Origin of the sequence: Achromobacter veterisilvae (genome assembly GCF_037619525.1) — a bacterium.
Classification (GTDB): Bacteria; Pseudomonadota; Gammaproteobacteria; order Burkholderiales; family Burkholderiaceae_B; genus Achromobacter; species Achromobacter veterisilvae.
Genome location: NZ_CP148753.1, coordinates 5,871,925 through 5,987,267 on the forward strand (window position 1 = coordinate 5,871,925; position 115,343 = coordinate 5,987,267).

A 115,343-nucleotide genomic window follows, 5' to 3' on the forward strand; every position below is an offset into this window, starting at 1 on the left:
TACATCCACCATGTCGCCGAGGCTTTGAAGTTGGCGTTCGCCGACCGCGAACGGTATTACTCGGATCCCGATTTCATCGACGTTCCCGCCAAAGCCCTGCTCTCCCGCGCCTATGCCGAAGAGCGGAAAAAAATGATTCGACCGGATCGGGCCTGGCCGGAGATGCCGCCGCACGGCGTCATCCCGGGCTACGAAGGGGAACCCGTCAAGGCGGCGAAGCTTGCGCCTGAAATCGATGCTCCTCTGGATACGTCGTATGTGGCGGTAGTCGACTCCTTCGGCAATGCGTTCTCCGCAACGCCGAGCGACGTCTCGACAGACACGATCGTGATACCGGGCACGGGGCTTTGCCCGTCGTCGCGCGGTTCGCAATCGAGAGGCATTATTGGCCACGCGGCGAGCGTCGAGCCGGGCAAACGTCCCCGGTTGACGCCGAATCCGGCTTTGGCGATCAAGGACGGCGAATTTGTCCTGCCATTCGGCAGCCCGGGCGGCGACAGCCAGGTGCAGGCGATGTTGCAGGTGCTTCTCAACATCGCCGTCTTCGGCATGGACCCGCAGACGGCCATCGAACAGCCGCGATTCATTTCCTATAGCCATCCGGATTCCTTTGCGCCCCATGCGTACTACCCGGGCCGCCTGAGCCTGGAGGGCCGCATCGCCGAGAACACCGAGGCCGCCCTTCGGGATTTGGGACACGACATCCAACGCTGGCCGGATTGGATCTGGCGCGCCGGCGGCGTGTGCACAGTCTTCGCGAACCTCCAGGATGGAAACCTGCATGCCGGCGCGGACCCGCGTCGGGCAGCCGCGTATGCGATCGGCTGGTGAACGATCAAATCAATTTGAACTAATAGAGAGAAGACAATGGGTATCCCCAAATCCGGCAAACCTCACAATTCCGCACGCCGTGCCATGCTGCTCGGCGCGACGGCAATCGCGCTCGCCTTTACGACGAGCGCATATAGCAAGCAGGACTATCCGACGAGGCCGATAAGGCTGGTCGTCCCTTACACGGCCGGCGGCGCGACCGACGCCGTCGCCCGCATCGTGGCATCGCAACTTGCGAAGAAGATCGGCCAGCCGGTCATTGTCGAAAACAAGCCCGGCGCAGGCGGCAACATCGGCACGCAATTCGTCGCGGATGCCCCCGCGGACGGCTATACGCTGCTATTCGCCACCACCGCGAATGCGATAAACGAGTCGCTGTATCGCAACCTGCAGTTCAAATTCGCGACGGACTTCCAGCCCGTCTCTCAACTTGCCGAGCTGCCCAACGTCCTGATCGTCAGCAACAAATTGAATGTCAACAATGTGCAGGAACTGATCGACCTTGCTCGATCGCAACCGGGAGCCTTGGCCTATGGTTCGGCCGGCGTCGGGACATCGACGCACCTGGCGGCGGAACTGTTCAAGTCGATGGCTAAAGTCGATCTTATCCATGTGCCGTACAAGGGCAGCTCGCCGGCGATGACCGATCTGAGAGGCGGACAAATCCAGGTCATGTTCGACAATAGCTCGTCCGCCCTGCCTCAAATTCGCGCCAATGCCGTCAAGGCGCTCGCGGTTACGTCCGCGCAGCCATCCTCTCAGTTGGAAGGCGTGCCCACGGTATCGCAGACCCTTCCCGGGTATGAGGCTGTCGCATGGCACGGAATCGTAGTTCCCGCCAAGACTCCGGACGACATCGTCGCCAAGCTGTACGACAACATCGAATCGACACTGAAAATGCCGGAAGTCGCGCACCAGTTCGAAACGATTGGCGTGCGGCCGGTAGCCAGCGCGTCGCCGTCCGACTTCGGAAACCATGTCTCCAAGGAAATTTCGAAGTGGACGAAAGTCGTCAAGGATTCCGGCGCGACGCTTGATTGAGCGTTGAGCCGGGCTGGAACCGATAACACCCGGATGACGCAATGATCGCCCGCGACTTGCAAGACGACAGCTTGGCTGTCGTCATTCGACCAGCCCCGTCCGCCCCGGCGACGGGGCGGGCCGCTATACGACGTAGCGTTCGTACTTTTTGATGGCTTCGCGATTGTTGCGATTCAATATGCCCATGAGCCGTTCGGCGTCGACGGCATCCGAACGCTCCAGCGCCGCCAGGACGGCGCGATAGTCGGCCACCACGGTTTCAGCGCGGCCGGGCAGCAGGGCGACGCGCCGCCTGACGATGCGGATGCGCTCGTGAACGCGTTCCGCATGATCGGCCAAGATGGGGTTGTTGGCCGCCTTTTGCAGCCGCTCGCGGAAGGTTTCGATCAGCGCGATCAACTGATCGACATCCCCCGTCTCCAGGGCTGTCTGGAAAGGTTCGCCGAATTGCTCGACCAGGTCGGCCCAATCTTCGGGGCGGGTATTGCTTGCGGCAAGCCGCACCATCATGCCGTCGAGCGCTTCGCGGACATCGTAATAGTGATAGATGGACTGCATGTCGACATGGGCGACGACAGCCCCTTTGTTTGGAATCCGGACCACCAGGCCGCGCTCTTCGAGAACCGCCAGCACTTCACGCGCCGTGGCGCGGGGGATGTCGTAGTTGTCGACGAGCTCGTCTTCCGTCAGACGGGCGCCAGGCAGAATGGATTGCAGGGAAATCTTCTCTCGCAAGTTGAGGATTACGGCCTGGAATGTACTGGCTGGGCGTCTGGCTCGAGTCATAAATGTCGGTAAGGAAAAATGCGATGGCGCTTTTGGCGCACGGCGTAGAAGCGGCGCATCATTATAGCCAATGACTTATACGATCAAGTACACGATAAAAAATACAATTTTATTAGGCTAAGGCTCCTTCTTCGTGCCTACGGGCACCAGTCCGCCCGGGGCCAGGCCGGCCAGCATCGTATCCAGCCGCGCGGGCGCGCGTCCCCGATCTTCGGCAGCTTCCTTGCGTACCAGCGCCGCCTTGACCATGCGCGAGCCGATATAGCGGAACGGCTCGGGCGGAAACCGTCCGCGCACGCCGCGCGCCAGCGGCGAATGGCGCCATGCGTCGTCGCTTTCCAGCACCATCGAAGCCAGGAATTTTCCGCCCAAATAAGTCGGGCCGACGCCGTTGCCCGAATAACCGTATCCGTACACGATATCCGGATGCCCGCCCAGGTGACCGAAACACGGCAGCCCGTCGAGGCTGCGGTCGATCGGCCCCGACCAGCTACGCACAGTGCCGACGCGGGCCAGTTCCGGATAAAACCGGTAGAGAATGTCCGACACTTCACGGGCAAAGCGCGAAGCGCCTTCGTACAGATCGCCGATCCTGCCATTGAAAGCGAAGTCTCCGCCTCCCCTGCCGAAAACCATCGCCCCGTCCACGGTGTTCCGATAATAATTGGTGAACAGTCTGGAATCGGATATGGCCGCGCCGCTGGTCAAACCGATCTTCTCCAGCATCTCGGGGCAAGACGGCGTCGCGACCAGATCGCTGCCCACCACGACGACCCCGTTATTCAGTTCGCGAAAGTGGGTGCTCCAGGCATTCATTGCCAGCACGACCTTGGCAGCCCGCAACTCGCCGTGCTCTGTCAACACCGTCGGCCCTGCGCGCGCGCGCAGGGCCCGCATGGGCGAATGCTCGAAGATGTGCACTCCTTTAGCCAGGGCGATGCGACGCAGTCCCCGCACGTACCTGCCTGGGTGCACGGTCGCCGACGTGCGCGCGTATACCCCGGCCAGATGCCGCGCGGAGCCGGACATGCGTTGAACGTCCTCGACAGGCAACTCGACGAACGGCTCCTGGCCGTGGCGCGCCAGCAGCTCGACGCAGGGCGCCCAGGAACCGATCTGCGCCGTATTGCTCGCCGTCCAGAGCCATCCGTCCTGGCGCAAATGCGCGTCGACTTCGTGGCGCTGCAGGTAATCGGCCACATCGGCCGCGATGCGCTCGGACTCGGCCAGCAGACGCAGGGCCTCGTCCTTGCCGCAGACCTTGAGCAAGGTTTCGAACTTCGCCGCCCAACTGAGCATGAAACCGCCGTTGCGGCCGCTGGCGCCCGAGCCGCACTCGCGCGCCTCGAGTAGGACGATATCCAGATCCGGCGCCCGTTCGCGTAATTGCAGCGCGGTCCACAAGCCGGTGTAACCCCCGCCGACAATGCAGACATCGGCGCGCACCGCCCCCCGAAGAGGGGGTGACGCGGGCTCCTTGCCTCTTGCCTGATCCCACCACAGACTACTCATAGCGACTTCTCATGGAAAGAACGAACTCCAATCCGCCCGCCGGGCGGATTGGCTGGCTCAATGCCCGGCACATGCCTTAGACATCATGAACCCGGGTACCCAGGATGCTTTCGACGCAACGCGCCCAGTACAGGAATCGCGCGTCTTCCTTCTGGAAGCCCACCAGTTGCAAGCCGACCGGCAGGCCGCGCGGGCCCCGAGAAATCGGCAAGGTCAGCGAGGGGTTGTGCAGCAGCGTCCAGATCCGGATGAAGATGTTGCTGCCGGTATCGGTGACGTCCGGCGCTTCTCCCAGCGTGGCGGGCGTGGCCAGCACATCGACATCGCGGGCCACGTCCATGAAGGCGCGCCGGCAGGCATCGGCCAGGTCGAGCGTGCGCGCATAATCCTCGGCGGTATCGCGCTCGCCCTTGTCCAGGTATTCGAGCAGCGCCGGGTCGCACTTATCGTGGTGATCGCGCCGGATTTCCTTGAACGAGCGCGCCAGGTCGTACGCCATGATGATGTCGTGGTCGTCGGCGATCTGCGTAAAGATCTTCGGCATATCCAGGACCTTGACCCGGACACCGGCTTGCTGCAGGCGCGCGATGGCATCGTCGAAGGCCTCGCGGACGCAGGGCTCGGCGTCGTCCCACCCCAGCGGCCGCCACACCCCCACGGTGAAATCCCGGCGCACGGGCAAGGCGCTGTCGAACCGCGGATCGCCCAGCGCTTCGCCGAACAGGATCGACAAGTCGCCGACCGAACGGGCGATTGCCCCCAGCGTATCCAGCGGGCGCGAATAGCGCCGCAGCCCGGCATACGGCAAGGTATCGATGGTCGGCTTGAAGCCGACGGCGCCGCAGAACGTCGACGGCCGGACGATCGAGCCCCCGGTCTGGGTGCCCAGCGAGATCGGCGTCTGGAAATCGGCAACCGCCGCGGCCGAACCTGCCGACGAGGCGCCCGGCGTGCGCGACGGGTCATGCGGGTTGCGCGCGGGGCCGGGCAGCATGATCGAATGCCGCGAGACCGTGTTCTTGCCGAGCAGCACGAACCCCAGGTCGTGCATCAGCCGGGTCACCGCCGCGTCAGAGGCGGGCTGGCGGCCCGGATAAATTTCCGGGTCGCCCAGTTCTGTGGGCATGTCGGCCGTGTCGATGATGTCCTTCAAGCCCAACGGCACGCCGTCCAGGCGCTGGCGGCGCCCTTCCCGGTCGACCTGGCGAGCGCGTTCCAGCGCCTTTTCGCCGTTGACATACACCCACGCCTTGACCACGGGGTTGCGCAGCGCGATGCGCTCCAGGCAGGCCTGGGTCCATTGTTCACTGCTGAGCTTGCCCGCGTCGAGCTCGCGCAAGCCTTGTTCGACCGTCAACGCGGCAATGCGAGACGGCGCGGGCCGACGGCCCGCTGCCTGAACATCATTACGATCCGCTACCATCGAAACTACTCCTTAGGAAAAAAAACAATCAAGAACGGCCCGACCTGGCGCCGGACCGACCGATGTAGAGGTCGGCCATTTCCTGATTCTGCAAAAGAGATTGCGCGGCATCCGCCAACACGATGCGGCCGGAATCGAGGATGTAGCCCCGGTCGCTGAACTCGAGCGCCTGGCGGGCCCGCTGCTCTACCATCAATACCGCCACGCCGAGCCGCGGCAGCTTTTTCACTTCGTCGAAAACCTGTTCCGTCAGCGCCGGCGACAAGGCAGCCGAAGGCTCGTCGAGCAGCATGAGGCTGGGCTTGGACATCAGGGCCCGGGCGAAAGCGAGCTGCTGGCGCTCGCCTCCCGACAGGTTTTCAGCCTGGGTTCTGCGTCGCTCGGCCAGTACCGGAAACAGGCTGAGCATCCGGTCGATCATGGCCTTTCGATCGTCGACCGCTTCGACGACTTGCAGGTTTTCCATGACGGTCAGCGTGCCGAACACGTTATTGACCTGCGGCACATAGCCGATGCCCTGGAACACCCTGCGCCGCACCGGCTGATCCTGCAAACTCGCGCCGTTGAGCTCGATGCGGCCCGTCAGTTTGGGAAGCAGGCCCATGACCGCCTTGATCAAGGTCGACTTGCCCGCCCCGTTCGTGCCGGCGATGGTGACGATCTCTTTTTCCGCCACGAACATGTCGATGCCGTTGACGATCGGCACATCGCCATAGCCCGCGCAGACGTTTTCCAACGTCAGTATTTTCTTCATACGGCACCGCCCATGTAGGCTTCGCGGACCCGTTCGTCCGACAAGACGCGATCCGGCGTGCCTTCGTTCAGCACTTTGCCCCGGTCCATGATGTACATGCGAGGCACCAGATCGGACAGGGCCTGCAGGTTGTGCTCGATGATCAATACCGTGATGCCTTGATCGTTCAAGTCGACGATGCGACGAGACAATTCGTCCACCAGCACCGGATTGACGCCGGCGAACGGCTCGTCGAGCATGATGAAGCCGGGCTTGATCATCAGCAGCCGGCCAAGCTCCAGCAGTTTCTTCTGCCCGCCCGATAACGCGCCTGCCGGCACCTCGGCCACTTTGGCCAGGTTGAGAAAACCCAGCAGGTCCCGGGCCCGAGCTTCGATCTCTGCCTCCTGGCGCCGAACGCTGCCCGGCGAAAAAAACAGCGATCCCAGGCGTTCGCCCCGCTGGCCCGGCGCCGCGGCCATCATGTTGTCGAGCACGCTGAGCTGATCGAACTCGCGCGGCACCTGGAAGGTGCGCGCAAGTCCCAGGTTGACCCGGCGCTGCACTCCCATCCCGGTGATATTCACGTCTTCGAAACACACCTGGCCGCTTTGCGCCGGCACATAGCCGCTGATCACCGAGAACAGCGTGCTCTTGCCCGCGCCGTTGGTGCCGATCAGGCCTACGCGCTCGCCTTTGCGCACCGTGATCGAGACGTCGTCGAGGGCCAGCAGCCCGCCGAAACCGGCGCGGATATTCTGGACAGAAAGCTGGGGCGTCATTGGCGCCCTCCCGCCGGCGCTCCGCCGAACAAGCCGTTGGGACGGTACAGCACGCAGCAGACCAGGCCCAGGCCGATGATAAGGAAACGCAGGCTCGCCATTTGGACCTCGGATATGTCAAGGAACAGGAATTCCCGGGCGAAGCGCGATCCTTCCAGAAAGACCATCAGGATGACCGTGCCCGCCACCACGCCCTTCAAGCTGCCGACGCCACCGACGATGATCGCGATCCACACATAGAACGTGATCAGCGGCACGAATTGCTCGGGTGAAATAAAGGTCAGGTAGTGCGCCGTGAACGCGCCCGCCAGGCCTGCCAGCGCCGCGCCTATCATGAGCGAGCGCGTCTTGAACCAGGCAGGGTTTTTGCCCAGGGCCATGACGGCGACTTCGTTGTCGCGTATGGCCTTGATCGTGCGGCCGAACGGGCTGCGGATGATCTTTCGGATACCGAGGAACACCAGGATATTCGTGGCCAGCAGAGCGGCCAGGATCAGAACGTCCACCGTCAGACCGGAGCCATACCCGCCGAACAACCTGGGAATGCCCGGTATGCCATGCACGCCGCGCGTCAGCCACTCTTCCTTCTGGATGACCATGCGAACGGCTTCGGAGAACCCCAGGGTGACGATGGCCAGGTAATCCCCGCGCAGCCGCAGCGCGATGACGCCCAGCGGATAGGCGCTCAAGCAACTGACCAGGGCGGCCGCGAGAAAACACACCGCGAGCGGCACTCCCTGCAACGCCAGCAGGGCGGACGTATAGGCGCCGATGGCGTAAAAGCCGACATGGCCGAAGTTGATCAGGCCCGTGAAGCCGTACTGGAGGGCCAGGCCGCCCGCCAGCAGCATATAGATCAACACCGTGATGAATATCGCGATCAGATAGGCTTCCATCGTTTCACCTCACCGCCTGGATGCGGCCCATAATCCCTTGGGGCCTGAACAGCAGAACGACCAGCAGCACGGCGAACGCGATCACGATCTTGTAGGCCGAACCGACATAAAGCGTCGCGACTTCCTGGGCAATGCCGAAAATGACCATTCCGAGCAGCGCCCCGACCGGGCTCCCCACGCCCCCGAGAATGACCGCCGCGAACATGGGCAGCAGCAGCTCCCACCCGAGTTCCGGCAATACCGTGGCCTTGATTCCCAGCAGCACCCCTCCCAGCCCTGAAAACACGCCGACGATGCCCCAGAGGATCGCCATGACCCGGCGCACATCGATGCCGCCGGCGGCCGCGAGTTGGGGGTTATCCGATACCGCCCTCATGCGCCGGCCTACCGGCGACAGATAAAGCAGCGCGAACATGAAGGCCAGGGCGCCCAACGCGGCCAGGACGATGTAGGCATCCAGGGGCAAGATGCGGATTCCGTCGAAATTCCAGGCCCGCTGCAGTGGAGCCTGGATGGTGTATTGCCCATGCCCGGCAAACAGCGTGATACTCGCCCGCACGGCAAAGGCAATGCCGATGGAAGCGATCAGGCGCGATACCAGCGAGCGCTCTTCCAGCTTCCTGAAGACCCAGAAGTAGAAAAACAAGGAGAGCAGCCCCGTGGCCAGGGTGGCGAAAATCGCGCTGGCCGCGAGGGAGCCGCCCGACAACGCCTGGGCGGCCACCATCGCGTACGCGCCGAAAGTCATGTAGTCGCCCGCGGCGGCGTTGGGGAATCGGGCAATGCCGAACACCAGCGTGATGGCCAGGGCCGGCAACGCCAGCAATAGCCCGACAACCATGCCGCTGATGAGTGCATTGATCAAGAGCACCGAACTCATACGGTATTCATCCTAGAAATGCACCGGCCCGCGATCACAACAGCGATGCGCCGGAGATGACGTTCGTCAAGGCGAATTCCTTGCCGTCGAACTCGTAAATGCCGAAATCCGGCACGGTGTCGCCGTGCGCGTCGAAATCCAGCGAGGAGGAGGCGCCGTCGAAATCGATCTTGACCTTCTGGCGGAGCAGATCGCGGCCCTGGACGAACGAACTGACCTTCTGTCCAGGCGGGTTGGTGACGGCGCGTACCATTCGCGAAAGATCCTGAGGCTTGGCGTCGGCCCCCGCGGCCTCGATCGCGAGCGCCAGGGCGATGACCATGTCGTAGGCGGCGGCAGCGAACATTTCCGGCGGATTCTTGGTGGCCACCTTGAATTTCTCGACGAACGACTTGTAGGCGGCGTTGTCGCCGGCCGGCACGTTCGCAGTGGAAATGATGTTGCGCATCACGTCCGGCCCCAGGGCCTTGACCAGCGTGGGGGTCGCCGAATAGCCGGGCATGATGAACTTGCAGTCGTAGCCGGTCTGGTACCACTCCTTGAGCAGGATGGTCGCATCGGGCGTGTACGAACTGAGGATGATGACGTCGGGCTTGGCCGCCAAGGCCTTTTCCACCTCGGTGCGATAGCTGGCCTGATTGGGCTCGTAGATCGCCGAGCTGACGACCTGGTTGCCCATTTTTTCCCAGGCGGTCATGAAATGCTTGGCCTGGGCCGACATGGTCGCGTTGTTGTAGCCGAGTACGGCGGCGCGCTTGAAACCCTTGCTCTGGCCGATGGCCGCGAACGCCGCGCCGATGATGGCGTTCGACGCATAGAACTGGAACACCAGGTCGAGCTTGTCTTCCGTGCGGATTTCCGGCGCTCCGCAGGTATTGAAAGAAAGAATGCCCGCGGCGTTGGTAATGGGCAGCGTGGCCAGTTGCACGGCCGACGACCAGATCCCGATCATGGCATCGACTTTCACGATGTCGACCAGCTTGCGCGCGGCCAACACCGCGGCGTCCGGCCGCGTCTGATCATCTTCGGCATAGAGCTTGAGTTCACGACCGGCGGCTCCGCCCGCCGCGTTCACCTCGGCGATGCCGATCTTGATGGCCTCGAGCATACCGGGCCCGTAGGTGCCGCCCGCGCCGGTAATGGAATTCAGCGAGCCCACCTTGAACGGCGCGGGACGGGATTGCGCAAAAGCCGGGCCGCTCAGGCCCAGCGCCGCCAACGCCGCCATGGATTGGGCAAACTGCCGGCGCGAAGCATTGATTACGTTTTTCATGTCTCCTCCGATGAGGTTTATCGTTAACTGTCTTCACAGACTTCACAGTCTTGGCCAGCAGCGTGCGCGATCGGCCGGGTCATGCGGAAATGCTTGTCAGAAAGCCGCTCCTCGAGCTTTGAGCGCCTCGATCCTTGCGTCGGAAAGCCCCACGTCGCGCAGTACGGCATCGGTGTCTTGCCCGAACAGCGGCGCGGCTTTGCGTAGCGCGCCCGGCGTTCGGGAGAACTTTGTTGGAATTCCGATGACGTCCATCCTGCCGATGACGGGGTGGTCGACGCTGGCGACCATGCCGCGCTCCCGGTAGTGCGGGTCTTCCATGGCCTGCTTGAAATTGTTGATCGGGCCGCACGGCACGCCCGCCGCATTGCAGCGCCGGATCCATTCCTGCGTTCCCGCCGTCGAGAACGACTCTTCCAACATCGGTTCGAGCAATTCGACGTTCCGCAGTCTGTCGGAATTGGTCAGAAAACGCGGGTCTTCCGCCAATTCAGGGCGGCCCAGCACGTCTTTGCAGAGCGTTTCCCAGGTGCGCTGGTTGGCGCAGCCCAGCACCATGTAGCCGTCGCCCGTCTTGATCGCCTGGTATGGCGCGTCGACGCGATGCCGGCTGCCGGTCGCCTGGGGCACCGTTCCATTGGCAAAGTAGGCGGCCGCCTCCCAGACGAACCAAGGCAGGCCGCATTCGGCGAGACCGATATCGATGTGTTGGCCGTGGCCGGTCTTCAACTGGTGCACATAGGCGGCCAGAATGGCGTAGGCCGCCGTGATTCCGGCGCCGACGTCGTACACCGCGATACCGGATTTCAACGGCCGCCCGTCGGGTTCGCCGGTCATGCTCATGATGCCGCTCAGACCCTGGGCCACCAGGTCGAACCCGCCATTGCGGGCATAGGGGCCGGTCTGGCCGAAGCCCGATATCGAGCAGTAGATCAGCTTGGGGTTGAGCGCGCTTAGCGTGGCATAGTCGACGCCGAGCCGGGCGGTTACACCCACCCGATAGTTCTCGACCACCACGTCCGCCCACTTCGCCAGCTCATGAACGACGTCGCGCGCCTCGGAGTCTTTCAGGTCGAGCGCGATACCGCGCTTGTTGCGGTTGATCTGCGCGAAGCAGGTCGATTCGCCATGCACGTACGGTCCCATCTGGCGCGAATCGTCGCCGCCCGCCGGCTTCTCTACCTTGATCACTTCCGCGCCCAGGTCCGCGAGCACCATGGTGCAGTACGGGCCGGCCATGATCTGGGACAGATCGAGTATCTTCAGGCCCGCCAGGGGCGCTACGGCTTCACTAGTCATTGTTGTATCCAGATAAGCGGATGGAAAATCGGAGCCTCAGCGGCCCACGAACCGAGGACGCTGTTTGTCGAGAAACGCCTGCGAGCCCACGCGGTAGTCTTCGGTGTCGAAGCACGCATAGGCCTCGTCGCGCTCGGCCTGCGTCAGTTCCCGCCCTGACTGCAATTGACGGATGAATTTCTTGTGCCAGCGGTTCGACAGCGGCGCCAGCCGCGCGATGCGGCGCGCAGTGTCGCAGGCATCGGACCAGGCATCGTCGACGACTCGGGACAGCAGACCTTTCGCCAGCGCTTCCTGCGCGCCGAACACACGTCCTTCAAGGAGGATTTCAAGCGCCCCGCCATGCCCCACGACCGCAGCCAGGTCAGCCAGTTCGCAATGGTCCAGGGTCAGCCCGATCCGGTTGACCGGGATGCCGAAGCGCGCATCTTGCTGGGCGATCCGCAAGTCGCATAGCGCGGCGATCTCGAGTCCGCCGCCCACGCATACGCCTTCAATGCAGGCCACAGTCGGGTGGCGCAGATTCTTGAGCCTGTCGAACATGGCCACGGTGAAATCCGCATAGACCTTGGCCTGCTCTGCCCCGGCCCGGCTCTCGTCGAATCCGCCGATATCGCTGCCGGAGCAAAAATCGCCGCCCGCCCCCCGCAGGACGACGCAACGCACCGCGTCATTGCCCTGCAACCCGTCGCAGGCGGCGCCGAAGGCTTCATACATGTCCCAGGTGAACGCATTGCGCTTTTCCGGGCGATCCATCAGCAGCGTCACGACGCCGTCTTCGTCTGGCTGGCTGACCTTGATGGCCATGACCGATCTCCTTCCACATATGGCCCGGACGGCGGCTGCCGACCCTCTGGCCTCGTTCTGGTCAAAATTGTTGTATTGATTGTCTTCAATTTTATATTCAATCTTATCGTAAATTCAATATACATCATTTCATGCAATTCAAGGGAGGCCGGGGGTAATTGAATTGATGTCGTGTGTTTGGCCACCGCGCGGCCTGAACGTGACCGGCCTTCATCCGGCCGGTCGGTTCGGCGCCGAAGGCTTGCGGGAATGACGCTGGATGCAAGGTTTGCCATCTCCACGGCTTGCCCCTGTGCGTATCTGACCGCGGGGCGAAGCAACGTTTCGGCTGACGAAAAGCTTCGGCGTCGAGCTTGCCCGCCACTTCCACCCGGCTCATCATCCAGCGATCAACAGCGGCAACAGGGACTACCCATGACAACTTCACGCGGGGGCGACGGCCAGTCAAGTGTCGAAGTCGGCACATTCATCAAGACGCCAAGCGCGCATATCGTTGAGATCCTCGCCGTGGCGGGGCTGGATTTCGCCGTGCTGGACGCGGAACATGCGCCGTTCGATTTCGGGACGCTGGACGCGATGCTGATCGCCGGCAAGGCGGCCGGCCTGCCTCTTTTTGTCCGAGTTCCCGACTTCCAGCCCTCGACGCTTCTGCGCTCGCTGGATCTCGGGGCGGCGGGCGTTCTCGTGCCCCATGTCGATACGCCGGAAGATGCGAGAAATGTGGTGGCCCGCTGCCGCTACAAAGCCGGAGTACGCGGCTACAGCGGGGGATCGCGGTCATCCGGTTATGGGGAAAAGGGCATGCTGGCAGCCGTCGCAGACGCCGAGAGCGTGCAGATCATGTGCCAGATCGAGAGCATAGAGGCGGTCGACAACACCCGGGCGATTGCCGCCACGCAAGGGGTCGACGGCATCTTCGTGGGCCGGGCAGACCTGGCGTTATCCATGGGGCTTGCGGACAGTCAACATCCTGATGTCTTGAAAGCCACGGAGCGTGCTATCGCGGCAGGCGTGTCACAGGGAAAACGCATTGGCGTGGTCGCCAGCAGCCTGGAGGAAAGAAAGCGCTACAGCGATCTCGGGGCAACCTGGTTTCTGCATGGATCAGATCAGTCCCTCCTCAAACAGGCTGCCCGCGCTCTCGTGCGCGCGTGAAACCGAAGCCCTTCACCACGGAGACTGCAATGACTTTTGGAACCCCCTCGTTGGAAGACTTTGCCGCTATCGCGCCGCAAGCCGACGAGCCCTTGCTCAAGGAATGGATCGCCCGCGGCGCCAACTTCGTCGCCTGTTACGTGCAAGCCCTGCCGGGCGCGCGCCTGGCCCGGGACGCGAGGCAAACCGACGAATACATGGTGTTCGTGGTCAGTGGCGCGGGGTCGATCGAGGCCGCGGATTCGTCGGCGACGCTGGCGACGGGACGATTGGCGATTGTGCCGCCGGGACCCAGCGAACTGATCCTGACGGAGCCGAGCACCCTTTTCCTGCTGTTCTCGTCGCGCGCGGCCGATCTGGCGGCCCGGGCGGCCAACGCGGACGTCTACTCAACGAGCGCGCCCAACGTCGCGCCGCTGACGGCCTGGCCAGAACCGGCCGACGGCTATCGGCTGCGAACCTATGACGTCGCCGCACATGTCCGCCCCGACAGCAATATGCGCATCTTCCGCAGTTGCAACCTGATGCTCAATATCATGTTGCCGCGGTCGGCGCCGCGCGACACGACCAAGCTCAGCCCCCATTCGCATACGGATTTCGAACAAGGGTCCTTCGCGCTGCTGGGCACCTGGAAACATCATCTGCGCTATCCGTGGGGCAAGGATCTGGGCGAGTGGCGCGAGGATGAACACCGCGAAGTCGGCAGTCCTTCGATGCTGGTCATTCCGCCGCAGGTCATCCATACAAGCAGGAACATCAACGAGGGGGAAGCCTGGCTGTTGGATATTTTCGCTCCCCCGCGGCTGGACTTCTCGAACCGGCCGGGGATGGTGTGCAACGCGGAAGACTACCCCTTGCCTGCCGGCGTTGCCATGCCTTGAACGGAATCAGCCAAAGGACAAGGCGTGATTCGCCTTGTTGGCCGCTTCCCGAAGCACCGGCAGGAATTTCGAGATCATTTGGTCCGCGGATGCGCGGGCGGAGACGGCGCCGACATTCATTGCCGCGATGACCTTCCCCGACCGATCCCGCAAGGGGACGGCCAATGAACGCAAGCCGATCTCCAGCTCTTCGTCCACCAATATCCAGCCCTGCTCGCGCCCTTTGTCCAGGGCGGCGTAGAAGGCATCGCGGTCGACGATGGTCTTTTCCGTAAACGCCTGAAGCGGCCGCTCCCGCAGATACGCTTCCACCACGTGGCGAGGCTCGTAGGCGAGCAGCAGGCGCCCCATCGCCGAGACCGCGGCCGGCACCCGGCTTCCGACGCCAATGGCCATGTTCTGCACGATCCGCCGCGCTTGTGCGCGAGCCACGTACACGACGTCGGGCAGGTCCAGTACGCCGACGGATGAACTTTCGTTCAACTCCGACATGACTTCCTGCATGTACGGCTGCACGCGGTCCCAGAATTGACTGGACGACAGGTAGGCGTACCCGAGCTCCATGACTGGCGGCATCAACCGGAATGTCTGGCCGTCCGTCGCGGCATATTTGAGCCGCAACAGGGACCCCAGCAGACGGCGGGTGGAGGCTCGCGGTTGCTTCGTGATCTCGGCGATCTCGGACAGGGTGAGAGGCCGCTGTTCAGAGGCGAATGCGCGGATCACGTCCAGTCCGCGCTCAAAAGCCTGGACTCCGACCTGGTCGTCTTCCGTGCGCGCCAGAATCTCGTCGCGCTTTTTCTTTGAGCGAGGCCGCCGGGCGGCCGCTATCGTTTTATTCTGCTCTTGAGTCATGTATTGAGTGCGCAATGAGGAAAACAGCGTCGGCGCGGGCCGACGCGGTTCCAGGCGGCCTGATCAGGCCAGATATCCTATCACTTCATCCTTGCGCCGGTGTTCCGGATCCCGTTTTTCGGGGTCTCCAAATCCCCCTCCGCCCGGCGTCGCGAGATAGACCACGTCGCCCGGCGCAACGCGGTGTTGCCGTTTCTGCTCCGCGGGGGTGAGCGCGCGTCCGTTGATATGCAGCACGCCGGTACTGCCGTGCTGGCCGCCGCAGACGCCGGGCGCCGGCGTTTGGGTGCGTTCGGCATGGAAGCCGATGACGACGGGACGCTCGCCGGCGTGCCGCAGTTGGACCTCCTGGCCCAAGCCGCCCCGGTATTCGCCGTCGCCGCCGGATCCGCCGCGCAGGCGTTTGAATTCGTAGCGCAGCGGCGACTGCTGCTCGGTCATCTCGATGGGCACGTTCGACACGTTGCTCGGCCAGCTCAGGCATGCATAGCCGTCCCGATTGTGCAGAGCGCCGACGCCGCCGTTGAAGAAAATCTTGTTCACGAAGGTGCGTCCGCCGTCGTCCTGGCCGGTGACCTGCATGCTCCACAGCGGAGAGCCGGCCCCCGACATGATGAGGTGCGGCGCCGCGGTCTCGAATGCGCCGAAAATCAGGAACGGCAGGAAGTGGCCCACCAGCGTGCGGCTCTGTCCCGATTGCGGATAGGTATGGTTGAGGATCGAGCCTTCAGGCGCCGTGACTTCGATGGGCAGCAGCGCCCCTTCGTTGTTGGGCAGGTCCGGCGACAACAGGCATTTCAGCGCGTACGCCGTTTGCGAGGCGGTGTAGCAGAGGGCGACGTTGATGCCGCGGTCGACCTGATTGGAAGAGCCCGCATAGTCGACCTTGATGCGCTCGCCGTCGACGTCGATCGCGACCTTCAGCGTCAGCGGTTCGTTCAGGCCATCGGCCTGGAGCGAATACTCGTACTGCCCGTCAGGGAACTTCGCGATCGCATCGCGCATCGCCCGTTCCGTGCGGCCGATGATCTCGTCGGCCAGTTCGTCGAGCGTCTCGAACCGGTTCTCTCGCGCCAACTCGACCGAGCGCTGTTCGAGCAGTTGCAGGGCGGCGATCTGGGCCCAGAGGTCTCCGATTACCTGGTCCGGGACCCGCGTGTTCTTGCGGATCATGGCGATGAGGGTTTCGTTGGCGACGCCCGCATCCATCAGTTTCATCATCGGGACTTGCAGGCCTTCCTCGAAGATGTCGCGGACGTCGGCGGAGCCGGTCTTGCCGCCCATGTCGGGGGCGTGCGCAGTGGTGGCCACCATGCCGATGAAGCGCCCCTCGGCGAACATGGGTTTTGCCAGGGAGAGGTCGGGCAGGTGGCCGGTTCCCATCCAGGGGTCGTTGGTGATGAGGATGTCGCCAGCCTTCAGGGTCTCGACCGGGAAGTGCGCCAGGAAATGCTTGACGGTCCTGGGAAGCGTGCCGATGAAGGAGGGGATGCTCTCCGAGGCCTGGGCAATCGACCTGCCTTTCGTGTCGGTGACGATGCACGCGAAGTCATAGGATTCGCGGACGATGGTTGAAAAAGAAGAGCGCAACAGGGCCGCGCCGGCTTCGTCCGCGGCGGATACCAAGCGCTGCCACAGAATCTCGAGGGTGATGGGATCGAATTTCATGCACGGTCTCCGGTATTCAGTTCCACGGCGATGATGCCGTTCTCAAGTAGTTCAAAGCTGCCATGGCTGCCGACGATCAGGGTGGACACGGACTCTTCCACGATGGCGGGGCCCGCAACCGTCGCGCCGGCAACCAGATTGGCGCGCTGATGCACGGGCATGTCGACCGTTTTGGCCAGGTCGGGGCAATACGCCTTCCGGCGTACCGGCACCCTGGATTCGGTCGCGGCCTCGTCCCGCTGTTTTCCGAGTTTGGCGTCGGCCGCGCCCGATACGTCGATTCTCACGTTCACGATCTCGACATCATTGACGGGGGGAGTGATCGCGAAAACGCGCTTGTACTCGTCCGCGAACAGTTCCCGGATCCGGTCGGGAGTCGAGTCGCCGTAGGGGCCCGCGGGCAGCTCGGTAACCAATTCGAAGCCTTGGCCGACGAATCGCAGATCCGCGTACCGACGGGTGACGAGCGCCGTGCTCGATGCGCCGCTTTCCTTGAGGGTCTGCACGGCCGATGCTTCCAGCTCCTGGTAGGCGTGCTCGAGCGCGTCGATCTTGATCTGGCTGAGACGGTTCGAGAATGTCGTCACGCGGGTGACCTTGGGCGGCGCGATCAGCAGGCCCAAGGCGGAAGCCACGCCCGCCGACGGCGGGCACAGCATGCGGCGAAGGCGCAACTTCTTGGCGACGCTGTAGCCGTGCAGCGGGCCTCCGCCCCCCGTGACGAGCAACGAATACTCGCGGGCATCCCCCCCGCGCTCGGCGATATGGACGCGGGCGGCGGCGGCCATGTTCTCGTTCACGACGTCGGTGACGCCGGGGACGCACGACGCCGTATCCATGTCGAGTGTCTTGGCAACGGTGTCGAGGGCCTGTTTGGCGGCGGCTTCGCTGATCTTCATCGTGCCGCCGGCAAACGTGTCCGGATTCAGGTAGCCCAGGCACAAGTTCGCATCGGTCACCGTCGGATGCTCGCCGCCTTTCTGATAGCACGCCGGGCCAGGCTGCGAACCGGCACTGCGCGGGCCGACTTTGAGCAGACCCAGATGATCCACGTGGGCAATGCTGCCGCCGCCCGCGCCGATTTCGATCAGTTCGATCGTGGAAATCTTGATGGGCAGACCGCTGCCCGTGCGGAATCTCTTCTGGCGGGCGGCTTCGAATGTGTAGGCCACCAGCGGCTCGCCGTCCTCGATCACGCTGAGCTTCGCGGTGGTGCCGCCCATGTCGAACGCCAGGATTTTCGTTTCGGAGACATCCCGGCCGAATTGCGCGGCAACCAAGGCGCCGGCGGCGGGCCCGGATTCGAGCAACTGGACCGGCAGGCGCTTCGCTTCTTTGGTATGCACAAGTCCGCCATTCGACTGCATGAGGAAAAGCGGGGCCGTGATGCCCTCTTGGCGAAGACTGTCCTCCAGGGACGAGATGTAGCGATCGGCCAGCGGTTTGACGTAGGCGTTGGCGACCGTGGTGGAGAACCGCTCGTATTCCCGGATTTCGGCGACGACGGCGGCGGAACTCGAGATGGCGATGCCGGGCAGTTGCGCTTGGAGCATCTGGACCGCGGCGGTTTCATGCTCCGGGTTGCGATAGGAGTGCAGGAACGCGACAGCGATGGATTCCACGCCGAGCGTCTTCAGCTTTTGCCCGGCCGCCAGGAGTTGGTCGCGGTCCAGGGGACGGGATATGGATCCGTCGGGCTCCGTGCGCTCGGCGACTTCCAGCCGGAGTTCCCGCGGCACGAGGGGTTCTATGAGCTCGAGGAAATTGTCGTACAGGTCATAGCGGCGCTCGCGGCCGATTTCCAGCACGTCGCGAAAACCTTCGGTCGTGATCATGCCCGTGACGGCGCCGCGCCGCTCGATGAGGGCATTCGTGAACAACGTGGTGGCGTGGACGACTCGCACGACTTGCTGCGGCTGCACGGCGCACCGCTTGAGCAGAATCCGGACGCCTCGCAGGACGCCCAGTTCCGGCTGGTCTGGCGTCGTCAGCTCTTTATGGCTGAAGTGGTCGCCGGACTGCACGTCCAACAAGACGATATCGGTGAAGGTGCCGCCGATGTCGACCCCTAGCGAATAGTGACCCATGGTCTTCTCCCAAAAAACGAACAAATGTTCAATTCAATATTTCTCTTGGCGATTCTAGGCGAAGAATATCGGTTTTTTCCAGCTATAAAGAGTGATTATCCAACCCGGATTCGGTCCAAGTTTTGACTATTTTTTTATATTTATCAATAACTTGAATCAGTAACTTGAAATCGGAAAGTACAAAAATCGCCCATTTGTTCGTTTTTATGATAATTTTGCGTAAACCAACTCTAGGAACGATGAAAGACCATGGTTCACACCATTCAATCCCATCTGCTTGCGGGGGTGCCCGCGTCGCAAAGCATTGCTGCCGCACAACGGGCCCGCGATTTGAAGGCCGCCGGTCGCGACATCGTTGCCGTGACGGTAGGCGAGCCCGATTTCGCCACGCCGCCGGAAGTGATCGAAGCGGCGTTTTCCGCGGCGCGCGAGGGGCAGACAAAGTACACGCCCGTGTCTGGAACGACAGGGCTACGCCAGGCGATCGCGCGGAAGTTCCAGCAGGAAAACGCCCTCGCCTATGATCCGAGCACGGAGATCCTGGTAGGAACCGGCGCCAAGCAGGTGATTTACGACGCGCTGATCGCGACGCTGAATCCAGGCGACGAAGTCATCATCGTCGCCCCGTATTGGGTGTCTTACCCGAGCATCGCCCGGATGGCCGGCGCCACCCCGGTTTTCATCGAAGCCAGCCCGGAGCATGGTCTCGTGCCCACGGCGGCGCAGCTTGAAGCGGCGATCACGCCTCGGACGCGATGGCTCATGTTGAACTACCCCAACAACCCCAGCGGAGCGATCGCGAGCCGGGAGCAATACGCCGCGCTTGCAAAAGTGCTGGAGCGTTACCCGGACATTCTGGTGATGTCCGACGAAATTTATGAGCACATCCGGTTCGATGGCTCGGCGTTCATTTCCTTCGGAGCGATCACGCCCGAGATGCGCGAGCGCACGCTCGTGGTGAACGGTGTATCCAAGGCATTCGGCATGACCGGCTGGAGAATCGGGTATGCGGGAGGGCCGCGCGCGCTCATCGCGGCCATGACCAAGTTGCAGTCCCATGTGACCGGAGGGGCCAGCGCGGTCAGTCAGGCCGCGGCGCAGGCTGCCTTGCAGATGGATCCGGCGCTCCTGGCGCAGCGGGCCGCCACCTATGAGCAGCGCCGCGACCTGGTCTGCGGCCTGCTGGCGGCGTCGCCGGCGCTCGATGTGGTCCGGCCCAGCGGTGCATTCTATGTATTTGTCCGGGTCCGCGACACCGAAGTGCTGGGCGGGCGGCCTGTGGATGACTTCCTGCTGGATCATGGGGTCGCGGTGATTGCTGGCGAAGCATTCGGGTCGCCGGGCTGGTTCCGCATTTCTATCGCGACGCACGACGCCGACCTGCAGGCGGCGTGCACGCGTATTTTGTCCGCGTTCTCACGTTGAGCCGGGGGAGGGACCAGCCATGGCATCCGTTCAGCCTGTCAATGCCGCCATTCGGGTCATCGAGCTGCTACAGGCGATGAACCGCCAGCCGGTCTGCTCCATCCATTGGCTCTACCAGGCAACCGGAATGCCAAAACCGACCATCGTGCGCCTGATGCAGACGCTGGCATCGCGCAACATCGTCCGCCACGCTCCGCAATATGGCGCGTACATGCTGGCTTCGGAGGTCGCTTCGCTTTGCTCGGGCTATCACGGAACGCCCCGCCTGGTCGACGCCGGGGCGGCCCCCCTGGATGCGTTCACCGAGGAACATCGATGGCCAGCCGCTCTGGCGGTATTCGATCATGACGCAATGGTGGTGCGTTACAGCACCATCCCCCACTCCCCTTTGTCGCTGCATCAGTCCACGATAAACATGCGCTTGAGCCTGGCGAGCCGCGCGCTCGGCCGCGTCTATCTTGCGGCCTGCAGTCCGCAAGATCGCGCGACGATCCTGAAAATCCTGGAGGGGTCCACCGACCCGGAGGATGCGCCCGCCAAAGACGGGGCGACATTCACCACGGAGCTCGATCAGATCGCCGCCCTGGGTTATTCCCTCAGGGCGCCAGGCATTCGCCCGGTCTCCTCGACGCTCGCGGTGCCGGTCTATGACGGCGGCAGGGTTGCCGCCGCAATCGGCATGACATGGATCTCGTCGGCCTTGCAGGCGCAAGACGCCGTTCGGCGATACCTCGAACCCCTGCGGGACGTTTCGCGCGAGATCTCGGACAATCTCGGCAAGCGCGGCTCGGCGGCCATCGAAATTTCGGACAGCGGAAAGTCGTGACGGCGATGTAGGCGCGGCTCACCCTATCAGCTAGATTCTGAGCCACGCCATGCGATGTGCAGGCATAAACGTATATCAAGGGGAAAACATGTTCCGGAAAGTATTCGCGGCCCTGGCATTGGGGCTGTCCTGTTCTTCGATGACCATGGCCACTGCCGCGGCTGGCACCTGGCCAGAACGCCCCGTCACATTGATCGTGCCTTGGGCTGCTGGCGGCAGCACGGACACCTTAGCGCGGATTCTGAGTCAGGATCTCGGCAGGCGGCTGCACACCACGGTCGTCGTCGAAAATCGGCCGGGAGCCGGCGGGACGATCGGATCCTCTTACGTCGCGCGGTCTGCGGGGGATGGGTACACCTTCCTTCTGGGCGTATCCGGCGATCAGGTCAATGCCGAGTTTTTATACCCCAAGCTTCAGTACAGCCCGGAAAAGGATCTGGCTCCGGTGGGCCTGATCGCCGGCGAGGCGCTCGTCTTTGCCGCGCGCAAGGACTTCCCCGCGGACGATGTGCAGCAATTCATCGATTCCGCGAAGAAGGGCACGGTCTCTTTTGGCACTTCCGGTGTGGGGTCGACGGGCCACCTCGCCGGAGAACTTCTGAATCGAAAGATAAGTGGAAGCCTGCAGGCCGTTCCCTATAAAGGAGGGGCTCCCGCCGTGACCGACACGATGGCAGGCCACCTGGACGTCGTCATCGTCAGTCCGATTGCCGTGGTGCAGCAGATCAAAACGGGTCAACTAAAAGGCATTGCAACGACGTCTTCAGCGCGGCTTCCCGTGCTCTCTTCGGTGCCGACTTTCAAGGAATCGGGGATCGACCTTGAGGTGCACACCTGGTACATGCTGATGGCGCCCGCCAAGACGCCTGCCGACGTGATCGCGCAGATGAACGCAGCGCTGAACGAGGCCTTGGCCGACAAGGAAGTCGAATCGAAGATTGCCGAACTGGGTGCCGCGGCCAAGGGTTCCAGCCCTGTGGAATTGGCCGAATTGCTTGCTCAGGAACGCAAGCGGTGGGGCGGCCTGATCAACGAAGCAGGCTTGAAAGGCCAGAATTGACACCACAAGTCTGGCGGAGTTGCGAAGGGAGAGCGGCGAAATTTTCGCCCAGGCCCGGCACCCACAAGGCTCCGACGACCGTAATCGCGCCAATGGCATCACGATTCCCGTCTGCGGAAAGTGCTTACGCCTACAGTGCCCGCCCCCCTCTCGCGCCCCTGTCTCCTGCAATACGCTCGAACGGGTTTGTATTCGTGTCAGGCACACCCCCGCGCAGGCCAAGGCCATGAGCCGCAGCCCGCGCGCCATCGCGGACTACGACGCCAGCTTCAATCCCATCCGGCAGGCCCGATGATTGATGCCGCCGCTTACCAGCGATAGGAGACCGAGCCGATGATGCGACGCGGTTCGCCATAGAAGCAGGCAGACTGGCACACCGCGACATAACGCTTGTCCGTCAGATTGCTGGCATTGAGCGCGAAGCGCCAGGGGCCGGTGCTATAGCTCACCATCGCGTCATACAGGGTGTAGGCCGGCACCTTGCCTGTGCCATAAAGGAAGTGCGTAGTGTCGACGAAGCGCAGTCCCGCACCCACCTTCAGCCCTGCCAGGCCGAAGTCGCCAAAGCTGTAATCCGTCCACAGCGAAAACTGGTGATAAGGCACCTGCCCGACGCGCTTGCCTTCTTCTTCAGGGGCCAGCGGGCTGGCCTTGGTCGTTCTGGCATCGGTATAGGCGTAGGCGGCAATCACATTGGTATTGCGCCCGATCCTGCCGCGCGCTTCCAGCTCGACGCCGCGCGAACGCACTTCGCCGACCTGGATGTTGTAGCTGGGGTCCACCGGGTCACTGACGGAGACATTCTTGCGTTTGAGCTGGTAGACCGCGGCCGACAACATGAAGTCCGATCCCGGCGGCTGGTAGCGCAGGCCGGCCTCATATTGTTCGCCAGTCACCGGCTTGTAGCGGCCGCCCGTGCGGTCAGTTCCGCTCTCCGGCTCAAACGATTCGCTATAGCTCAGGAACGGCGCCAGGCCGTTGTCAAACAGATAGACCAGACCACCTCGCCCGGTAAACGCTCGACTTTTCTCGTCGTCGACCGGCTGGCTGACGCCGACGTTGTCGTGGCTGTTGTAGACCACCTCATCGTAGCGACCGCCCAACAACACCACGAGTCTGTCGGCGATTTTCAGTTGGTCCTGGGCATAGAAACCCAGCCGGCGATTACGGTCCGTGCTCTTGCCCTGAGTGCGATACACGTCGCCAACCGGGAAGGAATAGTCGGGATCGAAATAATCGAGAGGCTGGGCGCGCCGCTGGTCACGCGCCGTCTGATGCTTCATGCGTGTGTAGTCCACACCAACGATGGCAGTGTGTTTGAACATGCCCTCACCCAGCTTGAACTGCAAAGAAGTGTCCGCCACCACGGCTTGCGAATCATCGCTGCGGTCCAAGGCGTAGCGCGTCGTGGAGGTCCGCTCGTCGCTCCCCAGGTTATAGGTCAGCGTCTCCGGGAAGGTGCTGCGAAAATCGTAGTAGCGCACGTTATTGCGCAGGGTCACCGTATCGTTGAAAGCATGCTCGAATAGCCAGCCTGCGGTGTAGCGTTCGGCCTCATAGCTGTCATAACCCGGGGTGCCGGTGTAGCGGCTGAGCGGAATCCGGCCGTACCGCGTGCTATAGACCGTGCCTTTGGCGGGCAGGCCCAGGTTTTCGGCGGTCTCGTCTTTTTGATAATCAGCCAGCAGCGTCAAAGACGTCCGTGCGCTGGGCCGCCAGCTCAGTCCACCGGCCAGAAAGCGGCGATCGTCATCGATATAGTCCGTCGCCGTCTTGCTGTCGCGGGCGAGAAAAGTGGCGCGATACGACCAGACACCATCGTCGGTCAGGGCACCGCCAAAGTCGCCGGACATCTGCTTGCGATCAAACGACCCGTATTCCAGGTTCAATTCACGCAGTGTTTCGGTGGTGGGGCGTTTGGTCACCGTGTTGACGATGCCACCGGGTCCGCTGGCGCCATAGAGCACCGAGGACGCGCCTTTGAGCAATTCCACACGCTCCAGGCCATAGGGTTCTTGCTGGCCGTTGTAGACGTTGACCGAGTATTTGCTGCCATCGCGATACATGCTGCCGGTATAGGCGCTGACCTCAAAGCCGCGTACCAGCAACTCATCGCTCAAGCGAGTCTGTCCGGACTTGCGCCCCACCCCTGCCACATAGCCCAGCGCTTCGTTCAGATCCTGCGCTTTGATGACTTCGATTTCCTGCGCGCCGACAATGGAAATGGACTGCGGCGTTTCGATCAGCGGCGTGTCGGTTTTGGTGGCCGTGGCGCTGACGGTGGCGACATAGCCGTCCAGCGGCCCGGTGGCCGTCTGCAAAACGCCCGACACCGTGACCGGCGCCAGCGTTTGCGCATCGGTGGAGGAAGGTTTGACCACGATGGCGCCCCCTTCCGGAACCGCCTGCAGCCCGCTGCCGCTGAGCAAGCGCTGGGCGGCGTCGCGCGGCGTCAGATTGCCAGAAACAGCCGGCGCGTTTTTGCCGGCGACCAAGGCCGGCGCAAACAGCAGTTGCAGACCCGCCTGGCGCGCCAGCTCATTCAGGGCCTGGCCCAGTGGCTGCGCGGCAATCGAGAAGCTGACGCTGCGATTCGCATAGGCATCACCAGCCTGGGCCGCAGTCAGCGCCGGTGTGCCAAGGGCAAGCGCGAAGGCCAGCGTCAAGGGCGCCAGCTTGGGGTAGGAATGCCGCATGAAATGCAATCTCCGAACAGTAGCAACAAGAATCATTACTAGTGGAGTCGCATCAGCAGTCCAAACCCACACCCTGTTTCTGAAAAAAATTCGTGGCGCCGCGGATCAGCGATTGCCGACGATTTCGATGCCGTCCGGACTTCTCTGCAAGCGCACCGGCAACAGATGGGGCAAAGCCTGTGCAAAGGTCTGCGCCGCGTGCAGATCGAAGGTGCCGCCCATGCGCAAGGCGCCCACGGCGGGATCGCGCAGCGTCAGGCCGGTCGGTCCGTAGCGCTCGAATTCTGCCAATGCCTGCGACAGCGGGGTGTCGTTGAAACTGACCCTCCCCTGGCGCCAGACGGCTACGCTTTGGGCTCCCACCTGGACCACAGCATCGAGCCGGCCCTGTGCATCGGCGCTGACGCTGTCGCCAGCTCCCAGGAAGACCGACGCATCCGCAAGGCCCTGCCGCTTCGGCCCGACCCGTACCCGCCCCGACTCGACCGCGACCACGGTGCGGCCGGCATCCAGCCCGGTTTCGGTATGACGAACGGAGAAACGTGTGCCGACCACCGTTACCCGCAGCGCGCCCGCCATCACATGAAAAGGCCGGGCCGCATCCGGCTCGACCGTGAGCATGACCTGTCCCTGCCGCACGCTGACTTCGCGCCGCCCTTGATACAGCGCCACCCGGATCGAGGTGTCTGCATCCAAAGCCAAGGTACTGCCATCATCAAGCCGCACCTCGCGCAGCTCGCCGCGCGCCGTGGAGTAGCGCCGCGTATGGATCAGCCGCCCTGCCTGCGCATCCCACGCCAGCCAATGACCACCGACGACCGCAGCGGCCACGCCAGCCGCCGCCGCTGCCGGCACAAAGCGCGCTACATTCAACATCCAGGCTCGCCGCCCCGGCATGGAAGGCGGCACACCTGCGATTGCTGCCAGAGGTTGATCTGGCAAAACGGGCTCAGTGCGAGAGGTTCTGGACGGCAAACCGTCCCGCAAGCGCGCTTGGGCCGTGTCAGGCAGCGCGCGCACGGCGTCCAGGCCCGGCGCCAGATCGGCGTAGGCCTGTACGTGAGCGCTATCGGCCGCCAACCACTGTTCAAAACGATGTTGATCGTCGGCGCTCAGACCGGCTTCCTGGCGCGTGAGCCACAGGGCCGCTTCGAACGCGGCCGGATCCTCGTTGCGCAAAAACTCCTCGAGTTCGCGTTCGTCAGCATCTTGTTGTGATGGCTGATCAGCGTTCATGTCGGCCGGCTTGTGCAGCGTCATGACTGTCCTCCGACCAGAGCCTGCCCCTGCAACTGACGTTCGCAGGCGCGACAGGCCAGCCTGCCGCGGGCAATGTGCTTTTCTATCATGCTTACCGAGGTGCCCATGCGCGCTGCAATCTGCGCATAGGGCAGATCGTCGAAAACATGAAGGATAAACGCTTCGCGGCAACGCGGCGGCAAGGCTTCTATGGTGGCCAGATAGGCCGCTACGGCCTGGGCCGACGCCGCGGCGGACTCCGGCGCGTCGGCGGCCGGGGCCGTGGGCAGATCCGCCTCGTCGAGCAAGTCCAGGCTTTCATTGCCGCGCACCTGCGCACGGCGATACTGATCCACCATCACATTGCGCGCGGTTTGGAACAGCAGTGCGCGGGGTTCGGCCACGGCCTGGCTTTGCTCGACTGCCAGAAAACGTGCATAGCTTTCCTGCACGACATCGGCGGCCGCATCGCGGTCTCGCAGGGCGCGCAGGCAGAAGTTCAGCAGTTCTCGGTAATAGCGGGCGACCAAGGCAGTCCGGACATGGAAAGCCCGGCAATGAAATGCAAATAAGAATTATTACTTAAACAGAAGGGCAATGCAAAATGCGGTGGTTCGACGCCCTCCTCTCTCCACCGATTCAGACACCAGGATGAAGCGACCGGGCCTGGCGCGCCGTGAGGCGCAGGTCGTTACGGCCGCAACCCTCGCGGCGAGGCCACTCGTGGGACGACCGCGCAGGTTTGCGCGAGCAGCCCTCTTAAGTAATAATAAGATCCATTATCACTTAGACCTGTATGCGTCCTGTCGCGGACGCCGCAATCCGTCCGCCGTGCCGCAAGATCACGCCATCGCCACGCTCTATCGCGAGCATCATTCCTGGCTCCAGACCTTTCTGCGCCGCCGGCTCGGCAATGGCGCGGATGCCGCCGACCTGGCGCAGGACACCTTCGAGCGCATCCTTGCCGCGCCCGACCATATCGCACAGAAGCAGGCGGCCTGGCAGCTCGACGATCCGCGCGCCTACCTGACGGTGATCGCCAGGCGCCTGGTGAGCAACCTGTTCCGGCGCCGCTCGCTCGAGCAGGCCTACCTCGATGCGCTCGCGCTCATGCCGCAGCCGCAGGCGCCATCGGAAGAACAACGCTACATCATTCTCGAATCCCTGCAGCAGATCGACGCGATGCTGGCCGGACTGCCGGCGCGCACCCGCGCCGCCTTCCTGATGGCGCAGCTCGAGGGGCTGGCCTACGCCGAGATCGCGACAAGGCTCGCCGTGAGCGAGCGCACCATCAAACGTTATGTGGCCGAAGGGCTGGCGCGATGCATCTATCTGATGGCGTGAGCGGCGCCGCCGTGAGCGAGGCCGTGGCCCTGCAGGCCGCGCGCTGGTTCCTGTTGATGCGCTCGGGCGAGGCGTCGGCGGCGGACCAGGCACGTCTGCAGCGCTGGCGCGGCGCCGACGCCGCGCACGAGATCGCCTGGCAGCGCGCGCAGCGCCTGCAGGAACAGTTTGGTGACCTGCCGCCGGCCCTGGCGGTGCCGGTGCTCGGGCGCGGCAACTCGGTCGACCGGCGCGCGGTGCTCAAGGCCGTGGCGGCCTTGCTCATCGCGCCCTCGGCGGGCTGGCTGGCCTGGCGCACGGCGCCAGTGGGCGAGTGGCTGGCGGAGCATCGCAGCGGCACGGGCGAAACGCGCCTGGTGCGGCTGGACGACGGTACGCGGGTCTGGCTCGATACGGCCAGCGCGTTCGACGTGGCCTATGGTCCGGCCGAGCGGCTGCTGTACCTGCGTGCCGGGCGCATCCTGATCGAAACCGCGCCCGACGCGGTGCCGGAGGGCATGCCCGGTCACCGGCCCTTCGTGGTGGCCTGTGCGCACGGCCGGCTGCGTGCGCTGGGCACGCGCTTCGACGTGCGCGACACCGACACGGATCGCAGCCGGCTGGGCGTGATCCAGGGCGCCGTGGAGGTCCGGCCCGCGCAGGCGCCCGAGCTGTCCATGGTGGTGCTGGCCGGGCAGCAGGCGGCGTTCTCGTCGCGGCGCATCGATGGCCCCCGCCCGCTCGAGGGTCAGGCGGACGCCTGGGCGCAGGGCGTGCTGCGTGCGCGCGACATGCGCCTGGACGCTTTTCTCGCCGAGCTCGGGCGTTACCGGCCCGGCGTGATCCGCTGCGGCGCCGAAGTGGCGTCGCTGCGCATTTCGGGCGCGTTCCAACTGAGCGACACCGGCACGGTGCTGGACAGCCTGCCGCGCGCCTTGCCCGTGACGGTGCGCTACCGCACCCGCTATTGGGTGAGCGTGGCGGGGCGGGACGCCTGAGCGCCGCGGCCGGCGGCCGCTGTTACAACTTTGTTTGCCGAAACGTGTCCCTTTCCGGGATCTGGCGTGTGAAGGCTAGCAGGAACCCTCACAACACGACACCGGAAAGAGATCACGCATCATGGCTCATCGTCGACTCCCGCGCCGCACCGCCGGCCTTCATCCCCGCGGCCGCCTGGCCCATGCCGTTCAAGGCGCGCTGATCGCGCTTGCATGCTCGAGCGGCGCGTTGCACGCCACGGCCAGCGCGCAGACGCCTGCGACGCAGGCCGATGGCCGCCAGGCCTACCGCATCGTCGCCGGTCCGCTGGACGATGCGCTGGCCAACTTCGCGTCGGCCGCCGGCGTCAGCGTGACGGTACCGCCGCATCTCGTGCGGGGCAGGTCGTCGGCCGACGTCGACGGCCGCTACACGGTGGAAGAAGGGTTCGCCCGGGTGCTCGCGGGCTCGGGCCTGTATGTGGAGGCGGTGCCGGGCGGCGCCTACGTGGTGCATCGCCTGCCCGACGCGCAGGGCGGCGGCGTGTCGACCCTGCCCGCGGTGACCGTGACCGCGCGCGGGCTCAGCACAGAGGGCTCGCATTCGTATGCGGCGCCGGGCGCCAGCATCATGAAGTCGGCCGAATCGTTGCGCGACATTCCGCAATCGGTGACCGTGGTCACGCGCCAGCGCATGGACGACTTCAACCTGAATTCGCTCGAAGACGTGCTGTCGCAGACCACCGGTCTGAGCCTGGAGACGCTGGGCGCGGGCAACAAGTTGTTCGTGGCGCGCGGTTTCGAGATCCGCAACATGCAGGTCGATGGCGTGTCCAAGGGTTTCTGGGGCGGCACCTCGGCGATGGGCATCCAGCCCGACATGGCCATGTACGATCGCGTAGAGGTGCTGCGCGGCGCGGCCGGCCTGCTGCTCGGCAACGGCACGCCGGGCGGCACCGTGAACTTCGTGCGCAAGCGCCCGCTGGCCGAAACCTATGTGGGCGTGGAAGCCCAGGCCGGCTCCTGGGACTACTACCGCACCATGCTCGATGCCACCGGCCCGCTCAATGCCGACGGCAGCCTGCGCGCCCGCGCGGTGGCGAGCTACGAAGACCGGGGCTACTACACCAGCAAGACCGAGACGCGGCAGCCGTTTTTCTATGGCGTGCTCGAATACGACATCACGCCGCAGACGCAACTGACCCTGGGGGGACGCTATCAGCACTTCCGCAAGGACGGCGCCTACTGGTATGGCGGCCTGCCGAGTTCTACCGATGGCTCCGATCTGAAGCTCAAGCGCAGTACCTCGTTCGGCCCTTCGTGGGCCTACTACAAGGCCGAGACCCAGGAGTATTTTGCCGAGGCGCGCCACGACTTCAACGATCGCTGGACGTTCAAGGTGGCGGGCACCTACCAGAAGACGCAGCGCTCCGACAGCACGCTCTGGGTACGCGGCAACGCCGATCCGCAGACGCTGACCGGCGCCTATCTGATTGCGAGCGCAACGCCCCGTGAACAGTTGGAGACCAAGGCCATCGATGCCAACGTCACCGGCAAGTTCGATATGTTCGGCCGCAAGCACACCGTGGTGCTGGGCGCGAATCGCCTGGAAGAACTGGGCAAGAGCGCGAACGTCTATGATTTCGCCAACCGGATTCCGCTCGATTTGAGCAATCCGCACCAGGTCGGCGTGGCCGAGAAAGACCTGGAGCCCAACCTCTCCGACGAACGCACCGTGAGCCAGGGCGTGTACGGCACGTTGCGGCTGCAAGTGGCAGACCCGGTGAAGCTGGTGCTGGGCGGGCGCCTGAGCTGGTACGACTACAAAGACAGGCTCGCGCCGGGCTCGGCCTTCAAGCAGACCCGTGAATTCACACCCTATGCCGGCGTGCTGGTGGACGTGACGCGGGAGTGGACGGCCTATGCCAGCTATGCCGACATCTTCGAGCCGCAGAGCAACAACAAGACCGTTTCGGGTTCGCCGCTGCAACCGGCCATCGGTTCGAACTACGAGCTCGGCATCAAGGGCGAGCTGCTCGATGGCCGCCTGAACACCTCGCTGGCGGTGTTCTATATCCGCCAGAACGATCGCGCCATGGTCGATCCCGACAACGCCACCGGCTGCCCGGGTTCGGCGTCGGGCGGCCCGTGCTACGTCAACGGCGGCAAGGTCGAGAGCAAGGGGATCGAGACCGAGGTCAATGGCGAGATCGTGCCGGGCCTGCAAGCGTGGCTGGGCTACACCTACAACAACCAGGTGTATCTGAAAGACCGCGACAGTACCGGGCAGGCGACCAGCAACGAAGGCCAGGCATTCAGCTCGATCACGCCGCGCCATATCTTCCGCGCGGGCGCGAGCTACCGCCTGCCGGGCGACTTCAACAAGTTCACCGTCGGCGCCGGCGTCACCGCGCAGAGCAAGACCGGCTACTACAGCGGCGACATCTGGCGCCAGCAGACCGGCTACGCCATCTGGAACGCCTTCGCGCGCTACCAGATTGACCCGCGCTGGTCGTTCAGCCTGAACGTCGACAACCTGTTCGACCGCGTCTACTACACCTCGCCCGGACAGAACGTCTACGGCGAGCCCCGCAGCGCCATGCTGACCTTGCGCGGCCAGTTCTGATGCGGGCCGCGGCGCGCCTGGAGCGCCGCCGCGGCGCCCCGGAGGCACGTTCATGAAAAATGGATTCCGCCAGGTGGCGGCGTGGCTGCACACCTGGAGCGGGCTGACGGTGGGCTGGGTGCTGTTCTTCGTGTTCGTCACGGGCACGGCCGGTTATTTCCAGCACGAGATCACGCGCTGGATGCAGCCGGAGCTGCCTTATGCCGCGCCGCTGCCCACGGGCGAGGCCGCCGCCGTGGCCGACCGCGCGGCCGCGCATCTGCTCGCGCATGCGCCGCAGGCCACGCGCTGGACCATCTCGATGCCGCAATACTCGCCGGTGTCGCGCGCCTGGGAAGGCTTGTCGGTGCGCTGGGACGACATGCACGGGCCGGGCATGCGGCGCGCGCCCGCCGGCCGGGCCCGGCTCGACGCCGCCACGGGCGCCGAGCTGCCGCCGGCCGCGGCGCCGCGCGCCACCGGCGGCGGGGCGGCGCTCTACCGGTTGCATTACGAGCTGTACTACCTGCCCAAGATCTGGGGCATCCGGCTGGTGGGCGCCTGTTCGATGCTGATGCTGCTGGCCATCGTGACCGGCATCATCACGCACAAGAAGATCTTTCGCGATTTCTTCACGTTCCGCCCGGGCAAGGGGCAACGCTCGTGGCTCGACGCGCACAATGCCGTGAGCGTCATGGCGCTGCCTTTCTTCCTGATGATCACCTACAGCGGGCTGGTGTTCTTCATGTATGAGTACATGCCGTTGGGCGCCAAGGCGGTCTTTGGCGGCGACGCGGGCGAGGACGCCTACTACGCCGAGCTGTGGGGGCCGCCCGGGCCGCCTCGCGAGGCGCTCGCGCTATCGGCCTTGCCGCTGGGTCCGATGGTGCAACGCGCGGAGGCAGCCTGGGGCGCCGGGCAAGTCGGCGCGATCACCGTGGAGCGGCCGGCGGGCGGCGGCGCCGAGGTCACGCTGGCGCGCGTGCAGGGCGGCGGCATTTTGTTCTGGGGCGTGGACAAGTTGCGCTTCGATGCGCACGGCGGGGCGCCGCTGGCGCCCGAGCCCGTCTATGGCGGCGCGCCGGGTCAGACCCAGAAGGCGCTGATCAATCTGCACGAGGGGCTGTTCGCGGGGCCGGTCGGGCGCTGGCTCTATTTCGCGTCCGGCCTGCTGGGCTGCGCCATGATCGGCACGGGCTTGGTGATGTGGACCGTCAAACGGCGCCGCCACCACCTCGGCAGCGGTCGCGAATCCGCCGAACGGTTCGGGCTGAGGCTCGTGGAAGGTTTGAACGTGGCGACACTGGCCGGGCTGCCGCTGGCGCTCGCCGCCTACTTCTGGGCCAACCGGCTGCTGCCGCTGGACCTGGCTGCGCGCGCCGGCTGGGAAATGCACACCCTGTTCGCGGTCTGGCTGAGCAGCGCGTTCTATGGGCTGGCCCGTCCGACTGGCCGCGCCTGGGTCGAGCTGCTGTGGGCGTGCGCAGCCGCCTACGCGCTGGTGCCCGTCCTGAACGCGCTGACCACCGAACAGCATCTCTGGAACACGCTGGCGCGCGGCGACTGGGCCCGCGCCGGATTCGACCTGACCATGGCGAGTCTGGCCGCCGTGTTCGCCATGCTTGCACACCGGGTGGGTCACAAATTGCGCGCAAAACCGGCCGCGCCATCTCGAAGACAAAGGAACGCGCCTTGAGCGACAAAGACATTTCCCCGGCCGCGCTGCGCTGGGCCGTGGCCTCGCGCCTGCTGGCTGCCGTGCTCGGCGGCTATGCCTTCACCAGTCTCCTGACGGTGCTGCTGGCACTGATCCTGCCGATGCCGCGCGCACAGGCGGTGCTGACCGCCACCATGCTGAGCTTCGCCGTGTATGTGGGCGTGGCGCTGTGGGTGTTCAACATCCGCGGCAATGCGCGGGTCTGGATCCGCCTGGCCCAGGCGGTGACGGGTGCATCGTTGCTATGCCTGGCCCTGCTGGCGCTGGCCCCATATCGGATCCGGTAACGCGTGCATTGCGGCGTGTTGGCTGACCCATGCCTTGGACTTGCCCAGGACACGGGCCAAGTCCGCCTGGCTCATCCCTTGAGCGACCTTATGAGCGACTGAGGCCGCCCTTAGGGCGGCCTTTTCTTGGCGGGTGTTTGAAATCAGTGAACGCCAGCCGGTGAAGCCAGCGGCCTGACCGGAGGCTGTTCATGTTGAAGTGCTTGCCAGAGATCATAGTTGGCCTGCATCGCCATCCACGCCTGAGCAGTGCTTGCCCCGGCATGTTCCAGCCGGACAGCGAGGTCCGGGCTGATACCAGCTTTGCAATTGAGAACCCGGGAAAGGGCCACCCTAGACATTGCCAGCCGATCAGCAGCTTCGGTCACAGATAGCCCCAAGGGGACAATAACGTCCTCTCGGAGAATTTCGCCGGGATGCGGAGGGTTGTGCATCATGATTGGCTCCTAGTGGTAATCCTGATAATCGACCAGTTCAGCACCGGCGTCGGTAAACCGAAAGGTAACGCGCCAATTGCCGTTTACCCAGACTGACCAATGCTCCGCAAGATCGCCTTTCAACGGGTGGAGTTTGTAGCCCGGCACGTTCATATCCTGCGGTCCCTTGGCCACATCCAGCAACGCCAGAATGCGCTTGAGCTTGCTGGCATGTGCCGCCTGGATGCCTCGGGTCGAGCCGGTACGGTAGAAGGTCTCAAGACCCTTGTGGCGGAATCCGATAATCATGTTTGATTGTATCCCGTAACGATACACGACGCAATAGACGCGGGGCAACGTCGCGGCGAAAGGGACGCGCCCCGGCTGCATCCCGCCCATTCGTCCGTCGACTCGTCCGCTGCTTCTTCATGGCAAGCAACGACTGCGCCTGCTCGGCATCGACCGCGTCGGTGACGACAGCCGCGATTCGGTCCTTAGACACGTGGACGAGGTAGGACGCCATCGCGCCCGCCGCTTCCACCCTTCCACATCGAAAAGCGACCCGCCCTCCCCGACAAGCCTGCGAAGTGTCCTGCCCGCTCTGCACCCTCAGCCTTAATTCACACGCGGACAGCTTCGGGTTTGTTGTCCCATAAGCCGAGCAAAGAAAAAGGGTTAGCTCACGGTATTGAGCTAACCCTTTGATTTTCTTGGTCGGGGCGGCGGGATTCGAACTCGCGACCCTCTGCTCCCAAAGCAGATGCGCTACCAGGCTGCGCTACGCCCCGAAGGGTGGCAACTATACCAGATACTGGCCGGCCAGACCTGCGCGCCGCGGCCGCCCTTGTCGCCGCCGTCCGGCCGTCCGGCCATCCCCTGATTGACACCTATATATTTCAAGCCTAAATTAAATGCGGATTCCGACGCTTTGGGGATAGCCGCCAGGGGCTTGCCGCGATGCCTGCCGTCCTGTGTTTTCGCGCCGGAGTGCCTGCATAAGCCAGCGGGCGCCGTTGGCGCGACCTAATAGACACTCATCGGGAAACACATGGCAAACGCCTCCGCTCCATCCGCCTGGGCCACGCCCGCGCGGACTACCCATACCGTGCTCTTTGTCTGCTGGCTGGCCATCCTGTTCGAAGGCTACGACGTGGGCGTGATGGGCGCCGTGCTGCCGGCGCTGGCCGAAGACAAGAACTGGGCCCTCAGCCCGATGCAACTGGGCCTGCTGGGCAGCTACGCGCTGGCGGGGATGTTCGTGGGGTCGTTCGCCGTGGGCACCTTGAGCGACCTGCTGGGGCGCCGGCGCATGCTGCTGGCCTGCGTGACCCTGTTTTCGCTGACAATGATCGGCGCGGCCTGGGCGCCCACGCCGGCCTGGTTCGGCCTGTTCCGCTTCATCGGCGGGCTGGGGCTGGGCGGCGTGATTCCGGCGGCGGCGGCGCTGACCATCGAATATTCGCCGCCGGCCAGGCGCGGCTTCAATTACGGGGTGATGTATTCGGGCTATTCGCTGGGCATCCTGTGTTCCGCGGCCGTGGCCATGGCCCTGCTGAGCCACTGGGGGTGGCGGTCGGTCATCGCGGTAGGCGCCCTGCCCCTGCTGCTGGTGCCGCTGTTAGCGCGCCTGTTGCCGGAATCGCTGGAATACCTGCTCGCCAAGGGCGACGAGGCCGGCGCGCGGTCGCAGGCGCAGCGCCTGGGCATCGCGTCGCTGGACGCCTTCCGGCCGCGCGAGGTCGCGGGCGCCAAGTCCACCTGGCGCGACGTCATGGCGGCGGTGTTCGCCCCCCGCCACCTGCGCGCCACCCTGTGTTTCTGGGGCGCGCTGTTCCTCGGCATGATGCTGGTGTATGGCCTGAACACCTGGCTGCCGCAGATCATGCGCAAGAACGGCTACGACCTGGGGTCCAGCATTTCCTTCCTGCTCGTGTTCAGCCTGGCCTCGGCCATCGGCGGCCTGGTGCTGGGGCGGTTCGCCGACAGGACGGAGCCGCGCAGGATCGTGGCGCTGTTCTACCTGGCGGGCGCCGTCGGCATCTACTGCCTGACCTACAACAACCCGCTGGCGGTGAACTACCTGTGGGTGGCGCTGGCCGGCGTCGGCAGCATTTCCTCGTCGCTGATCCTGACCGGCTACCTGGCGGGCTACTACCCCGCCCACGCGCGCGGCGCGGCCACCGGCTGGGCGCTTTCCTTCGCGCGCATCGGCGCCATGAGCGGCCCCATCGTCGGCGGCTACCTGGCCGGGCTGCAATTGCCGCTGGCCTGGAACTTCATCGTCTTCTCGTGCGCGGCCGTGCTGGCGGCGGTCTTCGTCATCCTGATTCCCCGCCGCTACGCGGGCGATCCGCGGGAACGGGCCGCGCCCGCCGGCGCGCAGGCCCTGCAGCGGCCTTGAATGGAAAACGGCGCGCCCTTTCGGGGCACGCCGTCCTGGGGCCGCGGCGAACCCGCCGCGCCGCTCAGCCGAAACGGCCAGTGATGTAGTCTTCCGTTTCCTTACGCGACGGCTTCACGAAGATCTGGTCGGTCTGGCCGAATTCCATCAGTTCGCCCAGGTACATGTAGGCGGTGTAGTCCGAGCAGCGGGCCGCCTGCTGCATGTTGTGCGTCACGATGACGACGGTGTAGTCGTTCTTCAGTTCGGCGATCAACTCTTCGATCTTGGCGGTGGAAATCGGGTCCAGCGCCGAGCACGGCTCGTCCAGCAACAGCACCTCGGGCTTGATGGCCACGCCGCGCGCGATGCACAGGCGCTGCTGCTGGCCGCCCGACAGGCTGTTGCCGCTCTGGTGCAGCTTGTCCTTCACTTCGTTCCACAGCGCGGCCTTGCTCAGCGCCCATTCCACGCGCTCGTCCATCTCGCCCTTGGACAGGCGCTCGAACAGTCGCACGCCGAAGGCGATGTTGTCGTAGATGCTCATGGGGAACGGCGTGGGCTTCTGGAACACCATGCCAACCTTGGCGCGGATCAGCGAAATATCGGTCTTGGCCGTCAGCAGGTTTTCGCCGTCCAGGATGATCTCGCCCTCGGCGCGCTGGCCGGGATACAGCTCGAACATGCGGTTGAACGTGCGCAGCAGCGTGGACTTGCCGCAGCCCGACGGGCCGATGAAGGCGGTGACCTTCTTCTCCTGGATCGACATGTTCACATTGCGGATCGCATGGAACTTGCCGTAGTAGAAGTTCAGGTCCTTGACCTCGATCTTGTTCTTGACGGCGGTGGCGGTGTTTTCCATTGGGTTTCCCTTGGCGCCGGCGCGCCCCGCGCGCCGGCATAGCGATCTTTATTTGCGGAACATGTTGCGGGCGATGATGTTGATGCCCAGCACCAGCAGCGTAATCAGCGTGGCCCCGGCCCAGGCCAGGTTGTTCCAGTCCTTGAAGGGGCTGGCGGCGTATTGGTAAATCACGACCGGCAGGTTGGCCATCGGCGCGTTCATGTTGAAGGACATGAACTGGTTGGACAGCGCCGTGAACAGCAGCGGCGCGGTCTCGCCCGAGATGCGGGCGATGGCCAGCAGCACGCCGGTGATGATGCCGGTCTTGGCGGCGCGATAGCACACCAGGGTGATCATGCGCCACTTGGGGCAGCCCAGCGCCGCCGCGGCTTCGCGCAGGCTGTTGGGCACCAGCAGCAGCATGTTGTCGGTGGTGCGGACCACCACCGGGATCACCAGGATGGACAGAGCCAGGGCGCCGGCCCAGCCGGAGTAATGGCCCACCTGCGCCACGTACACGGCGTAGATGAAGAGGCCGATGATGATCGACGGGGCCGACAGCAGCACGTCGTTCAGGAAGCGCGTGGCGGGCGCCAGCCAGCCGCGCTGGCCGTACTCGGCCAGGTAGGTGCCGGCCAGGATGCCCACGGGCGTGCCGATCAGCGTGCCCACGCCGGCCATCACCACGCTGCCGAAGATGGCGTTGATCAGGCCGCCGGCCTGCCCGGGCGGCGGCGTGATCTCGGTGAACAGCGCGAGGGACAGCGCCGGAGCGCCCTTGGTCAACAACGTCAGAATGATCCAGAACAGCCAGAACAGCCCGAACGTCAGCGTCCCCAGCGACACGGTCAGCATGATGCGGTTGACCACGCGGCGCCGGCGGTAGATGCCGTTCTGCATGTTGAGTACGGATACAGCCATGATCTTTTCCTTGTGCTCGCGGCGCGTCAGGTTTTCTTGCCTTCACCGGCCGAAAGGCGGACCAGCAGCATCTTGGCCAGGGCCAGCACGATCGTCGTGATCAGGAACAGGATCAGGCCCAGTTCCAGCAGCGCCGATTTCTGGATGCCGCCCGCCTCGTTGAATTCGTTGGCCAGCGCCGAGGCGATCGAGTTGCCCGGCGAGAACAGCGAGCCCGACCACTTGAAGGCGTTGCCGATGACGAAGGTGACGGCCATGGTCTCGCCCAGGGCGCGCCCCAGGCCGAGCATGATGCCGCCGATGACGCCGGACTTCGTGAACGGCAGGACCACGCGCCACATCACTTCCCAGGTCGTGCTGCCCAGTCCGTAGGCCGATTCCTTCAGCATCGTGGGCACCAGTTCGAACACGTCGCGCATGACCGCGGCGATGAACGGGATGATCATGATCGAGAGGATCAGGCCGGCCGTGAAGATGCCGATGCCGAAGGGCGGCCCCGCGAAGATGCCGCCGATCACGGGCAGGCTGCCCAGCGTGGCGATCAGGAAGGGCTGCACGTATTGCTGGAACACGGGGACGAAGACGAACAGGCCCCACATGCCGTAGATGATGGACGGGATGGCCGCCAGCATTTCGATCGCGGTGCCCAGCGGGCGGCGCAGCCAGGCCGGCGACAGTTCGGTCAGGAAGATGGCGATGCCGAACGACACCGGCACGGCGATGATCAACGCGATGGCCGAGGTCAGGAGCGTGCCGATGATAGGCACGACGGCGCCGTAGTTCTGGTTGACAGGGTCCCAGTCGTTGAGCCACAGGAACGACAGGCCGTACTTGGCCAGCGATTCGCGGCTGCCGTAGATCAGGGACACCAGGATCGCCGCCAGCAGGATGAACACCAGGAAGGCGAACAGGCGCGTCAGATTCTTGAATAGCGCATCCATCAGCGCGTTGTTGTTTTGCTTCATAGGCGAAGGCGTGCCGGTAGTCACGGAATCCGCCACGCTGGGCGGAAGCGGCACACTATTATCCATTACCGCGCTCATGGATGGACTTTCCTTGGGAAACCTGAGGGAGAAACATCGGGGATTTGGGGCGGGCCGGCCCTGGCTTCCTTGAGGGGAAGGCCAGGGCGGTCGTGATGGGTTGCGCGCGCTCCGAGCCGGCATTCTTGCCGAGTCTTTGCCGCGCTACACCCATCCTACCAGACGGCCTTGCCGTCGGCGGCCTTGACCTCGCCCCAGGCGGCGCGGATTTCCTTGGTCACGGCTTCAGGCAGCGGCACGTAGTCCATCGTCTCGGCGGACTTGGCGCCGTTCTTGAACGCCCAGTCGAAGAACTCCAGCACGGCCTTGCCCTGGGCCGGCTTGTCCTGCGACTTGTGGATCAGGATGAAGGTGGCGGCGGTAACGGGCCACGAATCGGCGCCCGGCTCGTCGGTCAGGACCACGCCCATGCCCGGCGCGCTCTTCCAGTCGGCGTTGGCGGCCGCGGCGGCGAATGCCTTCTGCTCGGGCTGGACGAACTTGCCTTCCTTGTTCTGCAGTTGCGTCCAGGCCAGCTTGTTCTGCTTGGCGTAGGCGTATTCGACGTAGCCGATCGAGTTCTTCAACTGGCCGACGTAGGCGGCGACGCCTTCGTTGCCCTTGCCACCCTGGCCGGTGGGCCACTTGACGGCCTTGCCTTCGCCGACTTGCGCCTTCCAGTCAGGCGACACCTTGGACAGGTAGTTCGTCCAGCCGAAGGTGGTGCCCGAGCCGTCCGAACGGTGCACGACGATGATGTCGGCCGACGGCAGCTTGAGGTCGGGGTTCAGCGCCTTGATGGCGGCGTCGTCCCACTTCTTGACCTTGCCCAGGAAGATGTCGGCCAGGACCGCGCCCGACAGCTTCAGCTTGCCCGGCTCCACGCCGTCGATGTTGACCACGGCAACGGTGCCGCCGATCACGGCGGGGAACTGCAGCAGGCCGTTCTTTTCGAGGTCGGCCGCCTTCATGGGATCGTCCGAGGCGCCGAAGTCGACGGTCTTGGCGATGATCTGCTGCTGGCCGCCGCCCGAACCGATGGATTGGTAGTTCACGGCGTTGTTGGTGGCCGCCTTGTAGTCCGATGCCCACTTGGCGTAGATCGGGTACGGGAACGATGCGCCGGCGCCGGTCACGTCGGCGGCCTGGACGGCGAAGACGGCGGCGCTCAGCGCGACGCCCACGGAAACTTGTTTGAAGACACGTTTGAACATCTGGGTTCCTTCTGTGCTCGTTGGAGGAGGCTTGGCAGGCTTTGGTACTGCCTGTCTTTCAGCGACCCTCGCATCTTAGAAGCCCAAAATGACAGGATAGTGACAGTCATGTACCCCCCCGCAGGCGCTGCGCGCCTTCCCCCCCAGGGGGGCGCCGGTGGCGGACCGGCGGAGCCGGATCCGCGCGGCCTGGATTGGGGGCACTTTGCCTCGAATGGCAGTTGCGAGAAGGTCGGGGCGTCGGTGGCGGACCGCAGAGCGGATCCGCGTGGCCTGGATTGAGGGCGCTTTGCCTCGAATGCCGGTTGCGACTAGGCCGGGGCGCCGGAAATGAGGAGCCGGGGACGGATCCCCGGGGCGTTGCGCGGAAACGCCGCCCCTGCGGGCGGCGGGTGTTACACGCCCAGCTTCTGCATCAGGTACTGATGCACGTTGAAGGGTTCGCGGCGGCTCTTGACGCGGGCGTAGTCGCCGTCGGGCTGCTGCTGCCAGGCCAGTTGGTTGTCGCGCAGGGCGTAGGTGAAGGCCTCGTCGATCACCCGTTTTTTCAGGGTCTTGTCGTAGATCGGGAAGGCGATTTCCACGCGGCGGAAGAAATTGCGGTCCATCCAGTCGGCCGACGAAAGGTAGACGGTTTCCTCGCCGTCGGCATAGAAGTAGAAGACCCGGGAATGTTCCAGGAAGCGGCCCACGATGGAGCGCACCCGGATATTCTCGGACAGGCCCGGCACGCCGGCGCGCAAGGCGCACACGCCGCGCACGATCAGGTCGATCTTCACACCGGCCTGCCCCGCCTTGTAGAGTTCTTCGATGATCTGCTCTTCCAGCAGGGAGTTCATCTTGGCCATGATCCGGGAACGCTTGCCCGCCTTGGCCGCCCGGGCCTCGGCGCGGATCAGCGCCACCATGCCGTCGTGCATGGTGAAGGGCGACTGCATCAGCGCCTTGAGCGAACGGCGAGCGCCCAGCCCGGTCAATTGCGCGAAGACCTTGTCCATGTCCTCGCACAGCCTGGGGTCCGCGGTCAGCAGCCCGAAGTCGGTGTACAGGCGCGCCGTGCGAGGGTGGTAGTTGCCGGTGCCCAGGTGGGCGTAGCGGCGCAGGCGGCCTTTCTCGCGGCGCAGCACCACGGCCATCTTGGCATGCGTCTTGTGCGCCACCACGCCGTACACCACGTGGGCGCCCACTTCTTCCAGCTTGGAGGCCCAATTGATGTTGGTCTGTTCGTCGAAGCGGGCCATCAGTTCCACCACCACCGTGACTTCCTTGCCGGCGCGCGCCGCGGCCAGCAGGATCTTCATCAGCTCGGAATCCTCGCCGGTGCGGTAGATGGTCTGCTTGATGGCCATCACGTCCGGATCCAGCGCGGCGGCGGTCAGGAAATCGATGACGGGCTGGAACGACTGGTAGGGATGGTGCAGCAGCCGGTCCTGCTGGGCCACGGCCTCGAACAGTTCGGCCGGCTTGTCGCCCACCTTGTCGAACGGCGCCGGCACGGGCGCCCGGTAGTCGGGAAACAGCAGGTCCGGCCGCGAAGCCGAATTGCACAGTTGCATCAGGCGCGACAGGTTCACCGGGCCGGGCACCCGGTAGGTGTCCTCGGGCTTCAGCGAGAACTCGCGCTGCAGGAAGGTTTCCAGTTCGACCGGCGTCAGCTTGTCGATCTCCAGGCGGACGGCGGCGCCGAAGTTGCGCTGCGACAGTTCGCCCTGCAGCGCGTGGCGCAGGTTGGTGACTTCTTCCTCGTCCACGAACAGGTCGCTGTTGCGCGTCACCCGCCATTGGTAGCAGCCCAGCATCTCCAGCCCGGGGAACAGCTCGCCGACGAAGGCGCGCAGCAGCGAGGTCAGCAGGATGTAGCCTTCGGGGTGGCCGGACAGCTCTTGCGGCATCTTGATCAGGCGCGGCAGGGCCCGCGGCGCCTGCACCACGGCGATGGAGGCCTGGCGGCCGAAGGCATCGGCCCCCGACAGCGACACGATGAAGTTCAGGCTTTTGTTGTAGACGCGCGGAAACGGATGCGCCGGGTCCAGCCCGATGGGGGTCAGCAGCGGCATCACGTCGCGGTTGAACACGTCGCGCGCCCATTCCTGCTGCTGCGGATTCCATTCGGACGCGTGGTGCAGGGTGATGCCCTCGGCGTGCATCGCGGGCAGGATCTCGTCGTTGAGCAAGTTGTACTGCCGGCCGACCAGTTCATGGACGGCCTGCTGTACGTTCTCGAATGCCTGGTCCGGCGTCATGCCATCCGGCCCCACCAGGTTCGGCGACTGGCGCTGCTGCTCTTTCAGGCTGGAAATCCGGATCTCGAAGAACTCGTCCAGATTGGAACTGACGATGCACACGTAGCGCAATCGTTCGAGCAGGGGCGTCTTCGGATCCTCCGCCATCGCCAGCACGCGTTCGTTGAATTTCAGCAGCGACAACTCGCGGTTCATGAGCAAGGGCTCGGCGGGAGGGCGTGAGGGCATACCGGGTTCCATACGTAGGGAGAGCGGGGAGTTTTACTGCAAAAAAGTGACGGTTCCATGACACGACAGCAAAATCGTAGCGTACGCCAAAACCGGGACGCATGGCGGGCGGATATATCCTCCCAAGCCCCTGTTCCATAAGAAAAAACCCGCGATTCGGGGCGCTGTCACATGGGGTCTCTATAATCAGGCCACCTCACAGCCACTATTCACGAGCCGCATGGATCAACTTCTGGCCGCGGTGGACCTCGGGTCCAACAGCTTCCGCCTCTCCATCGGACGCATCGTTCAGCAGGACGGTACGCCGCAGATCTACCAGATCGACCGCCTCAAGGAAACCGTCCGGCTCGCGGCCGGCCTGGATACCGAAAAGCGGCTTGGCGACGACGCCATCGACCGCGCCATCGCCGTGCTGGAACGTTTCGGCGACCGCCTGCGCAGCTTCCACCCCAACCGCGTGCGCGCCGTCGCCACCAACACCTTCCGCGTGGCGCGCAACACCCGGGATTTCCTCCCCCGCGCCGAAGCCGCCCTGGGCTTTCCCATCGAAGTCATCGCCGGCCGCGAAGAGGCCCGCCTGATATTCTCGGGGGTCGTCCACACCCTGCCCCCCTCGCCCAACAAGCGGCTGGTCATCGACATCGGCGGCGGTTCCACCGAGGTCATCATCGGCAAGGGGCACGAACCCTCGCTGATGTCCTCGCTCTACATGGGCTGCGTCAGCTACAGCCGCCAGTTTTTCTCGGACGGCATCGTGGACGCGCACCAGATGAAGCAGGCCGAACTGGCCGCCCGCCGCGAGATCGAAGTCATCGCCAAGCAGTACCGGAAGATGGGCTGGAAAGAGGCCTACGGGTCCTCGGGCACCGCCAAGGCGCTGTTCGCCATCCTGACCGAAAGCCGCTTCTCGGACCGCGGCATCACGCGCGCCGGGCTGAGCAAGCTGAAAGACCGCATCGTGCGCTCGGGCCGCGTCATTCCCTCCGAACTGCCGGGCATCAAGATCGAACGCGCGGACGTGCTGCCGGGCGGGCTGGCCATCATGAGCGCCCTCTTCGACGAACTGGGCATCGAGGTCATGCACACCGGCGACGGCGCCCTGCGCCTGGGGGTGCTGTACGACCTCCTGGGCCGCGACGACGAACACGATAAGCGGGACGAATCGGTGCGCCAGTTCATGAAGCGCTACCACGTCGACCCCAACCAGGCTCGCCGCGTGCGCCACGCCGCGCTGACCCTGTTCGACGCGATGTTCCCCGACGGCCCGGAACGCGCCGAGCTGCGCCCCGCCCTGGGCTGGGCGGCGGACCTGCACGAAGTGGGCCTGTCCATCGCCCACAACGCGTATCACAAGCACACGGCCTACGTGCTGGAAAACGCCGACATGCCGGGTTTCTCGCGCGCCGACCAGCAACTGCTGGCGCTGCTGGCGCTCGGCCACCAGGGCAAGCTGACCAAACTGGAGCCGCTGGTGCGCTCGCGTCCCCAATGGAAGGCCATCCTCAGCCTGCGCCTGGCGGTGCTGCTGTTCCGCCGCCGCAACGAGATCGAACCGCTGCCGCTGACGGCATCGGTGCGCGACAACTCCATCGTCGTGCGCGTCAACCGCGACTGGCTGGCCCAGCACCCCCTGAGCGACTTCACGCTGCGCGCCGAAGAAGCCGAATGGAACAAGGTGGGGTTTTCGTTCGAACTGCTGGAATTCTGAGGGGCGCTAGAACGGCGACAGGTCCGTCCCGCGGTCCAGCCGCTTGAGTTCCATGCGCAGCGGCCGCGTCGCCCGCCGTATCAGCCTGATCTTCATGCGGCGGAGCAGGCGGCGCATGGCGGTCAGCGCTGGGGGGTGGAGACGGCCGGCTGGTCCAGGCCGAAATGGCGGCGGTAGCGTTCGTCCATGCGCTCCATCTTCAGCAGCACCGGGAAGTCCGCCGCATTGAAGTCCGGATCCCAGGCGGGCTCGCCACAGACCTTGGCACCCAGTTTCAGGTAGCCCTTGATCAGCGGCGGCACGCGAGCCGGCAAGGTACTGTTGAGTTTTTCGACGGGATAGCGGTGCAGCGGCGTCACGCGGGGTTCGCCGCCCTGTGGCAAACTCTTGGAAATGGTGCGCCACACCTCGGCGGCCGTGACGCCGTCGTCGCGCAGGCTGACGCTGGCGCAGCCCAGCACGTATTCGTAGCCGCCGCGGCGCAGGTATTCAGCCAGGCCGGACCAGAGCAGCATGATGACGCTGCCGCCCCGGTAGTCGGCGTGCGTGCAGGAGCGGCCGACTTCGACCAGTTCGTCCCGGATCGGGCCCAGCCCGGAAAGGTCGAACTCGGACTCCGAGTAGTACCCGCCCGCCTCCCGCGCCTTTTCCGGGGTCAGGATGCGATACGTCCCCACGACGCGGCCCGTGTCCAGCTCGCGAACCATCAGGTGTTCGCAGAACGGATCGAAACGATCGCGTTCGACGCCGTCCTGGGCATCGGGGAACACCGCGCCCATGTCCTCGGTGAAGACTTCGTAGCGCAGGCGTTGAATCTGCTCGATTTCTTCAGCCGTGCGCGCCAAGCCCACCACCAGCACCTTGGCGGCGCCGCCGGTCCAGGGTTCGCCGGCATTACGGCTCGGATTGATGCGTGCTAATTCCAGCATTGGGCGAAGCTCCTAGAGAGTCCAGCCAGTGTGGACGCCCTGTATGTCAAAGACTTGACCAATATGTTACGTGACTATGAAGTTTAGTTCGGGGCAGATAAGTCAACATTCCACCGAATTCGACAAAACTTTACAAACGAGTACAGGCCATTTACAAACAAAGGCCACCCGTCGCGCGAGGGGTGGCCTTTGCCAGGAATCGGACAGCCGGGCATCTACCCCATGCTGGCCGCAAGCTTCTCCGCGCACGATACGGCCAGCGCCTCGTCCTCGGCTTCCACCATCAGGCGCAGCTTCGGTTCGGTGCCGGAAGCCCGGATGAGAATGCGGCCGCGGCCGTCCAGCTCCGTTTCGACGGCCTTGCGCGCCGCCGTCAGGCCGGCGTGCGTCTTCCAGTCCTGGCCCGGCGTCAGCGGAACGTTGATCATCTTCTGGGGATACATGCGCAGGTCGCTCACCCATGCCGACAGCCCCACCGAGTTGCGGCGCAGGGCGGTCAGCACCTGCAGCGCGGCCACGATGCCGTCGCCGGTCGAGTGGCAGTCCAGGCACAGCAGGTGGCCGGAGCTTTCGCCGCCATACAGCCAGCCGCGCGCCTGCATCTGTTCCAGCACGTAGCGGTCACCCACGTCGGCGCGCTCGAATCCCACGCCCAGGCGCTTCATTTCGCGCTCGAAGCCGAAATTGGTCATCAGCGTGCCCACCACGCCGTCCACCTTGCCGCGCTGCATGCGTTCGCGGACGATGGCGTACATGAGTTCGTCGCCGTTGTAGATGCGGCCGTCGCCGTCCACCATCTGCAGGCGGTCCGCGTCGCCGTCGAGCGCGATGCCCAACTGGGCGCCGCGCGCGCTCACTTCCTTGGCCAGCAGTTCGGGGTGCAGCGCGCCCACGCCCTTGTTGATGTTGAAGCCGTCGGGGTGCACCCCGATGGCGTGCACTTCGGCCCCCAATTCGCGGAAGACGTGGGGCGCGATGTTGTAGGCGGCGCCGTGGGCGGCGTCCACCACGATCGTCATCCCGTTCAGGTCCAGGTCGTTGGGGAAGGTGCTCTTGCAGAATTCGATATAGCGACCCTGCGCGTCGGCCATGCGGCGGGCGCGGCCCAGGGCTTCCGAGCCCACGCAGCCCAGCGGCTCGTCCAGCGCGGCCTCGATGGCGGCCTCGATCTCGTCGGGCAGTTTCATGCCCTGCGCCGAGAAGAACTTGATGCCGTTGTCATGGTACGGGTTGTGCGAAGCGCTGATGACGATGCCCGCCACGAGGCGCAGGGCGCGCGTCAGGTAGGCCACCGCGGGGGTCGGGATCGGGCCGGCCAGCAGCACGTCGATGCCCGCGGCCGACAGGCCGGCCTCCAGGGCGGATTCCAGCATATAGCCCGAAATCCGCGTGTCCTTGCCGATCACGACCTGCGGGCGGCCGCCGCGCACGGCGTGCTCGCGCGCCAGCACGCGGCCGGCCGCGTAGCCCAGGCGCAGGGCGAACTCGGCATTGATCACCGGACCGCCAACCTCGCCGCGCACGCCGTCGGTGCCGAAATACTTGCGTCGAATCATGAAGTGATTGCTCCTTGTTCTGCCGCGTGCCATACCTTGAGCGCGTCGACCGTGGCCGCGACATCGTGCACACGCACGATGGAGGCGCCACGCGCCACGCAGGCAAGCGCCGCAGCGATGCTGCCGGGCAACCTGTCGCCGACCGGCCGGCTGGTGGCCTGGCCGATCATGGTTTTGCGCGACAGGCCGATCAGCAATGGATAGCCGATGCTGCGCAGGCCGGACAGCCGGCGCAGCAATTGGAAGTTCTGGTCGCCGGTCTTGCCGAAGCCGAAGCCCGGATCCAGCACGATGCGGCGAGGATCGACCCAGGCGGCGCGCAGCTTGTGCGCGCGAGCCCCCAGGAAAAGCCCGATTTCGCCGATCAGGTCGGTGTATTCGGGTGGAGCCGCCTGCATGGTGCGCGGCTCGCCCTTCATGTGCATCACGCACAGCCCGCAGCGTGATTGCGCCACGGCCTCGACGGCGCCGGGCTGGCGAAAGCCGTAGATGTCGTTGATCATGTCCGCGCCGGCATCCAGCGCGGCACGCATGACCTCGGGCTTGAAGGTGTCGATGGACAGCGGCACGCCGCAATCGCGCAAGGCCTCGATCACCGGCAGCAGCCGCGCCAGTTCGTCCGCCACGGACACCGGATCGGCGCCGGGCCGCGTGGACTCGCCGCCCAGGTCCAGGATCTGGGCGCCCTCTTCGATCAGGCGGCGCGCGTGCGCCACCGCGGAATCCGTATCGTCGTGCTCGCCGCCATCGGAAAACGAATCCGGCGTGACATTGACGATACCCATGACAAGCGGGCGCTCGAGATCGAACTCGAAGCGCCCGCAAAGAAAGTTATTTGCCATAACTCAGGATGAGCAGCCTCAAACAGCGGCAGCCGTATTGCCACCTGCCGCCAGGCCCGTGGGCGGCGTATCGGACGTGTCCGACGGACCCTGAGGCGTCTTCGGGGGACGCGGCGGGCGGCCCTCGACGATGTCGTTGATCTGGTCGGCGTCGATGGTTTCCCATTCCAGCAGCGCGGCGGTCATCGCCTCGACCTTGTCGCGGTTGTCTTCCAGGATCTTGCGCGCGACGCCGTACTGCTCGTCGATGATGCGGCGGATCTCGGTGTCCACCTTCTGCATGGTGGCTTCGGACATGTGCGTGGTCTTGGTGACGCTGCGGCCCAGGAACACTTCGCCTTCGTTCTCGGCGTAGACCATGGGACCCAGTTCGTCGGTCATGCCGTAGCGCGTGACGATGTCGCGGGCGATGGCGGTGGCGCGTTCGAAGTCGTTCGAGGCGCCCGTCGTCATCTGGTCCATGAACAGTTCTTCGGCGATGCGGCCGCCGAACAGCACGGCGATGGTGGACAGCAGGCGGCCCTTGTCCATGCTGTAGCGGTCGGTCTCGGGCAACTGCATCGTCACGCCCAGCGCGCGGCCGCGCGGGATGATGGTGACCTTGTGGACCGGGTCGGTCTTGGGCAGCAGGCGCGCGACGATCGCGTGGCCGGACTCGTGGTACGCGGTGTTCTTGCGTTCCTCTTCGGGCATGACGATGGAGCGGCGCTCCGCGCCCATGATGATCTTGTCCTTGGCCTTTTCGAAGTCGGACATATCCACCGTGCGGCCGTTGCGGCGGGCGGCGAACAGCGCGGCTTCGTTGACCAGGTTGGCCAAGTCGGCGCCCGAGAAGCCCGGGGTGCCGCGCGCCAGGACGGTCGCGTCGACGTTGGGCGACAGCGGGACCTTGCGCATGTGGACCTTCAGGATCTGCTCGCGGCCGCGGATGTCGGGCAGCGGCACCACGACCTGGCGGTCGAAGCGGCCCGGGCGCAGCAGCGCCGGGTCCAGCACGTCCGGACGGTTGGTCGCGGCGATCACGATCACGCCCTGGCCGGATTCGAAGCCGTCCATTTCCACCAGCATCTGGTTCAGCGTCTGTTCGCGTTCGTCGTTGCCGCCGCCCAGGCCGGCGCCACGCTGGCGGCCCACCGCGTCGATTTCATCGATGAAGATGATGCAGGGCGCGTGCTTCTTGGCGTTCTCGAACATGTCGCGCACGCGGGCCGCGCCCACGCCGACGAACATTTCAACGAAATCCGAACCGGAAATGCTGAAGAACGGGACCTTGGCTTCGCCCGCGATGGCCTTGGCCAGCAGCGTCTTGCCGGTACCGGGGGAGCCGACCATCAGCACGCCGCGCGGAATGCGGCCGCCCAGTTTCTGGAACTTGCTGGGGTCGCGCAGGAAATCGACCAGTTCCTGGACGTCTTCCTTGGCTTCGTCGCAGCCGGCGACGTCGGCGAACGTGATCTGGTTGGTGTTCTCGTCGAGCATGCGAGCGCGCGATTTGCCGAAGCTGAATGCGCCGCCCCTGCCGCCGCCCTGCATCTGCCGCATGAAGAACACCCACACGCCGATCAGCAGCAGCATGGGGAACCACGATACGAAGATGCTCATCAAGAGCGATTGTTCTTCGCGCGGCTTGCCCGAGACCTGGACGCCGTACTTCAGCAGATCGGAGACCATCCAGAGGTCGCCCGGGGAAGTCAGCGTATAGGCGCGGCCCGCGTCGGGCGTGACGTAAAGCACGTCGCCCTGGACGTCGACCTTGCGGATGCGTCCCGCCTTGGCGTCGTCCATGAACTGCGTATAGGTCACGCCATCCTGTGTCTGAGCGCGTCCGTCGAACTGTTTGAAGACGGTGAACAGCACGAGGGCTATCACCATCCAGACAGCGACTTTCGAAAATGAATTGTTCAAGGTCGATCTCCTGCTTTCGATTCCGACCGGCAACCGCGCACCCGCATATGGCACAGTCACAAGTATGTCAATAGCCCATTCTACCCTGTCAGGCCAGATTGCGTCCTGGGATCCCTGGGCACGTTTAAGTTTCGTCTGATACGTAAGTTTTCTGGTCGTTGTCTCGGCAGGCGATAGGTTCTTCTTGGCCCTGGGGCGGCATGCCCCGGCGGGCCCGGGCTACTTCAGATCGCGCGCAACCAAAAAGGTTTCGGAGGATTTGTCCCGAGACGCCTTCGGCTTGCGTTCGACCACCCGCTTGAAGCGCTGCTTGTAGGACTGCACGATCTGCGAAAAGCCGCTGCCGTGGAAGGCCTTGACGATCAGCGCCCCGTTGGGCTTCAAATGGGCGCAGGCGAATTCCATCGCCAGTTCGCACACATGCTGGATGCGCGCCGAATCGGCGCTACCCACGCCTGACAAGTTGGGGGCCATGTCCGAAATAACAAGGTCCACCGCGCGGGATCCGACCATGTCTTCCAATTGTTTCAAAACTTCATCTTCGCGGAAGTCGCCCTGGATGAATTCGACGCCCGCCACCGGCTCCATGGGCAGCAGGTCCAGAGCGATGATGCGGCCGTCCACGACGCCGCCCGGCCCCGACAGGCGCTCGCGCGCCACCTGGGACCAACTGCCGGGCGCCGAGCCCAGGTCCACGACCAGGTCGCCCCGGCGCATCAGCTTCTCGGCTTCCAGGATCTCGATCAGCTTGAAGGCGGCGCGGGCCCGGTAGCCCTTCTGTTGCGCCAGCTTCACATAGGGATCATTGATGTGCTGGTGAATCCAGTCTTTGGAGAATTTATTCTTGGCCATTACCGTACAATTCCACGCATGCCTATATTAGAACTTACCTCTCGTGAGCGCAGCGACCTTCGGTCCGCCGCTCACCCTCTGCGCCCCGTCGTCCTGATCGGCGACAATGGCCTGACCGACGCCGTGCTCAAGGAAATCGACCTCGCGCTGACGTCCCACGGCCTTATCAAGGTGCGCGCCGGCGGCGACGACCGCGAAGCCCGCGAGGCCATGTTGTCGGCCATCTGCGACTCGCTGTCCTGCGCGCCGGTACACCACCTGGGCAAGATCCTGATCCTGTTCCGCCCGCTGGCCGGCAACGTCAAGCCCGCCTCGCTGGCCGCCCAGGACCCCGAACGCCCGGCCAAGCGCCGCGCCTCCGAGCCCCATACGCCCAAGAAGCTGGCCGCCGAAGGCAAGACCCTCGCCAAGCGCCCGCGCCGCAGCGAAACCGAAGAGCCCAAGCCCAAGACGCGCTTCGTGCCCGCGGACCAGCTCAACAAGAACGGCAAGCCCATGCGCCCCAGCACCAAGAAAGCTTCCGGCAGCGACCACGGCATCCCTCGCCGCGCCGGCAGCGCGCTCAGCCTGCGGGCCGGAGCCCGCAGCGGCACCAGCCGCCGGTCTGCAAAAAAATAGCCGCAGGCACAAAAACGGGCGCTTTACGCGCCCGGCCCACCATAGCTGTCCGCATTAAACCGCGGAATCCATGCGAATGCACGGCTCGGACTAGGGTGTTTTGACAGTTTCCAGCTAATACTTCGGCGTCAGATGTAACGCACGCCCAAAACTTCATACTCGCGAACGCCAGCCGGGGCCTTGACCTCGACGACGTCGCCTTCGCTCTTGCCGATCAACGCGCGGGCCACCGGGCTCGACACGGAAATCAGATTCGACTTGATGTCGGCTTCAACGTCGCCGACGATCTGGTACGTCACGCGATCGCCCGAATCCAGGTCCTCGATCTCGACGGTTGCGCCAAACACGGCGCGGCCTTCGGCCTCGAGGGCGGAGGGGTCGATCAGGTGGGCATTGGAAAGCGTGCCTTCAAGCTCAGCAATCCGGCCCTCGATGAAGCCTTGGCGCTCGCGAGCAGCATCGTACTCGGCGTTTTCCGACAGATCGCCCTGCGCGCGCGCCTCGGCGATGGCGTTAATCACGGCGGGACGTTCCACGGTTTTCAGCCGCTGGAGCTCTTCTTGCAAGCGCTCGGCCCCGCGCACGGTCAAAGGAATGGCAGACATGTCGTTTCCCAAACAAAAGTAGAAAACGCCCCCGACGGAGCGTTCTCGGTGAAGGTCGCTAGGCTCGCGCGCGCATGCCGCCGGATACTTCAATAATGACGGTGCGGCGCGGACGACCAAAACAAAACCCCGGCTCGGGTCGGAACCGGGGCAATCAAGGTCATATTGTGGGCAAAGTCCACGGGAATTGCAAGCCGCCGGAGAAAACGTCGTTTTCGGCGGTTTTCGCCGCTGTAACCCACTAAAACCAGCCATTTTCGTCAACTGTCCTTGCTTTCGCGCAAGATGCGGCGGTAATCGCGCAGGCCGCGAGTTTTCCGCCCGCAGTTTGTTGCGCAAAAACTACTCGGGAATAACCTTTATTTCGGCGAGTGCCGGAAACGAGGCGAAAACGGCTGGAGAAAATCGCCTAAACCAGCATAAAAACAAATTGTTGAATTAATAACAAATTAATACATTCATTTTTCGCATCGCGGCGGGCGATCTGCCCGGCCGCGTGGAAAGCCGTTCGGACAACGAGATCGGCACCCTCTTCGCCGCGCTCAAGCGCATGCAGGAAGGGCTGACCCGCACCGTGACTTCCGTGCGCCGCGGCGTGGAGGAAATCAACGTCGGCGCGGCGGAGATCGCGGCCGGCAACGCCAACCTGCCGGTCTGCACCGAGGAGCAGGCCGCGACCCTGGAAGAAACCGCGTCCACCATGGAAGAACTGGCGGTCACCGTCAAGCAGAACGCGGAAAACGCCGCCCAGGCCAACCAGTTGGCCGCGGTCACGCTGGCGCTGGGGGCGGGTGGCTTACTTCCTGCGGCGCAGCAAGGCGTACAGGATGATGGCGCCGAAGGTGGCGGTGCCGATGCCGCCCAGCGTGAAGGTGCCCAGCCTGACGGTAAAGTCGCCCGCCCCCAGCACCAGCGTGACCGCGGCCACGATAAGGTTGCGGTTGTCGCTGAAATCCACCTGGTTGACCACCCAGATGCGGGCGCCGGCGATGGCGATCAGGCCGAACACCACGACCGACATGCCGCCCAGCACAGGCCCGGGTATCGTCTGGATCAAGGCGCCGAACTTGGGCGAGAAGCCCAGGACGATGGCGATCACGGCGGCCACCACGAACACCAGCGTGGAGTAGATGCGCGTGACGGCCATCACGCCGATGTTCTCGGCGTAGGTGGTGACGCCGGTGCCGCCCACGGCGCCGGACAGCATGGTGGCGACGCCGTCTCCCACGAAGGCGCGCCCCAGGTAGCGGTCCAGGTCCTGGCCGGTCATGGCGCTGACGGCCTTCACGTGGCCCAGGTTCTCGGCCACCAGGATGATCGCGACGGGCACGATCAGGCCCATGGCCTCGGCCTTGAACACCGGCGCGGCGAACTGCGGCAGGCCGAACCAGGCCGCCGCGGCCACCGCCGAAAAGTCGATCGGCTTGCCCAGGCCCAGGCCGTTGGCGAAGATGCCGTACACCACGCAGGCCAGGATCATGCCCACCAGGATGAGCAGGCGCTGCACCATGCCCTTAGTGAATACCGCGATGCCGCCCACGCAGAGGATCGTGACGATCGCCATCGCGCTGTCGAAGCCCGATGCCCCCATGGCGCCCTTGGCGGCGATGGGCGCCAGGTTCAGGCCGATCACGGCGACCACCGCGCCCGTGACCACCGGGGGCATGAGCGTGTCGATCCAGTTCGCGCCGCCGCCGGCCCGCGCGTTGGCGAACCAGACGGCCACGCCGATCAGCGTATAGGCCAGGCCGCAGGCGATGATGGCGCCCAGCGCCACGCCGATATTGGCGTTCGCGCCCCCGCCGGCATAGCCGGTCACCGCGATCACCCCGCCGATGAAGGCGAAGCTGGACCCCAGGTAGCTGGGGACCCGCCCCCCGACGAACAGGAAGAAGATCAGCGTGCCGATGCCCGACATCAGGATGGCGACGTTGGGATCGAAGCCCATGAGCAGCGGCGCCAGCACGGTGGACCCGAACATGGCAACGACGTGCTGGGCGCCCATGGCCACGTTCTTGGGCCAGGACAGCCTTTCGTCGGGCGCGATGATGACGCCGGGCTCGGCGTCGTCGGCCAGGCGCCAGCGCGGAAAATAGGAATTGGACATGGATTCCCCGGGGAGTAATTCGAATGGAGGATTCAGACTGCGAGCGGGCGCCAGTGTAAAGGGGGCCGCGAAGGGCCGGCAATATTTAAGTTCTCCGCCGCAATGCCGTATTGGTAGAAACCCCGAAATTCCTACAGGCAACAGGAGCAACCATGGCGATCGATTCCCTCAGCGGCACCTCCCGGCTCAGCAACCTGGCCGATCTGTGGGCCGAGAAGATCCAGGCCAACAAAGAGGCCAAAAGCTCGCAGTCCTCGCAAGCGTCGGTGACCTCCCAGGACGGCGGGCTGCGGGTCAACAATCCCGGCGGCATGAAGATCGGCGGCGCGCAGTCGGCCGAAGACACCGACAACGACGATGAATTCACCCGCCAGATCAAGGAATTGCAGAAGCAGTTGAAGCGGGTCATGGACCAGATCGCCAAGGTCAGGGCCAGCGGCATGTCCGCCGAAATGAAGGCCCAGCAGTTGCAGGCGCTCAATGCCCAGGCGGCGCAGATCCAGGGGCAGATCGCGCAGGTAATGGCGCAGCAGGCCCGGGCGCAGCAGGGCGGCGTGTCCACCACGGCGTAGCGCGCGGGGCCGCCCCCGCTGATGGGCCGCATCAAAATTTCTGATTGGACGCATCGCGGACCAGACATTACTGTCTCCGGACAAATCTAAAACCACGGAGACAACCATGCACGCAATGCGCACAGCCCTCGCAGGGGCGCTGCTGGCCGTTTGCGCCGCGCCGGCCCTGGCCGGCACGGTGACGGTGATCACGTCGTTCCCCAAGGACCTGACCCAGGCCTATAAGACCGCGTTCGAAAAGGCCAATCCCGGCATCACGCTGGAAATCCTGAACAAGAACACCGTGTCGGGCATCGCCTATGTGCGCGAAACGCCCGCCGGCCAGCGCCCCGAAGTGTTCTGGGCCAGCGCGCCCGACGCGTTCGAAGTGCTGGGCCGCGACAAGCTGCTGGCCAAGTCGTCCGACGTGGCGAACAAGGACGTGCCGGACAAGATCGGCAACTATCCCATCAACGATCCGGGCGGCATGTACCTGGGGCAGGCGCTGGCGGGCTACGGCATCATCTACAACACGCGCTACATCGCCGCGCACAAGCTTCCCGCACCGGTCGAATGGAAGGACCTGCTGGCGCCGCAATGGTTCGGCCACGTCGGCATCACGTCGCCGTCGCGCTCGGGCACCATGCACCTGACCGTCGAGACCATTCTGCAAGGCGAAGGCTGGGACGAGGGCTGGCGCACGCTGCTGCGCATGTCGGGCAACAGCAGCGCCGTCACCGAGCGTTCGTTCGGCGTGCCGGACGGCGTGAACAACGGCCAGTTCGGGGCCGGCCCCGTCATCGACTTCTTCGGCCTGTCCAGCAAGTATTCCAAGTTCCCGGTCGATTTCGTCTACCCGTCCGAAACCGCCATCGTGCCCGCCAACATCGCGCTGATCGACGGCGCGAAGAACACCGAAGAAGGCAAGAAATTCATCGCCTTCACGCTCAGCCAGGCGGGCCAGGAACTGCTGCTGGAGCCGAAGATCTCGCGCCTTCCGGTGCTGCCCTACTCCGCGCTTGCCGGCAAGATCCCGCCCGGCTATCCGGACCCGGCCGAAATCGCCAAGCGCAGCAAGGTGCAGTTCAATGCGGATCTCTCGCAGACGCGCTACTACGTGGTGCAGTCGCTGTACGACCAGACCGTCACGTTCCGGCTGAAGGAACTGCAGGCGGCCACCAAGGCCATCTACGACGCGGAAGCCAAGCTGGGCGACAAGGCCAAGAGCGGCAAGCCCGCGGAACTGCTGGACCAGGCCCGCAAGCTGGCCTGGGCGCCGATGGTCGACGGCAAGAAAGCCGCGGACCCGGCCTTCCTGGCCATCTTCGCCGGCAACAAGAAGGACGCCGCCGTGAACCAGCAGATCACGCAACTGGAAGGCGAGTGGAACGGGCGCGCCCGCGCCAACTATGAAGAAGCCGTGAAGCTGGCCAAACAGGCCGCGGCGCTCTGAGCGGCAAGCCCTGCGTACGGCGGCGGCGGACCGGATCCGCCCGCCGCCGCGACTTGCAACGATTTCGGGATTCTCGATGAATTATTCGGGCCATTCGCGCCTGCCCGCCGGCCCTGTGCTGACGGCGCTCCTGGTGTTCGGCTTTCTGCTGCTGTTCCTGGCCATTCCGGTCGGCACGGTGTTCTATACCGCCTTCGTGAACGCCGACGGCAGTTTCACGATGGGCCACTTCGGCGCCTTCTTCAACCAACCGCTGATGCAGGAGGCGTTCTTCAACAGCCTGTACGTGGCGGGCTGGTCGGCGCTGCTGGCGTCGCTCATCGCGGTGCCGCTGGCGTACTTCACGGTTCGCTTCGATTTCCGCGGCGCGCTCCTGATCCAGACGCTGGGCGTGCTGCCGCTGATCATGCCGCCCTTCGTCGGCGCGGTCGCCATGCAGTTGATCTTCGGCCGTTCCGGCAGCGTCAACCTGCTGCTGCAGGATTGGTTCGGCTTCACGCTGCCCTTCATGGAAGGCCTGAACGGCGTGATCTTCGTGGAGGCGCTGCACTATTTTCCGTTCATCCTGATGAACCTGGTCGTGGCGCTGCGCAACATCGACGGCGCGATGGAGGAAGCGGCGTTCAACCTGGGATCGCGCGGCTTCCGCCTGTTCCGGCGAGTGATTTTCCCGCTGGCGCTGCCCGGCTATGTGGCGGGCGCGTCGCTGGTGTTCGTCAAGGTCTTCGACGACCTGGGCACGCCGCTGGTGCTGGGCACCACCAACATGCTGGCCCCGCAGGCCTATCTGCGCATCACCCAGGTGGGCCTGGAAGATCCGCTGGGCTACGTCATCAGCGTCATCATGGTCGCGTTCTCGATCCTGGCGCTGTGGCTGTCGGCGCGCGTGCTCAAGGGCCGCGACTACTCCACCCTGCAAAAAGGCGGCAATTCGATCCACAAGCGCAAGCTGCGCCCCGCGGAAAGCGTGCTGGCCTATGGCTGGATCATCCTGGTCCTGATGCTGGTGCTGTCGCCGCACATGGGCGTGCTGCTGCTGTCCCTGGCCAGCGTCTGGAGCTTTGCGCCGCTGCCCGACGGATACACGCTGGCGCACTATTCCGCGGTGTTCTCCGAATCCCAGGGCATGATCGCCAATACCCTGCTCTATTGCGGCCTGGCCGCGGGCGTGGACGTGATCCTGGGCACCGCCATCGCGTACCTGATGCTGCGCACCCGGCTGCCGGCGCGCCAGTGGCTGGACTTCCTGGCGTCCGCCGCGCTCGCGATACCGGGCATCGTGCTGGCGATCGGCTTCCTGCGCACCTTCCGCGGCATCGAACTGCCCGGCACCGGCACGCTGCTGACCTCCTCGTGGATCATCATCATGATCGCGTACTCGGTCCGCCGGCTGCCCTACGCCCTGCGTTCTTGCGTGGCGTCGCTGCAGCAGATAAACATATCGCTGGAAGAAGCCGCGCAGTCGCTGGGCGCGACGCGCATGAGCACGATACGCCGCGTGGTCGTGCCGCTGATGGCCGGCGGCATGCTGGCGGGCTTCGTCACGAGCTTCGTGACGGCCGCCGTCGAACTGTCGGCCACGATCATGCTGGTCACGAAGGACAGCCAGGCGCCCATGAGCTACGGCATCTACCTGTACATGCAAAGCGCCGCGGGCCGCGGGCCCGGCGCCGCGCTCGGCGTCCTGGCGGTGGCCGCGGTCGCCATCGGCACGTATATCTCGCACCTGCTGGTGGAACGCGCCCAGACGCGCCAGCGGCCGGCGCGCCACGAAGGGGAAACGGAATGAAGAAGGTCAGCGTCGAATGCCGCAATATCCGGCTGTCCTACGGCAAGACCGAAGTGCTGAAGGACGTGAACATCAACATCGAGCCGGGCGAGTTCTTCGCCCTGCTGGGGCCCTCGGGTTCGGGCAAGTCCACGCTGCTGCGCCTGATCGCCGGCTTCAACCGCCATAGCGCGGGGCAGTTGCTGGTCGACGGCAAGGACATCAGCGGCACGCCGCCCTGGGACCGCAACATCGGCATGGTGTTCCAGAACTACGCGCTGTGGCCTCACATGACGGTCTGGGACAACGTGGCCTTCGGCCTGGTGGAGCGCAGGCTGCCGCGCGCCGAGATCCGCGCCAAGGTCGAGGCGGCCCTGGACCTGGTGGGCCTGTCCCAGTACGCCAAGCGCCGCCCCAACCAGCTTTCGGGCGGCCAGCAGCAGCGCGTGGCGCTGGCCCGCACCATCGTCATCGAGCCGCAGGTGCTGCTGCTGGACGAACCCCTGTCCAACCTGGACAAAAAACTGCGCGTTCAGATGCGCCAGGACCTGCTCAGCCTGCAGCGCCGGCTGGGCATCACCACCATCTTCGTCACGCACGACCAGGAAGAGGCCATGACCACCGCCGACCGGATGGCGGTGCTGGACCATGGCGTGGTGCAGCAGATCGGCGCGCCCAGCACCCTGTTCGACTACCCGGTGAACCGCTTCGTGGCCAACTTCGTCGGCACGATGAACGTGCTGGAGGGCGAAGTGCGCGAGCGCACCAGCGGCAGCGTGGTGCTGGCGGTGGAAGGCGTGGGCGACCTGCACCTGCCCCTGTCCGGCGACGCGCCGTCGGCGTCGCGGCTGGCGGCCAGTTTCCGTCCGCACACGGTGCAGATCGAAATGGCGGACGGCCTGGGGGACGCGCGCTACGTCTGGCTGCCGGGCATCGTCGAAAGCAGTGAATTCCTGGGCGAATTCACGCGCTACCAGGTGCAGATCGGCGAACAGCGCCTGACGGCCGACCAATCGCATCTTGCCGGCCTGTCGCCCTTCCCTGTCGGCGCCCCGGTGTCTATCGGGCTGGAACCCACCCAAGTGCGGCTGCTCGCGGCCTAAACTCGGGGCCATGGAAATCTATCAGATCCGCGCCTTCGTCACGGTCGCCCGGCTGGGCAACCTGACGAAGGCGGCCGAGGCGCTGTCCCTGACCCAGCCCGCCGTGACGGCGCAGATCAAGGCGCTGGAGCAAAGCCTGGGCGTGGCGCTGTTCGATCGCAGCGGCGGCCGGCTGGCGCTGGCCAAGGCCGGCGAAGTGCTGCTGCCCACTGCGGAATCGCTGCTGGTGCTGGGCGCGCAGTTCAAGTCCGAGGCCCAGCAACTGCAAGGCAGCCTGCACGGCGCGGTGGAGCTGGGCGTACCCAGCGAAAAACCCGATTTCCTGCGCCTGGGCGAGCTGGCCTCGGCGGTGACGCAGCGTCTGCCGCTTGTCGAATTGAAGACCCAGACGCTGCCCGCCGCCACCCTGGCGGAACAGGTCAGCACGGGCCGCCTGCCGGCCGCGCTGACCATCGCCTCCAACCCGCCTCGCGGCGTGCTGTGGCAGCCCCTGCGCAGCGTGCGCTACCGCATCGCCCTGCCCAAGGAACACGCCGCAGTGCTCAAGCGCGGCGGCTGGAAGGAGGTGGCGCAGTTGCCGTGGCTGGACGGCCCCTCCGGGAGCCACACCCACCTGCTGCTGCGCGATATGTTCGAGCGCCACGGCCTGTCGCCGCGCGTCGTGATGCAGAACGACGACCAGGCCAACCTGGACACGCTGGTGCGCGCCGGCGCCGGCTGCGCGCTGCTGCGCGAAGAAAACGCGCTGGCGGGCGCGGCGTCCAACGACTTCATCGTCTGGGGCCAGGCGCGGGTCGACGCGGTGCTGGCTTTCATCCAGCCGTACGAACGCGCTAGCGAGCCCGCGCTGGTCGCGTTAAGCTCGATCATTCAAACCATCTGGAAGCCGCGCGCGCCCATCGCGCCGGCCCAGCTCTAGGGCCTGCCGATGGCAGGCCTCCATCCCGCATCACGATCGTATGACTGAAATCTGGTTCATCCGCCATGGCGAAACCGACTGGAACCGCCAGCGGCGCCTCCAAGGCTGGCAAGACATCCCCCTGAACGAATTCGGCCGCAACCAGGCCGGCCTGCTGGCGGCGCGCATGCGCGAGGAAGCGCGCCACACGCCCATCCACGCCATCTACAGCAGCGACCTGCAGCGTGCCCACGCCACCGCCGCGCCCGTGTCCGAACAACTGGGGCTGCGCGTGCGCGTGGAGCCCGGCATCCGCGAACGCGGTTTCGGCGTGCTGGAAGGGCTGGACCACGACCGCATCGACGTGCTGGCGCCCGAAGCCGCGGCCGCCTGGAAAAGCCGCGATCCGCTGCGGCCGCTGGACGGCGGCGAAACGCTGGGCCAGTTCCAGTCCCGCGTGATTTCCACGGTGGACGATATCGCCGGCCGCCACGACGACGAACGCATCCTGATGTTCACCCACGGCGGCGTGCTGGACATTATCTGGCGCCATGCCTCCGGCGTGCCGCTGAACGCCCCGCGAGACGCGGCGCTGCTGAACGTCAGCATCAACCGGGTCGGCGTCCTGGGCCGCAAATGGCAGGTGCTGGACTGGGGCGACGTGGGCCACGTGGCCGATGAAGTCGGGGATGATGTGGTGCCGTGACGGTGCGTTGTCTTAATGCAGGTGTCTCACGCCCGAGAAGAGGGCCTTGTGTCTGACACCCAAGGAAGTGTCCTTGGCTACGCCGGGGCATCTCGTGGGTGTCTGACACCCGGGAAGCAGGACTTCATCCTGGCGAATGGTTCGTATGGGTGTCAGACACTGGGTCCGGCGCGGTAAGGGTGTCAGACGCTAGACCCGGCGCGGTTTGCGCGGCGCGTTGCGCGCCAGGCGGTCGTAGACGGCGTTGGGCAGCAGCCGCATCAGCTTGGCCACCACGCCCATCTGCCACGGGATCACCACATAGGACGCCCCGCGGCCGATGGCGGCGCGCGCGCGCTGCGCAAAGGCGTCCGCTTCCATCAGGAAAGGCATGGAATACGGGTTGTGGGCCGTCATGGCGGTCTTGATGTAGCCGGGCGCGATCGTCACCACGCGGATGCCTTGCGCCGCCAGTTCCAGGCGCAGGCTTTCGCAGTAGGTCACCACGGCGGACTTGGATGCGCTGTAGGCGCCCGCGCCGGGCAGGCCGCGCACGCCGGCCACGCTGGCGATGCCCACCAGCCGGCCCGCCCCCGCCGCCCGCATGGGCGCGATGAAGGGCTCGAAGGTGGCGACGGTCGCCAGCAGGTTGGTGTCCACGATGGCCTTGAAGACGTCGTAGTCCTCGCCATGGTCCGTGAGCGTGCCCGCGCTGATGCCGGCGCTGGCGACGACGACGTCGACCCGCCCGCCGCAAAAGGCGATGAAATCCTCGGCGGCGGCGTGCAGGGCCTGGCGGTCCCGGACGTCTACGGCGTAGCAGCGATGCTCGCCGGGCAGGCTGGCGGCCAGTTCGCGCAGCGCGTCTTCGCGGCGGCCCAGCAGCCCCAGGGTGGCGCCCGACGCGGCGTACTGCCGCGCCAGCGCGCGGCCCAGCCCGCTGCTCGCCCCGGTGATGAATACTCTGTCCATAGATGCCTGAAGCCCTTGTTCGCGTTGCAAAGAATTAGGGCACGCTCTCGCGTGCCCTACCCTGATGCTGGTTGCCGGCTTATCCGTGCAAGGAAGCGTGAAGCTCCTGCAGCGGGTAAACCTGCAAGCCCAGCCCTTGGCGCAGGTACTGCATGCCTTCGACCGCGGCGCGGGCGCCGGCGATCGTCGTGAAGAAGGTCACGCGGGCGGCCAGCGCCTGGGTGCGGATGGTGCGCGAGTCGGCGATGGCGTTGCGGCGCTCTTCGACGGTGTTGATGACCAGCGCGATCTCGCCGTTCTTCACCATGTCGACGATGTGCGGACGGCCTTCGGTGACCTTGTTCACCAGTTGCACGGGAATGCCGGCGGCCTCGATCTCGGCCGCCGTGCCGCGCGTGGCGACCAGCTTGAAGCCCAGCACGTGCAGGCCGCGAGCGACTTCCACGGCGAGGGGCTTGTCCTGGTTCTTCACGCTGATGAACACCGTGCCGGATTCCGGCAGGCGCACGCCGGCGCCGAGCTGCGACTTGACGAAGGCTTCGCCGAAGCTCATGCCCACGCCCATCACTTCGCCGGTCGACTTCATTTCCGGACCCAGGATGGTGTCCACGCCCGGGAACTTCACGAACGGGAACACGGCTTCCTTGACCGAGAAGTAAGGCGGCACGACTTCCTTCGTGATGCCCTGGTCGGCGAGCGTGCGCCCGGCCATGGCGCGCGCGGCGATCTTGGCCAGTTGCAGGCCGGTGGCCTTGGACACGTAGGGCACCGTGCGCGAGGCGCGCGGATTCACTTCCAGCACGTAGACGTCGCCGCCCTGGATCGCGAACTGCACGTTCATCAGGCCGCTGACGTTCAGGGCCTTGGCCATCATGGTGGTCTGGCGCTTGATCTCGGCGATTACGTCCGCCGACAGCGAGTAAGGCGGCAGGCTGCAAGCCGAGTCGCCCGAGTGCACGCCGGCCTGTTCGATGTGTTCCATGACGCCGCCGATGAAGACGGTTTCGCCGTCGGCCAGGCAGTCCACGTCCACTTCGGTGGCGTTGTTCAGGAAGCGGTCCAGCAGCACGGGCGAGTCATTGCTGACCTTCACGGCCTCGCGCATGTAGCGTTCGAGGTCCTGCTGTTCGTGCACGATTTCCATGGCGCGGCCGCCCAGCACGTAGCTGGGGCGCACCACCAGCGGATAGCCGATTTCGGCGGCGTGGGCCAGGGCCTCGGCTTCGGTGCGGGCCGTGCGGTTGGGCGGCTGGCGCAGGCCGAGCTTGTTGAGCAGCTTCTGGAAGCGCTCGCGGTCTTCGGCCACGTCGATGGATTCGGGGCTGGTGCCGATGATGGGCACGCCGTTCGCTTCCAGGGCGCGCGCCAGCTTCAGCGGCGTCTGGCCGCCGTACTGGACGATCATGCCGACCGGGTTTTCCTTGTGGACGATCTCCAGCACGTCTTCGAGCGTGAGCGGCTCGAAGTACAGGCGGTCGGAGGTGTCGTAGTCGGTGGACACGGTTTCCGGGTTGCAGTTGACCATGATGGTCTCGTACCCGTCGTCACGCAGCGCCAGCGCGGCATGCACGCAGCAGTAGTCGAATTCGATGCCCTGGCCGATCCGGTTCGGACCGCCGCCCAGCACCACGATCTTCTTGCGATCGGTGGGCGCGGCTTCGCACTCTTCCTCGTACGTGGAGTACATGTAGGCGGTGCGGGTGGCGAATTCGGCGGCGCAGGTGTCCACGCGCTTGTACACGGGGCGCACGTTCAACTGGTGGCGCAGCTTGCGCACCTCGGATTCCGAGGAATCCAGCAGGAAGGCCAGGCGGCGGTCGGAGAAGCCGCGGCGCTTGAGTTCCCACAGCGTGGCGTAGTCGAGGTCGGCCAGCGTCTTCTGTTCCAGGGCCAGTTCGATGTCGACGATTTCCTTGATCTGCGACAGGAACCACGGGTCGATGTGCGTGATGTCGTGCACTTCGTCCAGCGAGAAACCCTGCGCGAAGGCGTCGCCCACGTACCAGATGCGTTCGGGGCCGGGCTCGCCCAGCTCGACCTGCAGCTTTTCGCGGTCGGTGGTCTTCTGGTTCAGGCCGTCGACGCCGACTTCCAGGCCGCGCAGCGCCTTTTGGAACGATTCCTGGAAGGTGCGGCCGATCGCCATGACTTCGCCGACCGACTTCATCTGGGTGGTCAGGCGCGCGTCGGCGGTGGGGAATTTCTCGAAGGCGAAACGCGGCACCTTGGTGACGACGTAGTCGATCGACGGTTCGAACGAGGCGGGCGTGGCGCCGCCGGTGATTTCGTTCTTGAGTTCGTCCAGCGTGTAGCCCACGGCCAGGCGCGCGGCGACCTTGGCGATGGGAAAGCCGGTGGCCTTGGACGCCAGCGCCGACGAACGCGACACGCGCGGGTTCATCTCGATGACGATCATGCGGCCGTTCTTGGGGTTGACCGCGAACTGCACGTTCGAGCCGCCCGTGTCCACGCCGATCTCGCGCAATACCGCGATCGATGCGTTGCGCATGATCTGGTATTCCTTGTCGGTCAGCGTCTGGGCCGGCGCCACGGTGATCGAGTCGCCCGTGTGCACGCCCATCGGGTCCAGGTTCTCGATGGAGCAGACGATGATGCAGTTGTCCGCCTTGTCGCGGACCACTTCCATCTCGAATTCCTTCCAGCCCAGCAGCGACTCTTCGATCAGGAGTTCGCTGGTGGGCGAGGCTTCCAGGCCGCGGCGGCAGATGGTTTCGAATTCTTCGGGGTTGTAGGCGATGCCGCCTCCCGAGCCGCCCATGGTGAAGCTGGGGCGGATCACGGCGGGGAAGCCGGAGGTGCCGACTTCGGCCGCGATGCGGCGCTGCACTTCCCAGGCTTCGTCCATGCTGTGGGCGACGCCCGACTTGGCCGATTCCAGGCCGATGTCGGTCATGGCCTGCTTGAACTTCTGGCGGTCTTCGGCCTTTTCGATGGCGTGCTCGTTGGCGCCGATCAGTTCCACGTTGTGCTTCTTCAGCACGCCGTGGTGCGCCAGGTCCAGCGCGCAGTTCAGCGCGGTCTGGCCGCCCATGGTGGGCAGCAGCGCATCGGGCTTTTCACGCTCGATGATCTTTTCGACGGCTTGCCAGGTGATGGGTTCGATGTAGGTGACGTCGGCCGTTTCCGGGTCCGTCATGATCGTCGCCGGATTGCTGTTCACCAGGATGGTGCGGTAGCCCTCGGCCTTGAGCGCCTTGCACGCCTGCGCGCCGGAATAGTCGAATTCGCAGGCCTGCCCGATGATGATGGGGCCGGCGCCGATGATGAGTATGCTTTTTAGGTCTGTACGCTTGGGCATGATGCAATCTTTACTTTTGGCCGGACATCAGGCTGATGAACTTGTCGAACAGCTCCAGGATGTCGTGCGGACCGGGGCTGGCTTCGGGGTGGCCCTGGAAGCAGAAGGCCGGACGATCGGTGAGCTCGAAGCCCTGCAGCGTGCCGTCGAACAGCGAAACGTGCGTCACGCGCGTGTTGGCCGGCAGGCTGGCCGCGTCGACCGCGAAGCCGTGGTTCTGGCTGGTGATGAACACGCGCTTGGACTGAAGGTCCTGCACGGGGTGGTTCGCGCCGTGGTGGCCGGTCTTCATCTTGAGCGTCTTGCCGCCCAGCGCCAGGCCCATGATCTGGTGGCCCAGGCAGATGCCGAACACCGGCAGCTTCTTGTCCAGGAAGGCGCGCGTGGCGTCGATGGCGTAGTCGCAGGGCTCGGGGTCGCCGGGGCCGTTGGACAGGAACACGCCGTCCGGATTCAGCTTGAGCACCTCTTCGGCGCTGGTCTGGGCCGGCACCAGGGTGACGCGGCAGCCGCGGTCGGCCAGCAGGCGCAGGATGTTGGTCTTGGTGCCGAAGTCGTAGGCGACGACGTGGAACCTGGACTGGTCCGGCTTGGAAAAGCCTTCGCCCAGTTGCCAGGTGCCTTCGGTCCATTCGGCGCTGGCCTTGACCGACACCACGCGGGCCAGATCCTGGCCGGCCATGCCGGCGAAGCCCTGGGCCAGTTCGACGGCGCGTTCGGCGTCGGCGCCGACGAAGATGCAGGCGCCCTGGGCGCCTTTCTCGCGCAGAATACGGGTGAGCTTGCGGGTGTCGATGCCGGAAATGGCGACGATGCCCTGCTCGGAGAGGTACTCAGGCAACGATTGCGTGGAACGGAAGTTCGACACGCGGGCGGGACAGTCGCGGACCACCAGGCCGGCGGCATAGACGCGGTTGGCTTCCACGTCCTCGGCGTTCACGCCGGTATTGCCGATGTGCGGATAGGTCAACGTGACGATCTGGCCGCTGTAGCTGGGATCGGTGAGAATTTCCTGGTACCCGGTCATCGCGGTGTTGAACACCACTTCGGCAACGGTATGCCCAGGCGCACCGATCGACACGCCTCGAAAAATGGTACCGTCCGCCAGAGCCAGAATTGCAGGAGGGAAGCGGTTGATCCCCTCGGGAAAAAGTTGCGGCAGCACAGTAAACCCCGGTTTTAGAATCGATAATCAAACCTTCGGATTATACCTTGAGCGGCCGTTTTTCCCTCGGAACCGCGCCAAATAAGGCCGGAATCGGCATTTTGGCCTGTTTTGCGCGTCCGGGGTCGGTGATACGCTTAGGGCACCTTCAACCCTAGCTAGCTGCGAGCCGTATCGCCCATGTCCAGTCAACTTGACGCCTTGCGCAACCACACCACCGTCGTCGCCGACACGGGGGATTTCGAAGCCATGAAGGCGTTGCGTCCCACCGACGCCACCACTAATCCGTCCCTCATTCTCAAGGCGGTCCAGCAGGACGCGTACCGCCCGCTGCTGGAAAAGACCGCGCGCGACCACCGCGGGGCCTCGACGCCCGAACTCATGGACCGCCTGCTGGTCGCCTTCGGCCGCGCCATCCTGGACATCGTGCCCGGCCGCGTTTCCACCGAGGTCGACGCCCGCCTCTCATTCGACACGCGCGCCACCATCGAGCGGGCGCGCAGCCTGATCGCCCTGTACGAGGCCGCCGGCGTTCCGCGCGAGCGCGTGCTGATCAAGATCGCCTCGACCTGGGAAGGGATCCAGGCCGCCCGCGCGCTCCAGTCCGAAGGGGTGCACTGCAACCTGACCCTGCTGTTCTCCCTGCCCCAGGCCGTGGCCTGCGCGGACGCGCACGTGCAGCTCATCTCGCCTTTCGTCGGCCGCATCTACGACTGGCACAAGAAATCCGCCGGCGCGTCGTGGGTGGAGGAAGAGCGCTCGGGCGCCCAGGATCCCGGCGTGCAGTCCGTCACCCGGATCTACCACTATTACAAGCATTTCGGCATCGCGACCGAGATCATGGGCGCGAGCTTCCGCAACGTGGGCCAGATCCTGGCGCTGTCCGGCTGCGACCTGCTGACGATCAGCCCGGACCTGCTGACCAAGCTGGCCGGCACCCCGGGCGACGCCCCGGCGCAATTGCGCGCCGACGACGTTCCGGCCGGGATCGCCCGCATCGGCGCGGACGAAGTCACCTTCCGCACCCTGCTCAACGACGATGCGATGGCCAGCGAAAAGCTGTCGGAGGGCATCCGTCTGTTCGTGGCGGACGCGGTCAAGCTGGATTCGCTGATCGAGGCGCAGCGCGCCTGACGCGGAAACGGGCCATGCGCCGGCCGCCGGATGCCCGCGAAAGCGGGCCTACCGGTGGTCGTGCGAATGCACCTGCAGCGCTTCGAGGAAGCGCGACACCATGTTGTAGGCCGCGACCGTCGCGGTCAGCTCGACCATCAGCTTGTCGGAGCCCATCGCGGCCCGGGCCGCCTGGAACACCGGTTCCGGCACCTGCACGTGGCGCGTCATGGCGTCGGTGTAGGCCAGCACCGCCTTGTCGCGCTCGCCGAAGAGGCTTGAGCTTTCCCAGTCGGCCAGCGCGTCCAGTTGCGCCTGCGACACGCCTTCCTTGAGGGCGATCGGGGCGTGCTGATCGGCCTCGTAGGGCGCGCCGTTGATGACGGCCACGCGCATGATCACCAATTCGCGCAGGTCGCCGGGCAAGGTGCTGAGCTGGCGGATCGACGTCAGGTAGTTGAGCCAGCCGCCCGCGACGGCGGGGCTGTGCAGCAGCATTTGGTAGAGGTGCAGGACGCTGCCGCGCTCGGCGACGATGCGGTCGACCAGAGGCTGTGCTTCCGGATGGGTCAGGTCGGCATAAGGCAGGCGGGCCATGGAAACTCCGTAGGGGTGATGGGGGCTTGCTAGAGCTTTTCGGTTTCGCCGGACCGGGGCTGCCATTTCATCAGGCGTTTTTCGCCCGCGCCGACGATGGCGTCCAGGACCAGCGCGAAGGCCGTCAGCACGATGATGCCCGCGAACACGGTGTTCACGTCGAACGTGCCTTCGGCCTGGAGGATCAGGTAGCCCACCCCGCTCGCCGACCCCAGGTACTCGCCCACCACCGCGCCCACGAAGGCCAGGCCCACGGAGGTGTGCAGGCTGGAGAACACCCAACTGGTCGCCGACGGCAGGTACACGTGCCGCAGCAGTTGGCGCTGCCGCGCGCCCAGCATCCTGGCGTTGTCCAGCAGGGTCGGGCTGACTTCGCGCACGCCCTGGTAGACGTTGAAGAAGACGATGAAGAACACCAGCGTCACCGCCAGCGCCACCTTGGACCAGATGCCCAGGCCGAACCACATGCCGAAGATGGGCGCCAGGATGACGCGGGGCATGGAGTTGGCGGCCGTGATGTAGGGATCCAGGATGGCGCTGGCGTTCCGCGAGAGCCCCAGCCACAGGCCGAAGGCGAGGCCGGCGATGGTGCCGATGAAAAAGGCCAGCACGGTTTCGGTCAGGGTCACGCCCAGGTGGGTGTAGATGTCCGCATTGGTGACGAACCAGGCCCAGATGCGGCCCCACACCTTCAGCGGCTCGCCGAAGAAGAACGCCACCTTCGGATCGCGCGACGCGAAATGCCACACCAGGAGAATGACGACGAGCAGCAGCAACTGCCAGAAGCGCAGGCTGGCCGAACCGGGTTTGATCAGTTTGGGCATGGCTCAGGCTCGCTTTTGTTGGGCATAGCCCTTCAGGACTTCTTCGCGCAGCACGCCCCAGATGGCGGCGTGCAGTTCGACGAACCGCGGATCGGCGCGCACTTCGGCCACGTCGCGCGGACGCGGCAGGTCGATCGCGAATTCGCCGATGGGGTGCGTGCCCGGCCCCGCCGACAGCACCACCACGCGGTCGCTCATGGCGATGGCTTCGTCCAGGTCGTGCGTGATGAAGAGCACGGCCTTGCGCTTGGCCATCCACAGGTCCAGGACCTCGTTCTCCATGAGCTGGCGCGTCTGGATGTCCAGCGCGGAGAACGGTTCGTCCATCAGGATGATGTCGGGATCGCGGATCAGGGTCTGCGCAAGCATGGCGCGCTTGCGCATGCCGCCCGACATCTGGTGGGGATAGCGGCCTTCGAAGCCGCCCAGGCCGACCCGGCGCATCCATTCGCGGCCGCGCTCCTGCGCCTCGGGCCGCGGCACGCCCGCGAAATCCAGGCCCGCCACCACGTTGTCCAGCGCGCTGCGCCAGGGAAGCAGCGCCTCGCCCTGGAACATGTAGCCCGCCCGCGAGTTGATGCCGGCCAAGGGCTGGCCGAACACTTTCACCTGGCCCGACGACGGCGCCAGCAGGCCGGCGCTGACGTTGAGCAGCGTGGACTTGCCGCAGCCCGTGGGCCCTACCACCGACACGAACTCCCCCGGCGCGATGGCCAGGGAAGTGTCGGTTACCGCGGTGTACCGCTGACTGCGGTCGTCACGCGAGACAAAGGTGCAACTGATGTTTTCCAGCGAAAGCGCGGCTTCAGCCATTGGGGTATTTCTCGTTGGCGCGGCGCGCGAAATCGTTGGTCCAGACCTTGGACGGGTCGATCTTCGAACCATCGAAGTCCGCCTGGTAGGCGGCCAGCGCCTTGAGCGCGGTGGCGGCGCCGTCCTCGGGGATCAGGCCGTCGGGCGACAGGCCTTCCAGGCTCTTGCCGATGGCGGCCTTGTAGACCGCCGGGTCGCCCAGCAGGTAGGTCTCGGGCACGACCTTGGCGATCTCGTCCGGGCCGGCTTTCTGGATCCATTTGTCGGCGCGCACCAGCGCGTTGGCCAGCGCCTGGGCGGTGTTGGGATTGGCGTCGAGGAAGGCCTGGGGCGCGTACAGGCAGCCCGCCGGCATGTTGCCGCCGAAGATTTCCTGGGTGTCCTTGAGGGTGCGCGTATCCACGATGATCTGGATGTCGCCCGGCATCTCCAGCATCGACACCACGGGGTCGGTGTTGGAGATGGCGTCGATCTGGCCGCTGCGCAGGGCGGTCACCGCGCCGGCGCCGGCGCCCACGCCGATGATGGACACGTCCGAGGCCTTCAGGCCGTGCTTGGCCAGGAAGAAGCTGACCACCATGTTGGTGGACGAGCCCGGCGCGGTCACGCCGATCTTCTTGCCCTTCAGGTCGGCCGCGCCCTTGTAGTTGGGCAGGTTCTTCTTGGAGACGCCCACGCCGATCATCGGCGCGCGGCCCTGCAGCACGAAGGCGCGGTAGGCCTGGCCCTTGGACTGCATGGACAGCGTGTGTTCGAACGCGCCGGAGACGATGTCGGCGCTGCCGCCCACCACGGCCTGCAAGGCCTTGGAGCCGCCCGCGAAGTCCGCGATGCTGACGTCCAGCCCTTCGTCCTTGAAATAGCCGCGGGCTTCCGCGATGGACAGGGGGAGATAGTAGATCAGCGGTTTGCCGCCGACTGCGATCTGGACCTTGGTCTTTTCCAGTTTCTGGGCGCGCACGATGGCGGGCGCCATGCCCATGACGCCGGCGGCGCCGGCCATCTTGAGCAGATCACGGCGAGTGACTGACATGTGGTTGTCTCCTAGTTGTCGGGTCTACCGATAGCGCCGGTCTTCGCCAGTTCGTCGATAGCCGCTGAATCATACCCCAGCGATTTCAGGACTTCCTCGGTATGTTCCCCTAATACCGGGCCCACCCAGCGCGTCTCTCCCGGGGTTTCGGACAGTTTGGGCACGACCGCCGGCAGCTTGACCGGACTGCCGTCGGCGAAGCGGTGCTGTTCGATCATGCGGCGCGCCAGGAACTGCGGATCGCCGAACATGTCGGCCACGCTGTAGATCTTGCCGACGGGCACGTCCGCGCCCTTGAGGATGCCCAGCGCCTCTTCGATGCCGCGCCCGCCGCACCATTGCTGGATCGCGCCGTCGATCTCATCGACGCGCCGGGCGCGGCCGTCGTTGCGCGCCAGCCCGGGATCCGAGGCCAGGTCGTCCCGGCCGATCGCCCGCATCAGCCGGTTGAAGATCGCGTCGCCGTTGCCGGCGATGACGATGTTCTGGCCGTCGCGGGTGGTGTAGGTGTTCGACGGCACGATGCCGGGCAGCGCGCCGCCCGTGCGCTCGCGCACGACGCCGGCCACGTCGTATTCGGGCACCAGGCTCTCCATCATGTTGAACACGGCCTCGTACAGGGCCACGTCCACCATCTGCCCCTGCCCCGCCCGGCAGTCGGCGCCCTGCTTGCCGTTCCAGCGCCCGCCCGTGGCGTCGCGGTGGCGCAGGGCCATCATGGCGCCGATGACGCCGTGCAGCGCGGCGATCGAATCGCCGATGGAGATGCCGACCCGCAGCGGCGGCCGGTCCGGATGGCCCGACACGTAGCGCAGGCCGCCCATGGATTCGCCGATCGCGCCGAAGCCCGGCTGGTCCTTCATGGGGCCCGTCTGCCCGTAGCCGGACAGGCGCACCATGATGAGCGCCGGATTGACGGCGCGCAGTTGTTCGTAGCCCAGCCCCCATTTCTCCAGCACGCCGGGCCGGTAGTTCTCGACCACCACGTCGGCGTCCAGCGCCAACCGGCGGGCGATCTCCCGCGCGCGGGGGTCTTTCAGGTTGAGCGCGATGGACCGCTTGTTGCGCGCCTGCACGGTCCACCACAGGGAATTGCCTTCGTGCAGATGGCGCCAACTGCGGATGGGATCGCCGCCGCCCGTGCCGTCCGGCCCGTGGGGCGTCTCCACCTTGATGACGTCGGCGCCGAATTCGCCGAAGATGCGCGCGGCGAACGGGCCGGCGATTAGCGTGCCGAGTTCCAGGACCTTCAGGCCGGTCAGCGCTGACATCGTTTGTCTCCTCGCGGTTTTTTCCTGGCGGCCTTCGATGCGTTGCCGAAGGCTCACGATTTGGTATTGGCGCCTCGCTGCCCGCGCCAGCGGGCAGCGAGGTGGCTTTTACCTTTAGGTTGTCTTGCGCTCCATCAGCGCCCAGGCGATGGTGCCCGCGTCCACGTATTCAAGCTCGCTGCCGGCGGGCACGCCGCGCGCCAGCCGCGTGACGCGCAGGCCGCGTTCTCCCAGGGCCTCGCCCAGGAAATGCGCGGTGGTCTCGCCTTCCGCGGTGAAGTTGGTGGCCAGGATGACCTCCTGCACCTCGCCGTCCGTGGCGCGCTTGATCACGCGGTCGAAATCCAGCTCGCGCGGGCCGATGCCCTCCAGCGGCGCCACCCGTCCCATCAGCACGTAGTACAGGCCGCGGTAGCCGTGGCTGGACTCGATCATGTTCTGGTCGGCCGGGGTTTCGACGATGCACAGCAGCGAGCGGTCGCGCTTGGGATTGCTGCACGTGCCGCAGACCTCTTCTTCCGAAAAGCTGTTGCAGCGCGCGCAATGCTTCAGGTCCCGCACCGCGCCCGCCAGCGCCCGCCCCAGCATGTCCGCGCCTTGCGGATCATGCTGCAACAGGTGATAGGCCATGCGCCTCGCGGAACGCACGCCCACGCCGGGCAGGCGCCGCAGCGCCTCGATCAGCGATACCAGCGGTTCGGGTTCGGGCAGTAAGGGATCCATTGCGGGCCAGAGCCTGTGGATGCGGCCGGCTTCAGAACGGCAGTTTCATGCCCGGGGGCAGCGGCATGCCGGCGGTGACGGACGCCATCTTTTCCTGGGAGGTGGCCTCGGCCTTGCGCAGCGCGTCGTTGAACGCGGCGGCGACCAGGTCTTCCAGCATGTCCTTGTCGTCGCCCAGCAGGGACGGGTCGATCGCGACGCGCTTGACGTCGTGGCGGCAGGTCATGGTGACCTTGACCAGGCCGCCGCCCGAGGCGCCTTCGACCTGGATCTCGGCCAGCGCGTCCTGCGCCTTCTTCATGTTTTCCTGCATCTGCTGCGCCTGGCGCATCAGGCCGGCCAGTTGTCCTTTCATCATGATCGGTGCTTCCTTGAACGAGGGGAATGAGAGATTGCCGCCGCCTCAGGCGGCGGCCGGGGGATCGACGTGGCGGATGGAGCCGGGGACGACCTGACCGCCGAAATCCGCCACCAGCGCCTGCACGAAGGGATCGACGGCGACCGCGTCTTCGGCCGCCTGCTGGCGGGCGGCGCGTTCGGCCTGGGCCACGGCGTGCGCCGTGGCGTCGCCGGTCACGCCGACTTCCACGTCCAATCGTATGCCCTGGCCGAAATGCTCGCACAGCACGGTCTGGAGGCGGACGCGGCTTTCGCTTTCGGCCAGCGTCTTGACGGCCACGCGCAGGACGATCGCATCGCCCTGCACGCCGGCCCATTCGCTTTGGCGCGCCAGTTCCGCGGCCAGGCCGGTGACCGGCAGGCGCGCGGCCAGCTCGGGCCAGCCCGCCGGGGTCATGTCCGCCATGCGGGCGCGCGACGAGCGCTTGCGGGCCGGCGCCGGGCCTTCGCGCCGGGCGGGCGCGGCCGGGACCGGCGCCGCGCTCGGCGCGGAGGCCAGGGTTTCGAAATCATCGTCGTCCGGATCCGCCGTAAAGCCGTTGTCCGGCGCGAAGCCGCCTTCGGCGGCGTCGAACGGGATTTCCTCGTCGACCCAGGACGGCGGGCCGTCGCCGGCATCCGCGGCGGGCGCGGCGGCAACGACGGCCGCAACGGCCGGCGTGACGGCCAGGGCCGCCGAGCCGGCCGCCTTGCCCGCGGCGTCGGAGGCGGCAGCCGGCAGCTCTTCCCAGGGCGGCACGCCGCCGTGCGGGGGGGCTTCGGCCGCGGCTGCCGCGGCGGGCTGCGGTTCGGGTTCGGGTTCGGCGCTAGCCGGCTCCGGCGCAGCGGACGCGGCGGGCTCCGCCGGGGCGGGCGCCTGGGGAACGGGCGCGGGCTCGGGAACGACTGCGGGAGCGGGAGCGGCTACGGGTGCGGGTGCCGGCGCGGCCTGCACGGCGGCGGGCGCGACGGCCGGCGGCGGCGCGGCGGAAGCCACGGCGGCGACCGGGTCGGCCGTCTGGCGGGCCGGCGCGGCGGGCGCTTCCAGCGCGGTCTGCGGGCCGGCCTCGCCATTGAGGGCCAGCATGCGCAGGCAAGCCATGATGAAGCCGGCGTATTCGTCGGGCGCCAGCGTCAGTTCGCTGCGGCTGTGCACCGCCACGGAATAGAACAACTGCACGGCGTCCGGATGCAGGGTCTGCGCCAGGCGCGCGATGTCCGCGGCCAGCGGATCCTCGGCGGCCGTGACCCCGGCCACGCGCTGCTCGATGGCCACGCGCGACAGCAGCACGGCCAGGTCGGCCAGCGCGCCGGCATAGGACAGCCCGCGGATCGCCAGTTCGTCGGCGACCGCCAGCACGCCCTTGGCGTCGCCCGTGGACAGCGCGTCCAGCAGGCGCACCAGGTGCCGCTGGTCGATGGTGCCGAGCATGCCGCGCACGGCGTCCTCGGTCAGGTTGCCGGCGCTATAGGCGATGGCCTGGTCGGTCAGCGACAGGGCGTCGCGCATGGACCCGGAGGCTGCCTGCCCGATCAGCCGCAAGGCCGGGACTTCGAAGCCCACTTCTTCCTGGCCCAGCACGGCCTGCAAGTGCCCGACGATGGAATCGGCCGGCATCTGCTTCAGGTTGAACTGGAGGCAGCGCGACAGCACCGTCACCGGGATCTTCTGCGGGTCGGTCGTGGCGAGGATGAACTTGACGTGGGGCGGCGGTTCTTCCAGCGTCTTGAGCATGGCGTTGAACGCATGCCCGGTCAGCATGTGGACTTCGTCGATCATGTAGACCTTGAAGCGTCCCGCGCCGGGCGCGTATACCGCCTGTTCCAGCAACTGCGTCATTTCCTCGACGCCGCGGTTCGAGGCCGCGTCCAGTTCGAGGTAGTCGACGAAGCGGCCCGCATCGATTTCCGTGCACGCGCGGCACACGCCGCAAGGCTTGGACGTGATGCCCGTTTCGCAGTTGAGCGATTTGGCCAGAATGCGCGAAAGCGTGGTCTTGCCCACGCCGCGGGTTCCGGTGAACAGCCAGGCGTGGTGCAGGCGTTGCGTGTCGAGCGCATGCGTCAGCGCGCGCACCACGTGATCCTGTCCCACGAGGGTATCGAACGATCGCGGCCGCCACTTGCGGGCCAGTACCAGATAAGTCATGGGTGGATTGTAGAGCCTGTTTTGAGAGCTGGCTCGAAAAGGCGGGCCCAGCTCCTGGAGTTCGGCGCGCAAGCCCCGGCGCCCATGCCCGAGGGGACTCCCGCCGAGGCCTGAAATGCAAAGGGGACGGGTTTATTTTCGTGGAGCGCGTCCATGGAAAATAACCCCGTCCCCGAAGAAAACAAAGGGTCATGCGGTAATCATGACCCTTTGTTTTGAAGAATCCGGATGGCGAGCCTTACTCCGGCACTGACCCTAAACGACTATGGCTGCTTCGTTCCCGACCTGACCAGGTTCACCGTCGAACCATGCGAAGGGGCCCGCCACTTGGAATTCTAGCAGAGCTGCGCTTCGCTTGCTCGCTCGAATTCCAAGTGGCGGGCCCCGGGGGGCGGGATGTGGGCCCCCTCCCCAGCCCTCCCCCCGGGGGGGAGGGAGTTAGGACCTCGCTTCGCTGGTCCTTTCGGCTCGCTTCGCTTTGCCTTGCTCTTACGGTCTGTGTCTGACACCCGTACGGGATGGCCGTCCAGACCTAACGGATCTGCCCGGGTGTCTGACACTCTGCTCGCTTCGCTTTGCCGTCCCGCTCTGGTCTGTGTCTGACACCCGTACGAGATAGCCGTCCAGACCTGATGGATCTGCCCGGGTGTCTGACACCCTGGCTCGCTTCGCCTTGCCGTCCTACTCCGGCCTGCTCCGACCTGTGTCTGACACCCGTACGAGACGCCCATCCAAGCCCAACAGGCCTGCCCGGGTGTCTGACACCGACCCAATCACATCAATGCTTCAAGTCGATCCACGCGCGCGCCCGGGGGAAGTACAGCGCCGCCCTCGCCTTGCGGCCGTCCAGCGCGGTCACCTGGGTGCAATAGCGCAGCAGTTGTTCGCCGTGCCGCTGGCGCATGCGCTGGGCGAAGGACTCGGGGGGTTCGCCGGGGTGCGGGCGGCCCGTTTTGTAGTCGACGATGAGCCAGCCGTCTTCGGTGCTCAGGGCCAGGTCGATCACCGACACCTTGCCCGCGGCGTCGATCAGCGGCCATTCCCGGCGCGCGCCGGACTGCGATAGCAGCCACAGGCCGCGCTCGTCGGCCAGCGTGGCCTGCAGGGTTTCCAGCACGGCTTCGGAAGCCGCGTCCGCCTGGCTCGCGGGGATGCCGGCCCGGGTCAGTTGGCGGCGCATCGCGGGCAGGCGTTCGGCCAGGACCCCGGCCGGCCACGCGTCCACGCCGTCCTGTCCGATGCGGGCCAGCCAGGCATGCGCCAGGGTGCCGATGGCCGCGTCGTAGCCGGCTTCCAACTGCCACGCCGGATGTTCGCCGCCCTCGCCCCAGACGCCGCGCGAGGCGGTGGCAAAGCCGGGGCTGGCCACCTCGTCGGCCACGCGCGACAACTGCGCCAGGCCCGCGCCGTCCACGCGCCGCAAGGGTTCGCCCTGCCACTCGGGGCCGTCGGCGGCCTCGGGCGCGGCTTCGTCTTCCAGCGCCGGCGGGACCGGGGCGGCAAGGCAGGGCCACAGGCGGCCCAGCAGACTGGCCGACGGCGGCGCCTTGACCTGGCCGCTGGCCTCGTCCACCGACAGATGGCCCACCAGATGCAGACGCTTGCGCGCCCGCGTCGCCGCCACGTACAGCAGCCGGTCGACCTCGTAGGAAGCCCGGCGCGCCTCGCGCGCGCCCAGGTAGCGCGACACCGGGTCGGCCTCGGTTTCCGCGCGCGGCTTGACCGGGCCGAACAGCACGCGGCCGCCGCTTTGCTCGAAGCGCACGAGCGGCGGCTGGTCTCCGCGCGGCGCGCGGTGCAGGCCGTACAGGATGACGGTTTCGAATTGCAGGCCCTTGGACTTGTGCATGGTCATGATCTCGACCGCGCCCTCGTCCTCGTCCGCCGCGTCCGGCGCGGCGAAGAGGCGCGCAATCCCCGCGTCCAGCGCCGCCGGATCGATGGCGCCGTGCGGCGCCAGGCGCTCGACCAGTTGGAACAGGCTTTCCGCGTCGTTGGCCACCGACAGGCCCGCGTACAGGCCCGGCCCGCCCAGGCGGCGCCACAGCGATTCCACCCAGGCCGCGAACGGCATGGCGCCCGATGCGTTGCGCTTGTCCAGCAGGACGGCCGCCACCTGCCGCAGGCGCGCGAACTCGTCCGCGCCCAGCGCTTCCTGGGCGGACGGGGTCTCCGGCGCCTCGGGCGCGGCGTCGAACAGACTGCCCTGCGGACCGGCGCCGGCCGCGGCCGGCGGGGCCTGGGGCGCGATGCGCAGCGCGCGCTCCAGCAGGACCGGCACCGGCGTGACGTGGTCGTCGCCGAACAGACGCTGCAACGACGTCAGCGTCAGGCCGCAATACGGCGCGCGCAGCACCGACAGCCAGGCCAGCCGGTCGCCGGGATGGGACAGGGCCCGCACCAGTTGCACCAGGTCGGCGACCACCGGCCGCAAGGCCAGCGGCACCAGGTCCACCGCGCGGCAGCGTATGCCCTCCTGGGCCAGCCGGCGGGTCAGGTTGCCCAGGTGGCTGCGCGCCCGCACCAGCACGGCGACGGGGTGTTTGGCGCCTTTGTGGTCGATCAGCGCCTGGCGCACCAGGCCCACCGCGATGTCCTCGGCCTGCGCTTCGGCCGGCGCCGCGCCTTCGCGAGACCAGGCCGGATGGAAGCGCACGGCCGGTTCCGGCAGCGCCTCGTGGAAGGCGGTGGACGGGCTGTAGGCGATGGCGCCCGCCGTGGCGTCGCTGCGCCGGGGCAGCAGCTCCGCGAACGACCGGTTCACCCAGTCCACGATGCCCGCCTGCGAACGGAAGTTGTCGGTCAGGTTCAGGAAGTCCGGCTGCAATTCGCCCACGCCGATCTCGGCGACTTCAAGGAACAGCCCCACCTCCGCCTTGCGGAAGCGGTAGATGGATTGCATCGGGTCGCCCACCAGGAACAGGCTGCGGCCGTCGCCGGCCTGCCAGCCGGAGGTCAGCGTGCGCAGCAGGTCCAGTTGGGTCTGGCTGGTGTCCTGGAATTCGTCGATGAGCAGGTGGCGGATCGACGCATCCAGCTTCAGCAGCAGTTCGCCCGGATCGTCGGCGCTGCCCAGCGCCGACGCGGCGCGCTGGGCGATCTCGATGAAGTCGACTTCGCCCGTGTCGGCGAAACGCAGCCGCAGTTGCGCCACCGCCAGCGCCAGGGTCATCAACTGCGCGCCCAGCACTTCCCATTGCGCGTCGGTGAAATGCGGCGCGGGAACGTCGCGCACCGCATGAAGACGGCGCACCCAGGGCGCCTGGGCGTCGGCGGCCTCCAGCCAGGCCACGAAGGGTTCCTTGTGCGCGCACTTGGCCGGAAAGCCCAGGTTCTTGTTCACGGTCTTGCGCAGCGTGCCGGTGCCGGTCAGCAGCAGGTGCGCCACGGCCCGCCACTGGTCCAGCATGCCGGCGTCGGGCAGCAGTTCCTCGGTCCAGTCCACGAGCGCCAGCAGCTTGTTTTCGTCTTCGCCGTCCTGCAAATGGGCGGCGGCCAGGCGGGCCGGGCCGCAAAGCGCTTCGGCCCAGCCGAAGGGCATGGCCTCGCAGAGCGCGTCCAGGTCTTCGCCGATGGCATCGGCCAGCGTGGCCTCCATCGCCTCGCGGTCGGACCCGTGGCGCAGCAGCGGCAGCCATTGGTCGCGCTGGCCCAGCATGTCGGCGATGGCCTCCTTGGCCGCCTGCACGTCCACATCCAGGTGCTTGAGCAGGATGCGCACCGCCTCGTAATCGTCCGCCAGTTCCAGCGTGGCGCGCGCCGCGGCCTCGTAATGGGCGCGCGCGTCGTCGGTGATCTCGGGCATGCCGCCCAGTTCCGACAGCCAGGGCATGCTGCGCACCAGCCCCGCGCAGAAGGAGTCGATGGTGCGGATGGCCAGGCGGGCCGGATGCTCCAGCAGGTGCCAGCCCTGCTCCGCGTTGCGCGCCAGCGCGGCGCGGGCCAGTTCCCAGCTACGGCGCTCGTGCATGGCCTCGGGCGGGCCGTCGAGGCCGCGGCGCAGCTTGCTGAGCACGCGCGCGTGCATTTCCGAGGCGGCCTTGCGGGTGAAGGTGATGGCGACGATTTCTTCCGGGCGGTTCACCGTGGCCAGCAGCGCCAGGATCCGGTCTGTCAGCAGTTCGGTCTTGCCCGAGCCCGCCGGCGCCTGCACCAGGAACGAGCGTGTCGGGTCCAGCGCGGCGGCGCGCGCGGCGTGGTCGTGCGGCAAGCGTTCTTGTTCAGCCATGGCTCATGCGTCCTCGTCGTCCAGATGCAAACGCAGGAACGGCAATGCATCGCAGTATTTCAGGTCGTCGCGGCGATAGGCCACGTTGGCCGCGTATCCGGCGACGTATTCGTCGGCCAGCGCCTCGATCGCCATGCGCCAGCGCTCGCGTATCCGCGGCCACGACAGGCCGTCGAAGTACTTGCTCTCGCTGGCCAGGGTGACGCCCGGCATGCCGAGGTCCTCGTCGGCCAGGCCTTGCGCGGCGACCTGCCGCGCATGGACCTGCGCCAGGACCAGGCCCGCCACGTCGCCGCCGGCGGCCTCCGCCAGCACCGACGCGTAGAACGGCAACTGGACGTTGACGGGCCGGCTGCGCGACCAGTCCGGTTCGGGCTTGGCCGCGGCCACGCCGGTCTTGTAGTCCACGATGACGCTGCGCCCGTCGTCCAGGCTGTCGATGCGGTCGAGCCGCAGTTTCAGGGTGAGCGCGCCGCGCTGCCACTGGTGGTTCTTTTCCACCTGCGCCACCGCGAACGGCAGGCGCTGCGCCTCCATGTCGAGCCAGGACGCCAGCACCGCCTGGGCGCGCTGGCATTCCAGCGCCTTCAAGGCGGGCGCGTAGTCCTGCAGTTCCTCTTCCGCCGCCTGCGCCACGGCCTGTTCCAGCAAGGCGGGCAAACGGCCCGCCGCCATGACCTCGTGCAGCGCGTCCTGGTCGGGCATCATGCCCCACACCAGTTCCAGCGCCTTGTGCAGGAACTGGCCGCGCACGTTCACGGTGGCGGCGTCGGCATACGGCGCCAGTTCGCGTCCGCCCAGGCGGTGCCGCACGAAGGCCCACAAGGGATTGCGGGCCTGCGTGTCGAGCACGTCCAGGCCGCCGCCACCCCGGTTGCCGGCGGCCAGGGGCGGCCCTTGCGTGTCGTCCAGGGATTCCTGCGGCAGCGCCGCCGGCGCCGCGGCGGCAGGCGGAGCCCAATCCGCCGGCGCGGCGGCGGCGATCAAGGGCGACGGGCGCAATTCGCGCTCGCCGTCCATGTGCGCATGGCTGACGATGATCTCGGGCGCGCAGCGGCACAGCGCGGCATACATGCCTTCCGCCCATTCGCGTTCGCGCTCGGGCGTGGCGCGCGGCGCCTTGGCCTGGCGCAGCACGGCCAGCGGCAGCAGGGGATTGGGCTTGGGCGACGCGGGCAGCACGTCGTCGGTCAGGCCCAGGATCCAGATGCCGTCCCAGTAACCGCCTTCGGCCTCCAGCAGGCCCAGCACGTCCAGGCGCGCCAGCGGGTCGCGCTGCGGCTGGAACGAAGCGGACCGCGCCACGCTTTCCAGCAGGTTCACGGCGGCCAGTCCGCCCAGGCGGCCGGCGGCCGGCGCCAGCGCCGAAAAACTGCCCAGGGCGTCGCCCAGCGCGCCCATCACCTGGTAGCCCACGCTGTCCAGCACGGCTTCGCCGGGAAAGCCCAGCGCCGTCAGGGCGGCCTTCATGCGCAGCATCCAGACGTCGCAGGTGGCCTGCCGGCCGCCCTGCGTCCAGATTTCCAGCGCCTGGTTCCAGGCCTGCGCCAAGAGCGGCAGGTCCGCCAGCAGCTTGCGCCATTCCTGCGGGCCGACGTGCAGGCGGGCCTGGCGGCGCCAGCGCGCATCGATGGCGGCCAGCCGGGCGCGGTCGCGCACGTCGCCCGCGCAATGCCCGGCCAGCAGGGCCGCGCCCAGCACTTCCACGCCGCAGCCCTTGCCCGCCGCGCACTCGGCCAGGGCGCGCAGCCAGGCCAGCGCGGCGCGCGCCATCGGCCATTCGTTCAGCGGCCGGCCCACGGCCACGTTGAAGGCGTGGGCGGGTTCGCCGCCGCGCCCGGCCAGGGCCTGGCTCAGCACGCGCCGGGCAAATGGCGATTCCGCCTCGAGCTGGGGCGACACGATGGCGTAACGGCCCTGGGGATGCGCCTTCAGGCAGCCGGCCGCCCAGGCGGCCGCGGCGCGCCACTCCGCCCCCTGGTCCGCCGCTTCGTACCGCCGCGCCACGGCCTCGGCCCGCTGCGCGTCGCGCCACTGCGCGACGGCGGTGCCCTGCGCCTCGAAGGCCTGCAGCAGCCGCCGGAAGCGCGGCGACAAATCGGTGAAGCCCGCCAGCACAAGCTGCCGGGGAGTGGCCAGGCGCCCTTCTTCCAGCGCCCGCAGCACGCGCGCATAGCCCTGGTTGGCGTCCTCGGCGTCGATGCCGGCCAGCGTCCGGCGGTAGCGGTCGCGCCATTTCGCGAAACCGCGGTATTCGTCCGTATCGGCGCCCGAAGGCACTTGCAGGTCCCACTCGTCCATCAGCAGGTCGGCATCCATGGCCAGGCGCGCGGCCTGGCTGGCGTCCAGCAGGACGCGCTCGGCCTCCTCCGCGCGGATCGCCTCGGTCCACACCAGTTGCGTGGCGAAGCTGTCGAGCCGGTAGGCGGGCACGCCGTCATCGGCCTCGAACGCGAGTTCGTTGGCCGATTCGGCCAGCCAGGCGGACAGCGGCAGGATGCGCGGCAGCTCGCTGACCTGGCGCTCCTGGCGCAGCAGGCCGGCAAGCTCCAGCGTCAGCCGGCGCGACAGGCGGTTGTTCACCGTCAGCACGAGCGTGCCGGCGGCGGGCATGCCGCCGATGTCCGGCAGCGATAGGTCGGGATAGGAAATCGATGTGTCCTGCATGGGCACCCAGGGCCCCGCCCGCGGGCGGCGGCTATGACGGAGAAAAACACCGCCGTAGGATACCGCGAGCCGGCGGCGGAAAATGCGGCTAGAAGCCGCAGAGGGCGGCCAGGTTTTCCCAGTGGATCTGCATCTCGGGCGATCTGTAGCCCCAGAATGCCAACCCCAGCACCGCCGCAAGGGCCAGCGCGCCGGCCGCGCGCCAGCCGCGATGGCGGCGGGCGGAACCAGGGGCGGAAGGCTTGGGCGTCATGGCGGTTCCTGGCATGCCGGGGTCAGGCGGGAGCCGGCTGGGCCACCGGCTGCTCCCGCACCGGCAGGCACAGCAGCGCGGCGACGATGGCCAGCACCACGCCCAGCCACCACACCAGGTCGTAGTTGCCGGTCTTGGCGTAGGCATATCCGCCCAGCCAGACGCCGATGAAGCTGCCGATCTGGTGGCCCAGGAAGACGATGCCCGACAGCGTGGCCGCGTAGCGCAGGCCGTAGATCTGGCCGATCAGCCCCTGCGTGAGCGGCACGGTCCCCAGCCAGAACAGGCCCATCCAGGCCGCGAAGGCATACAGCACCCAGGGCGACAGCGGCATCCACAGCAACAGGAGAATGCCGAAGGCGCGCATGCCGTACACGCCCGCCAGCAGGCGCTTCTTGCTGTACTTGCCGCCCAGCTTGCCCGCGTAGAACGAACCCAGCACGTTGAACAGGCCGATCAGCGCGATGGCGGTGGCGCCCTGCCCCGCCGTCAGGCCGCCGTCGGTGACGTACGCCGGCAGGTGCAGCGTGATGAAGGCCGTGTGGAAGCCGCAGACGAAATAGCTCCAGAACAGGAAATGGAACGAGGGATGGCGCACGGCCTGCCTGACCGCCGAAGCCAGCGACTGCTGCGGACCCGCGTGGACCTGCGGCCGTCCGCGAAGGAAATAGGCCAGCGGCGCGCAGCAGGCCACGAACAGCGACAGCACCCACAGCGCGCCCGTCCAGTCCAGGCCGCTGATCAGCATCTGGCCGGTGGGCACCACGGCGAACTGCCCCATCGAGCCGCCCGCGCTGGCGATGCCCATGGCCGTGCTGCGGTAGGCGGGCGGCACCGAACGGGCCACGACGGGCAGGATCACCGGGAAGGTCGTGCCCGCCTGGCCCAGCCCGACCAGCACGCCGGCGGTCAGGTAGAGCGTGGTTTCGTCCGTGGCGAAGCGCGTGCCGATCATGCCCAGCATGTACAGCACCGCGCCCAGGGCGATGGTGCGGCCCGAGCCGTAGCGGTCGGCCAGGATGCCCATGAAGATGCAGGCCACGCCCCATACCAGGTTCTGCAGCGCGAAGGCCATCGAAAACACCTCGCGACCCCAGCCCTGGGCCAGGCCCATCGGCTGCATGAACAGGCCGAAGGTGGCGCGCACCCCCATGGCAAGCAGCACGACCAGCGTGCCCAGCATGATGGTGCGCATGGAAATCGTATCGGATTGACTGGACATGAAACCCGTGTCTCGTTGTTTTTGGTTTTCCGCCCCCTCCTCGGTGCGGATCCGGCGCACAGGCCGGATCCGCACATCATATACAAGTCCCGGGCAGGTGCCCCTTCCCCTCGGGCTCCCCCCTACGACTAAGGTCGAGTGTCCCGCCGCCGGATGCGTCTCTATATTGGGTCAATGCCCGGCCGGCCCCGCTGCCCGGGCCAGACCGCAACGCCGCATCCCGCCGGCCACGACAAAGGAGACCCGCAGTGACCGCACTCCAGAAAGGAACCGTTGCCGCCGTCCTGCGGCATCCCCGATACCAGGAATTGCTGCGCCGGCGCAGCCGCACCAGCCTGCTCTTCTTCGCCGTCACCGGCGCGATCTACGCCGGCTTCATCCTGACCCTTGCGTTCGACCCCGTGTTCTTCGCCCGGCCCCTGCCCGGCATGACGATGAGCATCGGCGTGCTGACCGGCACGCTCGTGGTGTGCAGCGCCGTGGTCCTGATCTCGGCCTACGTCCACATTTCCAACACCGTGTTCGACCCGTTGCTGGCCACCATCATCAAGGACGTCTCATGAAACACGGAAAACGCATCGCCGCCGGGGCCGCGGCATCGGCCTGTGCGCTGGCGGGCCCGGCCCACGCCGCCCCGGCCGGGCAGACCAGCACGTCCGCCATCGTCATGTTCCTGGTCTTCATCGCGGCCACCATGGGCATCACCTACTGGGCCGCCAAGCGCACGCGCACCACGTCCGACTTCTACACGGCGGGCGGGGGCCTGTCGGGCTTCCAGAACGGCCTCGCCATCGCCGGCGACTATCTTTCCGCCGCCTCGTTCCTGGGCATCGCGGGCATGGTCTACGTCAGCGGCTTCGACGGCATGATCTACGCCATCGGCTTTCTCTTCGGCTGGCCGGTGGTCATGTTCCTGATCGCCGAGCGCCTGCGCAACCTAGGGCGCTACAACTTCGCCGACGTGACCTCGTTCCGCCTGGCGCAGACCCCGATGCGCCTGCTGGCGGCCAGCGCGTCGCTGCTGATCATCGCGCTGTACCTGATCGCGCAGATGGTCGGCGCCGGCAAGCTGATCGTGCTGCTGTTCGGGCTGGACTACAACATCGCCGTGCTCATCGTCGGATCGCTGATGATGATCTACGTGGCCTTCGGCGGCATGACCGCCACGACCTGGGTGCAGATCATCAAGGCCGTGCTGATGCTGGTGGGCGCCACGCTGATGACGGCGCTGGTGCTGGCCGCCTTCGACTACAACCCCGACGCCCTGCTGGCCGAGGCCACGCGCGTGCACCCGGCCGGCCTGGAGCTGCTGGCGCCGGGCGCGCAGGTCAGCAGCAATCCGCTGAACGCCCTGTCGCTGGGCATCGCGCTGGCCTTCGGCACCGCCGGGCTGCCGCACATCCTGATGCGCTTCTTCACCGTGTCCAACGCCAAGGAGGCGCGCAAGTCCGTCATCTACGCCAGCTCCTTCATCGGCTACTTCTACCTGCTCACCTTCATCATCGGCTTTGGCGCGGTCGCACTGCTGGTGCGCCATCCGGAGTACTTCTCCACCGGTCCGCAGGGCGGCTTCGATATGCTGAAAAACCTGATCGGCGGAACCAACATGGTCGCGGTGCACCTGGCCAACGCGGTGGGCGGCAGCCTGCTGCTGGGCTTCCTGGCCGCGGTCACGTTCGCCACCATCGTGGCGGTGGTGGCGGGGCTGGCGCTGGCCGGGGCGGCGGCCATCGCGCACGACCTGTACGCCAACGTCATCGCCCGCGGACGCGCCACGGAACACCAGCAGATGCGGATCTCCCGCCTGTCCACCATCGCGCTGGGCGTGATGGCCATCCTGCTCGGCATCGTGTTCGAGAACCAGAACGTGGCGTTCATGGTGGGCCTGGCCTTCGCCATTGCCGCCAGCGCCAATTTCCCGGTGCTGGTGCTGTCGATTTCGTGGCGCGGCTGCACTACCCGCGGCGCCACCATCGGCGGATTCCTGGGACTGGCCTCGGCCACGGTCTGGGTCGTGCTGAGCCAGACCGTCTGGGTGGACGTCTTCGGCTTCAAGACCCCGGTCGTCCCCTTCCCCAACCCGGGAATCCTGTCCATTCCCCTGGCGTTCTTCGCGATCTGGCTGTTCTCCAAGCTGGACCGCAGCCCGCGGGCCGCCCGGGAAGCCGCCGCGTTCGACGCCCTGACCGTCCGCAGCCAGACGGGCATCGGGGCCGCCAGCGCGGTCGATCATTAACCGTTCAGAGGAGCCACCATGGACCCTATCCGCGATCTCTATCCCGTGCCCGAGGGCTTCGCCGGCCCGGATACGGTAACGCAGGAACAGTACGAGGCACGGTACGCGGCCTCGCTGGGCGATCCCGATGCGTTCTGGTCGAACGCGGCCGGGCGCCTGCAGTGGTACCGCGAACCCACGCAGATCCGCGACGTCAGTTTCGCGGCCGAGGACTTCCGCATCCGCTGGTACGCCGACGGCGAACTGAACGTCAGCGTCAACTGCCTGGACCGCCATCTGGAAACCCGTGGCGGCAAGACCGCCCTGATCTGGGAATCGGACGACCCGGCCGTCCCCTCCCGGCACGTCAGCTACCGGGAACTGCACGCCCAGGTCTGCAAGATGGGCAACGCCCTGCGCCGCGCGGGCATCGGCCGCGGCGACCGCGTCACGCTCTACATGCCGATGATCGTGGAAGCCGTGACCGCCATGCTGGCCTGCGCGCGCATCGGCGCCGTCCACAACGTCGTGTTCGGCGGCTTCGCGCCGGCCTCGATCGCCGACCGCGTGCGCGACTGCGGCGCCACGGCCATCATCACCGCCGACGAAGGCCGCCGCGCGGGCCGCGCCATCGCGCTCAAGGCCAACGTCGACGCCGCGCTGCGGATGCCGGGCATGGAAAGCGTGCGCACCGTGCTGGTCGCGAAAAACACCGGCACGCCGGTCGACATGACGGCCGAACGCGACTACTGGCTGGGCCCGCTGATGGAACGCGAAGCCGCCGAATGCGAACCCGAGCGCATGAACGCCGAGGACCCGCTGTTCATCCTCTATACCTCGGGCAGCACCGGCAAACCCAAGGGCATGCTGCACACCACGGGCGGCTACCTGGTCTATGCCGCGTACACGCACGCCACCGTCTTCGACCTCCGCGACGACGACGTATTCTGGTGCACGGCGGACGTGGGCTGGATCACCGGGCACAGCTACCTGGCCTATGGCCCGCTGGCCAACGGGGCCACCTCGCTGGTCTTCGAGGGCGTGCCCAGCTACCCGGACGCCTCGCGCTTCTGGCAGGTCGTCGACAAGCACCGCGTCAGCATCTTCTACACCGCGCCCACCGCCATCCGCGCCCTGATGCGCGAAGGCCAGGAACCCGTGCTGCGCACGGCCCGGACATCGCTGCGGCTGCTGGGCACGGTGGGCGAACCGATCAACCCCGAAGCGTGGCGCTGGTATCACGACGTGGTCGGCGGCGGACGCTGCCCCATCGTCGACACCTGGTGGCAGACGGAAACGGGCGGCATCCTGATTTCCCCGCTGCCCGGCGCCAAGGCGTGCAAGCCCGGCGCGGCCAGCACTCCCTTTTTCGGCATCCGGCCCGAACTGGTCGACGTGAAGACCGGCGCCCTGATCGACGGCCCCGGCGAAGGCAACCTCTACATCCGCGACTCGTGGCCCGGCCAGGCCCGCAGCATCCACGGCGACGCCCAGCGCTACGTCGACAGTTGCTTCAAGGACTACCCCGGCATGTATTTCACGGGCGACCGCTGCCGCCGCGACGCCGACGGCGACTACTGGATCACCGGACGCGTGGACGACGTGCTCAACGTCAGCGGACACCGCATCGGCACCGCCGAACTGGAAAGCGCGCTGGTATCGCACCCCAAGGTCGCCGAGGCCGCGGCCGTGGGGTTTGCCCACGACATCAAGGGCCAGGGCATTTACGTCTACGTCACGCTGAAGGCGGGCACCCAGGAATCCGAAAGCCTGCGCCAGGAACTGGTGGCCCACGTGCGCCGCGAAATCGGTCCCATCGCCACGCCGGACCACCTGCAATGGGCGCCCGGCCTGCCGAAGACGCGTTCGGGCAAGATCATGCGCCGCATCCTGCGCAAGATCGCCGACAACACCGTCGACGACCTCGGCGACATCACCACCCTGGCCGATCCCACGGTCGTGCAGACGCTGGTGCGGGAGCGGCGTATGGCATGATCGGCCCATGCGCGTACTCCTGATCGCCGACGACCATCCGCTGTTCCGCGAGGCCCTGCGCGGGATGATCGGCCGGGTGCTGCCGGGCAGCGTCGTCCATGAAGCCGGCGAGGCCGGCGCGCTCTACGACCTGGTCGACGCCCATCCCGGCGCCGACCTGCTGCTGCTGGACCTGGACATGCCGGGGGCCGTCGGCCTGGACTCGGTGGTCCGCCTGCGCGGGCGGCACCCCCGACTGCCCATCGTCGTCGTTTCCGCGCACGAGGACCCGCTCCTGATGCGCCGCGCGCTGGCGCACGGCGTGGCGGGATACGTTCCGAAGTCCGCCGGATCCGAAACCCTGGGCGCCGCCGTGCTGCACGTGCTGGACGGCGGCACCTGGCTCCCGCCGTCCGGCATCGCCGGCGGCGGCGACCCGTCCCGCGAAGCCGCCCTCGCCACCAGCGTGCGCGAACTCACGCCGCAGCAGTTCCGCGTGCTGCAAATGGTGGGCGCGGGCCTGATGAACAAGCAGATCGCCCATGAATTGCAGGTCTCGGAAGCCACCGTCAAGGCCCACATGACCGCCATCATGCGCAAGCTGCGCGTCTCCAACCGCACGCAAGCCGTGGTCATCGCGGAACGCCTGGGGCTGAAGACGTGGCGCTATGGCGCCAGGTCCTGAGGGCGCCCCCCGGGGGCCGGCGCCCCGCGCGCCCGGGCTGGGCGCGGGCCAGCCGTTCAAACCGGTTCCAGATGCTAGAATCCTGGTCTCGAATCGATACGCATCGCTGGCGAATCCTGGTTTTTCAGCCCGTTGCGCAGGTCGGTTTGCAAAAGCCGACACGTCTCGCCGTAGTTAAATGGATATAACCGGCCCCTCCTAAGGGTCAATTGGTGGTTCGATTCCACCCGGCGAGGCCACTTCCGGCGTCGGATCCGACGCCCCGCCCGTTCCCGCCTTTCCCCCCCTTCGCATCCCCCCGTTCAGCCAAATGAGGGTTAATCCGGGCTACGCTCACGCGCCGCGCGCCATTAGCTTCTCGTGACGCGTCTTGTGACGAATTGAACCCGCGTCAATACGTCACCGATATTTTTTTCGGCGAAGATAGCGAATCGTCTTGCGCATCACTTGAAATTGCTGTTTAAATTCGACGCGTAAGCCTCTAATTCATCTGGACTTTTCCTGATCCGACGCAACGCCGGCTTAAGAAATATTTTTTCACAGACTGACAAGCCTGCTCAAACCATGGCCTTTTCCTGGAAACGTGCGATTGCGAACGCGATAGCGCCTGTGGCGCTGGCGATGTGCGCGCTCCTGCCCCCCGCCGCGCAAGCCGCCAAGAATTCCGATCCCTGCAAGACCAACGCGAAGTCGTCGGCCTGCAAGGCGCAACAAGCCAAGAAGTCGCCGGCCCCGAAGGCCGGTTCCGCCAAACAGGCCGCTCCGGCCGCCAAGAAGGCTCCGCCCAAGGCCTCGGCCGGCAAGAAGGCCGCCTCCCCCAAGGGCGGCAAGCAGGCCTCCGCGAAGGCCACGCCGCCCAAGAAGGGCGCCGCCGGCAAGAACGGCAAACCCAACAAACCGTCGCGCGCGCAGCGCGCCGCCGCAGCGGCAGGCGCCGCCGCCATGCCGCCGCCCGCCGCCTCGGCGCGCGCCGAGGCCGCCGCCCTGCGCTCCAGCACCGCCTACGTGCAGGACCTGGAAACCTCCACCGTCGTCTTCGCCAAGAACGAAAATGTGGTGCGCCCCATCGCTTCCATCTCGAAGCTGATGACCGCCGTCGTCGTGGTGGACGCCAACCTGCCCATGGACGAGATGCTCGAAATCACCGACGACGACGTCGACGGCCTCAAGCACACCACCTCGCGCCTGCGCGTGGGCACCAAGCTGTCCCGCGGCGACATGCTGCACCTGGCGCTGATGTCGTCGGAAAACCGCGCCGCCAACGCGCTGGGCCGCCATTATCCGGGCGGCCTGCCCGCTTTCGTGGCCGCCATGAACGCCAAGGCGCAGGCGCTGGGCATGGCCAGCACGCATTTCATCGAACCCACCGGCCTGTCCAGCAACAACGTTTCGTCGCCCCACGACCTGGCCCGCCTGCTGCGCGCCGCGGCCCAGCGCCCGCTGATCCACCGCTACTCCACCGACACCGAGTACGACGTCGAGATCAACAACCGCACGCAGACGTTCCGCAACACCAACCTGCTGGTGCGCAAGCCCGACTGGGACATCAAGGTTTCCAAGACCGGCTACATCAACGAGGCCGGCGAATGCCTGGTGATGCTGGCGCGCATCAACGGCCGCGATCTGGCCATCGTGCTGCTGGATTCCCAGGGCAAGCTCTCGCGCATCGGCGATGCGGTGCGCATCCGCCGCATCGTGCAAAGCGAAGTGGCGCTGGCCTCGATCCAGTCCGGCGGCTGAATGCCGGCAGCTTCCTCCCGCGCCTAAACGAAGGGCCCGATCGGATCGGGCCCTTTTCTTTGGCCTACGCGGCCCGGCCTACGCGGCCCGACGTTTCGGGCGCAGGGGCTGCGCGTCGTACAGCGAAGGCGGCAACCCTTCCAGCACGGCCTGGGCGTTGAGCGAGCGGATCGGCACGCCGGCGTCCAGCGGAATCCGGCCTTCGGCCTGCAACAACTGGTAGCGCAGGCAGCACACGCGCAGGAAGGAGGTGAAGTTGGCGGCCTCGCCCCGGTATTCGATCAGTTCGTCGTACAGGCGTTCGATCAGTTGCGTCACGCGCATGCCGTCGCGGCCCGCGATCTCTTCCAGGACCTGCCAGAACAGCCGTTCGAGCCGCAGGCTGGTGGCCGCCCCGTGCAAACGCAGGGACCGGGTCTCGGGCGCATAGGACTGCTCGCTGGCGCGGATGAAGATTTCACACATGGGAGGATCCTGGGGCTCGGGGCAAGGCGCCCGCCTGGGCCGGGACGCCTTTGGCCCACTGTACGCCGTTTGGCGGCGCCCCCGCAAGGCGATGCGCCGCAGGGATTCCCGGAGGGCGCCGCCGCCATTCTGAAACCACACGTTTCCGGTCTCCCCGCGCTTTCTCTGTATTGATATAAATCATGGTCGGGAAAACACACGCGTTCGAGGATAGTCAAACTGATCAGACTTCGGAGGTAGTGATGGATAAAACCATGAAGGCAGCGGTCGCGCGGGCATTCGGCAAGCCCCTCGTCATCGAAGAAGTCGCGGTGCCGCGCCCGGGTCCGGGCGAACTCCTGGTGAAGATCGAAGCCTGCGGGGTGTGCCACACCGACCTGCACGCGGTCGAGGGCGACTGGCCCGTCAAGCCCAATCCGCCCTTCATCCCCGGCCACGAAGGCGTCGGCCACGTCGTGGCGGCGGGCGCCGGCGTCACCCACGTGAAGGAAGGCGACCGCGTCGGCATCCCCTGGCTCTATTCCGCCTGCGGGCACTGCGAACACTGCCTGGGCGGCTGGGAAACCCTGTGCGAACAGCAGCAGAACGCCGGCTACTCCGTGAACGGCGGCTTCGCCGAGTACGCCCTGGCCGCCGCGGACTACGTGGGGCTGCTGCCCAAGAACGTCGGTTTCGTCGAGATCGCGCCCGTGCTGTGCGCCGGCGTCACCGTGTACAAGGGCCTGAAGATGACCGACACCCGCCCGGGCAACTGGGTGGTGGTCTCCGGCATCGGCGGGCTGGGCCACATGGCGGTGCAGTACGCGAAGGCCATGGGCCTGAACGTCGCCGCGGTGGACATCGACGACGCCAAGCTGGATCTCGCCCGCCGCCTGGGCGCGGAGGTCACCGTCAACGCCAAGACCACGGATCCGGCCGCCTACCTGAAGCGTGAAATCGGCGGCGCGCACGGCGCGCTGATCACGGCCGTGTCGCCCAAGGCGTTCGAACAGGCGCTGGGCATGGTGCGCCGCGGCGGCACCGTGGCGCTCAACGGGCTGCCCCCGGGCGACTTCCCGCTGTCGATCTTCGACATGGTGCTCAACGGCGTCACCGTGCGCGGCTCGATCGTGGGTTCGCGCCTGGATCTGCAAGAGTCGCTGCAATTCGCGGAAGAGGGCAAGGTGCACGCCACCGTCGCCACCGAAAGCCTCGAAAACATCAACGACGTTTTCGACCGCATGCGCCGCGGCCAGATCGAAGGCCGCGTCGTGCTCGACTTCGCCTGAGCACTACGCGCGGCAGAAACGCGAAAGGCGCCCGGGGGCGGTCCCGGGCGCCTTTTTTTCCGCCGGTATCAGGGGACGATCTTGGTGCCCAGCACCGACAGGAACTGCGACAGCCAGGCCGGATGCGCGGGCCACGCGGGCGCGGTCACCAGGTTGCCGTCGGTGTAGGCCTGGTCGATCCCGATCTCGGCATAGGTGCCGCCGGCCAGGCGGACTTCCGGCGCGCACGCCGGATACGCCGAGCAGGTGCGCCCCTTCAGGATCCCCGCCGCGGCAAGCAGTTGCGCGCCGTGGCACACCGCCGCGATGGGCTTCCCAGCCTGGTCGAAGGCGCGCACGATGTCCAGCACCTTTTCATTCAGGCGCAGGTACTCCGGCGCGCGTCCGCCCGGAATGACCAGGCCGTCATAGGACGAGGGCTCGACGCGGTCGAAGTCGTAGTTCAGCGCGAAATTGTGGCCGCGCTTTTCGCTGTAGGTCTGCGCGCCCTCGAAATCGTGGATCGCCGTGGCGACGGTATCGCCGGCCTTCTTGTCCGGGCATACCGCATGCACCGTATGCCCCACCGTCAGCAGGGTCTGGAACGGCACCATGGTCTCGTAGTCTTCGGCGTAGTCGCCGACCAGCATCAACAGTCGCTTGCTCATGGAAAGTCTCCTAGGGATGTCGGAAAGCCGGTTCTGCACCCCGCGGGGCGGGGTTCCGGTTCTTGGTCTTCGTCCCTATTGTGGCTCCGCCATCGGCCCGCGAGGTGGTATCGGGATACCGCAAGCGCCGCGGCCGGCGCTACTGCTCCAGCGCGACGGAGACGCCTTTCGCGCCCAGCAGGCCGACCAGCGCCTTGGGATCGATTCCTATCAGGTAGCCGCGCCGCCCGCCGTTGATGTAGACCACGGGATAGTCCAGCACCTCCGCCTCGACCCATACCGGCATCTTCTTGCGTGTCCCGAAAGGCGAGGTGCCGCCCACCTGGTAGCCGGAATGGCGCTGCGCCACCTCGGGCTTGCAGGGTTCGACCTTCTTCAGCCCCGCCTGGCGGGCCAGGTTCTTGGTGGAGACCTCCCGGTCGCCGTGCATGACGATGATGAGCGGCCTGGCGGACTCGTCCTCCATGATCAGCGTCTTGACCACCGCATGCGGGTCCAGGCCCAGTTGGCGCGCGGCCTCGCCGGCGCCCCCGTGGTCGACGTAGTCGTAGGTATGTTCCGTATAGGCCACCTTGTGCTGCTTGAGGAACTGGGTGGCGGGCGTTTCAGATACGTGGCGGGCTTTGCTCATGAGAATGCCGGACTGATGTGGGAAAAGGCGCCGCGCGGCTAGCCGCGGGGATGGTGCGCCGCGTGCAGCGCCTTCAGGCGTTCGCGCGCGACGTGCGTGTAGATCTGCGTGGTGGAGATGTCCGCGTGGCCCAGCAGCATCTGCACCACGCGCAGGTCGGCGCCGTGGTTCAGCAGGTGCGTGGCGAACGCATGCCGCAGGACGTGCGGCGACAGGGGCGCGCGGACGTCCGCCAGCAAGGCGTACTTCTTCACCAGTTGCCAGAAGGCCTGGCGCGACATCGGCTCGGCCCGGCCGGTGATGAAGAGCGCGTCGCTCGCGCGGCCGGCCGCCAGTTCCGGCCGCCCGGCCTTCAGGTAGCGGTCGATCCAGTGCGCCGCCTCCGCGCCCAGGGGCACCAGCCTGTCCTTGCCGCCCTTGCCCAGCACCACGCGCACCACGCCTTCGTTCAGGCTCACGTCCAGGGTCCGCACGCCCACCAGTTCGGACACCCGCAGGCCGGTGGCGTACAGCGTTTCCAGCATGGCGCGGTCGCGCAGGCCCCGGGCCTGCTCCAGGTCGGGCGCGCGCAGCAGGGCGTCCACCTGCTGCTCGGACAGGGTCTTGGGCATGCGCGGCGGCTGCTTGGCGGCGACCAGCGTCAGACAGGGATCGCGCTCGCACCGGTGTTCGCGCAGGGCCCAGGCATAGAAGCGGCGCAGCGCGGCCAGCCGGCGGTTGGCGGTGGTGGCGCGCGTTTCCTCGTGGCGGAAGGCGAACCAGGCCTCGATGTCGGCTTTTCCGGCATCGCGCAGGGGGATGGCGGGCCCCGCGGGCAGCGCGTGGGCATGCCCGCCGGCGCCGTGGCGGTCGGCCATTTCGCGGGCATAGGCCTCGGGGTCTTCGAGCCATCGCGCGAAGCCGGTCAGGTCGCGCCGGTAGGCGGCCAGGGTGTTGGCCGACAGGCCGTCCTCGAGCCATACGGCGTCTATGAAAGCGTCGATATCGGCCTGGGAGGCGAGCGGCGGGGGAATGTCGGACATGATTGATTCTACGGCTCAGCGCCCGCCCACGCCCGAAGCGGCCGACTTCAGCCAGCTCTCGAAGAGCTGGAGCGCCTCGGAGCGTTCGCTGCGCTGCGGATAGCCGAAATAATAGCCCTGGCTGACCGTCAGCGACTGCGGCACCGGCATCGCCAGCGTGCCCTGGTCCAGCGCGGGCTGCGCCAGGAAGCGCGGCATCAGCCCCACCCCCAGCCCGGCCTGCACCGCCGCCATCACCATGGTGAACAGTTCGTAGCGGGGCCCGCCCGCGGCCTGGGGGCCGTACAGATGGTTATTGGCGCCGTACCACTGGCGCCAGGCGTCGGGGCGCGAAGCCAGGTGCAGGTGCGTCATGCCGGACAGGGCGCCGGCGCCGGAGTCCGCCGCGCGCGCCGCCAGTTCCGGCGCGCACACCGGCACCAGCTCGCGCTCGGGAAACAGCAGCACGCCCTGCGTTCCCGGCCACAATCCGTCCCCGTGGTACAGCGCGCCGTCGAAGGGCTGGTCCTTGAACTGGAAGGGCAGCGTGCGCACCGACAGGCTGACGGTGATGTCGCCGTGTTCCCGCTGGAAGTCCGCCAGGCGCGGGATCAGCCAGGTCGTGGCCAGGGTGGGCACGACGGCGATGTGGATGCTGCGGCCCATGCCGGTGCGGCTGACCAGGCCGAAGGTGTCTTTCTCGATCTGGTCCAGGTGGTGGCGGATGCGGCCGGCGTATTCCGCCCCGTGGTCGGTCAGCACGATGCGCCGCCGCACCCGGGTGAACAACTGCACGCCCAGGCGCGACTCCAGGCTGGCCACCTGGCGGTAGACCGCGCTGTGGGTCAGGGACAGTTCCTCGGCCGCGCGGGAAAAGCTGCCCAGGCGGGCGGAGGCTTCGAACGCCTGCAAGGCGCTCAGGTTGGGAATGCCATTTCTCATAGAGCGGGAACCGCCTTGTGCGGGCCGGGTGCTGCGGCGCTCGGGGCGCGGCGCTTGCCGCGGCGCAACATGGCACGTCGTGCCGGTGGGTCAATAGATTGTGCAATTTTATCAATTGCATTGTGCGATCGAGGAACATTATGCTCGGATGTCCTAACCTCGGCTCATCATGACTACCACCCCCATGTCCCAGCAAGAATCCCGCCTAGGCGGACACATCCTGGTCGACCAACTGGTTGCGCAGGGCGTCAAGCATGTTTTCTGTGTTCCCGGCGAAAGCTACCTCGCGGTGCTGGACGGCCTGCACGACGCGGATATCAAGGTCACGGTGTGCCGCCAGGAAGGCGGCGCGGCCATGATGGCCGACGCCCACGGCAAGCTGACCGGCGAGCCCGGCATCTGCATGGTGACCCGCGGCCCCGGCGCGTCCAACGCGCTGGCCGGCGTGCACATCGCCAAGCAGGACTCCACCCCGCTGATCCTCTTCGTGGGCCAGATCGAACGCGGCATGCGCGAACGCGAAGCCTTCCAGGAAATGGATTACCGCGCCGTGTTCGGCACGCAGGCCAAGTGGGTCACCGAAATCGACCAGGTCGAACGGATCCCCGAACTGATTTCGCGCGCCTTCCACGTCGCCACCTCGGGCCGCCCCGGCCCGGTCGTCATCGCCCTGCCCGAGGACATGCTCGTCGAAGCGGCGGCGGTCGCCGACGCGCCCCGCTACGAAATCATCGACTCCGCGCCCACCGCCGGCCAGTTGGCCGACCTGGAAAAGCTGCTGGCCGACGCCAAGAACCCGGTCGCGATCCTGGGCGGCACGCGCTGGGACGCCCGCGCCGTGCAGCAGTTCGCCGATTTCGCGCAGCGCCACGCGCTGCCCACGGCGGTGTCGTTCCGCCGCCAGATGCTGTTCCCCGCCGACCACCCCTGCTTCATCGGCGACGTGGGCCTGGGCATCAATCCGGCCTTGCTCAAGCGCGTCGCCGACGCGGACCTGGTCCTGCTGGTGGGCGGCCGCATGTCGGAAAACCCCAGCCAGGCCTATACCCTGCTGGACATCCCGGTGCCCCGGCAAAAGCTGGTGCACGTGCACCCCGACTCCGGCGAACTGGCGCGCGTCTATCGCCCCACGCTGGCCATCAACACCTCGCCCGCCGCCTTCGCGCAGGCGCTCGCCGGCCTGAAGGCGCCCGCCAAGCCCGCCTGGGCCGAAGGCACGCAGGCCATGCGCGAGTCGTACCTGCAATGGAGCGATCCCTCCGCGATCACGACGCCGGGCGCGCTCCAGATGGGCCAGGTGATGGCCTATCTGGAAAAAACGCTGCCGGCCGACGCCATCATGACCAACGGCGCCGGCAACTACGCCACCTGGCTGCACCGCTTCCACCGCTTCAACCGCTACGGCACGCAACTGGCGCCCACGTCGGGCTCCATGGGCTACGGCCTGCCCGCGGCCGTGGGCGCCAAGCGCGTCTGGCCCGACAAGACGGTGGTGTGCTTCGCCGGCGACGGGTGCTTCCTGATGCACGGCCAGGAATTCGCCACGGCCGTGCAGTACGACCTGCCCATCGTGGTGGTGCTGGTGGACAACGGCATGTACGGCACGATCCGCATGCACCAGGAAAAGCACTACCCCGGCCGCATTTCCGCGACCGCGCTGAAAAACCCGGATTTCGCCGATTACGCGCGCGCCTTCGGCGGCCACGGCGAACGCGTCGAGACCACCGAGCAGTTCGGGCCCGCCTTCGAGCGCGCCCTGGCCAGCGGCAAGCCGGCGATCCTGCACTGCTTCATCGATCCGGAAACCATCACGCCGTCCACGACCCTGGAAAAGATCCGCGACGCGGCCCTGAAAGCCCAGCACTGACACGGCAAGGACACGGCGGGCGCCGGCGGCGCGCAAGGCGCGCCGGGCAACCCGCAGCTTGCCGTCGCAATTATTTTAGGTTTAAACTTTCTAGCATTCCGAATACGGAAATCCATAGCGGAGACCAGCATGTCCTCGAATCCTTCCTTTCACTGGCAAGATCCCCTGTTGCTGGACCAGCAACTGACCGAAGAAGAACGCATGGTGCGCGACGCTGCCTACGCCTATGCGCAGGACAAGCTTGCTCCGCGCGTCCTGAACGCGTTCCGCAATGAACAGACCGATCCGGCCATCTTCTCCGAAATGGGCGAACTGGGCCTCCTGGGCGCCACCATCCCCGTCGAATACGGCGGCGCCGGCCTGAACTACGTCAGCTACGGCCTGATCGCCCGCGAAGTCGAACGCATCGACTCCGGCTACCGCTCCATGATGAGCGTGCAGTCGTCCCTGGTGATGGTGCCCATCAACGAATTCGGCAGCGAAGCGCAAAAGCAGAAGTACCTGCCCAAGCTCGCCCGCGGCGAATGGATCGGCTGCTTCGGCCTGACCGAACCCAACCACGGCTCCGACCCCGGCGGCATGGAAACCCGCGCCGTCAAGACGTCCGACGGCTACAAGATTTCCGGCAACAAGATGTGGATCACCAACTCGCCCATCGCCGACGTCTTCGTGGTGTGGGCCAAGTGCGTCGGCGGCGACTTCGACGGCAAGATCCGCGGCTTCATCCTGGACAAGGGCATGAAGGGCCTGTCGGCCCCGGCCATCCACGGCAAGGTCGGCCTGCGCGCCTCGATCACCGGCGAAATCGTCATGGACGAAGTGGAAGTGTCCGACGAACAGATGATGCCCGGCGTGTCCGGCCTGAAGGGTCCGTTCACCTGCCTGAACTCCGCCCGCTACGGCATCGCCTGGGGCGCCGTCGGCGCCGCCGAGGCCTGCTGGCACACCGCCCGCCAGTACACCCTGGACCGCAAGCAGTTCGGCCGTCCGCTGGCCGCCAACCAGTTGATCCAGAAGAAGCTGGCCGACATGCAGACCGAGATCACGCTGGCCCTGCAAGGCTGCCTGCGCCTGGGCCGCATGAAGGACGAAGGCACCGCCGCCGTCGAAATCACGTCCATCATGAAGCGCAATTCCTGCGGCAAGGCCCTGGACATCGCCCGCCTGGCGCGCGACATGCTCGGCGGCAACGGCATCTCCGACGAGTTCGGCGTGGCCCGCCACCTGGTGAACCTGGAAGTGGTCAACACCTACGAAGGCACCCACGACGTGCACGCCCTGATCCTGGGCCGCGCGCAGACGGGCATCCAGGCGTTCTATTGATCGCCCGCCTATCCCGGCCCTGAACAAGGCCGCCCCTCGGGGCGGCCTTGTCATTTCGTCCTTGGGCAATCGAACCGCGCCCGCGCATTGCCGAAAGCCCGAATAGCCGCGGCCCCGCGCAGGCCGTACGCTTTGCGGCATCGGCCAGGCACGGGCCCGGGCGCTCCCGCGCCGTCCCGCGTGCCCGACCCAACCAACCAGGAGTCGCGCATGCAAGGCAATCCATCCCTCCGCCTGCTGGCGGGCATCGCCATGGCCTTCATGGCCCATGGCGCCTATGCCGCCACCACCCTGACGATGGCCACCGAATACCCGGCCACCTCCATGCCCGGCCAGGGCGTGTCCACCTTCGCCGAACTGGTCCGCGCGAAGACCTCGGGCGCCGTGGTCATCGACGCGAGCTACGACGCCGCCAAGGGGATCAAGTCCGGCGACATGATCGACGCCGTGGAGGCGCGCAAGGTCGACGCGGGCGATGCGTTCGCGGGCGCCCTGGCCACCAAGTACCCGATCTTCGGCGTCTCGTCCCTGCCCTTCCTGGCGGACTCGCTGTCCAAGGCGCGGAACCTGAACAAGGCCGCGCGGCCGGCCTATGAAAAACTGCTGGCGGCGCACGGGCAGAAACTGCTGTACACCACGCCCTGGCCGGCCTCGGGCATCTGGTCGAAGCAGAAGATCGACGGCGTCGCGGCGCTGAAGGGCCTGAGCATCCGCACCTATGACGCCACCTCGCAGGACGTGATGCAGAAAGCCGGCGCCCGCGCGCAGAACATCTCGTTCGCCGACGCCATGCCGCGGATCGCCTCGGGCGAAGTGAACGCCGTGCTGTCCTCGGGCGACGGCGGCGCGGGCCGCAAGCTGTGGGAACACCTGCCCAACTTCGCCGAGATCAACTACGCCATGCCGGTCTCGATCGCGACGATGAACCTGCAGGCCTACCAGGCCCTGGACGCGCGCACCCGGCGCGCCATCGACCAGGCGGCCGCGCAGACCGAAACCGAACAATGGAAGCGGATCGACGGCCGCCTGCAGCAGAATTACGCCAACATGCGCAAGAACGGCGTGGTCATCAATACTTCGGTGCCGCTGCCCGTGCGCAACGCGCTGAAGGACGCGGCGGCGGACTCGGTGAATGCCTGGAAGGCCGCGGCCGGCCCCGATGCCGCCGCCATTCTGAAGCAGGCGGCCGGCAAGCGGTAGCGAGGCGGCGGCGTTCCCGGGCCCCTAGTTCTCGCCGGAAAGGTCGAACAGGCTGGTCGCGTCCAGTTCCAGCACGCCTTCGTCGTGCTGGTTGTAGACCGTCCAGGCCCAGGTGATGATGCCCAGGTCGGGGCGCGACGACGAGGTGCGCACGCCCTGCACCCGCGCCTCCAGGCGCAGCGTGTCGCCCGGACGCACGGGGGTGCGCCAGCGCACTTCGCCCAGGCCGGGAGAGCCGAACGATTCGGAATCGTGCAGCGCCGCGTCCACGGCCATGCGCATGGTCAGCGCGCAGGTATGCCAGCCGCTGGCGATCAGCCCGCCCCACCGGCCTTCGGAGGCGCGCTGGGGATCGGTGTGGAACCACTGGGGATCGTACTTGCGCGCAAACTCCAGGATCTCCGCTTCCGTCACGGTGACGGGGCCGGCCTTGATGAGCATGCCGTCTTTGAAATCGGCGAACTTCATGTTGTGGAATTCCCCCCGCAAATGCGGCCGGCGCGCCACCGCGCGCCGGCCGTCGCATGTTTTTCGGATCCTACGTTCCGAAACCGGTCAGCCTCGAAATGCAGCCGCCCTTCATGGCGCGGCGCATCATGCAGGATAGACCAATCCCGGCCCGATTGCACCGTCACGCCGAGCACCGCGTCCGGTTCCATGCCCGTCAGGCCCCGGACCTGGATGCGAGGTGGACGTTCCGTTCACGGCCGGGCCGCCTCAAGCACGCTGACGGCCTCGCCGTCCACCGCGACGCGCACGTCGGCACCCTGGCGCAGGTCCGGATGCTGCCCCGCGCCGGCGACGCATTCCAGGTATAGCGGCGTGCCGCGAGGCGTGCGCAGCAGGTAGTTCAGCAGGTTCCCCGCGTAGCCGACCGCTTCGACGCGGGCCTGCAGGCCCGGCTGCCCCGCGGACGCCAGCCGCAGCTTGTGCGGCCGCACCACCAGGCTCACGCTGTCGCCGGCCGCGCACGCGCGCGGCGCGCCCGCGACCTGAATGACCCCGCCCTCGTAATCCACCGCCAACCCGTCCTGCCCGGCCGAACGCACCGTGCCCTGCAGCACATTGCTGCGCCCCAGGAATTCGGCCACGAACAGGCTCGCCGGCCGCTCGTAGAGTTCGGACGGCGACCCGATCTGCGCGATGCGCCCCTGGTTGAAGATGACAATGCGGTCGGACATCGACAGGGCTTCTTCCTGATCGTGCGTGACGTACAGGAAGGATGCGCCGGATTCCTTGTTCAGCTTGCGCAGCTCCCATTGCAGGTCGGCGCGCAGCTTCTTGTCCAGTGCCGACAGGGGCTCGTCCAGCAGCAGCGCGTCGGGCCGGTAGACCAATGCGCGGGCCAGCGCCACACGCTGTTGCTGCCCGCCGGAAAGCTGGCGGGGATAGCGTCCGGCGTACGCCCCCAGTTGCACCTGTTCCAATGCCGCCCTCGCGCGGGTGCGCGCCTCGCCGCCGGAAACCCCGCGTATCGAAAGGGGAAACCTCACGTTCTGCTCCACCGTCATGTGGGGGAACAGCGCGTATCCCTGGAACACCATGCCGAAGCCCCGGTCCTCGGGCGGACGGCTGGTGATGGGCGCGCCGCGGTGGAAGATTTCGCCGGCGCTCGGCGCGACGAAGCCCGCGATCGACATCAAGGTCGTCGTCTTGCCGGATCCCGACGGGCCTAGCAGCGTCAGGAACTCGCCCGGCGCCAGCGAAAAGTCGATGCCGTCCAGCGCCGCCGTCGAACCGAATAGCTTGCGCAGCCCCTGCACCCGCAAGAGCGGCTCGGCCGGAGAATGAGATGAATTCATGAGGACTCCCGCTTTCCTTTCCTGTGCGCAAGCAGGCGCTCGACGCACAGGCATATGAAGGTGATCAAGATCATCAGTGTCGCCACCGCCGCGATCGTGGGATCCACGTTCTCGTTGATGCCGTCCCACATCGCCCTCGGCAACAGATAGACGTTGCGCGTGGTGATGAACAGCAGCACGACCAACTCGTCCCAGGACACGATGAACGCGAAGATGGCGCCCGATACGATGCCCGGGCGGATGCCGGGCAAGGTGACGCGCGACAGTACCTGCAGGGGCCGGGCTCCCATCGAACGGGCCGCCTGCTCCAGGCGCGGATCGAAATTGGCCAGCGCCGAACCCACCGACACGAAGACGAAAGGCGTGGCGGCAACCACATGGGCAAGCACCACGCCCGTGTAGGTGTCGAGCAGGCCCAGGTCGATGTACAGGCGGTAGTACGCCAGCGCCCCCACGATCGTGGGAACGATGAGGGGCAGCAAGGCCAGCATGCGGACCAGGCCTCCCAGCCGCGCGCCAAGCTTCCACGCGCCGATGGCGGCCGCGCAGCCCAGGCAGGTCGCGGCCAGCGTGGAGACGGCCGACACGGCAACGCTCTGCAGCAGGCTTTCCCGCCAAACGGGGCTTTCCACCAGTTGACGGTAATGCTGCAGCGACCATGACTCCGCCGGAAACGACAGATAGCTGCGGTCGGTGAACGACACGGGAATCACGACGAGCGCCGGCAGGAACAGATACGCCAGCACCAGCGCTGCGCACACCGCCGCGGCCCGGAACCACCAGGATGGACGTATGGTCATGGCGCACCGAACAAGGAAGGGACCCGCACGCAGCGCGACATCAGGACCAGGCTCAGCACCACGGTGGCGAGCAAGGCGCTGGCGAACGCGGTGGAAATTCCCCAGTTCATGGTTTCGCTGATGCCGAACTCGATGTACTGGGCCACCATCACGGTCTTCCCGCCGCCCAGCAGGGCCGGGGTGATGAAGAACCCCAGGCAGAAGATGAAGACGAGCACCGCCGCGGCCAGCACGCCCGGCAGCGACAACGGCAGGTACACGCGCAGGAACGTGCGCACGGGCCCCGCCCCCAGGGCGCGCGACGCCGCCATCAGCGAGCGGTCCATGCCCAGCATGTTGGTCAGCATCGGCAGCACCGCATAGGGGATCATGTAATGCACCATGCCGATCAGCACGCCGGTTTCGTTGCGCAGCAGCGCCAGCGGGCGGTCGGCCAGGCCCAGCGCCATGAGCGTCGCATTGACGGCGCCCTCCCTGGACAGCAGCAACACCCAGGCGAAGGCCCGCACCAGCACCGACAGCCAGAACGGCACCAGCAGGCAGATCGTCATCCAGCTACGCACGTGCGCGGGCACGTTGGCCATGACGTAGGCCACGACATAGCCCAACACCAGGGCGACCAGCGTCGTCCAGACGCATATCCTGGCGGTGGTCGCCATGATTTTCAGGTAGAGCGGCTGCGTGAACAGCGCCACGTAGTTGCCGATGCCGGGCACGGGCTCTGTAAAACTGATCGCCAGGATGCGCAGGACCGGCAGCAGGAACAGGCCGCCGACCAGCAACACCACGGGCAAGACCAGCGCGACGGGAAGCGAGCGCTGCATGGTTCAGTCCTCCTCGGGAAGTTCGTCCGCCCACGACGCGAGCGGCGACCGGAATGCGACGCGCCCGCCGACCAGCGTGGCGAGCACCGCCGCGCCACGGATCGCGTCCGCCGGGATCTCGTACAGATTGCGGTCCAGCACGATCAGGTCGGCCAGCTTGCCGGGCGCCAGCGTGCCCTTGAATCCGGCCTGGCGCTCGGCGATCGCGGGATTGACGGTGTAGCAGCGCATGGCTTCATCCACGGTGATCGCCTGCGCGGCGCCGATCTCGGCGCCCGATGCCGTTTTGCGCGTCACCATGGACCATATGCCGAGAAACGGATTGCGGTCGCAGACCGGAGCGTCCGAATGCCCGCAGACCAGCACGCCCCTGTCCAGCATGTCGCGATGGGGCCACAGCCAGGGCCAGTCGCACTCGGGCCGGTTGCGCAGGTAGGCATCGCCCAGGTTGTAGGCGAAGCCGGCCGCGGACGAATCGATCACGCCCAGCCTAGCCATGCGCTGCTGGATGGGCGGCGGCGCGCAGCAGCAGTGTTCGATGCGCGGCGGGACCGCGCCGGGATGGGCAGCCAGCGCCCGTTCGAACGCGTCCAGCGCGAAATCGATGCCCCGGTCGCCGTTTCCGGTCGCGGCCGCCTGCAGGCCCGCGGCCATGACCCTGCCGACCTTGAACGCAAGTTCCTCGGCCGGAAAATTCACGTCGCCGAACTCGGCGGGCCCGGCCGCGGCGGCGCCCGCCTGAGGGGAATAGGGCTGGTAGTACGCGGCCGTGCGGCCGCTGGTGCTTCCGTCCGATCCGTACTCCACGCCAAGCAGGTGCAGGAATTCATCGCCGTCGCCGAAACGCGCGCCGGAACGCAGGACGTCGTCGACCAGCGCTTCGTCGCGACCATTGAGCATCATGCCCACACGCACCCGCAACGCGCCGGCCGCATGCAGGCGCCGATACGCCCGCAACGCCAGCGCGCTGGTCAGGGCGTTGTGGACGCTGGTGATGCCCAGCCTCGCCATCTCGCCGAAGATCGCCGGATAACCGCCGAGATAGTCCTCGACCCGGTCGCCCGCCGCGATATGCGTGGTGAAAGCGAATACGCCCCGGCCGCGCGCCAGGCCCGCCGGTTCGTCCAGGCAGTGATCGGGCACCGCGCGCGCCAGGCCGCTGACGGCCAGTTCGGCGAACGCGGCCTGGCTGGCCACGCCCACCTGGGCATCGCGCCGCAGGAGGAATACCGCGCGTCCCGGCGCGACGGCATCCAGCGCCGCGCGCATGGGATAGCCGCCGATGTCGTTCTCGTCGAGGCGAAAGCCCAGATACCAGGCGCTGGCCGGCGCCTGGCGGTGGAACGCCGCAAGGCGCCCGAGCAGGGCGGCCTGGGAATCGATCCCGGAGAGATCGTCCCAGCGTCCGGCCTTGACCGCCTGCCCGTCCGGATGGCAGTGGCTGTCGTTGATCCCCGGCATGGCGAACGCGCCCGCCAGGCCGACCTTGGCCGTCGCGGGCCCGGCCAGCGCCAGGCAGTCGGCGTCCGTCCCCGCGCCGACGATCCGGCCACCGCGTATCGCCAGCGCCTGCACCACGCCCAGGGAAGCGTCCAGCGTGGCGATGCGGCCGCCGTGCAATACCATATCTGCGTATGCGCTCATGCTGCGTGCTCAGCCGGTGATCACTTTGACGTACTCGTTGTAGATGCGGTCCTGGTTCTCGCCGTGCCAGACCGCATCCGCCACGATCTGCAGCCGGAAGTTCTCGTCGTCCGTGGGATTGTCCTTGCGCAGTTCCGGCGGCACCAGCGCGCTGGCCGCGGGATTGGCCGGGCCGTTGCCCATGAGCCGCAGCAGTTCGATCTGGCTCTCCGGCGACTGGGTCGACGCGATGAAGTCGAAGACCTTGCGTCCCGCGGGATTCCCCTTGGGCACCAGCCAACCGGCCGGTATCAGAATGCCCTGGTTCCAGGTGAAATCGATGCTGGAACCGGGCTCGCGCCGCATCACCGCCGCGCGCGTGTGCCACACCAGGCCCATGGTGGCCTCTCCCTGGCGCAGCAGTTGCTGGCTCTCCGCGCCCGTCTTCCAGAAGATCGCGTGTTCCTTGATCGCAGCGATCTTGTCCAGCGCCCGCTTTTCATCGATGGGATAGATCTTGGCGGCGTCCGCCGGCACGCCATCGGCCATCAGCGCGGCCTCGAGCGATGCCAGGACGCGGTCCGGCAGGATGCGCATGCCGGGAAAGTCCTTGGTGTTCCAGAAGTCGGCCCAGGTCCTGGGCACGCGGTCGCCAAAGGCCTTTTTGTCGTAGGCCAGGACGAAGCTGTAGATGAAATGCGAAACGCCGTATTCGCTGCTGAAGCCGGGACGAACCTTGTTCCGGTCGACGATGGCGTAGTCGATCGGCTCCAGGTAGCCTCGCTTGCCCAGCGAATGCGCCGCGGCGAGGTTGGCATCGCACACGTCCCACACCACGTTCTTCGACTCCACCATGGTGCGGATCTTGCCGAAGGAAGGGCCGGTTCCGTCGAACTCCACTTTGGTCCCGGTGGCCTTTTCGAAGGGTTTCCCCCAGACGGCCGGCTGGTGCTTGATGGCGTCGCCTCCCCAGTTGCAGACGACGATCTTCGCCGCGTCGGCATGCGCCCGCCGCAGCGGCAGCATCGCCGACACGCCCGCGGCGCCCAGCAAGGCCAGCAGTTGGCGCCGGCGCGCGGAAGACAGCGTGGGATCGTTCAGCGCAAGGCGCGCCGCATCGGTCAGGCAAGGATCTTGCGGGGGCATCTTCATCTGCTTGCTCCTGTGGGGAGAGAGGGAGCGGGCATGATGACGACGGGGGTTCTTTCATGCAATATATGAGTTTTGCACCTATCCGTACTTCCCCTGAGTCCCGCCCTTATGAGCCCACGCTCGCATCTCGGCCTGAGTCGATCCCATGAGTCGCGCGAACCCAGCTTCGCGCAACTGGGCGTCTTCAACGCCATCATGATTTCAGGCTCCGTATCGCGCGCGGCGAAGCTCCTGGGCATGACCCAATCGGCCGCCAGCAAGATGCTGCGGCAACTGGAAGACGACACCGGCCTGACGCTGTTCGAACGCACCCACCAGCGCCTGGTTCCCACGCCCCAGGCGCTCCAGTTGCACGAAAGCGTCGAGCATCTTTATGGGTCCTACGGCGTGGTGCAACGGCTGATCGGCAGTCTCGCCAATCCCGACCATGGCAATGTGACCGTGGCGGCCATCCCCACCCAGGCCGCGACTTTTCTTCCGCAGGCCGTGAAGCAACTGCGCGCGCGGCACCCCGGCATCACCGTCACGCTGGAAATACTGGCCAACCAGCCTATCGTCGAACGCGTGCTGAACGGCCAGGCGGATTTCGGCCTGGTGCACGACACCACCTCGTCGCCCGACACCCACAACGAGGATCTCGGCCCCCAGCATCTGGTCTGCGTCGCTGCGCGCGGCCACCGCTATGCCGCCCTGGAGCAGGTCGCCGCGCAGGACCTCAAGTCTGAAACCTTCCTGTCCTACGGGCCGCAAACGAATTTCGGGAGCTTTCTGGAGATCGCCTTCTCCGAGGCCGGCCTGCACATGCCCGTGGCGGTGGAAGTCACCTCCTCCGCCGCGCTGCTGGCGCTGATACGCGCGGGCGTCGGCGTGGGCCTGGTGGAACCGGCCGCCATCGCCCCCTTTCCCCTGGACCAGTTCGTGATCAGGCCGTTTCGTCCCAGCCTGCTCATCCACTCCCGCATCGTGCGTTCTCGCATCCGGCCGCTGACGCGGCACGCCGAACTGCTGCTGGAAGAGTACCGCGCCGTCGTCACCGCGCCCCAGCCCGAGTACTTCCTGGGCTGAGGCGCGGGAACCGGTCAGATCACCGCTTCGATCAGGAACGGGCCGCGGCGCTTCAGGCCGTCCTGGAGCGCGCGCGCGAATGCTTCCACCGTGTCCACGCTGACCGCCTCCACGCCCATGCCGCGCGCAAGATGCGTCCAGTCCAGGTGGGGCTCCTGCAGGTCCAGCATGCGGCGGGCGTTGCGGCCCGGCTCTTTCACGCCGACGTTCTTCATTTCGCCATGCAGCGTGGCGTAGGAACGGTTGGCCAGGATCACCGTGAGGCAGTCGAGGTTCTCGCGCGCCTGCGTCCACAGCGCCTGCAGGGTGTACATGCCGCTGCCGTCGGCCTGCAGGGTGACGACCTTGCGGTCCGGGCACGCCACCGCGGCGCCGGTGGCCAGCGGCAGGCCGATGCCGATGGCGCCGCCGGTCAGCATCAGCCAGTCGTGCGGCGCGCTGCTGGCGCTGTAGAGCGGGAATTCCCGGCCCTGGGTGATGGACTCGTCGCACACGATGGCCTGCTCGGGCAGCAGATGCGCGACCAGGATGTTGACGGCGGCGCCGGTCAGCTTCCCGGATTGCGGCACTTCGTAGCTGGCTGCCGGCGGAACCAGCCGGGGCGCGTCCGCGGCGATGCCCAGCTCGTCGGCCAGCCATTCCAGCGCGTGGGCCAGGTCCTGCTCGGCCGTGGCCAGCACCACCTGGTTGCAGTCGGGCGGCGCCAGCAGGCTGGGCTTGCCGGGATAGGCGAAGAAACCGACCGGCGCCTTGGCGCCCACCAGCACCAGATGCCGCACGTCCTTCAGCTTGGCCACCGCCAGGTCGATGGGATAGGGCAGGCGGTCGACCGGCGTGCGGGAGCCGCCGCGCTCGATGCGGCGGTTGGAAGTTTCCGATACCAGGCGCACGCCCGTGGCGCGCGCGATGCGGCCGGCGGCGTCCAGCGCGCGTTCGCGCAGCGCGGCCCCGCCCAGCATCAGCGTCGCGACTTCGCCGGAACGGATCGCGGCGGCGGCCGCGCGCACCGCTTCCGCCGAAGTCCGGGCCAGCTCCGCCCGCGGCGCCAGCACCGGCTGGGCGGCGCCGTCCGGCAGGTCGGTCCAGGCCGTGTCGGCGGGCAGGATCAGCGTGGCGATATTGCCCGGCGACTGCCGCGCCACGCCCACGGCCTCGGCCGCGTCGGCGGACACCGCGGCGGCCGTCATGGTGCGCTTGACCCAGTGCGACATCGGCCGCGCCACGCCTTCGACGTCGCTGGTCAAGGGCGCGTCGTACTGGACGTGATAGGTGGCGTGGTCGCCCACGATATTGACCATGGGCGTGCGCGCGCGCTTGGCGTTGTGCAGGTTGGCCAGGCCGTTGCCCAGCCCCGGCCCCAGGTGCAGCAGGGTCGCGGCCGGCTTGTCGGCCATGCGCGCATAGCCGTCGGCCGCCCCCGTCACCACGCCCTCGAACAGGCCCAGCACGCAACGCATCCTGGGCTTGCGATCCAATGCCGCGACAAAGTGCATTTCCGACGTGCCCGGATTGGCGAAACACACGTCCACGTCGTTGGCAAGCAAGGTATCGCAAAGGCTGTCTGCGCCGTTCATCGTATTTTCCTAGTCGTTATCAATAGCTTGCGGCGCGCCGTCGCGCCCGCGTCAGGGACATAATAGGGAGCCGGAGCGAGACGGGATAGAACCATTTCAGCTTGCGCGCATGGAACCATTCCGAATCCCGCAACAGGTTCTTCCGCCAAGCGGAATTAGCGCCGCGTCTCGTCAGCGTCGAGGCCGCGCGGCGGCGCCAACGGCCGGCGCGCCTGCCTGCGGCTTGACCAGGAGGCCATTGAGCACGATTTCGTAGAACTCGGTGAAGGCGGCGCCAATCGAAAGACCGGTTTCCTCCAGGAATCGCTGATTCCTCAAGCGGTGAGCCGCTCCGAGGATCGCTTCCGAGATCACCCTCGGATTGTGCGGCACGAGCAGCCCCTGGCGCACGCCATCGTCGATCATGTCTTCCAGGCCGCGCACCCGCGCCAACTGATAGGCGTCGAAAACCGCGCGGCCACTCTCCGTCGAATCGAGATCCGTCAACGCCGCCTTGCTCAAGCCCGATGCGTTCAAGGTTGCGCGCAGATACGTGGCAATCGCCTTGGCGCCGTCGGCTTCGCCGCGCGCCGCGGCAAATCCCTTTTCCAGATTCGCGTCCAGCACCTGCCGGCAAATATTGACGAAGAGTTCTTCTTTGGTGGCGGCAATTTCGTATATGCGCCTGCGCGAACATTGCATGCGTTGCGCAATGTCGGCAATCGTCAGGGAAGACACGCCTTCGACGATCAGCAACGCCGTCAGTTCCTTGAGGAAAACTTCTTCGGTACGCCGCTTGGCCATGTATCGCCGCTTGCCTTTGAATGTGAAAAACAGGATTGGTGAAGACGGGAATTCTACGACGCCTAGGTAAAACACCTAGGCTGCAAACCATCATTTCGGTACTAATTATATTGACACAGTACCGTTTGTCATCTCAAATCGGTACCAGAAAACAATATTAAGTACCGAACAGATGGAGACAGAATGCGGCCCTCCCCGAACTCCCTGTATGAAGGCGCCACCGTCGCGTCCTTGTACCTCTCTGCATTCAAGGCGTTTCCCGAGACGCCGGCCATCGTCTCCAACGAGAAAACCGTCACCTATTCGCAACTGGAAGCACAGTGCTACCGCATTGCGCGCCTCCTGCGCGCCAAGGGCCTGAAAAGACAGGATGCCGTCGCCTTTCTCGTCGGAAACCGAACCGAAGCCATCATCGCCATCATCGCCGCGCAATTCATCGGCTTGAAATCGGTATCGCTGCATCCGATGGCCTCGGAGGAAGACCACGCTTTCGTACTGCAGGATGCGCAGGTGAAGGCCCTGGTGGTGGACAACGGCAAGTACGCGCAGCGCGCCCTGGCCATTGAGGCGCGCGGCATCGTTCCGCTGATCCTGCCTCTTGACGGCGACACCCGCGGCGCCGGTCTTTTCGACGAAGCGGCGACGATGGATGGCGGCGATCTTGCCCTGGACGCCCGCCCCGACGATATCACCAAGCTGTCCTACACCGGCGGCACGACCGGCCGATCCAAGGGGATCCTGCATTCCCATCGCACCGCGGTCACCATGGTGCTCCAGATGCTGGCCGCGTATGAATGGCCCGAACGCATCAGGTATCTCGTGACCACGCCTATCTCGCATGCGGCGGGCGGTTTGATTCTGCCTGTCTTCATCCGGGGCGGCACGGTGTACCTGAGCGAGAAATTCACGCCTGTCGACTTTCTCGAACGAGTGCGGCGGCATCGCATCAACTTCACCTTCCTTGTGCCGACCCAGATCTACGGCCTGCTGGATCATCCGGGGTTGGCCAACGGCGACTGCTCCAGCCTTGAACTGGCGCTCTATGGCGCGGCCCCCATCGCGCCCTCCAGGCTGCTGGAAGCGCTGCGCAAGATCGGACCGGTTTTTGGCCAACTGTATGGGCAGGCCGAAGCGCCCATGACCATCTGCTACCTGCGCAAGCAGGACCACGACCCCGCGCGTCCCGGGTTGCTGGGCTCCTGCGGCAAGCCCGTGACCGGCAATCAGGTCAAGCTGCTCGACCAGAACCTGCGGGAAGTGCCGCTAGGCGAAATCGGTGAACTGTGCGTGCGCAGCCCGCTCATCATGAACGGCTACCTGAACCAGCCGGAGGAGGATGAAAAGGTCTTCGCCGGAGATTGGCTGCACACCGGCGACATGGCCCGCATGGATGGGGACGGTTATCTGTACATCGTCGACCGTGTGAAGGACATGATCATTACGGGCGGCTTCAACGTCTACCCCAGCGAAGTCGAGAACTGCCTGGCGCTGCATCCCGGTATCGCGATGTCCGCCGTCATTGGCGTGCCCGACGAGAAATGGGGCGAAGCCGTTACCGCGATCGTGGTGCTCAAGCCCGGCGCGAATGCCGACGAGACCGAGATCATCCAATACGTCACGCAAAAAAAAGGCGTGGTGAATGCGCCCAAAACCGTGGTGTTCGAAAACCAGCTTCCCCTCACCGCGTTGGGAAAGATCGACCGCAAGACCCTCAGAAGAAAGTACTGGGCCGACCAGGGACGCCAAGTCAGTTGACCTACATCCCGTCCATGGACAGGCCTTCAGGCAACCAAGGAGACAACGATGCGCATCAGACACTGCCTTTTCAAAGCATGCCTTTTGACTCTCGGCATGGTTAGCATGAATCTTCATGCACAGGAGACCTACCCGAACCGGCCCATCAAGTTCGTCATTCCCTTCGCACCGGGAGGTGTCACCGACCTGACGGGCCGCACCTTCGCGAAGTACGTGTCCGAAGCGCTGAAGCAACCGCTCATCACGGAAAACAAACCCGGCGCGGGCGCGCTCATCGGCGCGAACTACGTGGCGCGCGCCCCTTCCGACGGCTATACGATGCTGCTCGGGACGAATGTCACCCACGCGATCAACCCGCAATTGATGGCGTCCACGCCCTATGACCCGATCAAGGACTTCCAGCCCGTGGCGATGTTCGGGCTCAATGGCAACGTGCTGGTCGTCAATGCCTCATTTCCCGCGAACGACTTCGATGCGTTCATCAAGTACGTCAAGGAGAAGCCCGGCGACATCAACTACGCCTCGGGCAGCGTTGGCAGCTCCGCCCACCTGGCCGCGGAGTTGCTGAAGCAGGAAGTCAAGGGCCTGGATTACATGCACGTGCCCTACAACGGCCCCTCCGAAGCCATGTCGGCCTTGATCGGCGGCCACGTGGACTTCATGTTCGCCAACATCGGGGCGGCGATCACCCAGATCAAGTCCGGAAAGATCAAGGCCATCGCGGTCACCACAGCCAAACGCGAGGCACAGTTGCCGGACGTGCCCACCATCGCCGAGTCGGGCGTGCCCGGATTCGAAGTCGTGGGCTGGATGGCTGCCTTCCTGCCGAAAGGCGCGCCGCCCGAAGTCACGACACGCCTGAACCAGGTCATCAATGATGCGCAGGCCAATCCGGAGTTGCGCAAGACGCTGGATGCGGCCGCGCTCATTCCGGTGGTGGCAACGCCCGACGGCACGACGAAATTCGTGCAGGACGAATATGCGAAATGGGGCCGCGTCATTCGCGACGGCAACATCCCAAAACTGTGACCTCCGGACAGCTTATGACACTCAATGGCAAAGCCTACATAGCAGGCGCATACGAGCATCCGACCCGATATGCGCCCGACAAGTCCGTTACCCAGTTGCATGCCGAGTGCGCGCTGGGCGCCCTGCGCGATGCGGGGTTGGATCTCAAGGACGTAGACGGCTACTTCTGCGCGGGTGACGCGCCGGGCGGCAATCCCCTATCCATGGTGGAGTACCTGAACCTGGACCTGAAGTGGGTGGACGGCACCGAGCTGGGCGGATGCTCGTACATGGTACATGTGCGCCACGCTGCGCTCGCCATCGCGCAAGGCAAATGCTCGGTCGCCTTGATCACGCTGGCGGGCAAGCCCAAAAGCAGCGGCATGGCGACGGGAACCGCGCCGCGCGAGCTGGGACCGGAACGGCCCGAAACGCCCTGGGACAGGCCCTATCGCTCCACCATCACCGGCATATATGGGATGCTCTCCCAACGCCACATGCATGAGTACGGCACGACCTCCGCACAGCTCGCCGCCGTCAAGGTGGCCGCGGCGCATCATGCGCAATACAACGAGTTTGCGGCGTTGCGCAAGCCGGTCACCGTCGAGGACGTGCTGGCGTCGCCCATTATTGCCAGTCCGTTGCACCGCCTGGATTGCTGCGTCATCACGGACGGCGGTGGCGCGCTGGTACTGACGAGTCCGGAGATCGCCCGGAGCCTGTCACGGCCTCTCGTCAAGCTGATCGGGGCCGGCGAGAGCATCAAGACCAGCCGGGGCGGCTACATCGAGCCCACCGCCTCGGGCGCCGTCACAAGCGGCAAGCTGGCGTTCGCCGAAGCAGGCATCGCGCCCGGCGACGTCAAGTACGCCTCCCTCTACGACAACTTCACCATCATGGTGTTGATGCAGTTGGAGGACCTGGGATTCTGCAAGAAGGGGCAGGCCGGCCCCTACGTAGCCGAAGGCAATTTGATCTCCGGCCGGGGCCAACTGCCTTTCAATACGGACGGTGGGGGGCTGTGCAACAACCATCCCTCAAATCGGGGGGGCATGACGAAAGTGATCGAAGCCGTGCGCCAACTCCGTGGTGAAGCGCATCCCGCCGTACAAGTCCCCGGTTGCAATCTCGCGCTGGCTTCCGGGCCCGGTTTGGTCATGGGGGTCGCCCATGCGCATTCCACTCTGATTTTCGAACGGGAGTAACGCGTGAACCGCCAAAGCGAGCTTTCCACCTACCTGAACGATCCCTATGCCCAGGCCTACCCCGAAACCGCTCCATTCTGGGCCGCCGCGGAACGGGGGCAATTGCTTCTGAGAACCTGCAATCAATGCAACCGCGCCCATTGGTATCCGCGCATCGTATGCCCGCTATGCGCCAGTGACGACACGGACTGGAAGCCTGCAAGCGGCCAAGGCAGTCTCTATGCGTTCAGCATCATCGAACGCGCCGATCCGCCCTACGCACTAGCCTATGTCGAACTGGACGAGGGTCCGATCATCTTGAGCAATCTCGTCGACTGCGATATTCGCGCCGCGAAGATCGGACAGCGGGTATCCGCCGTGTTCCGGCAAACGCCGGATGGCCGATACGCGCCCTTTTTTACACGCATTGCGTAGGCCACGAGCTTCTCTCGTCTCGCCTCTCCAAACGAAAACCTCTGCAAATCACCGTACGATTTGCAGAGGCCGGAGGTTCGTCGCACTATGGCCCGCAGCGGGGCATAGTGCGCGGGATCAGCGGATCGGCCACGGATACATGGCGCCGCCCTGGCTCCACAGCGCGTTCGTGCCGCGCTGCAAGCCCAGCTTGCTGTCCTTGCCCACGTTGCGTTCGAAGATTTCGCTGTAGTTGCCCACGGCCTTGATCGCGTTGTAGGCCCACTTTTCGTCCAGGCCCATGTTCTTGCCGGCGCCCGGCGTCACGCCCAGGATGCGCGAGATGTTGGGGTTGTTGCTCTTGAGCATCTCGTCCACGTTCTTCTGCGTGATGCCGTATTCCTCGGCCTCCATCAGCGCGAACAGCGTCCAGCGCACGATGCCCAGCCAGTTCTCGTCGCCCTGGCGCACCATCGGGCCCAGCGGTTCCTTGGAGAAGCGTTCCGGCAGGATTTCGTAGTCGTCCGGGTTGGCGACCTGCGTGGCGCGCACGGCGGCAAGCTGCGAGGCGTCGTCGGTGAAGGCGTCGCAGCGGCCGGATTCGAAGGCGCGCACGACTTCGGTGACCTTGTCGATCACGACCGGCTTGAATTCGATGTTGTTGGAGCGGAACCAGTCGGCCAGGTTGAGTTCGGTGGTGGTGCCCGGCTGCACGCAGACCGTGGCGCCGTTGAGTTCCTTGGCGCTTTTCACGCCCAGCTTCTTGTTCACCAGGATGCCCTGGCCGTCGTAGAAGCTGGCGGCGACGGCCGACAGGCCCAGCGAGGTATCGCGCGTCTGGGTCAGCGTGACGGTGCGCAGCAGCACGTCCACCTCGCCCGATTGCAGCGCGGTGAAACGCTGCTGGGTGGACAGCGCGGTTCCCTTGAATTTGGTCGGATCACCGAACACGGCCGCGGCGACGGCGCGGCAGATGTCCGCGTCCATGCCTTCCCATTCGCCCTTGCTGTTCGTCGCGGAGAAGCCCGAGACCCCGTCGGTCAGGCCGCACTGCACGAATCCCTTTTTCTTCACCGCGTCCAGGGTGGGACCGGCCACCGCCGCCTGGGACGCGCAAGCCAGGGCGATAGCGCCGGCTGCAAACAAGATAGACCGCTTCATCATTGCCTCTCCTGAGATGGATGCCGCGCCGGCTTGTAAGCCGGCTGCGGTTGAAACCGAGCCCTGCTTTACGGGGCCGGCCGCCAGATTAAGCGATGTCCACGGCGTGAACAACGCGACGCTGCCTAGTGGAAACCCGAGGAGAAATGACGGCTTGCCCCTGGGTTTCTCCGCTGTCCGGTGATCGAACTTTATCGCCCCATCATACGGCGCGGACGTCTTCCCTTGCGTGCCATACTTTTTTTGCGCTTTGGCCATCGCCGCCATGGCCGCCAACGCAAAAAATGCCCCGTGCCGCGCGTACTTGCTGCTCCCAACGGAGCGCTCTTTGCCTGGGGCGGCCCGGCGGAAAAAAAAGAGCATGCCAGCTCGACGTCCGGACGCGCATTCCTAGTCGGCCGATTCATGGAGGAGACAAATTCCATGGCATATGCAAGCAAACCGGGGGCTCGCCGCCTTGCGGCACCCCCTCGCCGTCACACCCTGAAGACCCTGTTGTGCGCCGTCCTCGCCATGGCGGGACTGGCCGCCGGCTCCGCCCACGCGGCGGACGACTGGCCAAGCAAGCCCATCAAGATCATCGTGCCCTACACGCCCGGCGGATCGACCGACATCGTCACCCGCATCGTGATGGAAAAACTGGGCCCGCGCCTGAAGCAGACCATCGTCGTCGAGAACCGGCCCGGGGCCAACAGCAGCGTGGGTTCGGCCATCGCCGCCAAGGCGGAGCCGGACGGCTACACCTTCCTGTCCATGCTGCCGGCCTACATCATCAACTTCCACCTGTACAAGCTGACCTACAGCCCGGCCGACCTGACGCCGGTGGTGCAGATGGCGGACCTGCCCCTGTTCCTGTTCGTGGCCAACGACCTGCCGGTGAAGACGGTGGCGGACCTGGTCGCCTACGCGCGCAAGAATCCGGACAAGCTGACCTACGCCTCCAGCGGCAACGGGTCCAGCGCGCACCTGACCGGCGCCGACTTCGCCCTGCAAAACAAGATCACGATGACGCACGTGGCCTACAAGGGCAGCGCCCCCATCCTGACCGACCTGCTGGGCGGGCGCGTGTCCATGGTGTTCGATCCCATCCTGGTTCCGATGCAGTACGTGAAGCAGAACCGGCTGAAGGCCCTGGCGTTCACCGGCAAGGAACGGTGGCCGACCGAGCCCGGGATTCCCACCATGGAGGAAGCCGGCCTGCCCGGCTTCGTCACGGGTTCGTGGGCCGGCCTGATGGCTCCCGCCAACACGCCCAAGCCCATCATCGAGCGCATGGCGCGCGAAATCAGCGAGATCGTCAAGGAACCCGACGTCAGGCAGAAGTTCCTGGACGCGGGCTTCCTGCCCGCGGGCGGCACCACCGGGCAGTTCGCCGCGCTGATGGAGAAAGACTCGGCGCGGTACGCCGAGATCATCAAGCAGGCGCGCATCACCGTGAATTGAACGTGGTGGGGCGCGCCGGCCGCGCCCCGCCCGGACGGGACTTCATCATGATCGACAAGTTCTACGACAGTCCCGAGGCCGCGGTCTCGGATATTCACGACGGCGCCACCGTGCTGATCGGCGGTTTCGGCGGCGCGGGCATGCCCACGGAACTCATC

Annotated in this window: 98 protein-coding genes, 2 tRNA genes, 1 other RNA gene and 1 pseudogene (2 of these 102 only partly in view); 40 read left to right on the plus strand and 62 right to left on the minus strand. The window is 66.1% G+C overall.

The window, feature by feature from the left end; all coding sequences use genetic code 11:
- Both WHX56_RS27310 and WHX56_RS27315 read left to right on the plus strand, forming a co-directional pair.
- Positions 1–831 carry the 3' end of a gamma-glutamyltransferase family protein gene (locus WHX56_RS27310; protein WP_338881845.1) on the plus strand. The gene continues 927 nt to the left of window position 1, outside the view, so 831 of the gene's 1,758 nt are visible here — the last part of the coding sequence; its start codon lies beyond the left edge, outside the window; the stop codon is at positions 829–831.
- A gap of 36 nt (positions 832–867) precedes the next feature.
- Positions 868–1,872, plus strand: a complete 1,005-nt coding sequence (locus WHX56_RS27315) for a Bug family tripartite tricarboxylate transporter substrate binding protein (RefSeq protein WP_129241672.1) — start codon at positions 868–870, stop codon at positions 1,870–1,872.
- Between the two features lie 123 nt (positions 1,873–1,995).
- Here the strand turns inward: WHX56_RS27315 and WHX56_RS27320 are convergent, their stop codons facing one another.
- The 10 genes from WHX56_RS27320 to WHX56_RS27365 form a co-directional block, all read right to left on the minus strand.
- Positions 1,996–2,658: a GntR family transcriptional regulator gene (locus WHX56_RS27320; RefSeq protein ID WP_129241673.1), complete on the minus strand. Its 663-nt coding sequence runs from the start codon at positions 2,656–2,658 to the stop codon at positions 1,996–1,998.
- A 117-nt stretch (positions 2,659–2,775) separates the two neighbouring features.
- Positions 2,776–4,170, minus strand: coding sequence for an FAD-dependent oxidoreductase (locus tag WHX56_RS27325; protein WP_338879508.1), 1,395 nt, complete (start codon positions 4,168–4,170; stop codon positions 2,776–2,778).
- Positions 4,171–4,246: 76 nt separating this feature from the next.
- Positions 4,247–5,593, minus strand: coding sequence for an amidase (locus WHX56_RS27330; RefSeq protein ID WP_422393626.1), 1,347 nt, complete (start codon positions 5,591–5,593; stop codon positions 4,247–4,249).
- A gap of 28 nt (positions 5,594–5,621) precedes the next feature.
- Positions 5,622–6,347, minus strand: a complete 726-nt coding sequence (locus WHX56_RS27335; protein ID WP_129241676.1) for an ABC transporter ATP-binding protein — start codon at positions 6,345–6,347, stop codon at positions 5,622–5,624.
- Positions 6,344–7,108, minus strand: a complete 765-nt coding sequence (locus tag WHX56_RS27340) for an ABC transporter ATP-binding protein (protein ID WP_129241677.1) — start codon at positions 7,106–7,108, stop codon at positions 6,344–6,346. Before WHX56_RS27340 ends, WHX56_RS27335 begins: the two co-directional genes overlap by 4 nt.
- Entirely contained in the window at positions 7,105–8,004 is a 900-nt protein-coding gene (locus WHX56_RS27345) for a branched-chain amino acid ABC transporter permease (RefSeq protein WP_338879510.1), read from the minus strand. The genes WHX56_RS27340 and WHX56_RS27345 overlap by 4 nt, the downstream gene beginning before the upstream one ends.
- 4 nt (positions 8,005–8,008) lie before the next feature.
- Complete coding sequence (locus tag WHX56_RS27350) at positions 8,009–8,884, minus strand: branched-chain amino acid ABC transporter permease (protein WP_129241679.1); 876 nt, start codon at positions 8,882–8,884, stop codon at positions 8,009–8,011.
- 34 nt (positions 8,885–8,918) lie between these two features.
- A complete protein-coding gene (locus WHX56_RS27355) occupies positions 8,919–10,157 on the minus strand; it encodes an ABC transporter substrate-binding protein (protein WP_338879511.1) in 1,239 nt (412 codons plus the stop codon).
- A 96-nt stretch (positions 10,158–10,253) separates the two neighbouring features.
- Positions 10,254–11,456 carry a CoA transferase gene (locus tag WHX56_RS27360; protein WP_338879512.1) on the minus strand — a complete coding sequence of 401 codons (1,203 nt, stop codon included), beginning with the start codon at positions 11,454–11,456 and terminating at the stop codon, positions 10,254–10,256.
- A 36-nt stretch (positions 11,457–11,492) separates the two neighbouring features.
- Positions 11,493–12,263 (minus strand): enoyl-CoA hydratase/isomerase family protein, encoded by a 771-nt coding sequence (locus WHX56_RS27365; RefSeq protein WP_129241682.1) that lies wholly within the window; start codon positions 12,261–12,263, stop codon positions 11,493–11,495.
- 414 nt (positions 12,264–12,677) lie between these two features.
- Between WHX56_RS27365 and WHX56_RS27370 the strand changes: the two genes are divergently transcribed.
- The gene (locus WHX56_RS27370) at positions 12,678–13,418 is read left to right on the plus strand and encodes an HpcH/HpaI aldolase family protein (RefSeq protein WP_129241683.1); all 741 of its coding nucleotides are present in this window, start codon (positions 12,678–12,680) and stop codon (positions 13,416–13,418) included.
- Entirely contained in the window at positions 13,415–14,299 is an 885-nt protein-coding gene (locus WHX56_RS27375; RefSeq protein WP_338879513.1) for a hypothetical protein, read from the plus strand. Before WHX56_RS27370 ends, WHX56_RS27375 begins: the two co-directional genes overlap by 4 nt.
- Positions 14,300–14,305: 6 nt before the next feature.
- Here the strand turns inward: WHX56_RS27375 and WHX56_RS27380 are convergent, their stop codons facing one another.
- From WHX56_RS27380 to WHX56_RS27390, 3 genes are all read right to left on the minus strand, one after another.
- On the minus strand, positions 14,306–15,154 hold the full coding sequence (locus tag WHX56_RS27380) for an IclR family transcriptional regulator domain-containing protein (protein WP_129241685.1): 849 nt from the start codon (positions 15,152–15,154) through the stop codon (positions 14,306–14,308).
- A 63-nt stretch (positions 15,155–15,217) separates the two neighbouring features.
- A complete protein-coding gene (locus WHX56_RS27385) occupies positions 15,218–16,822 on the minus strand; it encodes a hydantoinase B/oxoprolinase family protein (RefSeq protein ID WP_129241686.1) in 1,605 nt (534 codons plus the stop codon).
- On the minus strand, positions 16,819–18,909 hold the full coding sequence (locus tag WHX56_RS27390) for a hydantoinase/oxoprolinase family protein (protein WP_338879514.1): 2,091 nt from the start codon (positions 18,907–18,909) through the stop codon (positions 16,819–16,821). The genes WHX56_RS27385 and WHX56_RS27390 overlap by 4 nt, the downstream gene beginning before the upstream one ends.
- A 249-nt stretch (positions 18,910–19,158) precedes the next feature.
- Here WHX56_RS27390 and WHX56_RS27395 point away from each other — a divergent pair, with 249 nt between their 5' ends.
- The 3 genes from WHX56_RS27395 (at position 19,159) to WHX56_RS27405 (ending at position 22,220) form a co-directional block, all read left to right on the plus strand.
- A complete protein-coding gene (locus WHX56_RS27395) occupies positions 19,159–20,334 on the plus strand; it encodes a pyridoxal phosphate-dependent aminotransferase (RefSeq protein WP_129241688.1) in 1,176 nt (391 codons plus the stop codon).
- Positions 20,335–20,353: 19 nt separating this feature from the next.
- Complete coding sequence (locus WHX56_RS27400; protein ID WP_129241689.1) at positions 20,354–21,160, plus strand: DNA-binding transcriptional regulator; 807 nt, start codon at positions 20,354–20,356, stop codon at positions 21,158–21,160.
- A gap of 88 nt (positions 21,161–21,248) precedes the next feature.
- Complete coding sequence (locus WHX56_RS27405; RefSeq protein WP_338879515.1) at positions 21,249–22,220, plus strand: tripartite tricarboxylate transporter substrate binding protein; 972 nt, start codon at positions 21,249–21,251, stop codon at positions 22,218–22,220.
- Between the two features lie 308 nt (positions 22,221–22,528).
- Here WHX56_RS27405 and WHX56_RS27410 read toward each other — a convergent pair whose 3' ends face one another.
- From WHX56_RS27410 to WHX56_RS27420, 3 genes are all read right to left on the minus strand, one after another.
- Positions 22,529–24,916 (minus strand): TonB-dependent siderophore receptor, encoded by a 2,388-nt coding sequence (locus WHX56_RS27410; RefSeq protein ID WP_338879516.1) that lies wholly within the window; start codon positions 24,914–24,916, stop codon positions 22,529–22,531.
- A 105-nt stretch (positions 24,917–25,021) separates the two neighbouring features.
- On the minus strand, positions 25,022–26,176 hold the full coding sequence (locus tag WHX56_RS27415) for a FecR family protein (protein ID WP_338879517.1): 1,155 nt from the start codon (positions 26,174–26,176) through the stop codon (positions 25,022–25,024).
- Complete coding sequence (locus WHX56_RS27420) at positions 26,173–26,685, minus strand: RNA polymerase sigma factor (protein ID WP_129241693.1); 513 nt, start codon at positions 26,683–26,685, stop codon at positions 26,173–26,175. Before WHX56_RS27420 ends, WHX56_RS27415 begins: the two co-directional genes overlap by 4 nt.
- Before the next feature lie 301 nt (positions 26,686–26,986).
- Here WHX56_RS27420 and WHX56_RS27425 point away from each other — a divergent pair, with 301 nt between their 5' ends.
- The 5 genes from WHX56_RS27425 to WHX56_RS27445 all read left to right on the plus strand — a co-directional run bounded on the left by WHX56_RS27425 (position 26,987) and on the right by WHX56_RS27445 (position 33,064).
- Positions 26,987–27,499 (plus strand): sigma-70 family RNA polymerase sigma factor, encoded by a 513-nt coding sequence (locus WHX56_RS27425; RefSeq protein WP_338879518.1) that lies wholly within the window; start codon positions 26,987–26,989, stop codon positions 27,497–27,499.
- Positions 27,478–28,476, plus strand: a complete 999-nt coding sequence (locus WHX56_RS27430) for a FecR domain-containing protein (protein ID WP_338879519.1) — start codon at positions 27,478–27,480, stop codon at positions 28,474–28,476. Before WHX56_RS27425 ends, WHX56_RS27430 begins: the two co-directional genes overlap by 22 nt.
- A 121-nt stretch (positions 28,477–28,597) precedes the next feature.
- Positions 28,598–31,081, plus strand: coding sequence for a TonB-dependent siderophore receptor (locus WHX56_RS27435; protein ID WP_338879520.1), 2,484 nt, complete (start codon positions 28,598–28,600; stop codon positions 31,079–31,081).
- 52 nt (positions 31,082–31,133) lie between these two features.
- A complete protein-coding gene (locus WHX56_RS27440) occupies positions 31,134–32,756 on the plus strand; it encodes a PepSY-associated TM helix domain-containing protein (protein ID WP_338879521.1) in 1,623 nt (540 codons plus the stop codon).
- Entirely contained in the window at positions 32,753–33,064 is a 312-nt protein-coding gene (locus WHX56_RS27445) for an iron transporter (protein WP_338879522.1), read from the plus strand. The genes WHX56_RS27440 and WHX56_RS27445 overlap by 4 nt, the downstream gene beginning before the upstream one ends.
- Here the strand turns inward: WHX56_RS27445 and WHX56_RS27450 are convergent.
- The 4 genes from WHX56_RS27450 to WHX56_RS27465 form a co-directional block, all read right to left on the minus strand.
- Complete coding sequence (locus WHX56_RS27450) at positions 33,020–33,139, minus strand: KorB domain-containing protein (protein ID WP_338879523.1); 120 nt, start codon at positions 33,137–33,139, stop codon at positions 33,020–33,022. The genes WHX56_RS27445 and WHX56_RS27450 overlap by 45 nt on opposite strands.
- A gap of 68 nt (positions 33,140–33,207) precedes the next feature.
- Positions 33,208–33,498 (minus strand): HigA family addiction module antitoxin, encoded by a 291-nt coding sequence (locus tag WHX56_RS27455; RefSeq protein WP_338881846.1) that lies wholly within the window; start codon positions 33,496–33,498, stop codon positions 33,208–33,210.
- Positions 33,499–33,510: 12 nt separating this feature from the next.
- Positions 33,511–33,789, minus strand: coding sequence for a type II toxin-antitoxin system RelE/ParE family toxin (locus tag WHX56_RS27460; RefSeq protein WP_338879524.1), 279 nt, complete (start codon positions 33,787–33,789; stop codon positions 33,511–33,513).
- 402 nt (positions 33,790–34,191) lie between these two features.
- Positions 34,192–34,268, minus strand: a tRNA-Pro gene (locus tag WHX56_RS27465).
- 260 nt (positions 34,269–34,528) lie between these two features.
- On the opposite strand from WHX56_RS27465, the gene WHX56_RS27470 reads away from it, so the two are divergent.
- A complete protein-coding gene (locus tag WHX56_RS27470; RefSeq protein ID WP_338879525.1) occupies positions 34,529–35,881 on the plus strand; it encodes an aromatic acid/H+ symport family MFS transporter in 1,353 nt (450 codons plus the stop codon).
- 64 nt (positions 35,882–35,945) lie between these two features.
- Here WHX56_RS27470 and pstB read toward each other — a convergent pair whose 3' ends face one another.
- The 5 genes from pstB to ppk1 all read right to left on the minus strand — a co-directional run bounded on the left by pstB (position 35,946) and on the right by ppk1 (position 42,332).
- Positions 35,946–36,722, minus strand: a complete 777-nt coding sequence (gene pstB / locus WHX56_RS27475) for a phosphate ABC transporter ATP-binding protein PstB (RefSeq protein ID WP_129241712.1) — start codon at positions 36,720–36,722, stop codon at positions 35,946–35,948.
- A 48-nt stretch (positions 36,723–36,770) separates the two neighbouring features.
- Positions 36,771–37,625 (minus strand): phosphate ABC transporter permease PstA, encoded by an 855-nt coding sequence (pstA, locus tag WHX56_RS27480; RefSeq protein ID WP_129241713.1) that lies wholly within the window; start codon positions 37,623–37,625, stop codon positions 36,771–36,773.
- 26 nt (positions 37,626–37,651) lie between these two features.
- The gene (gene pstC / locus WHX56_RS27485) at positions 37,652–38,668 is read right to left on the minus strand and encodes a phosphate ABC transporter permease subunit PstC (RefSeq protein WP_129241714.1); all 1,017 of its coding nucleotides are present in this window, start codon (positions 38,666–38,668) and stop codon (positions 37,652–37,654) included.
- Positions 38,669–38,823: 155 nt separating this feature from the next.
- Positions 38,824–39,861 carry a phosphate ABC transporter substrate-binding protein PstS gene (gene pstS, locus WHX56_RS27490; RefSeq protein WP_129241715.1) on the minus strand — a complete coding sequence of 346 codons (1,038 nt, stop codon included), beginning with the start codon at positions 39,859–39,861 and terminating at the stop codon, positions 38,824–38,826.
- A gap of 395 nt (positions 39,862–40,256) precedes the next feature.
- Positions 40,257–42,332, minus strand: coding sequence for a polyphosphate kinase 1 (gene ppk1, locus WHX56_RS27495; RefSeq protein ID WP_129241716.1), 2,076 nt, complete (start codon positions 42,330–42,332; stop codon positions 40,257–40,259).
- 220 nt (positions 42,333–42,552) lie between these two features.
- Between ppk1 and ppx the strand changes: the two genes are divergently transcribed.
- The gene (gene ppx / locus WHX56_RS27500; protein WP_129241717.1) at positions 42,553–44,040 is read left to right on the plus strand and encodes an exopolyphosphatase; all 1,488 of its coding nucleotides are present in this window, start codon (positions 42,553–42,555) and stop codon (positions 44,038–44,040) included.
- Positions 44,041–44,162: 122 nt separating this feature from the next.
- Here ppx and WHX56_RS27505 read toward each other — a convergent pair whose 3' ends face one another.
- The 5 genes from WHX56_RS27505 to WHX56_RS27525 form a co-directional block, all read right to left on the minus strand.
- A complete protein-coding gene (locus WHX56_RS27505) occupies positions 44,163–44,969 on the minus strand; it encodes a GNAT family N-acetyltransferase (protein WP_129241718.1) in 807 nt (268 codons plus the stop codon).
- Between the two features lie 215 nt (positions 44,970–45,184).
- Positions 45,185–46,525, minus strand: a complete 1,341-nt coding sequence (gene glmM, locus WHX56_RS27510) for a phosphoglucosamine mutase (RefSeq protein WP_129241719.1) — start codon at positions 46,523–46,525, stop codon at positions 45,185–45,187.
- Complete coding sequence (gene folP, locus WHX56_RS27515; protein WP_338879526.1) at positions 46,522–47,367, minus strand: dihydropteroate synthase; 846 nt, start codon at positions 47,365–47,367, stop codon at positions 46,522–46,524. The genes glmM and folP overlap by 4 nt, the downstream gene beginning before the upstream one ends.
- Before the next feature lie 18 nt (positions 47,368–47,385).
- Entirely contained in the window at positions 47,386–49,272 is a 1,887-nt protein-coding gene (ftsH, locus tag WHX56_RS27520; protein WP_287755664.1) for an ATP-dependent zinc metalloprotease FtsH, read from the minus strand.
- Positions 49,273–49,491: 219 nt separating this feature from the next.
- Positions 49,492–50,124, minus strand: coding sequence for an RlmE family RNA methyltransferase (locus tag WHX56_RS27525; protein WP_129241722.1), 633 nt, complete (start codon positions 50,122–50,124; stop codon positions 49,492–49,494).
- Positions 50,125–50,142: 18 nt separating this feature from the next.
- Here WHX56_RS27525 and WHX56_RS27530 point away from each other — a divergent pair, with 18 nt between their 5' ends.
- Complete coding sequence (locus WHX56_RS27530; protein WP_338879527.1) at positions 50,143–50,742, plus strand: YhbY family RNA-binding protein; 600 nt, start codon at positions 50,143–50,145, stop codon at positions 50,740–50,742.
- 128 nt (positions 50,743–50,870) lie between these two features.
- Here WHX56_RS27530 and greA read toward each other — a convergent pair whose 3' ends face one another.
- Entirely contained in the window at positions 50,871–51,347 is a 477-nt protein-coding gene (gene greA / locus WHX56_RS27535; protein WP_129241724.1) for a transcription elongation factor GreA, read from the minus strand.
- A 466-nt stretch (positions 51,348–51,813) separates the two neighbouring features.
- Here greA and WHX56_RS27540 point away from each other — a divergent pair.
- Positions 51,814–52,161: pseudogene (locus WHX56_RS27540) on the plus strand (HAMP domain-containing protein); the annotation flags it as partial.
- Here WHX56_RS27540 and WHX56_RS27545 read toward each other — a convergent pair.
- Complete coding sequence (locus tag WHX56_RS27545; RefSeq protein WP_287755662.1) at positions 52,144–53,454, minus strand: solute carrier family 23 protein; 1,311 nt, start codon at positions 53,452–53,454, stop codon at positions 52,144–52,146. The pseudogene WHX56_RS27540 and the gene WHX56_RS27545 sit on opposite strands and share 18 nt — an antisense overlap.
- 152 nt (positions 53,455–53,606) lie before the next feature.
- Here WHX56_RS27545 and WHX56_RS27550 point away from each other — a divergent pair, with 152 nt between their 5' ends.
- The 6 genes from WHX56_RS27550 (at position 53,607) to WHX56_RS27575 (ending at position 59,933) form a co-directional block, all read left to right on the plus strand.
- A complete protein-coding gene (locus WHX56_RS27550) occupies positions 53,607–54,026 on the plus strand; it encodes a FlxA-like family protein (RefSeq protein WP_338879528.1) in 420 nt (139 codons plus the stop codon).
- A gap of 106 nt (positions 54,027–54,132) precedes the next feature.
- The gene (locus WHX56_RS27555; RefSeq protein ID WP_338879529.1) at positions 54,133–55,458 is read left to right on the plus strand and encodes an ABC transporter substrate-binding protein; all 1,326 of its coding nucleotides are present in this window, start codon (positions 54,133–54,135) and stop codon (positions 55,456–55,458) included.
- A gap of 76 nt (positions 55,459–55,534) precedes the next feature.
- Complete coding sequence (locus tag WHX56_RS27560) at positions 55,535–57,247, plus strand: ABC transporter permease (protein WP_129241728.1); 1,713 nt, start codon at positions 55,535–55,537, stop codon at positions 57,245–57,247.
- Positions 57,244–58,329 (plus strand): ABC transporter ATP-binding protein, encoded by a 1,086-nt coding sequence (locus WHX56_RS27565; protein WP_129241729.1) that lies wholly within the window; start codon positions 57,244–57,246, stop codon positions 58,327–58,329. The genes WHX56_RS27560 and WHX56_RS27565 overlap by 4 nt, the downstream gene beginning before the upstream one ends.
- Before the next feature lie 10 nt (positions 58,330–58,339).
- Positions 58,340–59,248 (plus strand): LysR family transcriptional regulator, encoded by a 909-nt coding sequence (locus WHX56_RS27570; RefSeq protein ID WP_129241730.1) that lies wholly within the window; start codon positions 58,340–58,342, stop codon positions 59,246–59,248.
- Positions 59,249–59,288: 40 nt separating this feature from the next.
- On the plus strand, positions 59,289–59,933 hold the full coding sequence (locus WHX56_RS27575; protein WP_338879530.1) for a histidine phosphatase family protein: 645 nt from the start codon (positions 59,289–59,291) through the stop codon (positions 59,931–59,933).
- A 189-nt stretch (positions 59,934–60,122) separates the two neighbouring features.
- Here WHX56_RS27575 and WHX56_RS27580 read toward each other — a convergent pair whose 3' ends face one another.
- The 3 genes from WHX56_RS27580 to carA form a co-directional block, all read right to left on the minus strand.
- Positions 60,123–60,884: an SDR family oxidoreductase gene (locus WHX56_RS27580; protein ID WP_129241732.1), complete on the minus strand. Its 762-nt coding sequence runs from the start codon at positions 60,882–60,884 to the stop codon at positions 60,123–60,125.
- A gap of 79 nt (positions 60,885–60,963) precedes the next feature.
- Entirely contained in the window at positions 60,964–64,203 is a 3,240-nt protein-coding gene (carB, locus tag WHX56_RS27585; RefSeq protein WP_129241733.1) for a carbamoyl-phosphate synthase large subunit, read from the minus strand.
- A 10-nt stretch (positions 64,204–64,213) separates the two neighbouring features.
- The gene (carA, locus tag WHX56_RS27590) at positions 64,214–65,368 is read right to left on the minus strand and encodes a glutamine-hydrolyzing carbamoyl-phosphate synthase small subunit (protein ID WP_287754183.1); all 1,155 of its coding nucleotides are present in this window, start codon (positions 65,366–65,368) and stop codon (positions 64,214–64,216) included.
- A 180-nt stretch (positions 65,369–65,548) separates the two neighbouring features.
- Here carA and tal point away from each other — a divergent pair, with 180 nt between their 5' ends.
- The gene (gene tal, locus WHX56_RS27595) at positions 65,549–66,502 is read left to right on the plus strand and encodes a transaldolase (protein ID WP_338879531.1); all 954 of its coding nucleotides are present in this window, start codon (positions 65,549–65,551) and stop codon (positions 66,500–66,502) included.
- A gap of 48 nt (positions 66,503–66,550) precedes the next feature.
- On the opposite strand, the gene WHX56_RS27600 is transcribed toward tal, so the two are convergent.
- From WHX56_RS27600 to WHX56_RS27660, 13 genes are all read right to left on the minus strand, one after another.
- Positions 66,551–67,078, minus strand: coding sequence for a carboxymuconolactone decarboxylase family protein (locus tag WHX56_RS27600; protein ID WP_129241735.1), 528 nt, complete (start codon positions 67,076–67,078; stop codon positions 66,551–66,553).
- A gap of 29 nt (positions 67,079–67,107) precedes the next feature.
- On the minus strand, positions 67,108–67,902 hold the full coding sequence (locus WHX56_RS27605) for an ABC transporter permease (RefSeq protein WP_129241736.1): 795 nt from the start codon (positions 67,900–67,902) through the stop codon (positions 67,108–67,110).
- Positions 67,903–67,905: 3 nt separating this feature from the next.
- Positions 67,906–68,715: an ABC transporter ATP-binding protein gene (locus tag WHX56_RS27610; protein WP_129241737.1), complete on the minus strand. Its 810-nt coding sequence runs from the start codon at positions 68,713–68,715 to the stop codon at positions 67,906–67,908.
- Positions 68,708–69,748: an ABC transporter substrate-binding protein gene (locus tag WHX56_RS27615; RefSeq protein WP_129241738.1), complete on the minus strand. Its 1,041-nt coding sequence runs from the start codon at positions 69,746–69,748 to the stop codon at positions 68,708–68,710. Before WHX56_RS27615 ends, WHX56_RS27610 begins: the two co-directional genes overlap by 8 nt.
- An 11-nt stretch (positions 69,749–69,759) precedes the next feature.
- Positions 69,760–71,019 (minus strand): CoA transferase, encoded by a 1,260-nt coding sequence (locus WHX56_RS27620; RefSeq protein WP_338879532.1) that lies wholly within the window; start codon positions 71,017–71,019, stop codon positions 69,760–69,762.
- Between the two features lie 114 nt (positions 71,020–71,133).
- Positions 71,134–71,742: a recombination mediator RecR gene (gene recR / locus WHX56_RS27625; protein ID WP_129241740.1), complete on the minus strand. Its 609-nt coding sequence runs from the start codon at positions 71,740–71,742 to the stop codon at positions 71,134–71,136.
- Positions 71,743–71,773: 31 nt separating this feature from the next.
- Entirely contained in the window at positions 71,774–72,100 is a 327-nt protein-coding gene (locus WHX56_RS27630) for a YbaB/EbfC family nucleoid-associated protein (RefSeq protein ID WP_042794716.1), read from the minus strand.
- A 45-nt stretch (positions 72,101–72,145) separates the two neighbouring features.
- Positions 72,146–74,269 carry a DNA polymerase III subunit gamma/tau gene (locus WHX56_RS27635; protein WP_338879533.1) on the minus strand — a complete coding sequence of 708 codons (2,124 nt, stop codon included), beginning with the start codon at positions 74,267–74,269 and terminating at the stop codon, positions 72,146–72,148.
- Between the two features lie 227 nt (positions 74,270–74,496).
- Positions 74,497–74,594, minus strand: an RNA gene (ffs, locus tag WHX56_RS27640) — signal recognition particle sRNA small type.
- A gap of 453 nt (positions 74,595–75,047) precedes the next feature.
- Positions 75,048–78,497 carry a UvrD-helicase domain-containing protein gene (locus WHX56_RS27645; protein ID WP_338879534.1) on the minus strand — a complete coding sequence of 1,150 codons (3,450 nt, stop codon included), beginning with the start codon at positions 78,495–78,497 and terminating at the stop codon, positions 75,048–75,050.
- 3 nt (positions 78,498–78,500) lie between these two features.
- Positions 78,501–81,164 carry a PD-(D/E)XK nuclease family protein gene (locus WHX56_RS27650; RefSeq protein WP_338879535.1) on the minus strand — a complete coding sequence of 888 codons (2,664 nt, stop codon included), beginning with the start codon at positions 81,162–81,164 and terminating at the stop codon, positions 78,501–78,503.
- 88 nt (positions 81,165–81,252) lie between these two features.
- Positions 81,253–81,417: a hypothetical protein gene (locus tag WHX56_RS27655; protein WP_338879536.1), complete on the minus strand. Its 165-nt coding sequence runs from the start codon at positions 81,415–81,417 to the stop codon at positions 81,253–81,255.
- Between the two features lie 22 nt (positions 81,418–81,439).
- A complete protein-coding gene (locus WHX56_RS27660; RefSeq protein ID WP_129245785.1) occupies positions 81,440–82,639 on the minus strand; it encodes an MFS transporter in 1,200 nt (399 codons plus the stop codon).
- A gap of 248 nt (positions 82,640–82,887) precedes the next feature.
- On the opposite strand from WHX56_RS27660, the gene WHX56_RS27665 reads away from it, so the two are divergent.
- From WHX56_RS27665 to pbpG, 6 genes are all read left to right on the plus strand, one after another.
- Entirely contained in the window at positions 82,888–83,202 is a 315-nt protein-coding gene (locus tag WHX56_RS27665; protein ID WP_129245787.1) for a DUF485 domain-containing protein, read from the plus strand.
- Complete coding sequence (gene actP / locus WHX56_RS27670) at positions 83,199–84,875, plus strand: cation/acetate symporter ActP (protein WP_129245789.1); 1,677 nt, start codon at positions 83,199–83,201, stop codon at positions 84,873–84,875. The genes WHX56_RS27665 and actP overlap by 4 nt, the downstream gene beginning before the upstream one ends.
- Positions 84,876–84,893: 18 nt before the next feature.
- Entirely contained in the window at positions 84,894–86,849 is a 1,956-nt protein-coding gene (gene acs, locus WHX56_RS27675; RefSeq protein ID WP_338879537.1) for an acetate--CoA ligase, read from the plus strand.
- A 7-nt stretch (positions 86,850–86,856) separates the two neighbouring features.
- A complete protein-coding gene (locus WHX56_RS27680) occupies positions 86,857–87,513 on the plus strand; it encodes a response regulator transcription factor (RefSeq protein ID WP_129245808.1) in 657 nt (218 codons plus the stop codon).
- Between the two features lie 164 nt (positions 87,514–87,677).
- A tRNA-Arg gene (locus tag WHX56_RS27685) sits at positions 87,678–87,752 on the plus strand.
- Between the two features lie 325 nt (positions 87,753–88,077).
- Positions 88,078–89,253 (plus strand): D-alanyl-D-alanine endopeptidase, encoded by a 1,176-nt coding sequence (gene pbpG / locus WHX56_RS27690; protein ID WP_165360332.1) that lies wholly within the window; start codon positions 88,078–88,080, stop codon positions 89,251–89,253.
- A gap of 78 nt (positions 89,254–89,331) precedes the next feature.
- On the opposite strand, the gene WHX56_RS27695 is transcribed toward pbpG, so the two are convergent.
- Positions 89,332–89,718 carry a ribbon-helix-helix domain-containing protein gene (locus WHX56_RS27695; RefSeq protein ID WP_129245809.1) on the minus strand — a complete coding sequence of 129 codons (387 nt, stop codon included), beginning with the start codon at positions 89,716–89,718 and terminating at the stop codon, positions 89,332–89,334.
- A 242-nt stretch (positions 89,719–89,960) separates the two neighbouring features.
- Here WHX56_RS27695 and adhP point away from each other — a divergent pair, with 242 nt between their 5' ends.
- The gene (adhP, locus tag WHX56_RS27700; RefSeq protein ID WP_338879538.1) at positions 89,961–90,986 is read left to right on the plus strand and encodes an alcohol dehydrogenase AdhP; all 1,026 of its coding nucleotides are present in this window, start codon (positions 89,961–89,963) and stop codon (positions 90,984–90,986) included.
- 68 nt (positions 90,987–91,054) lie between these two features.
- Here the strand turns inward: adhP and WHX56_RS27705 are convergent, their stop codons facing one another.
- From WHX56_RS27705 to WHX56_RS27720, 4 genes are all read right to left on the minus strand, one after another.
- On the minus strand, positions 91,055–91,633 hold the full coding sequence (locus WHX56_RS27705; protein ID WP_338879539.1) for a DJ-1/PfpI family protein: 579 nt from the start codon (positions 91,631–91,633) through the stop codon (positions 91,055–91,057).
- Positions 91,634–91,772: 139 nt separating this feature from the next.
- Positions 91,773–92,264 (minus strand): Cys-tRNA(Pro) deacylase, encoded by a 492-nt coding sequence (gene ybaK, locus WHX56_RS27710; RefSeq protein WP_338879540.1) that lies wholly within the window; start codon positions 92,262–92,264, stop codon positions 91,773–91,775.
- A 38-nt stretch (positions 92,265–92,302) separates the two neighbouring features.
- Complete coding sequence (gene xerD, locus WHX56_RS27715; RefSeq protein ID WP_338879541.1) at positions 92,303–93,286, minus strand: site-specific tyrosine recombinase XerD; 984 nt, start codon at positions 93,284–93,286, stop codon at positions 92,303–92,305.
- 15 nt (positions 93,287–93,301) lie between these two features.
- Complete coding sequence (locus WHX56_RS27720; RefSeq protein ID WP_129245818.1) at positions 93,302–94,207, minus strand: LysR substrate-binding domain-containing protein; 906 nt, start codon at positions 94,205–94,207, stop codon at positions 93,302–93,304.
- Positions 94,208–94,391: 184 nt separating this feature from the next.
- Between WHX56_RS27720 and WHX56_RS27725 the strand changes: the two genes are divergently transcribed.
- The 3 genes from WHX56_RS27725 (at position 94,392) to WHX56_RS27735 (ending at position 98,597) form a co-directional block, all read left to right on the plus strand.
- Positions 94,392–96,074 (plus strand): thiamine pyrophosphate-binding protein, encoded by a 1,683-nt coding sequence (locus tag WHX56_RS27725; protein ID WP_129245860.1) that lies wholly within the window; start codon positions 94,392–94,394, stop codon positions 96,072–96,074.
- Between the two features lie 129 nt (positions 96,075–96,203).
- A complete protein-coding gene (locus WHX56_RS27730) occupies positions 96,204–97,397 on the plus strand; it encodes an acyl-CoA dehydrogenase (protein WP_338879542.1) in 1,194 nt (397 codons plus the stop codon).
- Between the two features lie 210 nt (positions 97,398–97,607).
- Entirely contained in the window at positions 97,608–98,597 is a 990-nt protein-coding gene (locus WHX56_RS27735) for a TRAP transporter substrate-binding protein (protein ID WP_338879543.1), read from the plus strand.
- 24 nt (positions 98,598–98,621) lie between these two features.
- On the opposite strand, the gene WHX56_RS27740 is transcribed toward WHX56_RS27735, so the two are convergent.
- The 6 genes from WHX56_RS27740 to WHX56_RS27765 all read right to left on the minus strand — a co-directional run bounded on the left by WHX56_RS27740 (position 98,622) and on the right by WHX56_RS27765 (position 104,798).
- Entirely contained in the window at positions 98,622–99,065 is a 444-nt protein-coding gene (locus tag WHX56_RS27740; RefSeq protein WP_062683275.1) for a MaoC family dehydratase, read from the minus strand.
- Positions 99,066–99,298: 233 nt separating this feature from the next.
- Positions 99,299–100,399: an ABC transporter ATP-binding protein gene (locus tag WHX56_RS27745; RefSeq protein ID WP_338879544.1), complete on the minus strand. Its 1,101-nt coding sequence runs from the start codon at positions 100,397–100,399 to the stop codon at positions 99,299–99,301.
- The gene (locus WHX56_RS27750; protein WP_129245828.1) at positions 100,396–101,199 is read right to left on the minus strand and encodes an ABC transporter permease; all 804 of its coding nucleotides are present in this window, start codon (positions 101,197–101,199) and stop codon (positions 100,396–100,398) included. The genes WHX56_RS27745 and WHX56_RS27750 overlap by 4 nt, the downstream gene beginning before the upstream one ends.
- On the minus strand, positions 101,196–102,023 hold the full coding sequence (locus WHX56_RS27755) for an ABC transporter permease (protein WP_338879545.1): 828 nt from the start codon (positions 102,021–102,023) through the stop codon (positions 101,196–101,198). The genes WHX56_RS27750 and WHX56_RS27755 overlap by 4 nt, the downstream gene beginning before the upstream one ends.
- Before the next feature lie 3 nt (positions 102,024–102,026).
- A complete protein-coding gene (locus WHX56_RS27760) occupies positions 102,027–103,667 on the minus strand; it encodes an amidohydrolase (protein ID WP_338879546.1) in 1,641 nt (546 codons plus the stop codon).
- A 9-nt stretch (positions 103,668–103,676) separates the two neighbouring features.
- A complete protein-coding gene (locus WHX56_RS27765) occupies positions 103,677–104,798 on the minus strand; it encodes an ABC transporter substrate-binding protein (RefSeq protein WP_338879547.1) in 1,122 nt (373 codons plus the stop codon).
- Positions 104,799–104,906: 108 nt separating this feature from the next.
- On the opposite strand from WHX56_RS27765, the gene WHX56_RS27770 reads away from it, so the two are divergent.
- The gene (locus WHX56_RS27770) at positions 104,907–105,863 is read left to right on the plus strand and encodes a LysR family transcriptional regulator (protein ID WP_338879548.1); all 957 of its coding nucleotides are present in this window, start codon (positions 104,907–104,909) and stop codon (positions 105,861–105,863) included.
- A gap of 14 nt (positions 105,864–105,877) precedes the next feature.
- On the opposite strand, the gene WHX56_RS27775 is transcribed toward WHX56_RS27770, so the two are convergent.
- Entirely contained in the window at positions 105,878–107,437 is a 1,560-nt protein-coding gene (locus tag WHX56_RS27775; RefSeq protein WP_338879549.1) for an acetolactate synthase large subunit, read from the minus strand.
- A gap of 171 nt (positions 107,438–107,608) precedes the next feature.
- Positions 107,609–108,220, minus strand: a complete 612-nt coding sequence (locus WHX56_RS27780) for a TetR/AcrR family transcriptional regulator (protein ID WP_338879550.1) — start codon at positions 108,218–108,220, stop codon at positions 107,609–107,611.
- Positions 108,221–108,403: 183 nt separating this feature from the next.
- Between WHX56_RS27780 and WHX56_RS27785 the strand changes: the two genes are divergently transcribed.
- The 4 genes from WHX56_RS27785 to WHX56_RS27800 all read left to right on the plus strand — a co-directional run bounded on the left by WHX56_RS27785 (position 108,404) and on the right by WHX56_RS27800 (position 112,602).
- Entirely contained in the window at positions 108,404–109,975 is a 1,572-nt protein-coding gene (locus WHX56_RS27785; RefSeq protein WP_338879551.1) for an AMP-binding protein, read from the plus strand.
- A 105-nt stretch (positions 109,976–110,080) separates the two neighbouring features.
- A complete protein-coding gene (locus WHX56_RS27790) occupies positions 110,081–111,004 on the plus strand; it encodes a tripartite tricarboxylate transporter substrate binding protein (protein WP_338879552.1) in 924 nt (307 codons plus the stop codon).
- 14 nt (positions 111,005–111,018) lie between these two features.
- A complete protein-coding gene (locus WHX56_RS27795; RefSeq protein ID WP_338879553.1) occupies positions 111,019–112,188 on the plus strand; it encodes a thiolase domain-containing protein in 1,170 nt (389 codons plus the stop codon).
- 3 nt (positions 112,189–112,191) lie between these two features.
- On the plus strand, positions 112,192–112,602 hold the full coding sequence (locus tag WHX56_RS27800; protein WP_287754008.1) for a Zn-ribbon domain-containing OB-fold protein: 411 nt from the start codon (positions 112,192–112,194) through the stop codon (positions 112,600–112,602).
- A 117-nt stretch (positions 112,603–112,719) separates the two neighbouring features.
- Here WHX56_RS27800 and WHX56_RS27805 read toward each other — a convergent pair whose 3' ends face one another.
- Positions 112,720–113,742, minus strand: a complete 1,023-nt coding sequence (locus WHX56_RS27805) for an amino acid ABC transporter substrate-binding protein (RefSeq protein WP_287754006.1) — start codon at positions 113,740–113,742, stop codon at positions 112,720–112,722.
- A gap of 423 nt (positions 113,743–114,165) precedes the next feature.
- Between WHX56_RS27805 and WHX56_RS27810 the strand changes: the two genes are divergently transcribed.
- Both WHX56_RS27810 and WHX56_RS27815 read left to right on the plus strand, forming a co-directional pair.
- A complete protein-coding gene (locus WHX56_RS27810) occupies positions 114,166–115,185 on the plus strand; it encodes a Bug family tripartite tricarboxylate transporter substrate binding protein (RefSeq protein WP_287754005.1) in 1,020 nt (339 codons plus the stop codon).
- Between the two features lie 47 nt (positions 115,186–115,232).
- Positions 115,233–115,343 carry the start of a 3-oxoacid CoA-transferase subunit A gene (locus tag WHX56_RS27815; protein WP_129245852.1) on the plus strand. The gene runs 570 nt beyond the window's last position, so the window shows 111 of its 681 coding nt (coding positions 1–111); it begins with the start codon at positions 115,233–115,235; its stop codon lies beyond the right edge, outside the window.

Bases quoted from the DNA above. Each gene is read 5' to 3' on its own strand.
- WHX56_RS27400 (WP_129241689.1), top strand. From the start codon at position 20,354: ATGGCATCCGTTCAGCCTGTCAATGCCGCCATTCGGGTCATCGAGCTG.
- WHX56_RS27745 (WP_338879544.1), bottom strand. From the start codon at position 100,399: ATGAATTCATCTCATTCTCCGGCCGAGCCGCTCTTGCGGGTGCAGGGG.
- WHX56_RS27380 (WP_129241685.1), bottom strand. From the start codon at position 15,154: ATGACTCAAGAGCAGAATAAAACGATAGCGGCCGCCCGGCGGCCTCGC.
- WHX56_RS27600 (WP_129241735.1), bottom strand. From the start codon at position 67,078: ATGGCCCGCCTGCCTTATGCCGACCTGACCCATCCGGAAGCACAGCCT.
- WHX56_RS27760 (WP_338879546.1), bottom strand. From the start codon at position 103,667: ATGAGCGCATACGCAGATATGGTATTGCACGGCGGCCGCATCGCCACG.
- WHX56_RS27550 (WP_338879528.1), top strand. From the start codon at position 53,607: ATGGCGATCGATTCCCTCAGCGGCACCTCCCGGCTCAGCAACCTGGCC.
- WHX56_RS27565 (WP_129241729.1), top strand. From the start codon at position 57,244: ATGAAGAAGGTCAGCGTCGAATGCCGCAATATCCGGCTGTCCTACGGC.
- WHX56_RS27720 (WP_129245818.1), bottom strand. From the start codon at position 94,207: ATGAGAAATGGCATTCCCAACCTGAGCGCCTTGCAGGCGTTCGAAGCC.
- WHX56_RS27315 (WP_129241672.1), top strand. From the start codon at position 868: ATGGGTATCCCCAAATCCGGCAAACCTCACAATTCCGCACGCCGTGCC.
- ybaK (WP_338879540.1), bottom strand. From the start codon at position 92,264: ATGAGCAAAGCCCGCCACGTATCTGAAACGCCCGCCACCCAGTTCCTC.
- WHX56_RS27660 (WP_129245785.1), bottom strand. From the start codon at position 82,639: ATGTCCAGTCAATCCGATACGATTTCCATGCGCACCATCATGCTGGGC.
- WHX56_RS27330 (WP_422393626.1), bottom strand. From the start codon at position 5,593: ATGGTAGCGGATCGTAATGATGTTCAGGCAGCGGGCCGTCGGCCCGCG.
- WHX56_RS27335 (WP_129241676.1), bottom strand. From the start codon at position 6,347: ATGAAGAAAATACTGACGTTGGAAAACGTCTGCGCGGGCTATGGCGAT.
- WHX56_RS27770 (WP_338879548.1), top strand. From the start codon at position 104,907: ATGAGCCCACGCTCGCATCTCGGCCTGAGTCGATCCCATGAGTCGCGC.
- WHX56_RS27325 (WP_338879508.1), bottom strand. From the start codon at position 4,170: ATGAGTAGTCTGTGGTGGGATCAGGCAAGAGGCAAGGAGCCCGCGTCA.
- WHX56_RS27630 (WP_042794716.1), bottom strand. From the start codon at position 72,100: ATGATGAAAGGACAACTGGCCGGCCTGATGCGCCAGGCGCAGCAGATG.
- ppx (WP_129241717.1), top strand. From the start codon at position 42,553: ATGGATCAACTTCTGGCCGCGGTGGACCTCGGGTCCAACAGCTTCCGC.
- ppk1 (WP_129241716.1), bottom strand. From the start codon at position 42,332: ATGCCCTCACGCCCTCCCGCCGAGCCCTTGCTCATGAACCGCGAGTTG.
- WHX56_RS27580 (WP_129241732.1), bottom strand. From the start codon at position 60,884: ATGGACAGAGTATTCATCACCGGGGCGAGCAGCGGGCTGGGCCGCGCG.
- WHX56_RS27730 (WP_338879542.1), top strand. From the start codon at position 96,204: ATGTCCTCGAATCCTTCCTTTCACTGGCAAGATCCCCTGTTGCTGGAC.
- WHX56_RS27735 (WP_338879543.1), top strand. From the start codon at position 97,608: ATGCAAGGCAATCCATCCCTCCGCCTGCTGGCGGGCATCGCCATGGCC.
- WHX56_RS27440 (WP_338879521.1), top strand. From the start codon at position 31,134: ATGAAAAATGGATTCCGCCAGGTGGCGGCGTGGCTGCACACCTGGAGC.
- WHX56_RS27350 (WP_129241679.1), bottom strand. From the start codon at position 8,884: ATGAGTTCGGTGCTCTTGATCAATGCACTCATCAGCGGCATGGTTGTC.
- WHX56_RS27775 (WP_338879549.1), bottom strand. From the start codon at position 107,437: ATGAACGGCGCAGACAGCCTTTGCGATACCTTGCTTGCCAACGACGTG.
- WHX56_RS27530 (WP_338879527.1), top strand. From the start codon at position 50,143: ATGCCTATATTAGAACTTACCTCTCGTGAGCGCAGCGACCTTCGGTCC.
- WHX56_RS27620 (WP_338879532.1), bottom strand. From the start codon at position 71,019: ATGTCAGCGCTGACCGGCCTGAAGGTCCTGGAACTCGGCACGCTAATC.
- WHX56_RS27525 (WP_129241722.1), bottom strand. From the start codon at position 50,124: ATGGCCAAGAATAAATTCTCCAAAGACTGGATTCACCAGCACATCAAT.
- WHX56_RS27340 (WP_129241677.1), bottom strand. From the start codon at position 7,108: ATGACGCCCCAGCTTTCTGTCCAGAATATCCGCGCCGGTTTCGGCGGG.
- WHX56_RS27795 (WP_338879553.1), top strand. From the start codon at position 111,019: ATGACACTCAATGGCAAAGCCTACATAGCAGGCGCATACGAGCATCCG.
- pstB (WP_129241712.1), bottom strand. From the start codon at position 36,722: ATGGAAAACACCGCCACCGCCGTCAAGAACAAGATCGAGGTCAAGGAC.
- xerD (WP_338879541.1), bottom strand. From the start codon at position 93,286: ATGTCCGACATTCCCCCGCCGCTCGCCTCCCAGGCCGATATCGACGCT.
- pstA (WP_129241713.1), bottom strand. From the start codon at position 37,625: ATGGCTGTATCCGTACTCAACATGCAGAACGGCATCTACCGCCGGCGC.
- WHX56_RS27575 (WP_338879530.1), top strand. From the start codon at position 59,289: ATGACTGAAATCTGGTTCATCCGCCATGGCGAAACCGACTGGAACCGC.
- WHX56_RS27740 (WP_062683275.1), bottom strand. From the start codon at position 99,065: ATGAAGTTCGCCGATTTCAAAGACGGCATGCTCATCAAGGCCGGCCCC.
- WHX56_RS27355 (WP_338879511.1), bottom strand. From the start codon at position 10,157: ATGAAAAACGTAATCAATGCTTCGCGCCGGCAGTTTGCCCAATCCATG.
- WHX56_RS27725 (WP_129245860.1), top strand. From the start codon at position 94,392: ATGTCCCAGCAAGAATCCCGCCTAGGCGGACACATCCTGGTCGACCAA.
- pstS (WP_129241715.1), bottom strand. From the start codon at position 39,861: ATGTTCAAACGTGTCTTCAAACAAGTTTCCGTGGGCGTCGCGCTGAGC.
- WHX56_RS27810 (WP_287754005.1), top strand. From the start codon at position 114,166: ATGGCATATGCAAGCAAACCGGGGGCTCGCCGCCTTGCGGCACCCCCT.
- WHX56_RS27750 (WP_129245828.1), bottom strand. From the start codon at position 101,199: ATGACCATACGTCCATCCTGGTGGTTCCGGGCCGCGGCGGTGTGCGCA.
- glmM (WP_129241719.1), bottom strand. From the start codon at position 46,525: ATGATTCGACGCAAGTATTTCGGCACCGACGGCGTGCGCGGCGAGGTT.
- carB (WP_129241733.1), bottom strand. From the start codon at position 64,203: ATGCCCAAGCGTACAGACCTAAAAAGCATACTCATCATCGGCGCCGGC.
- WHX56_RS27460 (WP_338879524.1), bottom strand. From the start codon at position 33,789: ATGATTATCGGATTCCGCCACAAGGGTCTTGAGACCTTCTACCGTACC.
- folP (WP_338879526.1), bottom strand. From the start codon at position 47,367: ATGGCAAATAACTTTCTTTGCGGGCGCTTCGAGTTCGATCTCGAGCGC.
- WHX56_RS27785 (WP_338879551.1), top strand. From the start codon at position 108,404: ATGCGGCCCTCCCCGAACTCCCTGTATGAAGGCGCCACCGTCGCGTCC.
- WHX56_RS27635 (WP_338879533.1), bottom strand. From the start codon at position 74,269: ATGACTTATCTGGTACTGGCCCGCAAGTGGCGGCCGCGATCGTTCGAT.
- pstC (WP_129241714.1), bottom strand. From the start codon at position 38,668: ATGAGCGCGGTAATGGATAATAGTGTGCCGCTTCCGCCCAGCGTGGCG.
- WHX56_RS27450 (WP_338879523.1), bottom strand. From the start codon at position 33,139: ATGAGCCAGGCGGACTTGGCCCGTGTCCTGGGCAAGTCCAAGGCATGG.
- WHX56_RS27545 (WP_287755662.1), bottom strand. From the start codon at position 53,454: ATGTCCAATTCCTATTTTCCGCGCTGGCGCCTGGCCGACGACGCCGAG.
- WHX56_RS27790 (WP_338879552.1), top strand. From the start codon at position 110,081: ATGAATCTTCATGCACAGGAGACCTACCCGAACCGGCCCATCAAGTTC.
- WHX56_RS27780 (WP_338879550.1), bottom strand. From the start codon at position 108,220: ATGGCCAAGCGGCGTACCGAAGAAGTTTTCCTCAAGGAACTGACGGCG.
- WHX56_RS27560 (WP_129241728.1), top strand. From the start codon at position 55,535: ATGAATTATTCGGGCCATTCGCGCCTGCCCGCCGGCCCTGTGCTGACG.
- WHX56_RS27705 (WP_338879539.1), bottom strand. From the start codon at position 91,633: ATGAGCAAGCGACTGTTGATGCTGGTCGGCGACTACGCCGAAGACTAC.
- WHX56_RS27645 (WP_338879534.1), bottom strand. From the start codon at position 78,497: ATGGCTGAACAAGAACGCTTGCCGCACGACCACGCCGCGCGCGCCGCC.
- WHX56_RS27405 (WP_338879515.1), top strand. From the start codon at position 21,249: ATGTTCCGGAAAGTATTCGCGGCCCTGGCATTGGGGCTGTCCTGTTCT.
- WHX56_RS27610 (WP_129241737.1), bottom strand. From the start codon at position 68,715: ATGGCTGAAGCCGCGCTTTCGCTGGAAAACATCAGTTGCACCTTTGTC.
- WHX56_RS27655 (WP_338879536.1), bottom strand. From the start codon at position 81,417: ATGACGCCCAAGCCTTCCGCCCCTGGTTCCGCCCGCCGCCATCGCGGC.
- WHX56_RS27570 (WP_129241730.1), top strand. From the start codon at position 58,340: ATGGAAATCTATCAGATCCGCGCCTTCGTCACGGTCGCCCGGCTGGGC.
- pbpG (WP_165360332.1), top strand. From the start codon at position 88,078: ATGGCCTTTTCCTGGAAACGTGCGATTGCGAACGCGATAGCGCCTGTG.
- WHX56_RS27615 (WP_129241738.1), bottom strand. From the start codon at position 69,748: ATGTCAGTCACTCGCCGTGATCTGCTCAAGATGGCCGGCGCCGCCGGC.
- WHX56_RS27430 (WP_338879519.1), top strand. From the start codon at position 27,478: ATGCATCTATCTGATGGCGTGAGCGGCGCCGCCGTGAGCGAGGCCGTG.
- WHX56_RS27680 (WP_129245808.1), top strand. From the start codon at position 86,857: ATGCGCGTACTCCTGATCGCCGACGACCATCCGCTGTTCCGCGAGGCC.
- acs (WP_338879537.1), top strand. From the start codon at position 84,894: ATGGACCCTATCCGCGATCTCTATCCCGTGCCCGAGGGCTTCGCCGGC.
- WHX56_RS27360 (WP_338879512.1), bottom strand. From the start codon at position 11,456: ATGACTAGTGAAGCCGTAGCGCCCCTGGCGGGCCTGAAGATACTCGAT.
- WHX56_RS27390 (WP_338879514.1), bottom strand. From the start codon at position 18,909: ATGGGTCACTATTCGCTAGGGGTCGACATCGGCGGCACCTTCACCGAT.
- WHX56_RS27765 (WP_338879547.1), bottom strand. From the start codon at position 104,798: ATGAAGATGCCCCCGCAAGATCCTTGCCTGACCGATGCGGCGCGCCTT.
- WHX56_RS27470 (WP_338879525.1), top strand. From the start codon at position 34,529: ATGGCAAACGCCTCCGCTCCATCCGCCTGGGCCACGCCCGCGCGGACT.
- adhP (WP_338879538.1), top strand. From the start codon at position 89,961: ATGGATAAAACCATGAAGGCAGCGGTCGCGCGGGCATTCGGCAAGCCC.
- greA (WP_129241724.1), bottom strand. From the start codon at position 51,347: ATGTCTGCCATTCCTTTGACCGTGCGCGGGGCCGAGCGCTTGCAAGAA.
- WHX56_RS27370 (WP_129241683.1), top strand. From the start codon at position 12,678: ATGACAACTTCACGCGGGGGCGACGGCCAGTCAAGTGTCGAAGTCGGC.
- tal (WP_338879531.1), top strand. From the start codon at position 65,549: ATGTCCAGTCAACTTGACGCCTTGCGCAACCACACCACCGTCGTCGCC.
- WHX56_RS27755 (WP_338879545.1), bottom strand. From the start codon at position 102,023: ATGCAGCGCTCGCTTCCCGTCGCGCTGGTCTTGCCCGTGGTGTTGCTG.
- actP (WP_129245789.1), top strand. From the start codon at position 83,199: ATGAAACACGGAAAACGCATCGCCGCCGGGGCCGCGGCATCGGCCTGT.
- WHX56_RS27410 (WP_338879516.1), bottom strand. From the start codon at position 24,916: ATGCGGCATTCCTACCCCAAGCTGGCGCCCTTGACGCTGGCCTTCGCG.
- WHX56_RS27395 (WP_129241688.1), top strand. From the start codon at position 19,159: ATGGTTCACACCATTCAATCCCATCTGCTTGCGGGGGTGCCCGCGTCG.
- recR (WP_129241740.1), bottom strand. From the start codon at position 71,742: ATGGATCCCTTACTGCCCGAACCCGAACCGCTGGTATCGCTGATCGAG.
- WHX56_RS27605 (WP_129241736.1), bottom strand. From the start codon at position 67,902: ATGCCCAAACTGATCAAACCCGGTTCGGCCAGCCTGCGCTTCTGGCAG.
- WHX56_RS27650 (WP_338879535.1), bottom strand. From the start codon at position 81,164: ATGCAGGACACATCGATTTCCTATCCCGACCTATCGCTGCCGGACATC.
- WHX56_RS27505 (WP_129241718.1), bottom strand. From the start codon at position 44,969: ATGCTGGAATTAGCACGCATCAATCCGAGCCGTAATGCCGGCGAACCC.
- WHX56_RS27365 (WP_129241682.1), bottom strand. From the start codon at position 12,263: ATGGCCATCAAGGTCAGCCAGCCAGACGAAGACGGCGTCGTGACGCTG.
- WHX56_RS27345 (WP_338879510.1), bottom strand. From the start codon at position 8,004: ATGGAAGCCTATCTGATCGCGATATTCATCACGGTGTTGATCTATATG.
- WHX56_RS27805 (WP_287754006.1), bottom strand. From the start codon at position 113,742: ATGAAGCGGTCTATCTTGTTTGCAGCCGGCGCTATCGCCCTGGCTTGC.
- WHX56_RS27695 (WP_129245809.1), bottom strand. From the start codon at position 89,718: ATGTGTGAAATCTTCATCCGCGCCAGCGAGCAGTCCTATGCGCCCGAG.
- WHX56_RS27455 (WP_338881846.1), bottom strand. From the start codon at position 33,498: ATGCACAACCCTCCGCATCCCGGCGAAATTCTCCGAGAGGACGTTATT.
- WHX56_RS27320 (WP_129241673.1), bottom strand. From the start codon at position 2,658: ATGACTCGAGCCAGACGCCCAGCCAGTACATTCCAGGCCGTAATCCTC.
- WHX56_RS27555 (WP_338879529.1), top strand. From the start codon at position 54,133: ATGCACGCAATGCGCACAGCCCTCGCAGGGGCGCTGCTGGCCGTTTGC.
- WHX56_RS27435 (WP_338879520.1), top strand. From the start codon at position 28,598: ATGGCTCATCGTCGACTCCCGCGCCGCACCGCCGGCCTTCATCCCCGC.
- WHX56_RS27385 (WP_129241686.1), bottom strand. From the start codon at position 16,822: ATGAAATTCGATCCCATCACCCTCGAGATTCTGTGGCAGCGCTTGGTA.
- WHX56_RS27415 (WP_338879517.1), bottom strand. From the start codon at position 26,176: ATGACGCTGCACAAGCCGGCCGACATGAACGCTGATCAGCCATCACAA.